This is a genomic window from Burkholderia sp. Bp8984, from assembly GCF_003853755.1.
Lineage (GTDB): Bacteria > Pseudomonadota > Gammaproteobacteria > Burkholderiales > Burkholderiaceae > Burkholderia.
Map to the genome: position 1 here is coordinate 1 of NZ_QTQN01000006.1, position 115,343 is coordinate 115,343.

At 66.6% G+C, this 115,343-nt stretch carries 99 protein-coding genes and 1 tRNA gene (1 of these 100 running past the window's edge); 73 read left to right on the forward strand and 27 right to left on the reverse strand.

The annotated features are described in order from the left end of the window. The 3 genes from DID98_RS08250 to DID98_RS08260 form a co-directional block, all read right to left on the reverse strand. A partial coding sequence (locus DID98_RS08250) for an electron transfer flavoprotein subunit beta/FixA family protein (protein ID WP_148093540.1) occupies window positions 1–599 on the reverse strand: 599 nt, incomplete at its 3' end. A gap of 11 nt (window positions 600–610) precedes the next feature. Further along, entirely contained in the window at window positions 611–2,017 is a 1,407-nt protein-coding gene (locus DID98_RS08255) for an FAD-binding oxidoreductase (RefSeq protein ID WP_124521298.1), read from the reverse strand. After that, window positions 2,014–3,345 carry an MFS transporter gene (locus DID98_RS08260; protein WP_124521300.1) on the reverse strand — a complete coding sequence of 444 codons (1,332 nt, stop codon included), beginning with the start codon at window positions 3,343–3,345 and terminating at the stop codon, window positions 2,014–2,016. The genes DID98_RS08255 and DID98_RS08260 overlap by 4 nt, the downstream gene beginning before the upstream one ends. Before the next feature lie 119 nt (window positions 3,346–3,464). Here DID98_RS08260 and DID98_RS08265 point away from each other — a divergent pair, with 119 nt between their 5' ends. The 9 genes from DID98_RS08265 (at window position 3,465) to DID98_RS08310 (ending at window position 16,776) form a co-directional block, all read left to right on the forward strand. Next, on the forward strand, window positions 3,465–4,403 hold the full coding sequence (locus DID98_RS08265; protein WP_124521302.1) for a LysR family transcriptional regulator: 939 nt from the start codon (window positions 3,465–3,467) through the stop codon (window positions 4,401–4,403). Between the two features lie 492 nt (window positions 4,404–4,895). After that, a complete protein-coding gene (locus DID98_RS08270) occupies window positions 4,896–6,116 on the forward strand; it encodes an NAD(P)/FAD-dependent oxidoreductase (RefSeq protein WP_124521304.1) in 1,221 nt (406 codons plus the stop codon). A 105-nt stretch (window positions 6,117–6,221) separates the two neighbouring features. Further along, window positions 6,222–6,434, forward strand: a complete 213-nt coding sequence (gene rpsU / locus DID98_RS08275) for a 30S ribosomal protein S21 (RefSeq protein ID WP_006479415.1) — start codon at window positions 6,222–6,224, stop codon at window positions 6,432–6,434. Between the two features lie 185 nt (window positions 6,435–6,619). Next, window positions 6,620–7,066 (forward strand): GatB/YqeY domain-containing protein, encoded by a 447-nt coding sequence (locus DID98_RS08280; protein ID WP_059524656.1) that lies wholly within the window; start codon window positions 6,620–6,622, stop codon window positions 7,064–7,066. A 72-nt stretch (window positions 7,067–7,138) separates the two neighbouring features. After that, window positions 7,139–9,010: a DNA primase gene (dnaG, locus tag DID98_RS08285; RefSeq protein ID WP_124521306.1), complete on the forward strand. Its 1,872-nt coding sequence runs from the start codon at window positions 7,139–7,141 to the stop codon at window positions 9,008–9,010. Between the two features lie 88 nt (window positions 9,011–9,098). Continuing rightward, window positions 9,099–11,516 carry an RNA polymerase sigma factor RpoD gene (gene rpoD, locus DID98_RS08290; protein WP_124486422.1) on the forward strand — a complete coding sequence of 806 codons (2,418 nt, stop codon included), beginning with the start codon at window positions 9,099–9,101 and terminating at the stop codon, window positions 11,514–11,516. 138 nt (window positions 11,517–11,654) lie between these two features. Then, a tRNA-Ile gene (locus DID98_RS08295) sits at window positions 11,655–11,733 on the forward strand. A gap of 630 nt (window positions 11,734–12,363) precedes the next feature. Continuing rightward, window positions 12,364–14,814 (forward strand): glucose/quinate/shikimate family membrane-bound PQQ-dependent dehydrogenase, encoded by a 2,451-nt coding sequence (locus DID98_RS08300; RefSeq protein ID WP_124521308.1) that lies wholly within the window; start codon window positions 12,364–12,366, stop codon window positions 14,812–14,814. 411 nt (window positions 14,815–15,225) lie between these two features. Beyond that, a complete protein-coding gene (locus tag DID98_RS08310) occupies window positions 15,226–16,776 on the forward strand; it encodes a phospholipase D family protein (RefSeq protein WP_124521310.1) in 1,551 nt (516 codons plus the stop codon). 136 nt (window positions 16,777–16,912) lie between these two features. Here DID98_RS08310 and DID98_RS08315 read toward each other — a convergent pair whose 3' ends face one another. Both DID98_RS08315 and DID98_RS08320 read right to left on the reverse strand, forming a co-directional pair. After that, on the reverse strand, window positions 16,913–18,748 hold the full coding sequence (locus tag DID98_RS08315; protein ID WP_124486419.1) for a protease pro-enzyme activation domain-containing protein: 1,836 nt from the start codon (window positions 18,746–18,748) through the stop codon (window positions 16,913–16,915). 240 nt (window positions 18,749–18,988) lie between these two features. Then, the gene (locus tag DID98_RS08320) at window positions 18,989–19,174 is read right to left on the reverse strand and encodes a hypothetical protein (RefSeq protein ID WP_124521312.1); all 186 of its coding nucleotides are present in this window, start codon (window positions 19,172–19,174) and stop codon (window positions 18,989–18,991) included. 195 nt (window positions 19,175–19,369) lie between these two features. On the opposite strand from DID98_RS08320, the gene DID98_RS08325 reads away from it, so the two are divergent. Continuing rightward, window positions 19,370–19,945, forward strand: coding sequence for a hypothetical protein (locus tag DID98_RS08325; RefSeq protein WP_124540716.1), 576 nt, complete (start codon window positions 19,370–19,372; stop codon window positions 19,943–19,945). A gap of 73 nt (window positions 19,946–20,018) precedes the next feature. Here DID98_RS08325 and DID98_RS08330 read toward each other — a convergent pair whose 3' ends face one another. Together DID98_RS08330 and DID98_RS08335 are read right to left on the reverse strand one after the other, a co-directional pair. Next, complete coding sequence (locus DID98_RS08330; protein ID WP_124521509.1) at window positions 20,019–22,493, reverse strand: mechanosensitive ion channel domain-containing protein; 2,475 nt, start codon at window positions 22,491–22,493, stop codon at window positions 20,019–20,021. A 352-nt stretch (window positions 22,494–22,845) separates the two neighbouring features. Beyond that, window positions 22,846–23,805 (reverse strand): LLM class oxidoreductase, encoded by a 960-nt coding sequence (locus DID98_RS08335; RefSeq protein ID WP_124521316.1) that lies wholly within the window; start codon window positions 23,803–23,805, stop codon window positions 22,846–22,848. Between the two features lie 1,182 nt (window positions 23,806–24,987). Between DID98_RS08335 and DID98_RS08345 the strand changes: the two genes are divergently transcribed. The 4 genes from DID98_RS08345 (at window position 24,988) to DID98_RS08360 (ending at window position 28,577) form a co-directional block, all read left to right on the forward strand. After that, complete coding sequence (locus tag DID98_RS08345; protein WP_124486414.1) at window positions 24,988–25,884, forward strand: NAD-dependent protein deacetylase; 897 nt, start codon at window positions 24,988–24,990, stop codon at window positions 25,882–25,884. After that, a complete protein-coding gene (locus tag DID98_RS08350; RefSeq protein WP_124570558.1) occupies window positions 25,881–26,522 on the forward strand; it encodes a DUF938 domain-containing protein in 642 nt (213 codons plus the stop codon). The genes DID98_RS08345 and DID98_RS08350 overlap by 4 nt, the downstream gene beginning before the upstream one ends. Window positions 26,523–26,619: 97 nt before the next feature. Beyond that, window positions 26,620–28,032, forward strand: coding sequence for an NADP-dependent phosphogluconate dehydrogenase (gene gndA, locus DID98_RS08355; RefSeq protein WP_124521320.1), 1,413 nt, complete (start codon window positions 26,620–26,622; stop codon window positions 28,030–28,032). Window positions 28,033–28,232: 200 nt separating this feature from the next. Continuing rightward, a complete protein-coding gene (locus DID98_RS08360; RefSeq protein ID WP_044845294.1) occupies window positions 28,233–28,577 on the forward strand; it encodes a DUF4148 domain-containing protein in 345 nt (114 codons plus the stop codon). Window positions 28,578–28,692: 115 nt separating this feature from the next. Here DID98_RS08360 and DID98_RS08365 read toward each other — a convergent pair whose 3' ends face one another. After that, window positions 28,693–29,013, reverse strand: coding sequence for a hypothetical protein (locus tag DID98_RS08365; RefSeq protein WP_044845295.1), 321 nt, complete (start codon window positions 29,011–29,013; stop codon window positions 28,693–28,695). 427 nt (window positions 29,014–29,440) lie between these two features. On the opposite strand from DID98_RS08365, the gene DID98_RS08370 reads away from it, so the two are divergent. After that, window positions 29,441–30,175 (forward strand): peptidoglycan DD-metalloendopeptidase family protein, encoded by a 735-nt coding sequence (locus DID98_RS08370; RefSeq protein WP_124486412.1) that lies wholly within the window; start codon window positions 29,441–29,443, stop codon window positions 30,173–30,175. A gap of 48 nt (window positions 30,176–30,223) precedes the next feature. Here the strand turns inward: DID98_RS08370 and DID98_RS08375 are convergent, their stop codons facing one another. Next, window positions 30,224–30,862 (reverse strand): Pr6Pr family membrane protein, encoded by a 639-nt coding sequence (locus DID98_RS08375; protein ID WP_124486411.1) that lies wholly within the window; start codon window positions 30,860–30,862, stop codon window positions 30,224–30,226. A gap of 231 nt (window positions 30,863–31,093) precedes the next feature. On the opposite strand from DID98_RS08375, the gene DID98_RS08380 reads away from it, so the two are divergent. The 5 genes from DID98_RS08380 (at window position 31,094) to DID98_RS08405 (ending at window position 36,736) form a co-directional block, all read left to right on the forward strand. Continuing rightward, window positions 31,094–31,630, forward strand: coding sequence for a cytochrome b (locus DID98_RS08380; protein WP_124521324.1), 537 nt, complete (start codon window positions 31,094–31,096; stop codon window positions 31,628–31,630). Between the two features lie 156 nt (window positions 31,631–31,786). Further along, a complete protein-coding gene (locus DID98_RS08385; protein WP_124521326.1) occupies window positions 31,787–32,155 on the forward strand; it encodes a DUF2946 domain-containing protein in 369 nt (122 codons plus the stop codon). An 83-nt stretch (window positions 32,156–32,238) separates the two neighbouring features. Next, complete coding sequence (locus DID98_RS08395) at window positions 32,239–34,371, forward strand: TonB-dependent copper receptor (protein WP_124521328.1); 2,133 nt, start codon at window positions 32,239–32,241, stop codon at window positions 34,369–34,371. Between the two features lie 232 nt (window positions 34,372–34,603). Next, complete coding sequence (locus DID98_RS08400; protein ID WP_124486408.1) at window positions 34,604–35,698, forward strand: triacylglycerol lipase; 1,095 nt, start codon at window positions 34,604–34,606, stop codon at window positions 35,696–35,698. Window positions 35,699–35,701: 3 nt separating this feature from the next. Next, complete coding sequence (locus DID98_RS08405; protein WP_124570559.1) at window positions 35,702–36,736, forward strand: lipase secretion chaperone; 1,035 nt, start codon at window positions 35,702–35,704, stop codon at window positions 36,734–36,736. Between the two features lie 21 nt (window positions 36,737–36,757). Here the strand turns inward: DID98_RS08405 and DID98_RS08410 are convergent, their stop codons facing one another. Beyond that, entirely contained in the window at window positions 36,758–38,284 is a 1,527-nt protein-coding gene (locus DID98_RS08410; protein ID WP_124521332.1) for a PLP-dependent aminotransferase family protein, read from the reverse strand. A 108-nt stretch (window positions 38,285–38,392) separates the two neighbouring features. Between DID98_RS08410 and DID98_RS08415 the strand changes: the two genes are divergently transcribed. From DID98_RS08415 to DID98_RS08435, 5 genes are all read left to right on the forward strand, one after another. Continuing rightward, the gene (locus DID98_RS08415) at window positions 38,393–39,487 is read left to right on the forward strand and encodes an ABC transporter ATP-binding protein (protein ID WP_044845303.1); all 1,095 of its coding nucleotides are present in this window, start codon (window positions 38,393–38,395) and stop codon (window positions 39,485–39,487) included. Window positions 39,488–39,565: 78 nt separating this feature from the next. Further along, window positions 39,566–40,612: an ABC transporter substrate-binding protein gene (locus DID98_RS08420; RefSeq protein WP_044845304.1), complete on the forward strand. Its 1,047-nt coding sequence runs from the start codon at window positions 39,566–39,568 to the stop codon at window positions 40,610–40,612. A 93-nt stretch (window positions 40,613–40,705) separates the two neighbouring features. Next, window positions 40,706–41,980: an ABC transporter permease gene (locus tag DID98_RS08425; RefSeq protein ID WP_044845305.1), complete on the forward strand. Its 1,275-nt coding sequence runs from the start codon at window positions 40,706–40,708 to the stop codon at window positions 41,978–41,980. Between the two features lie 37 nt (window positions 41,981–42,017). Continuing rightward, window positions 42,018–42,854, forward strand: coding sequence for an ABC transporter permease (locus DID98_RS08430; RefSeq protein WP_044845306.1), 837 nt, complete (start codon window positions 42,018–42,020; stop codon window positions 42,852–42,854). Window positions 42,855–43,115: 261 nt separating this feature from the next. Then, complete coding sequence (locus DID98_RS08435) at window positions 43,116–44,543, forward strand: MFS transporter (protein WP_124570560.1); 1,428 nt, start codon at window positions 43,116–43,118, stop codon at window positions 44,541–44,543. Window positions 44,544–44,625: 82 nt separating this feature from the next. Here DID98_RS08435 and DID98_RS08440 read toward each other — a convergent pair whose 3' ends face one another. Further along, window positions 44,626–46,365 carry a protease pro-enzyme activation domain-containing protein gene (locus tag DID98_RS08440; RefSeq protein WP_124570561.1) on the reverse strand — a complete coding sequence of 580 codons (1,740 nt, stop codon included), beginning with the start codon at window positions 46,363–46,365 and terminating at the stop codon, window positions 44,626–44,628. Between the two features lie 699 nt (window positions 46,366–47,064). Between DID98_RS08440 and DID98_RS08450 the strand changes: the two genes are divergently transcribed. The 3 genes from DID98_RS08450 to DID98_RS08460 are packed head-to-tail and all read left to right on the forward strand — an operon-like array spanning window position 47,065 to window position 48,253. Next, window positions 47,065–47,391 carry a helix-turn-helix transcriptional regulator gene (locus tag DID98_RS08450; RefSeq protein WP_044845308.1) on the forward strand — a complete coding sequence of 109 codons (327 nt, stop codon included), beginning with the start codon at window positions 47,065–47,067 and terminating at the stop codon, window positions 47,389–47,391. After that, a complete protein-coding gene (locus DID98_RS08455; RefSeq protein WP_124486404.1) occupies window positions 47,388–47,819 on the forward strand; it encodes an SRPBCC domain-containing protein in 432 nt (143 codons plus the stop codon). The genes DID98_RS08450 and DID98_RS08455 overlap by 4 nt, the downstream gene beginning before the upstream one ends. After that, entirely contained in the window at window positions 47,816–48,253 is a 438-nt protein-coding gene (locus tag DID98_RS08460) for a DUF1801 domain-containing protein (RefSeq protein ID WP_124486403.1), read from the forward strand. The genes DID98_RS08455 and DID98_RS08460 overlap by 4 nt, the downstream gene beginning before the upstream one ends. A 117-nt stretch (window positions 48,254–48,370) precedes the next feature. On the opposite strand, the gene acnA is transcribed toward DID98_RS08460, so the two are convergent. From acnA to DID98_RS08485, 5 genes are all read right to left on the reverse strand, one after another. Next, a complete protein-coding gene (gene acnA, locus DID98_RS08465; RefSeq protein ID WP_124570562.1) occupies window positions 48,371–51,088 on the reverse strand; it encodes an aconitate hydratase AcnA in 2,718 nt (905 codons plus the stop codon). A 52-nt stretch (window positions 51,089–51,140) separates the two neighbouring features. Beyond that, on the reverse strand, window positions 51,141–52,592 hold the full coding sequence (locus tag DID98_RS08470) for a bifunctional 2-methylcitrate dehydratase/aconitate hydratase (RefSeq protein WP_124486402.1): 1,452 nt from the start codon (window positions 52,590–52,592) through the stop codon (window positions 51,141–51,143). Between the two features lie 22 nt (window positions 52,593–52,614). Continuing rightward, a complete protein-coding gene (locus tag DID98_RS08475) occupies window positions 52,615–53,124 on the reverse strand; it encodes a hypothetical protein (protein WP_044845313.1) in 510 nt (169 codons plus the stop codon). A 223-nt stretch (window positions 53,125–53,347) separates the two neighbouring features. Then, window positions 53,348–54,352 (reverse strand): CoA ester lyase, encoded by a 1,005-nt coding sequence (locus tag DID98_RS08480; RefSeq protein ID WP_124486401.1) that lies wholly within the window; start codon window positions 54,350–54,352, stop codon window positions 53,348–53,350. 184 nt (window positions 54,353–54,536) lie between these two features. Next, the gene (locus DID98_RS08485) at window positions 54,537–55,523 is read right to left on the reverse strand and encodes a malate dehydrogenase (protein WP_044843799.1); all 987 of its coding nucleotides are present in this window, start codon (window positions 55,521–55,523) and stop codon (window positions 54,537–54,539) included. Between the two features lie 288 nt (window positions 55,524–55,811). Between DID98_RS08485 and DID98_RS08490 the strand changes: the two genes are divergently transcribed. From DID98_RS08490 to gltA, 7 genes are all read left to right on the forward strand, one after another. Next, window positions 55,812–56,642 carry a GntR family transcriptional regulator gene (locus DID98_RS08490; RefSeq protein ID WP_082088449.1) on the forward strand — a complete coding sequence of 277 codons (831 nt, stop codon included), beginning with the start codon at window positions 55,812–55,814 and terminating at the stop codon, window positions 56,640–56,642. A 170-nt stretch (window positions 56,643–56,812) separates the two neighbouring features. Next, the gene (sdhC, locus tag DID98_RS08495) at window positions 56,813–57,229 is read left to right on the forward strand and encodes a succinate dehydrogenase, cytochrome b556 subunit (RefSeq protein WP_012365678.1); all 417 of its coding nucleotides are present in this window, start codon (window positions 56,813–56,815) and stop codon (window positions 57,227–57,229) included. 4 nt (window positions 57,230–57,233) lie between these two features. Further along, complete coding sequence (gene sdhD / locus DID98_RS08500) at window positions 57,234–57,602, forward strand: succinate dehydrogenase, hydrophobic membrane anchor protein (RefSeq protein WP_006399546.1); 369 nt, start codon at window positions 57,234–57,236, stop codon at window positions 57,600–57,602. A 3-nt stretch (window positions 57,603–57,605) separates the two neighbouring features. Further along, entirely contained in the window at window positions 57,606–59,381 is a 1,776-nt protein-coding gene (gene sdhA, locus DID98_RS08505; protein WP_124521336.1) for a succinate dehydrogenase flavoprotein subunit, read from the forward strand. A gap of 21 nt (window positions 59,382–59,402) precedes the next feature. Beyond that, the gene (locus DID98_RS08510) at window positions 59,403–60,104 is read left to right on the forward strand and encodes a succinate dehydrogenase iron-sulfur subunit (protein ID WP_011658352.1); all 702 of its coding nucleotides are present in this window, start codon (window positions 59,403–59,405) and stop codon (window positions 60,102–60,104) included. Between the two features lie 8 nt (window positions 60,105–60,112). Next, window positions 60,113–60,385 carry a succinate dehydrogenase assembly factor 2 gene (locus tag DID98_RS08515; RefSeq protein WP_044843801.1) on the forward strand — a complete coding sequence of 91 codons (273 nt, stop codon included), beginning with the start codon at window positions 60,113–60,115 and terminating at the stop codon, window positions 60,383–60,385. Between the two features lie 65 nt (window positions 60,386–60,450). After that, on the forward strand, window positions 60,451–61,752 hold the full coding sequence (gene gltA / locus DID98_RS08520) for a citrate synthase (RefSeq protein WP_014899964.1): 1,302 nt from the start codon (window positions 60,451–60,453) through the stop codon (window positions 61,750–61,752). A gap of 90 nt (window positions 61,753–61,842) precedes the next feature. Here gltA and DID98_RS08525 read toward each other — a convergent pair whose 3' ends face one another. Beyond that, window positions 61,843–62,832, reverse strand: coding sequence for an AraC family transcriptional regulator (locus DID98_RS08525; protein ID WP_124486400.1), 990 nt, complete (start codon window positions 62,830–62,832; stop codon window positions 61,843–61,845). 72 nt (window positions 62,833–62,904) lie between these two features. Between DID98_RS08525 and DID98_RS08530 the strand changes: the two genes are divergently transcribed. From DID98_RS08530 to DID98_RS08550, 5 genes are all read left to right on the forward strand, one after another. Further along, window positions 62,905–63,294: a VOC family protein gene (locus tag DID98_RS08530; protein ID WP_124486399.1), complete on the forward strand. Its 390-nt coding sequence runs from the start codon at window positions 62,905–62,907 to the stop codon at window positions 63,292–63,294. Between the two features lie 110 nt (window positions 63,295–63,404). After that, complete coding sequence (locus DID98_RS08535; protein WP_124486398.1) at window positions 63,405–64,658, forward strand: DUF1479 domain-containing protein; 1,254 nt, start codon at window positions 63,405–63,407, stop codon at window positions 64,656–64,658. 229 nt (window positions 64,659–64,887) lie between these two features. Continuing rightward, a complete protein-coding gene (locus DID98_RS08540) occupies window positions 64,888–65,646 on the forward strand; it encodes a dimethylarginine dimethylaminohydrolase family protein (RefSeq protein ID WP_124486397.1) in 759 nt (252 codons plus the stop codon). A 101-nt stretch (window positions 65,647–65,747) separates the two neighbouring features. Beyond that, window positions 65,748–66,212, forward strand: a complete 465-nt coding sequence (locus DID98_RS08545) for an Lrp/AsnC family transcriptional regulator (RefSeq protein WP_124486396.1) — start codon at window positions 65,748–65,750, stop codon at window positions 66,210–66,212. A gap of 137 nt (window positions 66,213–66,349) precedes the next feature. Continuing rightward, complete coding sequence (locus DID98_RS08550; protein ID WP_124570563.1) at window positions 66,350–67,882, forward strand: amino acid permease; 1,533 nt, start codon at window positions 66,350–66,352, stop codon at window positions 67,880–67,882. 120 nt (window positions 67,883–68,002) lie between these two features. Here the strand turns inward: DID98_RS08550 and DID98_RS08555 are convergent, their stop codons facing one another. Both DID98_RS08555 and DID98_RS08560 read right to left on the reverse strand, forming a co-directional pair. Next, window positions 68,003–68,728 (reverse strand): glutathione S-transferase, encoded by a 726-nt coding sequence (locus DID98_RS08555; protein ID WP_124486394.1) that lies wholly within the window; start codon window positions 68,726–68,728, stop codon window positions 68,003–68,005. Window positions 68,729–68,857: 129 nt separating this feature from the next. Beyond that, window positions 68,858–69,190 (reverse strand): cupin domain-containing protein, encoded by a 333-nt coding sequence (locus DID98_RS08560; RefSeq protein ID WP_044843808.1) that lies wholly within the window; start codon window positions 69,188–69,190, stop codon window positions 68,858–68,860. A gap of 409 nt (window positions 69,191–69,599) precedes the next feature. Between DID98_RS08560 and DID98_RS08565 the strand changes: the two genes are divergently transcribed. The 20 genes from DID98_RS08565 to DID98_RS08665 all read left to right on the forward strand — a co-directional run bounded on the left by DID98_RS08565 (window position 69,600) and on the right by DID98_RS08665 (window position 90,126). Then, window positions 69,600–70,421: a hypothetical protein gene (locus tag DID98_RS08565; RefSeq protein WP_124570564.1), complete on the forward strand. Its 822-nt coding sequence runs from the start codon at window positions 69,600–69,602 to the stop codon at window positions 70,419–70,421. A 32-nt stretch (window positions 70,422–70,453) separates the two neighbouring features. After that, window positions 70,454–71,212, forward strand: coding sequence for a Tat pathway signal protein (locus DID98_RS08570; protein ID WP_124570614.1), 759 nt, complete (start codon window positions 70,454–70,456; stop codon window positions 71,210–71,212). A gap of 162 nt (window positions 71,213–71,374) precedes the next feature. After that, complete coding sequence (leuC, locus tag DID98_RS08575) at window positions 71,375–72,784, forward strand: 3-isopropylmalate dehydratase large subunit (protein WP_044843810.1); 1,410 nt, start codon at window positions 71,375–71,377, stop codon at window positions 72,782–72,784. Between the two features lie 3 nt (window positions 72,785–72,787). Beyond that, window positions 72,788–72,934, forward strand: a complete 147-nt coding sequence (locus tag DID98_RS08580; protein ID WP_011658379.1) for an entericidin A/B family lipoprotein — start codon at window positions 72,788–72,790, stop codon at window positions 72,932–72,934. Between the two features lie 65 nt (window positions 72,935–72,999). Further along, entirely contained in the window at window positions 73,000–73,650 is a 651-nt protein-coding gene (leuD, locus tag DID98_RS08585; protein WP_044843811.1) for a 3-isopropylmalate dehydratase small subunit, read from the forward strand. Between the two features lie 75 nt (window positions 73,651–73,725). Next, entirely contained in the window at window positions 73,726–74,793 is a 1,068-nt protein-coding gene (gene leuB / locus DID98_RS08590; protein ID WP_124521338.1) for a 3-isopropylmalate dehydrogenase, read from the forward strand. Window positions 74,794–74,911: 118 nt separating this feature from the next. Then, complete coding sequence (locus DID98_RS08595; RefSeq protein ID WP_006756675.1) at window positions 74,912–75,031, forward strand: hypothetical protein; 120 nt, start codon at window positions 74,912–74,914, stop codon at window positions 75,029–75,031. Window positions 75,032–75,115: 84 nt separating this feature from the next. Continuing rightward, on the forward strand, window positions 75,116–76,237 hold the full coding sequence (gene asd, locus DID98_RS08600; RefSeq protein WP_057923940.1) for an aspartate-semialdehyde dehydrogenase: 1,122 nt from the start codon (window positions 75,116–75,118) through the stop codon (window positions 76,235–76,237). A 562-nt stretch (window positions 76,238–76,799) separates the two neighbouring features. Next, complete coding sequence (locus DID98_RS08605) at window positions 76,800–78,881, forward strand: FimV/HubP family polar landmark protein (RefSeq protein WP_124521340.1); 2,082 nt, start codon at window positions 76,800–76,802, stop codon at window positions 78,879–78,881. Then, complete coding sequence (truA, locus tag DID98_RS08610) at window positions 78,881–79,693, forward strand: tRNA pseudouridine(38-40) synthase TruA (protein ID WP_185500371.1); 813 nt, start codon at window positions 78,881–78,883, stop codon at window positions 79,691–79,693. The genes DID98_RS08605 and truA overlap by 1 nt, the downstream gene beginning before the upstream one ends. After that, entirely contained in the window at window positions 79,690–80,391 is a 702-nt protein-coding gene (locus tag DID98_RS08615; RefSeq protein ID WP_124521511.1) for a phosphoribosylanthranilate isomerase, read from the forward strand. The genes truA and DID98_RS08615 overlap by 4 nt, the downstream gene beginning before the upstream one ends. A gap of 55 nt (window positions 80,392–80,446) precedes the next feature. Then, window positions 80,447–81,640: a tryptophan synthase subunit beta gene (gene trpB / locus DID98_RS08620; RefSeq protein WP_044843817.1), complete on the forward strand. Its 1,194-nt coding sequence runs from the start codon at window positions 80,447–80,449 to the stop codon at window positions 81,638–81,640. 9 nt (window positions 81,641–81,649) lie between these two features. Then, complete coding sequence (locus tag DID98_RS08625) at window positions 81,650–82,501, forward strand: site-specific DNA-methyltransferase (RefSeq protein ID WP_124486388.1); 852 nt, start codon at window positions 81,650–81,652, stop codon at window positions 82,499–82,501. A 41-nt stretch (window positions 82,502–82,542) separates the two neighbouring features. Continuing rightward, window positions 82,543–83,361 (forward strand): tryptophan synthase subunit alpha, encoded by an 819-nt coding sequence (gene trpA / locus DID98_RS08630; protein ID WP_044843819.1) that lies wholly within the window; start codon window positions 82,543–82,545, stop codon window positions 83,359–83,361. Between the two features lie 64 nt (window positions 83,362–83,425). Then, on the forward strand, window positions 83,426–84,298 hold the full coding sequence (gene accD, locus DID98_RS08635) for an acetyl-CoA carboxylase, carboxyltransferase subunit beta (RefSeq protein ID WP_044843820.1): 873 nt from the start codon (window positions 83,426–83,428) through the stop codon (window positions 84,296–84,298). Between the two features lie 100 nt (window positions 84,299–84,398). Further along, a complete protein-coding gene (gene folC, locus DID98_RS08640) occupies window positions 84,399–85,709 on the forward strand; it encodes a bifunctional tetrahydrofolate synthase/dihydrofolate synthase (protein ID WP_124486387.1) in 1,311 nt (436 codons plus the stop codon). A 29-nt stretch (window positions 85,710–85,738) separates the two neighbouring features. Further along, entirely contained in the window at window positions 85,739–86,587 is an 849-nt protein-coding gene (locus tag DID98_RS08645; protein WP_124521899.1) for an SPOR domain-containing protein, read from the forward strand. Between the two features lie 6 nt (window positions 86,588–86,593). After that, window positions 86,594–87,088 (forward strand): CvpA family protein, encoded by a 495-nt coding sequence (locus DID98_RS08650; protein ID WP_044843823.1) that lies wholly within the window; start codon window positions 86,594–86,596, stop codon window positions 87,086–87,088. Window positions 87,089–87,139: 51 nt separating this feature from the next. After that, complete coding sequence (gene purF, locus DID98_RS08655) at window positions 87,140–88,672, forward strand: amidophosphoribosyltransferase (RefSeq protein ID WP_044843824.1); 1,533 nt, start codon at window positions 87,140–87,142, stop codon at window positions 88,670–88,672. A 260-nt stretch (window positions 88,673–88,932) separates the two neighbouring features. Beyond that, the gene (locus DID98_RS08665; RefSeq protein ID WP_044843825.1) at window positions 88,933–90,126 is read left to right on the forward strand and encodes an O-succinylhomoserine sulfhydrylase; all 1,194 of its coding nucleotides are present in this window, start codon (window positions 88,933–88,935) and stop codon (window positions 90,124–90,126) included. A gap of 103 nt (window positions 90,127–90,229) precedes the next feature. On the opposite strand, the gene DID98_RS08670 is transcribed toward DID98_RS08665, so the two are convergent. From DID98_RS08670 to DID98_RS08680, 3 genes are read right to left on the reverse strand one after another with little or no spacing between them, the layout of a single operon-like run. Beyond that, window positions 90,230–91,183: an NAD-dependent epimerase/dehydratase family protein gene (locus tag DID98_RS08670; RefSeq protein WP_124486384.1), complete on the reverse strand. Its 954-nt coding sequence runs from the start codon at window positions 91,181–91,183 to the stop codon at window positions 90,230–90,232. Continuing rightward, window positions 91,170–92,216: a GDP-mannose 4,6-dehydratase gene (gene gmd, locus DID98_RS08675; protein WP_044843827.1), complete on the reverse strand. Its 1,047-nt coding sequence runs from the start codon at window positions 92,214–92,216 to the stop codon at window positions 91,170–91,172. Before gmd ends, DID98_RS08670 begins: the two co-directional genes overlap by 14 nt. A 35-nt stretch (window positions 92,217–92,251) precedes the next feature. Then, a complete protein-coding gene (locus tag DID98_RS08680; RefSeq protein ID WP_124521352.1) occupies window positions 92,252–93,316 on the reverse strand; it encodes an acyltransferase in 1,065 nt (354 codons plus the stop codon). A gap of 185 nt (window positions 93,317–93,501) precedes the next feature. On the opposite strand from DID98_RS08680, the gene DID98_RS08685 reads away from it, so the two are divergent. The 4 genes from DID98_RS08685 to DID98_RS08700 all read left to right on the forward strand — a co-directional run bounded on the left by DID98_RS08685 (window position 93,502) and on the right by DID98_RS08700 (window position 99,977). After that, entirely contained in the window at window positions 93,502–93,705 is a 204-nt protein-coding gene (locus DID98_RS08685; RefSeq protein ID WP_124570566.1) for a hypothetical protein, read from the forward strand. 104 nt (window positions 93,706–93,809) lie between these two features. Then, entirely contained in the window at window positions 93,810–96,002 is a 2,193-nt protein-coding gene (locus DID98_RS08690) for a hypothetical protein (protein WP_185640839.1), read from the forward strand. A gap of 46 nt (window positions 96,003–96,048) precedes the next feature. Continuing rightward, entirely contained in the window at window positions 96,049–97,515 is a 1,467-nt protein-coding gene (locus DID98_RS08695) for a flippase (protein ID WP_124570568.1), read from the forward strand. Next, the gene (locus DID98_RS08700; protein ID WP_124570569.1) at window positions 97,512–99,977 is read left to right on the forward strand and encodes a glycosyltransferase family 4 protein; all 2,466 of its coding nucleotides are present in this window, start codon (window positions 97,512–97,514) and stop codon (window positions 99,975–99,977) included. Before DID98_RS08695 ends, DID98_RS08700 begins: the two co-directional genes overlap by 4 nt. A gap of 530 nt (window positions 99,978–100,507) precedes the next feature. On the opposite strand, the gene DID98_RS08705 is transcribed toward DID98_RS08700, so the two are convergent. After that, window positions 100,508–101,683 carry an acyltransferase gene (locus tag DID98_RS08705; protein WP_124521358.1) on the reverse strand — a complete coding sequence of 392 codons (1,176 nt, stop codon included), beginning with the start codon at window positions 101,681–101,683 and terminating at the stop codon, window positions 100,508–100,510. A 213-nt stretch (window positions 101,684–101,896) separates the two neighbouring features. On the opposite strand from DID98_RS08705, the gene DID98_RS35765 reads away from it, so the two are divergent. Then, window positions 101,897–102,040, forward strand: coding sequence for a hypothetical protein (locus tag DID98_RS35765; RefSeq protein WP_006479318.1), 144 nt, complete (start codon window positions 101,897–101,899; stop codon window positions 102,038–102,040). Window positions 102,041–102,268: 228 nt separating this feature from the next. Beyond that, window positions 102,269–103,156 carry a UTP--glucose-1-phosphate uridylyltransferase GalU gene (galU, locus tag DID98_RS08710; protein ID WP_124486375.1) on the forward strand — a complete coding sequence of 296 codons (888 nt, stop codon included), beginning with the start codon at window positions 102,269–102,271 and terminating at the stop codon, window positions 103,154–103,156. A gap of 175 nt (window positions 103,157–103,331) precedes the next feature. On the opposite strand, the gene DID98_RS08715 is transcribed toward galU, so the two are convergent. Further along, window positions 103,332–104,450 (reverse strand): acyltransferase, encoded by a 1,119-nt coding sequence (locus DID98_RS08715; protein ID WP_124521361.1) that lies wholly within the window; start codon window positions 104,448–104,450, stop codon window positions 103,332–103,334. Window positions 104,451–104,718: 268 nt separating this feature from the next. On the opposite strand from DID98_RS08715, the gene DID98_RS08725 reads away from it, so the two are divergent. Next, window positions 104,719–105,168, forward strand: coding sequence for an HU family DNA-binding protein (locus DID98_RS08725; RefSeq protein ID WP_011548077.1), 450 nt, complete (start codon window positions 104,719–104,721; stop codon window positions 105,166–105,168). 259 nt (window positions 105,169–105,427) lie between these two features. Continuing rightward, the gene (locus DID98_RS08730; protein WP_260426287.1) at window positions 105,428–105,652 is read left to right on the forward strand and encodes a hypothetical protein; all 225 of its coding nucleotides are present in this window, start codon (window positions 105,428–105,430) and stop codon (window positions 105,650–105,652) included. A gap of 140 nt (window positions 105,653–105,792) precedes the next feature. Here DID98_RS08730 and DID98_RS08735 read toward each other — a convergent pair whose 3' ends face one another. The 3 genes from DID98_RS08735 to DID98_RS08745 all read right to left on the reverse strand — a co-directional run bounded on the left by DID98_RS08735 (window position 105,793) and on the right by DID98_RS08745 (window position 109,258). Next, on the reverse strand, window positions 105,793–106,266 hold the full coding sequence (locus DID98_RS08735) for a VOC family protein (RefSeq protein ID WP_124521363.1): 474 nt from the start codon (window positions 106,264–106,266) through the stop codon (window positions 105,793–105,795). 478 nt (window positions 106,267–106,744) lie between these two features. Next, window positions 106,745–107,905, reverse strand: a complete 1,161-nt coding sequence (locus DID98_RS08740; RefSeq protein WP_124486373.1) for a porin — start codon at window positions 107,903–107,905, stop codon at window positions 106,745–106,747. A gap of 420 nt (window positions 107,906–108,325) precedes the next feature. Continuing rightward, the gene (locus tag DID98_RS08745) at window positions 108,326–109,258 is read right to left on the reverse strand and encodes a YihY/virulence factor BrkB family protein (protein ID WP_124521365.1); all 933 of its coding nucleotides are present in this window, start codon (window positions 109,256–109,258) and stop codon (window positions 108,326–108,328) included. Window positions 109,259–109,397: 139 nt separating this feature from the next. Here DID98_RS08745 and fdnG point away from each other — a divergent pair, with 139 nt between their 5' ends. From fdnG to selA, 5 genes are all read left to right on the forward strand, one after another. After that, the gene (fdnG, locus tag DID98_RS08755) at window positions 109,398–112,469 is read left to right on the forward strand and encodes a formate dehydrogenase-N subunit alpha (protein WP_148091652.1); all 3,072 of its coding nucleotides are present in this window, start codon (window positions 109,398–109,400) and stop codon (window positions 112,467–112,469) included. Between the two features lie 10 nt (window positions 112,470–112,479). Further along, entirely contained in the window at window positions 112,480–113,394 is a 915-nt protein-coding gene (fdxH, locus tag DID98_RS08760; RefSeq protein WP_124521371.1) for a formate dehydrogenase subunit beta, read from the forward strand. Continuing rightward, the gene (locus DID98_RS08765) at window positions 113,391–114,017 is read left to right on the forward strand and encodes a formate dehydrogenase subunit gamma (RefSeq protein ID WP_124486369.1); all 627 of its coding nucleotides are present in this window, start codon (window positions 113,391–113,393) and stop codon (window positions 114,015–114,017) included. Before fdxH ends, DID98_RS08765 begins: the two co-directional genes overlap by 4 nt. A 107-nt stretch (window positions 114,018–114,124) precedes the next feature. Then, window positions 114,125–115,060, forward strand: coding sequence for a formate dehydrogenase accessory protein FdhE (gene fdhE / locus DID98_RS08770; RefSeq protein ID WP_185500372.1), 936 nt, complete (start codon window positions 114,125–114,127; stop codon window positions 115,058–115,060). A 69-nt stretch (window positions 115,061–115,129) separates the two neighbouring features. Continuing rightward, a protein-coding gene (selA, locus tag DID98_RS08775) for an L-seryl-tRNA(Sec) selenium transferase (protein WP_124521375.1) crosses the window boundary here: on the forward strand, window positions 115,130–115,343 show its beginning. It continues 1,226 nt past the right edge of the window; the window shows 214 of its 1,440 coding nt (coding positions 1–214); its start codon is at window positions 115,130–115,132; the stop codon falls past the right edge of the window.

The window sequence follows — 115,343 nt, forward strand, 5'->3', positions numbered from 1 at the left end:
TCCAGCGGCTTCTTCTTCGCCTTCATGATGTTCGGCAGCGTCACGTAGCGCGGCTCGTTCAGGCGCAGGTCGGTCGTGACCACCGCCGGCAGCGTCAGCGACAGCGTTTCCGCGCCACCGTCGACTTCGCGTGCAACCGTTGCCTTGCCGTCCGCGATCGTGACCTTCGATGCAAACGTCGCTTGCGGCAGACCTGCCAGTGCGGCCAGCATCTGGCCCGTCTGGTTCGAATCGTCGTCGATCGCCTGCTTGCCGAGGATCACCAGTTGCGGCCGTTCCTTGTCGACCAGCGCCTTCAGGATCTTCGCGACGGCCAGCGGCTCGACGCTGTCGTTCGACTCGACGAGGATCGCGCGATCCGCGCCGATCGCCAGCGCCGTACGCAGCGTTTCCTGCGCTTGCGCGACGCCCACCGACACCGCGATCACTTCGGTCGCGACACCGGCTTCCTTCAGGCGCACCGCTTCTTCCACCGCGATTTCGTCGAACGGGTTCATCGACATCTTCACGTTCGCGATGTCGACGCCGGTGTTGTCCGACTTCACGCGGACCTTCACGTTGTAATCGACCACTCTTTTCACCGCGACGATTATCTTCATGTATCTTCCGTTCAGTCTTTTCGTAGAATCCGACCAGCATTCAGTACGCCTGCCGGATCCAGCAGGTCCTTGATCGCCTGCATCAACGCAATCTCGTCAGCAGAACGGCTATGGTGCAGAAAGTCTCGCTTCACGACTCCGATGCCGTGCTCAGCAGAGATCGAGCCGCCCACGTCGGCGACTGCCCGGTAGACGAGATCTTCAACGCGATGCAGGTCGTCCGGGCTGTCGTGGGGACCCGAAAGCACGTGAAGATTTCCGTCGCCGATATGGCCGAAGAACAGGTGACGTTGGCGCGCAAACTGCTGCGTCAGCGCTTTGCGCGTCGAATCAACGAACCGCTCCATTGCTGCCATCGGAACGCCAACATCGAAAGCGGCATGCGGCTTGAGGTGCGCCAGCAGTTCGCCTATGGCTTCGCGATAGGCCCAAAGCCGCTGCGCGTCGTCGATCGATTGGGCTACGACGGCATCGGTCGCGAGACCGTGGTCGAACGCATTGGCCAGAAACTCCTCGAGTTGTCGCCGTTCGTCTGCTTCGTCGGTACCGAGCGTCTCCAGCAATGCGTACACCGGCGCGGGGGCATCGAAGGCTGGCCGCAACTCGTGGACTTCGCGAGCGGCGGCCATGAAGTCGTCCCACATGACCTCGAACGCGGAGAGGCCCGGCAGTGTGGCGCGAGCGTCGCGTATGAGCTGCGTTGCGGCGTCAAACGACGGAAGCGCACAGAGCGCAGTGCATGCGCTCGTAGGCAGCGGAGAAAGCTTGAGGACGAGTCTGGTAATCACGCCCAAAGTACCTTCGCTGCCGATGAACAGGTGCTTCAGATCTACGCCGGTTGTGTTTTTCGTGACGCGATTGAGCATGCTGAGCAGACGCCCGTCGGGCAACACGACTTCGAGGCCAAGCACCATATCGCGCATTGTGCCGAACCGGATCACACGGTTACCACCAGCATTGACAGCGGCGTTGCCGCCGATCTGGCATGAACCGCGAGCGCCGAGATCGAGCGGAAAGTACCAGCCTTGTTCTTCGACGCGTTGCTGCAATTCTTCGAGAACGACGCCAGCCTGCACGGTGGCGGTGCCGCCTACGGCGTCGATTTCCTCGATTGCATCGAGCTTCGATAACGAAAGCGCGATTTCCCCTTCGCGCGGCGTCGCGCCACCGGCGAGACCCGTCAAGCCGCCTTGCACGACAGCACGGCGACGAAAGCGGCTGCAGATCTCAAGTGTCGCCGCCACCTGTTGCGGCGTGCGCGGGAACACGACGATGCCCGGCATGCAATGTGGTGCTTCACTCCAGTCGCCGGCGTGAGCCGACGCGACAGACGAGTCGAGCACGACCGAGCTGTCGCCGAGCGTGCTTTCGAGCGCCGCGACGAATAGGTCGACAGGCTGTTCGATGAACGGAGTCATTGAGTATGTCCGATGTTGAGTTGCCGATCCCGCCCGGCATTGCGCGGCATCGCAGCGACGATGCCGGCCGACAGCAGCAGAAACACTGCGGTGACGTAAAGCGCGACGCTCGCGCTGCCCGTGCGGTCTACGATCCAACCGATCATGTAAGGGCTGACGAACCCGGCAAGGTTGCCGATCGAATTGACCAGTGCGATGCCAGCGGCCGCAGCAACCCCACCCAGCAACGAAGTTGGAATGCGCCAGAACACAGGCGCAAGGCACTGCAATCCCATGCAGGCAACCGTCAGCGCCACAAGCGAAACCACCTGCTGGCCGCTGTACAGCGCACTCGCGACGAGCCCGAGAGCCGCGGCAGCGCACGGTATGAGATAGTGCCAGCGATGCTCACCGCTTCGATCCGCGCTACGCCCGACCACCAGCATCGCGCCGATGCCGAACGCGTATGGAACTGCCGACAGCAGGCCCACATTCAGCGCAGACGCGACGCCCATGTGTTTGATGATCGACGGAAGCCAGAAACCGAAACCATACTGACCCATCGCGGCACCGAAGTACGCGAACGCCAGCAGCCATACTGCGGGCCGACGCAACGCTTCGGAAAGCGATACCGTTTGTTTGTTCTTCGACTCTGCTTCGATGTTTGCAATCAGCCGGACGCGCGCTTCGTCGTCCAGCCACTTCGCGTTGCGGATACTGTCGTCGAGATAGAACAATGCAGCGATACCGACAATCAGCGACGGTACGCTCTCGAGCACAAACAGCCATTGCCACCCGGATAAACCAGCCGCGCCGTGAAACGTCGACAGAATCCATCCTGAGAGAATGCCGCCGCAGACGCCGGCGATCGGAATGGCGGTCATGAATGTTGCGATCACGCGGCTTCGGCGCTTCGCTGGATACCAATATGTCAGGTAGAGGATGATCCCAGGGAAGAAGCCCGCTTCGGCGGCGCCAATCAGGAAGCGGATCACATAGAAGGCCGTCGTCGTGTGCACGAATGCCATGAGGCCCGTCAGCACGGCCCAGGAAATCATGATTCGGGCGATCCAGCGGCGTGCGCCGACCCGATGCATGATCAGATTGCTCGGAACCTCGCATACGAAATACGCGAGAAAAAAGATTCCGGCGCCGAAACCGTAGATCTGCTCGCTCCAGCCCAGCTCCGACACCATCTGCAATTTCGCGAACGCGATGTTGACGCGATCGAGGAACGCGATGACGAAGCACAGGCAGAGGAACGGCACAAGCCGCCAGGTAACGATCGAGTAAGCGCGTTCTTCGAGCTGTTCCTCCTGCTCGAGGTGCGCGGTGAATGATTGCGCCACAGTGTGTCTCCTGAGTTGGAATAGTCGGTCTTTGTGGCGAAAGTTTGCGTCGGGCTATTCAATAAGACAAACGATGATTTCTGACCTATTATCGAGAAAAACTGTTCAATGGAGGGGGCATGTCCGGGGCCAGATTCACGCCGAGGCAGCTTGCTGCTTTCCTTGCCGTGGCGGATGTTCGCAACTTTGCGCGAGCTGGCGAGCGCCTGAACTTGTCGCCGTCCGCCGTAAGTCTGCTGATTGCGGAACTCGAAAGCGGTGTGGGATTTCGCCTGTTCGATCGCACCACGCGTAGCGTGGCACTGTCGCCGGCCGGCCGGGAGTTCGTCGTTCACGCGAAGAGCGTGATGAGGAATATCGAACTGGCTCAGGCCGCGGCGGACGATATACGGAATCGCGCCGCAGGGATCGTTCGGATTGCAGCTCCGCTTGTAATCGCGACGACGATGATGCCCACTGCGATTAAGAGATACGGGCAAACGCATCCCAAGGTGGTGATACGGATTCGGGATGCGGCAGTCGATAACCTTGTAGACATGGTTGCCAACGGAGACGTCGACCTCGGAGTCGGCCCCGATCAGACGGTCGGTGATGACGTGGCGCGTATCGAACTGTTCAAAAGCCCCTGGGTGCTCTGGTGCGCGCCGGACAATCCTCTCTCTAAACGTGGACGGATTACGTGGTCCGACCTGCGAAAGCAGCCGGTTGTCGCGGCGGGTCGAGACTATGAACGTAACGTTTCACTCATGCGCGCAGGCGTCGCTGACGACGAGCGTATCGCGCCTATGGACGTCGTCGACAACATCAGCACCGCTCTTGGGATGGCAGCGGTTGGACTTGCGTTGACGCTGGCGCCGGCGTATGTCGGCCTGCTGGCGCGACCGCTTGGTTTGGTTATGCGCCGGATTGTAGAGCCGGAAGTCATGCGCCAAGTATGTCTTTACCATTCGGCAAGCCGCGCGGTCTCGCCAGCCGCTGAGGGCTTCCGTCAATACCTTGTAGACTCGTTGAGTGGTATGGAGTCGCTTGGAATAGCTCGGCGACGCGTCAAATGTTGATCCAGTGCTGTCGCACGGGTACGTCCGTCCAACGTGCCGATTCGAAATCGGAGCCACGATGTGAATTTGGGAAAATGTCGCGAGCTTCGGTTGTCCGGAATGTATCGATACAAGGTTGATCCGCGCTCGAACAGCCGCTCTTGGATATCACGCAGGCTGAGCTGAAACCTGTTGACCGAACGACAACCCTCCATGCTGTCCCAAAGCAGGATCGGGAAACCGGGATAGGGCCGGCTGCTGATGAGGAGTCGCTGGTCGCGGAGTTCAGCCGCATTCAGGTTCTCCTGGCGATCAGCAAGGACGAAGGCTGTCGATTCGCGGTTGCATGCGCCCTACCTGAGAATCGAAGCTGCGGCCATCCAAGCGTTGCGTTCTCCGCCGTCGCATGTATCATTCGCCCTTCCTCAAGATATTCATCAGTCGCCTACCTCTAAGTGGCTGATAAATATGCATAATTCCTAGCCTATGCAAAGTTCCTGAACAAACCGCGCCATGGAAACTTACGACATCGCCGTGATCGGCGCGGGCGCCGCCGGGATGATGAGCGCCGCGGTCGCCGGGCAACTCGGCCGCCGCGTGGTGCTGATCGACCATGCGCCGCGGCTCGCCGAGAAAATCCGCATCTCGGGCGGCGGCCGCTGCAACTTCACGAACCTCCATGCGGGTCCCGACAACTACCTGTCGTCGAATCCGCATTTCGCGCGCTCGGCGCTTGCGCGCTACACGCCGCGCGACTTCCTCGGGCTGCTCAAGCGTCACCACGTGACCTGGCACGAAAAGCACAAGGGGCAGCTCTTTTGCGATCACGGCAGCGACGCGGTCATCGACGTGCTGAAGCATGAATGCGACGCGGGCGGCATCGCCTGGCGCCGGCCGGTGGTCGTCGACGCGGTGCGCCACGCGCCGTCCGACGGCTTCACGCTCGACACGCAGCAGGCGGGGCCGATCCGCGCACGCGCGCTGATCGTCGCCACCGGCGGCCTGTCGATCCCGAAGATCGGTGCCACCGACTTCGGCTACCGGCTCGCGAAGCAGTTCGGCCACAAGCTCGTCGATACGCGGCCCGCGCTCGTGCCGCTCACCTTTGCGTCGCAGGACTGGGAGCCGTTCGCGGCGCTGTCCGGCGTGTCGCTCGAAGTGCGCGTGTCGACCGGCGACAAGAAGCGCGGCGGCGAATTCGTCGAGGACCTGCTGCTGACCCATCGCGGCCTGTCGGGCCCGGGCATCCTCCAGATCTCCAGCTACTGGCAGTCGGGCGACCCGATCCGTATCGACCTGCTGCCGCAGCGCGACGCGGTGGCCGACCTGCTCGACGCAAAGCGCACGTCGAAGCGGCAGATCGGCTCGCTGCTCGCGGACTGGGTGCCGTCGCGCCTCGCCCACGTCTGGCTCGACACGCACCGCGTCGCGGCCGACGCGCGGCTCGCGGACCTGCCCGACAAGACGCTGCGCCAGATCGGCGACGCGCTGTCCGGCTGGACGCTGACACCGAACGGCACCGAGGGCTACAAGAAGGCCGAGGTGACGAAAGGGGGCGTCGATACGCGCGAACTGTCGTCGGCGACGATGATGAGCGCGCGGGTGCCGGGGCTGTTCTTCATCGGCGAGGCGGTGGACGTGACGGGCTGGCTCGGCGGTTACAACTTCCAGTGGGCATGGGCGTCCGGCACGGCGGCCGGGCAGGCTGCGGCGGAGTTCTCGCGCGGCGCCTGACACGGCTGCGCGCCCTGCCGTTGACGGGACCCGGCCCTTATGTCTTTGCACGACGCTCTGCTATACTCGTAAGTCTTCCCTGCAAACCTTTATTCGTGTCGGATCATGACGATCATTCGCGTTAAAGAAAACGAGCCGTTCGAAGTCGCCATGCGTCGCTTCAAGCGCACGATCGAGAAGAACGGTCTGCTGACCGAGCTTCGTGCGCGGGAGTTCTACGAAAAGCCGACCGCCGAGCGCAAGCGCAAGAAGGCTGCTGCGGTGAAGCGTCATTACAAGCGGATTCGCAGCCAGACGCTGCCGAAGAAGCTGTACTGAACGATTGAGCGCCGCGCGGTTCGCTGAGCGGCGCACCGGCGACCTCCGCACGATCGGCCTCGTTCCGGGGCCGCGAGTCGCCGATGCCGGATTCGAGCAACCCGCTTGAGACTTAGTCCCAAGCGGGTTTTTGTGTTGACGCCCGTTCGCGGGCGTCGAAGTCACGTTTCCATCCCGGGTGCAAGATGAGTTTGAAAGAGCAGATCAGCGAAGACATGAAGGCCGCGATGCGCGCGAAGGAAAGCGAGCGTCTGGCGACGATTCGCCTGCTGATGGCCGCGATCAAGCAGCGCGAGGTCGATGATCGGGTGACCCTCGACGACGCGGGCATCACCGCGGTGATCGACAAGATGATCAAGCAGCGCAAGGACTCGATCAGCCAGTTCGAGGCCGCCGGCCGCGACGATCTCGTCGCGAAGGAGCAGGCCGAACTGACGGTGCTGGGCGCCTACATGCCCGCGCAGCTGTCGGACGCCGAAGTGGCCGCCGAAGTCCAGGCCGCGGTCGCGGCAACCGGCGCAGCCGGCCCGCAGGACATGGGCAAGGTGATGGGCGTGCTGAAGGGCAAGCTCGCCGGCCGCGCCGACATGACGGCCGTTTCCGCGCAGGTCAAGGCCGCGCTGTCGAAGTAAAACCCGCTTCCCGGCGCGTCGCATGCGCGTGCGCCGGGGCGTCGTATTGTCTTTTTTTCGCTCGATCCCACGGTGATTCCGCATTCGTTCCTGCAGGATTTGCTGAACCGCGTCGATATCGTCGACGTGGTGGGCCGGTACGTGCAGCTCAAGAAGGGCGGCGCCAACTTCATGGGGTTGTGCCCGTTCCATAACGAGAAGAGCCCGTCGTTTACCGTCAGCCCGACCAAGCAGTTCTATCACTGCTTCGGCTGCGGCGCGCACGGCACGGCGATCGGCTTCCTGATGGAGCATGCGGGGCTCACGTTCCCGGAAGCCGTGCAGGAGCTCGCGCAGTCGGTCGGGCTGACCGTGCCGCACGAGCCGTCGATGCGCGGCGGCGGCGGTGGAGGCGGCGGCGACTATCCGGCGCCCGTGTCGAAATCGGTCGCGACCGCGCTGTCCGACGTGATGGCCGCCGCGTGCGACTACTACCGCAAGCAACTGCGTGGCGCGACCGTCGCGATCCAGTACCTGAAGAACCGGGGCCTGACCGGCGAGATCGCCGCGCGCTTCGGGCTCGGCTATGCGCCGGACGGCTGGCAGAACCTCGAAACGGCGTTCCCGGACTATCGCGACGACTCGCTCGTCGAATCGGGGCTCGTGATCGTCAGCGAGAAAACCGACGCGCAGGGTGTGGCGCGACGCTACGACCGGTTCCGCGAGCGGATCATGTTCCCGATCCGCAACGTGAAGGGGCAGGTGATCGGGTTCGGCGGACGCGTGCTCGGCAGCGGCGAGCCGAAGTACCTGAATTCGCCGGAAACGCCGCTGTTCAACAAGGGCAGCGAACTGTACGGGCTGTTCGAGGCGCGCCTCGCGATCCGCGAGCGCAAGTACGTGCTGGTCGTCGAAGGCTACATGGACGTCGTCGCGCTCGCCCAGCTCGGCTTCCCGAACGCGGTCGCGACGCTCGGCACGGCATGCACGCCGATCCACGTACAGAAGTTGCTGCGCCAGACCGACACGGTCATTTTCAGCTTCGACGGCGACTCGGCCGGCCGGCGCGCGGCGCGCCGCGCGCTCGAAGCGTGCCTGCCGCATGCGGCGGACAACCGGACGATCCGATTCCTTTTCCTGCCGGCCGAGCACGATCCGGACAGCTATGTACGCGAATTCGGTGCGGACGCGTTCTCCGAGCAGGTCGAGCGCGCGATGCCGCTGTCGCAATTTCTGTTGAACGAAGCAATCGCGGGCAAGGCGCTCGATCAGCCGGAAGGTCGCGCGAAGGCGCTGTTCGACGCGAAGCCGCTGTTGCAGGCGCTGCCGGCGAACGCGTTGCGCGCGCAGATCATGCACATGTTCGCCGACCGTCTCGATATCCCGTTCGAGGAAGTCGCGGGATTGTCGGACGTCGATGCGCGCATCGCGGCGCCGCCGCGCCAGGCGCCCGCGCGCAGCGAGCGGCGGCGCGTGACGGACAGCGAAAAGCGCGCGTTGCGCACGCTCGTGATGCATCCGCGGATCGCGTCGCAGCTCGACGACGAACAGCTTGCGACCCTGCGCGCGCTGCCGCGGATCGGCGAGCTGTTCGCCGAAGTCGTCGAGCATGCGCGTGCGCTGGGTGACGGCGCGGAGTTCCGGCTGCTGTCCGATGTCCTGCGGACCTCCTCGAACGGCGCGACTTACGAGGAAATCTTCCGCGAAATTCTGGACTATGATGAAAACGTCCGCGATTTGCTGTTACAGAATCCGGAAGACGAGACGGTGCCCGAGCGGCAGCGTGAACAGGAACGGATCGCGGGGGAGGAACTGCAGGCCGCGGTGCTCAAGATGCGCTATGACGCCTGCTGCGACCGGCTCGATCGGCTGGCGCGGCAATCGACCTTCACACCCGAGGAACTGGCCGAATTGACGGAATTGAACCAGCAGCGAACCGACATGAAACGTCGGCTCGGGCTGTAGGCGGCCGGGGCGCTGAGAGAGGGCGCCCCAGCGTGCTATAATATAAGGTTTCCAGCGGTTTGTTTTCTAAGCAGAGGCGAGATTCGCGATGGCAAAGACGACAGGCGGAAAGAAAGCAACAGGCAAGGGCTCGACGGAGCCGACCACCAAGGTCACAGCGGCCAAGTCTGCTTCTTCCACCAGGACAACGTCTTCAGCCACGTCAGCCCCTGCAGGAAAGAAAACCGCGGCCGGCACTGCTCAGGCTGCGCCGGCGCCGGCAGCCAGAACACGGGCTGCCGCCAGACCCGACTCCGGGCCGGCCCAGCCGGCGGCGAAGCGGGCAAGTGCGAAAAGCGCAAGGGACACGACTGCCGCCGCGGACGAAACGGCAGTACGTACTACTCATGCACCTACGGTTCAACCGGCTGTCGTCCAGCAGCCGCGAGTCGATATAGCCGGTACGGCGAACTCCATGACCAAAAAGCTGAACGAAGTATCCGTCGATGACGACGCAAATCAGAGCGACGAGCAGCCCGCAGCCGCGGCTGCCCCGGGCAAATCCAAGGTGCGCGATCGTCGCGCCAAGGAAAAGGCGCTGCTGAAGGAAGCGTTCGCGACGAGCACGCCCGGCACGGCCGAGGAGCTCGAAGAGCGCCGCGTGAAACTGCGCGCGCTGATCAAGCTCGGCAAGGAGCGCGGCTTCCTCACGTATGCCGAAATCAACGACCATCTGCCGGACAACTTCACCGAGACCGAAGCCCTCGAAGGCATCATCGGCACGTTCAACGACATGGGCGTGGCGGTTTACGAGCAGGCTCCGGACGCGGAAACGCTGCTCCTGAACGACAACGCGCCGGCCGCGTCGTCGGACGATGAAGTCGAGGAAGAAGCGGAAGTCGCGCTGTCGACCGTCGATTCGGAATTCGGCCGCACGACCGATCCGGTCCGGATGTACATGCGCGAGATGGGCACGGTCGAGCTGCTCACGCGCGAAGGCGAAATCGAGATCGCGAAGCGGATCGAGGACGGCCTGCGCCACATGGTGATGGCGATTTCCGCGTGCCCGACGACGATCGCCGACATCCTCGCGATGGCCGAGCGCGTCGCGAACGAAGAGATCCGCGTCGACGAGCTCGTCGACGGCCTGCTGGATCCGAATGCTTCGGACTCCGCCGATACGGACGGTTTCTCCGCGAAGGAAGCGGAAGCGATCGAGAACGAGGACGAGGAAGCCGAAGAGGAAGAGGAAGAAGAGGAAGAGGAGGAAGACGACGGTGCCGCTCAGGCGTCGGCCAATGCCGCCCAGCTCGAAGCCCTCAAGCGTGCCTCGCTCGACAAGTTCTCGCAGATCAGCGAGTGGTTCGACAAGATGCGCCGCGCGTTCGAGAAGGAAGGCTACAAGTCGAAGTCCTACCTGAAGGCGCAGGAAACGATCCAGACCGAACTGATGACGATCCGCTTCACCGCGCGTACCGTCGAGCGTCTGTGCGACACGCTGCGTGCGCAAGTGGACGAAGTGCGTCAGGTCGAGCGTCAGATCCTGCACATCGTCGTCGACAAGTGCGGCATGCCGCGTTCGGAATTCATCGCGCGCTTCCCCGGCAGCGAGACGGATCTCGACTGGGCCGAGAAGATCGCGGCCGAAGGCCATGCGTACAGCGCGGTCCTGTCGCGTAACGTTCCGGCGATCCGCGAGCAGCAGCAGCGTCTGATCGACCTGCAGGCGCGCGTCGTGCTGCCGCTGAAGGACCTGAAGGAAACCAACCGCCAGATGGCGGCCGGCGAACTGAAGGCGCGTCAGGCGAAGCGTGAAATGACCGAGGCGAACCTGCGTCTCGTGATCTCGATCGCGAAGAAGTACACGAACCGCGGCCTGCAGTTCCTCGACCTGATCCAGGAAGGCAACATCGGCCTGATGAAGGCGGTGGACAAGTTCGAATACCGTCGCGGCTACAAGTTCTCGACCTATGCGACGTGGTGGATCCGCCAGGCCATTACGCGTTCGATCGCGGACCAGGCGCGCACGATCCGTATTCCGGTTCACATGATCGAAACGATCAACAAGATGAACCGCATCTCGCGGCAGATCCTGCAGGAAACCGGTCTCGAGCCGGATCCGGCAACGCTCGCCGAGAAGATGGAGATGCCGGAAGACAAGATCCGCAAGATCATGAAGATCGCGAAGGAGCCGATCTCGATGGAAACGCCGATCGGTGACGACGACGATTCCCATCTCGGCGACTTCATCGAGGACAACAACACGGTCGCGCCGGCGGATGCCGCGCTGCATGCCAGCATGCGCGACGTCGTGAAGGACGTGCTCGATTCGCTGACGCCGCGTGAGGCGAAGGTTCTGCGGATGCGCTTCGGTATCGAGATGAGCACCGATCACACGCTCGAGGAAGTCGGCAAGCAGTTCGACGTTACCCGCGAGCGGATCCGTCAGATCGAGGCCAAGGCGCTGCGCAAGCTGCGTCACCCGAGCCGTTCCGACAAGCTGAAGTCGTTCCTCGAAGGGAACTGATTTCCAGCGTCTCACTTGCGAACGCCGCCGGTATCCGCGTGATGCCGGTGGCGTTTGTCCTCTTTAGCGGCTTTGTTGTTACAATGCCGGCCCGGCTTCGTTGCCGGGGTGGCGTGTAGCACAGGTTGCTTCCCGTCTGGGCCCCTAGCTCATGCTTGGTTAGAGCAGCGAACTCATAATTCGTTGGTGCCGGGTTCGACTCCCGGGGGGCCCACCAGATTCGCTTTGTTCGAGAGTTTCCACGCGGTGCAACCGACCGCGATTGGACGCGAAAAGCCGGCCCGGTGGGCCGGCTTTTTCGTTTCCGGGCTTCAACGCGTCGGACCCGGGCAATCCATGGCTCCGGACTACCCGAACGGGTAGGGACCGTTCGTGTTCCCCATCCCTAAACTGCCTTCCCGAAGATTTCGCGGCGAGCGATCGCTTGTCTGCGTATTCGACGACAGACCGGTGCGCATCGAAGCCGACCATCGGCATACGCAGGCGAGCTCGACGCACTCGCTACCACCTATAATCCGAGCAAGCGCGCCTCCTTGTACGGCACGGTCGCACACGTGGACAACAGCAAGAACGGTAAATTCCCGGTGTTTGCGACGGCTCGCGATTCCAGCTTCCAGCTCGCCGACCCGTCCGAACATGGACGAAGGGCAAACCGGCGCGTACGTCGGGATGATGCACGTCTTCTAAAGCAACAGGCCGTTTCGCGGAGCGTTTTCCGCACAGCCGGCCACTGCGGGCACAGCGCAGTGGCTGGACGACTCGCCGGTGTTCGCGCGGGCGAGCCTCGCCACAGGCATCGCGTGACAAGCGATGCTGGCGCCGTCCTCAAAAGAAGGTTGAGATCATCATGACCAGATCAAGCGAATCATCATCGCCGGGGTTCATCGGCGTCGTAACGCTCCTGTTTATCGCGCTTACATCGCTCTTTCTGCTGATAGGCGGCGCGTACTTGCTCTCGCTCGGTGGCTCGGCGTATTACGTCGTGACCGGCGTCGTGCTGCTGGCAGTGACGTGGCTGCTGTATCGCCGCAGTCCCACTGCGCTCGTGCTCTACGCGCTCGTGCTCGGGGGCACTGCCATCTGGTCGCTGTGGGAGTCGGGTCCCGACTTCTGGGCGCTCGCGCCGCGCTCGGGGGTGCTCGTCGTGTTCGGCGTGTGGTTGCTGCTGCTCGTGAGCTGGCGTCTCGACGCGCCACGCAAGTTCGGCGTGCAGTCGCTCGTCGGCGCGCTGGTGATCTGGGCGGGCGTGCTCGTGTACGCCTGCTTCAACGATCCGCAGACGGTCAATGGCACGATGGCTTCGTCTGTCGGTTCGCCCGCCGCGAACGCCAACGGCATCGACGCCTCGGACTGGCCCGCGTACGGCCGCACTCAGGAAGGCACGCGCTACGCGCCGCTGCAGCAGATCACGCGGGACAACGTGAAGAACCTGCAGGTGGCCTGGACGTTCCGCACGAACGACATGAAAGGCCCGAACGATCCGGGTGAAATCACCGACGAAGTCACGCCAATCAAGATCGGCAATCTGCTCTACCTGTGCTCGCCGCACCAGAAGCTCTTCGCGCTCGACGCACAGAGCGGCGCGCTCAAGTGGACCTTCGATCCGAAGCTCAAGACCGATCCGTCGTTCCAGCACGTGACTTGCCGCGGCGTGTCGTATGTCGATCTGACGGCGAGCGCCGATGTATCGGCAACGGCTGTTCCGGCTAGCGACGCTGCTGCTTCGGCGCCGCAGGCCGCCGCACCGGCAAGCGACGCAGCCGTATCGGCTACGGGGGCGTGCTCGCGCCGTATCTACCTGCCGGTCAACGACGGCCACCTGTACGCGCTCGACGCACTGACGGGCGAGCGCTGCGCGGGCTTCGGCAGCAATGGCGACCTCGATCTCCAGCATGCCATGCCGGTCACCACGCCGGGTATGTACGAGCCCACTTCGCCGCCGGTCGTCACCAGCAAGGTGATCGTCGTAGCGGGCGCGGTGGAAGACAACTTCTCGAATCGGGAACCGTCGGGCGTGATCCGTGGTTACGACGTGCGCACGGGCCAGCTCATGTGGGCGTTCGATCCGGGCGCGAGTGATCCGAACCATATCCCGGGCCCGGACGAGCACTACACCTGGAACTCGCCGAACTCATGGGCGCCCGCCGCCTACGACGCGAAGCTCGACATCGTCTATCTGCCGATGGGCGTGCGTACGCCGGACATTTGGGGCGGCGACCGTACGCCGGAGATGGAGCGATACGCAAGCGGCCTGCTCGCGCTGCACGCGTCGACGGGCAAGCTGGCCTGGTTCTACCAGACCGCTCACCATGATCTGTGGGACATGGACATGCCGTCGCAGCCGACGCTCGCCGACATCACGACCAAGGACGGCAAGACCGTGCCGGTCGTGTACGGGCCGGCCAAGACCGGCAACCTGTTCGTGCTCGACCGCCGCACCGGCGAAACCGTCGTGCCGGCTCCGGAACTGCCGGTGCCGCAAGGCGCCGCGCCTGGCGACCGTACTTCGCCGACGCAGCCGTTCTCCGAACTCACGTTCCGTCCGAAGAACCTGCTCACGGACAAGGACATGTGGGGCGCGACGATGTACGACCAATTGGTCTGCCGCGTGATGTTCCACAAGCTGCGGTATGAAGGCACCTTCACGCCGCCGTCGCTGCAAGGCACGCTGGTGTTCCCGGGCAACCTGGGCATGTTCGAGTGGGGCGGCATTGCGCTCGACACCGATCGTCAGATCGCCATCGCCAACCCGATTGCGCTGCCGTTCGTGTCGCGTCTGATCCCACGCGGTCCGGGCAACCCGATCGAACCGGCATCGGGTGCCAAGGGGAGCGGTACGGAATCGGGTATCCAGCCGCAGTACGGCGTGCCGTTTGGCGTGACGCTGAACCCGTTCCTCTCGCCGCTTGGCCTGCCCTGCAAGCAACCGGCATGGGGCTACATCGCCGGTATCGATCTGAAGACCAACGAGATCGTCTGGAAGAAGCGTATCGGCACGGTGCGTGACAGCTCGCCGATCCCGCTGCCGTTCAAGATGGGGATGCCGATGCTGGGCGGCCCGATGATCACGGCCGGTGGTGTGGCGTTCATCGGCGCAACGGCGGACAACTACATCCGCGCGTTCGACGTGAACGACGGCAAGCAACTCTGGGAAGCCCGCCTGCCGGCAGGCGGCCAGGCCACGCCGATGAGCTACTCGATCAACGGCAAGCAGTACGTCGTGATCGCCGCAGGCGGCCACGGCTCCTTCGGCACGAAGCTCGGCGATTACGTGATCGCTTACGCGCTGCCGAACTAACACGCGTTGCTGTTCGCACGGAGCGCCGGACAGAGGTATCGCTGCGCACGGTCCGATCCCCGAAACGGCATGCGTGGCATGCCGCTTTTTTTCCCGCTTTCTGGCGACTCTTTGGCCTTCGGCAAAATCTCGAAACCCGCGACGCCGCAAGGCCTCGCGGGTTTTTCTTTTGCGCGCCGCCTGAACGTGGCGAACGTGTCGAACGTGTTCACGTCCGTGTCGCATGTCGTATCGCCGCCACCGGGAAACACGGAGCGCGTGCCGTCCCGATGTCAATCGAAGTATGCTGTGGCGCGACCGGCGCGCGCGCTCGGGATTCGTCCAGCGCGCGGACCGGGGATCCGCGCCGCGCCCCGTCCGGCAGCCAGAACAAACACAAACAGACTTCGCCCGACCGTGGGGGTGGCCATCATGATCATGTTGCGTTCGTGGAGTGCGATTCTTGCGTTGCTGATGCTTGCCGCGTGCGCCAGCCTGCCGCCGCAGGCTGATCGTGCGCCGACGCATGCGTTCTCCGATACCGAGAACACGCGCCTCGGCGCGGCGTTCCGCCAGCAGGCCGCCACCCATCCCGGGCAGGATGCGTTTCATCTGCTGCGCGACCCGGTCGATGCGCTCGACGCGCGCGTGCTGCTCGCCGATCGCGCGGACCGCTCGCTGGACCTTCAGTACTACATCTGGCACGACGACCTGACCGGACACGAGCTCGCGGATGCGATCATCCGCGCGGCCGATCGCGGGGTCCGCGTGCGCGCGCTGCTCGACGATCTCGGGACGAACGCGGACGACCGCAAGCTGCTCGAGATCAGCTCGCATCCGAACATCGAGATCCGGCTCTTCAATCCGGTCGCCACGCGCCACTTCAAGAAGATCGGCACGGTGCTCGAGTTCTCGCGGGTCAACCGGCGCATGCACAACAAGGCGATGATCGCGGACAACCAGGCGGCGATCGTCGGCGGCCGCAATATCGGCGACGAGTACTTCGGCGCGTCGTCGATGCTGGAGTTCGGCGATCTCGACGTGGTCGTGCACGGCCCGGTCGTGAACGACATCTCGACCGAATTCGATACGTTCTGGAATTCGCCGTATGCATATCCGGTCGATGCGCTGGTCGGGCACGACGCGGCGCCCGGCGGCCTCGACCGGGAGCGCGAACGGCTGCGCGATTACCTGCGCGCGATGGAGGACAATCCGTACGTGCTCGAAGCGCGGCAACGGCTCGACCAGATCGTGCACGGGCAGGGGACCGAGCTGTCGTGGGGGCAGGCGACGGTCCTGTACGACGATCCGGCGAAGATCGCACGCTCGCCGAAGGACAGCGACGGGCACCTGATGCCGCAACTGCGCGCACTCGCGCTGCGGCCCGAGCAGGAGCTGCTGATCGTGTCGCCGTACTTCGTGCCGGGCAAGGACATGGTCGAACGGCTGCGTGCGCTCACGGCGCGCGGCGTCCGAGTGACGATCCTGACCAACTCGCTCGCATCGACCGACGTCGCGGCCGTGCATGCCGGCTACCGGCGCTATCGGCGCGATCTCGTCGAAGCCGGCGTGCGGCTTTACGAGCGACGCCCGTCCGGCGACAAGAGCATCTCGAAGCAGGTCATCATCGGCTCGTCGCGCGCATCGCTGCATGCGAAGACGTATGTGTTCGATCGCAAGAGCATCTTCATCGGGTCGATGAATCTCGACCCGCGCTCGCTGAACCTCAATACCGAGATCGGCGTTTACTGCGAGAGCCCGGCGATTGCATCCGAAGTCGCGATGGATCTGGAGCCGCGGCTCGATCGAATCGCGTGGCGCGTCGAGTTGCGGACCGATCCGGCCGGGAAAGGGCGCCTCAAGTGGATTCAGACCGACGCGGACGGGAAGGTGACCGAACTCGATCACGAACCGGAAGTGTCGGCGGCGCGGCGCATGGAAGTGTGGTTTCTCGGCTTGTTTCCGATCGAATCGCAGCTGTGATTTCGCCTGCGCGCGACAGCCGCGGGCGACGTGTGCCGACGGTCGTCGTCGATCGGGACGCGCCGCATGCACAGCCGCCGACACGGTTCCGGGCGCGCGCAACGACATGCACCCGGAACCGCACCTCATCGCACGATCAGCGCGCGAAATCCGCCGTGCTCTGGATGAACGCGTTCAGCTTCGAGATGTTCACGCTGCCGAAGCCCGTCGTCGCATCCCAGCCGGCCTTCGCCTTGTAGCCGTACGTGCCGCTGCCGTTGTTGCCGGACGTCACGTCGTGCAGCAGCGCCGCATTGCTCGGAAAGTACTTGTAGATGCTCGACGCCGGGAACCCGAGCGCGTTGTTGTTCGCCGATTGCAGCCGCGCCCAGATGCCGGTGAAGATCGGCGCGGCGAGGCTCGTGCCACCTTCGTTGTTCAGGTAGCCCGAGCCCCACAGCGTGTCGGACGTCTGGCCGTTCACCACGAGGATCGCGCCGGTGCGCAGGTCGGCGTCGAAGCCGACGTCCGGTAGCGCGCGCTTGGTCGACCCGGTGAGGCTCGACGATTGCCACGTCGGCGCAGCTTCGTACTTGCTGTAGCCGCCGCCCGTCGACCACACGGTGCCCGGCTGCCAGCTCGGATCGTTCCAGACGATTTCGCTGTTGTACGCATTGGTCGACGTGGTGGTGAACAGCGTCGTGCCGCCCACCGCGATCACGTACGGCGACGTCGCGGGCTCGCTCACGGTGTAGGTCGAGCGCGACGGCGTGCCGCTCGCGCATTCGTACGCGCCGTGGTCACCGGCCGACACGGAGAAGGTTTGCCCCTGCGCGACGGCCTGCTTGAAGATCGTGTCGTCGGTCGCCTGCGAGCCGGTGCTGTACGAGGACGATTCGCACACGCCGAGCGACACGTTGATGACTTTCGCGACATTGTCGCTCACCGCCTTGTTGTACGCGGCGGTGATCGCCGTGAGCGTCATCGAGGGTGCCACGTAGAACACGACCTGCTTCACGCTGCCGCCGGCGGCGCCGACGATCGACTGGCTGTCGAGGTTCCATTCGACGGTGCCGGATGTATCGGTGTACGAACTGCCTGACGGACCCGTCGGCACGACGCTGCTGCTGATCGTGCCGAGACCGTTGTTCGCGGCGAACGTGTTGAGGTCGCTGACGGTCTGCGACAGGTCGCCTTCGGCGATGATGCCGACCGTGGTCTGCGAGGCCGTCGGCGTGCCGTCGCCGCCGTAGAGCGACGAGAATTCCGTCGGGTTGTGCGGCACCGCGGATGCGCCCGCGGGGATCGTCAGGTTGCTGGTGTTGCCTTGCGGCTTGCTGCCCGCGCCGGTGTGCATGAGTTCGACGTTCTGCAGGCCCAGCACCGCGCCGACGATGCCGCCGATCGCGTTCGGCACCTGCGCGGCATCGGTGTTCGCGTAGACGCTGCGGCCGTTGCGCGTGAAGCGCTTGAGCGTCGTGCGGAACGCCGACTTGATCGTTGCCGCGGTGCCGGAGGCGGACACGAGCAGGCGGTTCGGCGCAACCACGATGTTGACGAAGCCGGCCTGGCGCAGGTGCGCGACGACGGAGGCGACCTGCCGGTCGGTCGGCGCGTACTGCGCGGCGAACTGCGCCGGCGTGAGGAACTGCTTGTAGTGCGGCGAGCCGGGCGTATGCAGGTCGTGCAGGTACTGGTCGAGTTGCGCTTCGTTGCGCAGGTTCAGCCCGAGCACGATGTCGACCGATTCGCCGGGCGCCATCTCGGTGGCAGCCGCGGCAGCGGCGGCGGTGCTGGCCGCCGGCGCGCCGGCGGTACTGCTGCTTTCACCTTGCTGGACGAGCGGCAGGAAGCCCTTGGTGCGCGTTTCCGTCCAGCCGGCGGCCGGTGCGGCATGGACGCTCGCCATGCCGAACGAAGCGGCTGCCGCGGCGGCGAAGGCGAGCTTGACGAAGCGGATGTGCTTTTGTTTCTTGTCTGCAACCTGATTCATGTTGAATTACCCCTCCGGTTGAACATCGAACGGCACGAACAACGACGGTCGACAGCGGCGCGGATCGTGCGCCGCCGATATCCGCCGCGCTCGCGCGGATGGCGCGGACGCGACGGGGCCTTTCGCCCGATCCGCAAGGGTGGTGATTCTCCGGGGGCGAAATGCTGGAATGCTCGGCAATGGAGGCGCTGCGCCGCGAAGCAGGCGGCCGCGCCAGCGGGTTTGATGCAGGCGGGATGACTAGAGCAACAGTTTCGGTGTCCTGCTCATTCGGTTCGGTCCTTCGGCCTGCTGCCGGACGGCAGCTGCCCAATCAATTGCATCGGGATGTTGCATGCGCCAACGGAAGAAGAGGCGGTCGGCGGCGAGAACGTCGGTGCGGCGCAAGCGCAATGCGTCGAGCGGAATCGATTGCGTGGTGGACAATCCGTCAGATTGCTTGAATCGGACGGTATCAAGAACGAAAGTTCGGTGTCAAACTTTTTCTGATTATATGAAACAAAATTAAATTGAATAAGCTGAAATAATTTTGAAAAGTTGTGGGGTATTTTGTAATTTTCAAGGGCGCTGTCGGATGTAATGCCGGATCGGCGCGCCGGATAATTGACGATTCCATTCGTAATGAGCGAATGGTTGTGGAGGAAACATTCGAGCCGTAGACACCGGCTGAGCCGGTCACGCGTCGCGCAGCGCGCTCGCCGGCGAATGCGTAACGCAATCCGGTCTGCCATTCGCACGGAAACTTCAACGGCGCTCCCGTCGCCGAAGCTCGAGCTTCGGCGTGTCGTGCCGCTCGACGGCCTGCAGGTCGTCGACGAGCCGGAACAGGCCGTCGATACAGTGCAGCAGGCGTTCGTCCGGCGCGTCGCCGCTTGCCGACGCAAGTGTCTTGATCTCGTCGAGCCGCGCTTCGAGTTCCGCAAGCGGCGCGCGCACGATGCAGTCCGCATCGGCGGGCGAGGTCGTTTCGAAGGTAATTGCGTGCTTGAGGCGAACGGTCACGGCATTGAAGTCCTCGATGAATTGCGACATGGCGCTCGGGCAACCGTCGCGGTAAACCGCGCGCACCGAAAGATCGTCGGCGGCGATCCGGCCGGCAGCGTGCGCGGCGGTGAGCGGGATGCCGGCGCGACGCCGGCCGCGCCGGCGAACGCAGCGAAGCGCGTTCGGCGCGCGAAGAAAACCGCCGCGCGTTGAGCGCGGCTATCCGTCGTTCGTTGGCGCGCGCACGGCGCGACCGGCGGTGGTCGCGCCAGCGGCATCCGTACGATCAGTCCGGCTTGCGCTCCGGCGCAACGGGCGGTGGCGGTTCGGCGTCCGGCGTGCCGGCGGCGTGGTCGCTGTTCTCATCGTTCTCGGGCGCGACGGGCCGCGAACCTTCGTCATACGCGACCAGGCTGCGCTGCGGATTCGCGATCCGGATTCCGCGTTCGCGGAACAGCACCGCGATGCGCCGATTGAATTCGCGCTGCACGCCCCAGCGCGCCGAGTCCTTGCACTGGATCTGTCCTGCCAGCGCGATCGCCGCGCCGTCGACCTGGTCGATGCCCCAGTAGCTGAAGTCCGACAGGATGCCGTCCTTGTAATCCGGATCGTCGCGCAACGCGGCGCCGATCTCCTTCAGTGTCGCGATCGCGCGATCGATGTCCTGGCCGTAGGCGATGCTGACCTTGACGGCCGCGTTGCCGAGCCCACGATTCGTATTGTTGACGGTCGTCACCGAGCTGAACGGGATCGTGTACAGCGATCCGTCGCCCGCGCGCAGCCGCACGGTGCGGATCGACAGATATTCGACCGTGCCGGATACGCCGGCGAGCGTGACCCAGTCGCCCACCTGCATCGCGTTCTCCATCAGCAGGAAGATCCCGGTGATGAAGTCCTGCACGAGCTTCTGCGAGCCGAAGCCGAGCGCGACGCCGAAGATGCTGGCGCCGGCGAGCAGCGGACCGATGTTCACGCCGATTTCGCTGAGGCCGGTCAGCACGACGACGAGCGCGATCATGATGAACAGCAGCGAACGCAGCATCGGCAGCAGCGTGCGCAAGCGCGCCGCGCGCACGAGGTTGCCTTCGCGTGTCCACTGCTGCAGGCGGCGCTCGATTGCGATGTTCGCGGCTTCCCAGACGATCAGCGCGACGACGGCTGCAATCGCGATCGTGATCAGCGCCGACGCGAGCCGATGGCCGATCGTGCCGGTCGCGAACGCGTGGAAGATCGGCACGCCCCAGGTCTGCAGCAGCAGCACGACGGTCACGACGGCGATCGCCGCCGACACGACCTGGCGCACCAGCGGGTAGTAGCGGTACGCGTGCAGGTGGACGAGCGTGCGGTCGTCGTCGCGGCGCTGGAACACCCGCGCGAGCGCGCCGAACACGACGATCGACACGATCCGCATGCCGATCATCACGGCGATCGAGCGGCCGCCGAGCGTGATCAGCACGCGGTAGCCGTTGTGGACGTCGAGCGCCCACACGAACCACAACGCCATCACGACGAACACGGACACGGGCGCCCACGCGTCGGCGAGCGCATTGCCGACCATCGCGAAGGCCGGCCGATCCTCGCCGGCCGCGCGGATGCGCGCGGCGACCGGCTGGCGGGACCGGAGGATCAGCGCCGAGATCATCAAGTGGCCGACGAGCGCGACCGCCTTCAGCAGCGCGACGTGACCGGCGTCGCTGAGGCCGAAGCTCGCGGCGATCTCGACCGCGGCCGTGCTGGCGCCGACGACCATCACGATCCGCGCGATCGCGCGCTGCGCGAACGCGGCCCATGCGTCGCTGATGTGCAGCAGCCGCAGCTGCCGCGCGTCGGGCTGGAAGAACAGCCGGCTGACGATCGTCACGAGGCGGCAGATCACGTAGATGTCGATCAGCGATTCGAGTGCCGTTTGGGTCGGCGTGCCGGCGCCGTCGAGGACCGACATCGTCAGGCTCGCGATGCCGACGAATACCAGCAGCGGTATCACCCGCAGTGCGAGGCTGACCAGTGCGCGCGGCATCCGGCGCAGCAGCGTGGTGTGGCGCCGCGCATGGCCGCGACCTTGCGACGACGTATCGGGCGTGCCGGTGCCGTCGGCACGGGCAGCGGTGGCGGCCGGTTCCGGCGTCGAAGCGCGGTCGCCGGGACCGGGCGGTTCGGGTTCAGCTGAATCGGCGTCGGCATCGGCCCGGCGCGACGATTCGGTGCGGCGCGCGCTCAGCGCGGCCAGCGCGCGCCGCAGCAGCCGCTTCGCGAACCATTCGACGGCGAGTGCGGGCACGAGCACGGCGAGGATGATCAAGATCGCGCGCGTGAGATCGGCACGTTGGTCGGCGCGTACGAGCCGCTCGTGCCACCAGTTGCCGACCGAGCCGACATCGAGCAGCGAGCGCAGCGATTCGTTCAGCGCGCCGCCGATTTCACCGGCCCAGCGCGATCCCTGCCGCACGAGCATCGACGCGAGCCCGTTCGTCGTGAGTGCGGCCGGAGCGGTGCCAGCCGATGCCGCGCTGGCCGGCGCCGCGGCGCTCGCCGCAAGCGCGGGCGTGCTCAGCACGCCGACGGCCGCGATCGCGCGCAATGTCGTTTCGACCTGCTCGCGCTCGCGCGGGTTTTGCAGGACGGAGAGGGCCTGCTGCGCCTGCTGCGGCGTCAGCGCGGGCACGGCGCCGGAGGCGGCCGAGGCGGCGGCCGGGGCAGGGGCGGCCGCGTGGGCGGCCGATACGACGGCGGCGAGCAGCCAGCCGAGCAGGAAATATCGCATGGGTAGGCGTGCGGGCGCGCATCGGAACGTGACCCGCCGGTCTGGACGATGGACGGAAGTTAACATGATTGCCAGCGGAACCGGATAGTTCCGTCGACGAATATTCGAATCGGGCATGCGGCAGGCGGTGCGTGCGTTTGCGCGCTGCCGTGCGGTTCCTTTCGCGTGGCGGTGTCTCGCGCCGGCCGTTCACGATCCGTGATGAGGGCGGGTCGTCGGGTGTTGGCATGCGGTCCCGCCGCAAGCGAAAGCGCAGGATCGGGAACGAGACGTGCTCGCCGGTGATTCGATGGGTGGCCAACCGTGGCTTCGACTATGGGCTATGGGTGGAGAATTCCGGATTCCTGATGAATCACCCCTGATCGTCGTGAAAGACCGGCAATACATGCTCGGCGATTTCCTCGATGACCTCGCGCACGGGCCGGTCCGAGCCGGGATTCAGCGTGACGTGGTGCGTGCCGGCTGCCCGCATGTCCCGCAGGATGTCGATGAGCGCATTCCGACCGGTCGCATAGCCGAGCGGCAGCGCGGTGGGCGGTGCATCGCGATTCGCATCGAGATCGAGCCGCATCGATACGCCGAACGCGCGAAAGCCCGGCGGTGCAAGCCGGTCGACGGCCGCGCGCCACATTGAATAACGAGCGCGCTGCGTATCCGGGTCGCGATGATAGGTCATCCAGCCGATCGCGTTCCGTGCGATCCAGTCGACGCTCTGTCCGCCGGAGCCGACGGCAAGCATCGGCACCGCGTCGTCGCCGCGCGGCATCAGCGTGAACTCGGGCGCGTCGGGTGGCGTCTCGTCGGGCAGCACACGGGACGGCACGCCGAGCGCGGCCGCGACGATGTCCCAATGCCGGCGATACCGGTCGCGCCGCGTTTGCGCGTCGACGCCGAACGCCGCATATTCGGGTGGCCGGTCGCCCGAGCCGAGGCCGAGGAGGAAGCGCCCGCCGGACAGCGTCGCGACCGACAGCGCGCCTTTCGCGATATGCAGCGGATGACGCAGCGGCAGCACGATCGCGCCGCTGGCAAGCACGATCCGGCGCGTGCGTGACGCGAGCGCGCCGAGCAGCACCCACGGATCGAGATGCCCGACCGGGTCGGGATAATCGGCGCTGTTGAGCGGCACGTCGCGAACCCACAGTGCGCGAAAGCCGAGCGAATCGGCCAGCGCCGCGAGTTCGAGCTGCTCGTTGAAATCCGCGACGGTATGGCCGCTGCGCAGCAGCGGCAGCGTCAGGCCGATCGACAGCCGCTCGGCCGAGAAAACGCGCCGCGCGACGTCGGCGCGGCCGGAGGCGGGCAGGGTCATGTTCGTTCCTTGGAGACGAGGCGAAGCCGGTGCGCGCGCCGCACCGTGTCCGAATGCTAACGTGTTTGCGCGCCGCTTGCGGCGCGCGGCGGTATCGGCGGTATTGGCATGATCGGCACCTTCGGTCATCCGGCAATCAATCGGCATGAACGTACGTCAGCGCGTGGTGGCCGGTCTTGCGGCGAGCAGCGTGCTGTCCGTGGTTGCAGGCGGCGCTCACAGGTTCGACGAGCGCGTTCGACCATGCATGCGCGACCAGGGTCGCGCGACTGTAAGCGGATCGTCGGCATCGAACCGACACAAACGCGCCGCCCGCGCACGCGTCACATGCGTGCAACACCGGCGTCGCATCCGGTGCGATCGATCGCGCGGGCCGTTTCCCCTCGTTTCACTTTCGAAACGTTCGCGCCTGTCTGTCGTCGTGCGATTTGCATCGGGGTCGTTTCACGGCCCGCGCAGCCTTGCACGGCGAAGCATGGTGCGCTCCTTGCATGTCTGTAGGCGCCGTGAGCGCGATCGCCGGGCGCAGCAGGGGCCCGGCCGTCGCTTCAGTAGGTCGGACGCATCGAAGACGGGGACAAGAGAATGAGAACAGACCGAATCGCAACGTGCCATGTTGCAAACATGAATCGCCGACCTGCCCGTGATTTCGCGTCGCCGTTGATTACGGCGACATGAGCGCGCGGCTTTTTGCTTCATCCGGACCCATCCGGTTCGTTCCGAACGACGACGTGCAGGCGTGACGCACGAGGCCGACCCGTGCCGGTCGGCCGTCGGGGATGAACCGCCGGTGCGCGGATGGGCGACCATGACTTCCGGATCGTCATGCCGACGCGCGAAACGCACGCGCGCCGCACGCGAAGCATGCGTGCGTGTGCCGTGCGCCGTGCCGCGCGGCGATCCTCGCAAACATCAGGGCAATTTCAGGAATTCGAAGGTGTAGTCCCGGGGAAGGTCTGCCGGCAGCGCTGCGGCGGATCCGACGACATTGTGCTGTCAGTTGATCCACTACCCCGATGGATCAATTGTTGATGCGCCCATCGCCATGTGGTCGATGGGCGTCTTTTTTTTGCGGCGCCGGTGTCGCGCGCGGACCGCCGGCCGGATCGCGCGGCGTTCTGTATCATGTGCTGGCGCGCCGGCCGCACGGCCGGCCACTGCGCCCGATCACGCGCCGCCAACATGAACGACATCGCCTTGCCCGACCCCTCATCCGCCGGCATCGAACCGGCCGCGCTCGATGCGCTGCACGCGTTCGTCGAGCGCCATCCGCGGCTGCTCGTGCTGACCGGTGCGGGCATCAGCACGGATTCCGGCATTCCCGGCTATCGTGACCGCAACGGTCAATGGATGCGCTCGCCGCCGATCCAGCTCCACGAATTCCTCGGTTCCGACGCTGCGCGCCGCCGCTACTGGGCGCGCAGCATGATCGGCTGGCCCGTGGTGGGCCGTGCGCAGCCGAACCGCTCGCATGTCGCGCTCGCGCGGCTCGGCGGCACCGGCCGGATCGAGCGCCTCGTCACGCAGAACGTCGACGGGCTGCACCAGCGCGCGGGCAGCGGCGACGTGATCGAACTGCATGGCGGCATCAACGGCGTCACGTGCCTCGACTGCGGCGCGCATCACGCGCGCGCGACGATCCAGGCCGTGCTCGAAACGGACAACCCCGAGCTGCTCGGCGCGCACGCGGAACCCGCCGCCGACGGCGACGCGCATCTCGAATGGGCCGCGCTCGACACGTTCCGCATCCCGGCCTGCCCGGCCTGCGGCGGGCTGCTGAAGCCGGCGGTGGTGTTCTTCGGCGAGAACGTGCCGCGCGAGCGCGTCGCGCTGGCGTCGCAGGCGCTCGATGCGGCCGATGCGCTGCTCGTCGTCGGCTCGTCGCTGATGGTGTATTCCGGCTACCGGTTCTGCGTGTGGGCCCAGGCGCAGAACAAGCCCGTCGCCGCGCTGAACCTCGGCCATACGCGTGCCGATCCGATGCTGACGCTGAAGGTCGAGGCGCGTTGCGCGCCCGCGCTCGACGCGCTGAACGCGCGGCTGGGCGTCGCCGGCAGCGCGCCGGAGCACGCATCGTGACCGGGCCGACGTCGTCGTCGGATCCGTCCGCGCGGCTGTCGGCGCCGGCGGCCGAGCGCAATCGCGGGCCGATCCTCGACGTGTTGCGCCGCGTGCTGCCGGCTACCGGCGACGTGCTCGAGATCGCGAGCGGCACCGGGCAGCATGCGGTCCATTTCGCGCAGGCGCTGCCGGGGCTGCGCTGGCAGCCGAGCGATCCCGACGCGCACGCGCGCCGCTCGATCGCCGCGTGGGTCGCGCATGCCGGCCTCGCGAACCTGGCCGAGCCGTTGGCATTCGACGTGCGCGACGCGTCGTGGCCGGCCGCGGCGTTCGACGCGATCGTCTGCATCAACATGATCCACATCTCGCCGTGGGCCTGCACCGATGCGCTGTTCGCCGGCGCGTCGCGCGTGCTGCGTCCGGGCGGCGTGTTGTTCCTGTACGGCCCGTATCGCCGCGCAGGCCGGCACACGGCGCCATCCAACGAGGCGTTCGACCAGCAGTTGCGCAGCCGCGATCCGTCGTGGGGCGTGCGCGATCTCGAGGCGGTCGTCGCGCTCGGCCTCGACCGCGGGCTCGACTGCATCGAGGTCGTCGACATGCCGGCGAACAACCTGAGCGTCGTGTTCCGGCGCCTGCCGCACGCGGAGCAATGACACGCAAGCGCGCATCGCGGCCGGGTTTCCACTATCCTTTCGCCTGTGCGCGCGGCCCGGCTCGGGTCGCGCCCCGTTTTTTCCGGAGAATTGACTAATGGGCAAACAAGCAATCGGTGTGATCGGGCTGGCGGTGATGGGCCGCAATCTCGCACTCAATATCGAGAGCCGCGGTTACGCGGTGTCGGTGTACAACCGCAGCCGCGAGAAAACCGACGAACTGATCGCCGAATTCCCCGGCCGCAATCTGGTGCCGACCTATACGCTCGAGGAGTTCGTCGCGTCGCTCGAGACGCCGCGCCGGATCCTGATGATGGTGAAGGCCGGCGAAGCGACCGATGCGACGATCGCATCGCTCAAGCCGCTGCTCGAGAAGGGCGACGTGCTGATCGACGGCGGCAATACGCACTTCACGGACACGATCCGCCGCAACCAGGAGCTCGCGCAATCGGGCCTGCATTTCATCGGCACCGGCGTGTCGGGCGGCGAAGAGGGCGCGCTGCGCGGCCCGTCGATCATGCCCGGCGGCCAGCGCGACGCGTACGACCTGGTCGAGCCGATCCTCAAGCAGATCGCCGCGAAGGCGCCGTCGGACGGCGAGCCGTGCGTGGCGTACATGGGGCCGGACGGTGCGGGCCACTACGTGAAGATGGTCCACAACGGCATCGAGTACGGCGACATGCAGCTGATCGCTGAGAGCTATGCGGTGCTGAAGGACGTCGCGGGCCTGACCAACGACGAACTCGGCGCGGTCTACACCGAGTGGAACCAGGGCGAACTCGACAGCTACCTGATCGAGATCACGTCGAAGATCTTCGGCAAGAAGGACGAAGAGACCGGCAAGCACCTCGTCGACGTGATCCTCGATCGCGCCGCGCAGAAGGGCACCGGCAAGTGGACCAGCCAGAACGCGCTGGACCTGGGCGTGCCGCTGCCGCTGATCACCGAGTCGGTGTTCGCGCGCGTGCTGTCGTCGCTGAAGACCGAGCGCGTCGCGGCCGGCAAGATCCTGTCGGGCCCGGCCGCCGCGCCGTTCGACGGCGATCGTGCCGCGTTCGTCGAAGCCGTGCGCCGCGCGCTGTACCTGAGCAAGGTGATCTCGTACGCGCAGGGCTTCGCGCAACTGCGCACGGCATCCGAAGAGTACGGCTGGAACCTCGATCTCGGGACGATCGCGAAGATCTTCCGCGCGGGCTGCATCATCCGCGCGCGTTTCCTGCAGAAGATCACGGACGCGTACGCGAAGGATCCGGCGCTCGCGAACCTGCTGCTCGACCCGTACTTCAAGGACATCGCCGCGAATTACCAGGCGTCGTTGCGCGACGTGGTGGTGGCCGCGGTGAAGGCAGGCGTGCCGGTGCCGGCGTTCGCGTCGGCGGTCGCGTACTTCGACAGCTACCGTTCCGAGCGGCTGCCGGCGAACCTTGTGCAGGCGCAGCGCGACTTCTTCGGCGCCCACACGTTCGAGCGTACCGACAAGCCGGGCAGCTTCCACGCGAACTGGTCGTAACCGGCAGGCGAGGACGGTATTGTTGCGAAATTCTATTCCTTGAGTAGGGTTTTTCGTTCCCGGATCCCGCAATTGTTGGTTCCGAGGAAACAGTGTTTTCGCTCTTTCATGGTTTTCCCTAGGTGATCTCGGGGCTAAACTTTGTTCCATCGCTGCAGACATGGTGTGTGCGGCGGAGCAAAAAAATCCCGGAGGTAATCATGAAATCGCTGATCGCAACGTTCGCTGCAGCTGCCGTCCTCGCCGTTCCCGCCGTCTCGTTCGCCCAACAGAACGCCCCCGTCACCCGTGCGCAGGTGAAGGCCGAACTGGCCCAGCTGCAACAGGCCGGCTACAAGCTGGGCAGCGACCGTACCGACTACCCGGCAAGCATCCAGGCAGCTGAAGCCCGCGTAAACCCGCAACAGAACGTCGCCGCTGCCGATACGAGCGGCTACGGTGCGCAACCGGCCGCCCAGCAAGAATCGGGCGCCCCGGCCGCTGCCAAGACCGGCTGGCAGGTCAAGCGCGTGTCGGACGGTGCACCGGTCTACAAGGGTCGTTGATCGTCATCGATCGCCGGCCGCATGGGCGGCCTGATCTGACCCCTGCGCAGTACACACAGCCCGTCGTTCCGAATCACGGAACGACGGGCTGTTTTCATTGGCGGCGCCCGCCGCGTCAGTGCAGCGGCCGCGGGCCGCGGCCGATGTCCCGGAACAGCGCGTCGCCCGGTTCCAGCGCCTGCAGCCATGCTTCGTCGTAGCCGCTCAGCGTGTCGAGCGCGTCGCGCAGCCGCTCGATCGCGAGTACCGGCAGCTCGACGCTGTGCCGGGTAGCGCCGCTCAGGTGCGCGACGCTCGCCAGCTGGACGAGGGCGTCCGCGGCTTCGGCGACGTCCGTCGCGAACAGCAGGTGCCGGTTGAGCAGTTCGACGAGGCCGCTGGAACCGGCGAAATCCTCGGCGTTGAGCTGCACGGACAGAAACGTCGCATTGTTCATGGTTTTCTCCTCGTTATCGCTGGAACGTGCGGTGCTCCTCCGAGTATAGGAGGCGGCCGGCAGCGGGGCGGCGCTCATGGGCGCGATACGGCTGCCCGCCGCGGGACGGCCGGCCCGAAGTCCGCGGGACACCCTGCGCGGCGCGGCCCGCAGCCCGCCGGCACCCGTTCGTGGCGCCGCAAGATTGTTGCCGGCTGGGGCGCCTGCCGCGGTCCTGACCGCGACAAATGGTATCTTTGCCGGTCGGGACGACGCAGAAATGGCGCGAAAAAGGGGCCGGTGAGCCCTTTCGCGTCGACGTCCCGCGGTGGAAACTGACGGCCGCGAGAGCGGTCGGATACTGGTTGGTCCGGCCGTTCGGCCGGACATCGTGCGTCGCACGCCGGAGGGCGGTGGGCGGCGCAACGACGCAAATCCGGGAGGACCCTTGAGAAAAACGATTCCGATCCACGATGCGCTCACGCGCTGGTTGCCGCAGGCGGCGTTCGTCGCCGCGGCCGCCGCGCTGACGGGCTGTACGATGACGCCGTGGACCGACAGCTGGCAGCCGGTGCGGCCGTCGACGCCGGCGTCGGTCGCCACGCCGGGCGTGATCGCCGGCTATTACCGCGTGAATCCGGGCGACACGCTCGCCGGCATCGCCGCCGCCTACGGGCAGCGCGTGCAGGACCTGGCCGGCTGGAACCACATGTCGCCGAATGACGCCGTGTATCCCGGCCAGGTGCTGCGCGTCGCGCCGCCGCCTGCGGCGACGTCGCTCGGGCAGCCGTCCGCGGCGGCCGCGCAGCCGGGCTCGCTGGCATGGCCGGCCACGGGTATCGTCGCGACGCCGTTCTCGGCCGGCAAGACGCGCGGCATCGTGATCGCCGCGTCGGGGCCCGACCGTTCGGTGCGGGCCGCGGCCAACGGGCGGGTGGTGTACGCCGGCTCCGGCGTCAAGGCGTATGGCCCGCTCGTGATCCTGAAGCACGACAACGGGCTCATCACGGCCTACGGGCACAACGGCAGGCTGCTCGTCAACGAAGGCGACGCGGTGCGCGCGGGCCAGCCGGTCGCCGAGATGGGCACCGACGCGAGCGGCCGCGCGACGTTCGAGTTCGAAGTCCGGCAGAACGGCAAGGTCGTCGACCCGATGAACTTCCTGCCGCGCAACGGCGGCTGACGCGCCGCTTCACGACGTGTGCGCCGTGCGGCGCACACGCTCCCGCCTTCACCCTTCCTCGAGCGCCGCGGCGTCGGACTGCCTCGCATGATTGCCGAGCCAGCGGATGCCTAGCGCGAGCCCTGCCGCGCCGAGCGCGATCAGCGAGCACTGGATCGCGACCGGCAGGTAGCCGTGCGGCCGCGGATCGACGAACGGATAGGGATACCAGTTCTCCAGCGCGCCGCGCACGAGCGTATAGCCGAGATAGATGACCGGAAAGCCGAGCCACGCGACCGCGCTGCGCCACGGGATCGGCGAGCGCGGCTCCACGTACAGCCAGTCGCACAGCACCACGAGCGGCACGATCCGGTGCAGGACCCAGTTGTTGAGGGCCGGCGTGACGTGGCGCAGCGCATCGAGCCGTGCGAGCAGCAGTTCGTAGACGATCGCGGTGATCAGCACGTAGAGCACGGCGGCGCCGCGCATCGATTCGTAGCGGGCCGAGCCGGGACGCGTGATGCGCGACAGCCCCGCGACCAGCATGGCCGCTGCATACAGGCTGCTCAGTTGGGTGAAGTAGCTGAGGTAGTTGCCGAGATGGAAGGCCGGCATGCCCCAGTTGCCGGCGACGCTGTGCAGCGTGGTGGACACCGCGAGCAACGCGGCGATCAGCCGGTAGGCCGCAACGAAGATCGCTTTGCTCATGATGCCCGCGCAACGTCGCACCAAAGCTTCATCGTGCCACAGCCGCGCACGCGCGCGATGCGGATTTTCCATATGGCGGCACCGTGGAACGGGCCGCGCGGATTCGTCGGATATTTGATCCGGTCGCACAACGCCGGCCACGCGCGAGGCTACAATCGGGGCAGCCGCCGGGCACCGGCCAGCCCGGCACGGGCCTCCCCCGCATACCACACGAGAAACACGAGACAACGCATGAAAAACATCCTCGCGAAACAGACGCGCTACAGCGCGCCCGCAATTTTCTTCCACTGGGTCATCTTCCTGTTGGTGGCACTCGCCTACCTGGCCATCGAGATTCGCGGACCGAAAGGCAGCGACAGCCGCGTGTTCTGGATGAACGTGCACTTGCTGGCAGGCACGTTCGTGCTCGTGCTGTCGGTGCTGCGCGTGCTGTGGCGGATGATCAGCCGCGTGCCGGACCCGATTCCGCAGGCGACGCTGCTCAAGTGGCTGTCGATGCTCGCCCATGTCGCGCTGTATGTCTTCATCATCGCGCAGCCGCTGCTCGGCATCATGCTCATCAACATGGGCGGCAAGCCCGTGTCGCTCGACTGGATCGGCGTGTCGTTCACGCTGTTCGGCCCCGACAAGGCGCTGCGGCCGACGATCAAGGAAGCGCACGAACTGATCGGCAACGCGTTCTACTTCGTGATCGGCCTGCATGCGCTGGCCGCGCTTTATCACCACTTCATCCGGCGCGACGACGTGCTGCGACGCATGGCGCCGTGATCGCCGCGCGCTGAAGCCGCGCAGCATCCGGGGGCGCATGGTTGTTGACGCAACCATGCGCCCCCGATCCGTTTACCCCGACGCGCGGCTGGCCATCGCGGCGAACATTCTGTAACATCTCGGCTGTTTTTACGTTCCGCTTACGCATCGCCGCGCATGCTGCACCGACATCGTCACCTGACCGCCTGGCTCGGCGTGTTCGCGATCTGGCTCGCGATCGCGGCGCCGCTGGTGTCGCAGTGGCGCATCGCGCAGGCGACGACTCCCGACTCAATCGTCTGTAGTGCAGAGCATGGTGCGCACCGTGCGCCCGATGCAGGCCACGCGCACGATTACGCGCGGCATCTCGATGCGTGCGGCTACTGCGGCTTCTTCGCGCACAGTCCAGCGATCGGCGGCGCGGCCGCCGTATCGTTCGCCTTCGTCCCCGCTCATGCCGTTTCCGCCGCCGCGCCGCATGCCGTCGCGGCGCGCGCCGACCGCTACCCGCGCGCATATCCACGCGCACCGCCCGAGCGCGCCTGACGCGCTGCCTTCCGTTTCTTTCATCGCCGATATCCGTGCGGTCCGTCGAGGCCGCGTGGAGGGCGTCACTCGGGCTTTCGATCATGACCATTCTTTCCTTGCGCGCGCCGAGGGCGTCGCGCCATTCCCGTGTGCGGCGCGTGTCGCGCATGCTGAAACTCACCGTTCCCGCGCTCGCCGTCGGCGCGATGACCGCGGCGGCGGCCGCGACCGAATCCGCACGTGCGTCCGGGGCGCCGACGAACGACGCGGCCACGCTGCTGCCGCCCGTCGAAGTCGTTGCGTCGCCGCTGACGACGCCGCTCGTCGTCGTCACGGATCCGAAGACGCCGCGCCAGCCGCTGCCGGCGAGCGACGGCGCGGACTACCTGAAGACGATTCCCGGCTTCACGTCGATCCGCAGCGGCGGGACGAACGGCGACCCCGTGCTGCGCGGGATGTTCGGTTCGCGGCTGAACATCCTCGCGAACGGGATGCCGACGCTCGGCGCCTGCCCGAACCGGATGGACGCGCCGACCTCGTATATCGCGCCGGAAAGCTATGACAAGGTCACGGTCGTGAAGGGCCCGCAGACCGTGCTGTACGGCCCCGGCGCCTCGGCCGGCACCGTGCTGTTCGAACGCGTGACGCCGCGTTTCGAGCGTCCCGGCATGAGGTTCGACGGTAGCGTGGTCGGCGGCTCGTTCGGCCGCAACGACCAGAACGTCGACGTGACGGCCGGCACGCCGGACGTCTACGGCCGCGTGACCGCGAACCACGCGCATGCGCAGGACTACGACGACGGCAACGGCAATGCCGTGCCGTCGCAATGGGACAAGTGGAACGCCGACGCGGCGCTCGGCTGGACCCCCGACGATCACACGCGCGTCGAGCTGACGGCGGGCACCGGCGACGGCTATGCGCGCTACGCCGGGCGCGGGATGGACGGCGCGCATTTCCGCCGCGAGACGTTCGGCCTGTCGTTCGACAAGCGGCATCTCGGCGACGTGCTCGACCGGATCGAGGCGCGCGTGTACTACAACGAAGCCGACCACGTGATGGACAACTATACGTTGCGGCAGCCCGACCCGACCAGCAGCATGCCGATGCGAATGGCATCCGAGGTGCGGCGCCGCACGCTCGGCGCGCGGGCGGCGGCGACCTTCCGTTTCGGTGACGACTTCAAGCTCGTGACCGGCGTCGACGCACAGTCGAACCGGCTCGACGCGCGCTCGGCGATGGGGCGGCAGAACTACGGCGACCAGCCGTGGAATGCGCAGGCGACGATGTGGAACGCCGGTGCGTTCGGCGAGCTGACGTGGTATGCGAGCGATGCGTCGCGCGTGATCGGCGGCGCGCGGGTCGACTACGCGAGCGCGCGCGACAAGCGGGCGACGACGAGCGGGATGATGGCGAGCAAGCCGAATCCGACTTTCGACGACGATCGCGCGCGCGTGCTGCCGAGCGGATTCGTGCGCTACGAGCGCGATCTCGCGTCGCTGCCGGTCACATGGTATGCGGGGATCGGCCATGCGCAACGCTATCCCGACTACTGGGAGCTGTTCTCCGCGAAGCGCGGGCCCGCCGGCTCGATCAACGCGTTCTCGGCAGTGCAGCCGGAGAAGACCACGCAGCTCGACATCGGCGCGCAGTACAAGAGCGATCGGTTCGATGCATGGGTGTCGGCCTACGCGGGATATGTACAGGACTACATCCTGTTCAACTACGCGGCCGGGATGATGGGAACGACCACACAGGCAACCAACGTCAACGCGCAGATCATGGGCGGCGAAGCCGGCGTATCGTGGCGGCCGGTCGCGCCGCTGCGCGTCGAGACGTCGCTCGCGTATGCGTGGGGGCGCAACGCGACGAGTGGCGATCCGCTGCCGCAGATGCCGCCGCTCGAGGCGCGCTTCGGGCTCGAGTACACGCGCGGCGCATGGTCGGCCGGCGGGCTGTGGCGGGTCGTTGCGCCGCAGCATCGCTATGCGGTGAACGAAGGCAACGTGGTCGGCAAGGACTTCGGCCCGAGCGCCGGCTTCGGCGTGCTGTCGCTGCATGCGCAGTACAACGTCAGCAAGAAGGTGCAGATCTCGATCGGCGTCGACAACGTGCTGGACAAGGCCTACACCGAGCACCTCAACCTCGCCGGCAACGCGGGCTTCGGCTATCCGGCGAACGCGCCGGTAATGGAGCCGGGGCGCACGGCATGGGTGCGCGTGAGCGCGAAACTGTGACGTGCGGCGCGCGTGTGCGATGCAGCATGCGGGCGCGTGAATGCAGCCCCCGCCCGAACGGGCGGGGCGCGTCAACCGATTAGAGAACCGTATCTAGTCAGGGCGCAAACGTTCGCGACTCGTGATTCACTCCCGCATTCGATGCACACGGTACCCGCGACCGTTCGCGACGTGCCGTGCGCGTCGATCCGATCTCATTCGCACCGGCAGCACAATAATCAGGAGAACATGCATGGCCAGATCGATGCGTTCCAGGATGGTGGCAGGGGCAGTGGCATGCGCGATGAGCGTCGCGCCGTTCGCGGGGACGGCCGCGGTGATGACGCTCGCGACGACGCACGCGGCGATGGCGGCAACCGCGCCGGCGGACAATTACGCGGCGACGCGTTACCCGATCATCCTCGTGCACGGGCTCACCGGCACCGACAAGTACGCGGGCGTGCTCGAGTACTGGTACGGCATCCAGGAGGACCTGCAGCAGCACGGCGCGACCGTCTACGTCGCGAACCTGTCGGGGTTCCAGAGCGACGACGGGCCGAACGGGCGCGGCGAACAGCTGCTCGCTTACGTGAAGACGGTGCTTGCCGCGACCGGCGCGACCAAGGTGAACCTGGTCGGTCACAGCCAGGGCGGCCTCACGTCGCGTTATGTCGCTGCCGTCGCGCCCGATCTCGTCGCGTCGGTCACGACGATCGGCACGCCGCATCGCGGCTCGGAGTTCGCCGATTTCGTGCAGGGCGTGCTCGCCTACGATCCGACCGGATTGTCGTCGTCGGTGATCGCCGCGTTCGTCAATGTGTTCGGCATCCTGACGAGCAGCAGCAACAACACGAACCAGGATGCGCTCGCCGCACTGAAGACGCTGACGACCGCCCAGGCCGCCGCGTACAACCGGAATTACCCGAGTGCCGGGCTCGGCGCGCCGGGCAGTTGCCAGACGGGCGCGCCGACGGAGACCGTCGGCGGCAATACGCACCTGCTGTATTCGTGGGCCGGCACGGCGGTCCAGCCGACCGTTTCCGCATTCGGCGTCACCGGCGCGACGGATACCAGCACGATCCCGGTGATCGATCCGGCGAATGCGCTCGACCTGTCGACACTCGCATTGTTCGGCACGGGCACGGTGATGATCAATCGCGGCTCAGGCCAGAACGACGGGCTCGTGTCGAAGTGCAGCGCGCTGTACGGGAAGGTGCTGGGCACGAGCTACAAGTGGAACCATCTCGACGAGATCAACCAGTTGCTCGGCGTGCGCGGTGCGTATGCGGAAGATCCGGTCGCGGTGATCCGCACGCATGCGAACCGGCTGCAGCTCGCGGGCGTGTGATCGATGACGACACGTGAAGGACGCGCGCCGCTCGCGCGGCGCGTCGTGGTCTACGGCGCGGTGGGGCTGGCGGCGATCGCCGGCGTCGCGATCTGGACCGGTACGGCATCGCATCGCGGTGCCGACGCGACGCATGCGTCGGCGGATGCCGCAGCCCTCGGCGGCGCGAACCCCGCGCCGTCGCAGCCCGCATTGCCGGCGAGCGCTGGCCTGCCGCCGCCGCTCGCCGGTTCCAGTGCGCCGCGGCTGCCGCTCGACACCGGCGGCCACCTCGCGAAGTCGCGCGCGGTGCGCGATTTCTTCGACTACTGCCTGACCGCGCGGAGCGACTTGAGCGCGCCCGCGCTCGATGCGCTCGTCGTGCGCGAGATCGCCGCCCAGCTCGACGGCACGGTCGCGCAATCCGAGGCGCTCGATGTCTGGCATCGATACCGCGCGTATCTCGACGCGCTCGCGAAGCTGCCGGAGGCGGGTGCGGTCGACAAGTCCGATCTCGGCGCGCTGCAACTCGCGCTCGACCAGCGCGCGTCGATCGCGTATCGGACGCTCGGCGACTGGAGCCAGCCGTTCTTCGGCACCGAGCAGTGGCGGCAGCGCTACGATCTCGCGCGGCTGAAGATTACGCAGGACCCTGCGCTGACGGAGGCGCAAAAGGCGGAGCGGCTCGCGGCGCTCGCGCAGCAGATGCCGGCCGACAAACGCGCGGCACGGCAGAAGGCTGACCGGCAGCAAGCCACGATCGACCAGATCGCGCAATTACGGAAGAGCGGGGCGACGCCCGATGCGATGCGCGCGCAACTGACGCAGACACTCGGCCCGGAAGCCGCCGCGCGCGTCGCGCAGATGCAGCAGGAGGACGCGTCGTGGCAGAGCCGCTACGCCGACTATGCGGCGCAGCGTGCGCAGATCGGCGCGGCCGGATTGTCGCCGCAGGATCGCGACGCGCAGATCGCCGCGCTGCGGCAGCGCATGTTCACGAAGCCCGGCGAAGCGCTGCGCGCGGCGTCGCTCGACCGCGGCGCGGCTGCCGCGCAGTAATGCGCGCAATCGCGCACGCGCTCATGCCGCGCGCGTGAAGCGCCGCGGCAGATGCTGTTCGATGGTGGCCGCGAGCGTGTCGAACGCGGGGCCGATGCGTTCGTGCGCGACGCACGCGTAGCCGAGCAGCAGCCCGCGCCGCGCAGTGTCCAGGCTGCTGTAGTAGCTCGTCAGCGGGCGCACGATCACGCCCGCGTCGAATGCGCTTTGCGTGACCGCGCGATCGTCGCACGTGTCGGGCAGGCCGAGCACCAGATGGAGTCCCGCCTCGTCGCCCATCACGGGCAGCGCGTCGCCGAAGCGCGCATGGATCGCATCGATCAGCAACTGCCGGCGCTCGCCGTACAGCGTGCGCATCCGCCTGACGTGCGAAGTCAGGTGCCCGTCCATGATGAACTCCGCGAGCACGGCCTGCTGCATCAGCTGGCCCTCGCGATACAGCTCCGACAGCCCGGTGCGGAACGTGTCGACCAGATGCTCCGGCACGACCATGTAGCCCATCCGCAGGCCCGGGAACAGCATCTTGCCGAGGCTGCCGACGTAGATCACGCGGCCGCCGTCGTCGAGCCCCTGCAGCGACGCGAGCGGCCGGCTGCCGTAGCGGAATTCGCTGTCGTAGTCGTCCTCGATGATCCAGCAGCGGTGCTGGCGTGCGTACTCGAGCAGCATCCGGCGGCGCGCGAGGCTCATCACCATCCCGAGCGGATACTGATGCGACGGCGTGACGAGCACGAGCCGCGGCGGATGCTGCATGTCGCCCGCGCTCGGATCGAGGCCTTCCTGGTCGACCGGCACCGGCGTGAGCGCGAGGCCGGTCGCCTGCAGCACGCTGCGCACGCCCCAGTAGCACGGCTCCTCGACCCACGCGCGATCGCCGATATCGGACAGCAGCCGCACCGCGAGATCGATCGACTGGTGGATGCCGGTCGTGATGATCACCTGGTCCGGCGTGCATTTGACCGAGCGCGCGACGCGCAGGTAGTCGGCGAGCGCGCGGCGCAGCGGCCGGTAGCCGCCGCCCGGCGCATAGGTCAGCAATTCGGGATTCGCTTCCTTCCACAGGCGCGCCTGCAGGCGGCTCCAGGTGCGGCTCGGGAATTCCGACACGTCCGGCACGCCCGGCATGAACGCGCCCCACTGGCGCCGCGACACGCCCGCGTGCTCGATCAGCTGCCGGCCGCGCATCGACAGGCCGCCTTGTGCGTCCTGCTGCAGCGCCGCATCGGCATCGGACGGCGGCGGTGCGGCGGCGCCCGGCACGCGGATCGCGGCCGCGTCCGGCCGCGTGTCGGCCACGTAGGTTCCGCTGCCGGTCGTCGTCAGCACATAGCCTTCGGCCGTCAGCTGGTCGTACACGTGCAGCACGGTATTGCGCGCGATCGACAGGTCTGCCGCGAGCGTGCGCGAACTCGGCAGCTTTGTGCCTGGCCCTAATTCCCCGGTGAGAATGGCCTGCTGCATCAGTTGCAGCAGTTGGCGGTACATCGGCTCGGACGAGCCGCGGTCGAGACGGGCCGAGAGCCAGTCGCCCAGGATCACGGTATCCAAAGTGGTCCTACTAGGAATATTGAAATGGTTCCCTAGTATAGAACCGTGCGCGCCTTATAGTGGCTCGCATCTCAAAAACGTTTGTCGCGCAGCAAGGGGACAGCCACGATGAAGTCCGATGATGTGATCGTCAGCTTTCGCGGCGTGCGGAAGACCTACGACGGCGAGACGCTGGTCGTCAAATCGCTCGACCTCGATATCCACCGAGGGGAATTCCTGACGCTGCTCGGGCCGTCCGGCTCGGGCAAGACCACCTGCCTGATGATGCTGGCGGGCTTCGAGTTCCCGACGGGCGGCGAGATCCGCCTCGACGGGGAACTGCTGAATACCGTGCCGCCGCACAAGCGCAACATCGGCATGGTGTTCCAGAACTACGCGCTGTTTCCGCACCTGACGGTCGAGCAGAACGTCGCGTATCCGCTGACGGTGCGCAAGCTCGCGGCCGCCGAGCGCGCGGAGCGCGTCGCGCATGCGCTGAAGATGGTGCAGATGGAGCGTTTCGCGAAGCGCTATCCGGCGCAGTTGTCGGGCGGCCAGCAGCAGCGCATCGCGCTCGCGCGTGCCCTCGTGTTCGAGCCGAAGCTGGTGCTGATGGACGAGCCGCTCGGCGCGCTCGACAAGCAGTTGCGCGAACACATGCAGTACGAACTGAAGGCGCTGCACGAGAAGCTCGGCGTGACCTTCGTGTACGTGACGCACGACCAGGGCGAGGCGCTGACGATGTCCGATCGCGTCGCCGTGTTCGACAAGGGCATCGTGCAGCAGCTCGATACCGTCGACCGCCTGTACGAATCGCCGTGCAACGAATTCGTCGCGAACTTCATCGGCGACAGCAACCGGCTGCGCGGCACCATCGCGCGCGTCGACGGCGAATTCTGCGAATTCCGGCTGGACGACGGTACGCAGCTCGTCGGGCGCCGCATCGGCGACGCGGCCGAAGGCGCGCCGGCCGTCGCGTGCATCCGCCCCGAACGCATGAGTCTCGCGAACGGGCACATGAACGGCAGCACCGCCAACCGCGTCACCGGCGAGGCGCGCAGCCTCATCTATTTCGGCGATCACGTGCGCATGCGCTGCGCGCTGCCGGGCCAGGACGAATGCTTCGTGAAGGTGCCGCTCGGCACGGGCGCGCTCGACGCGTTCTCGCCCGGCGCGCCGGTATCGCTCGCATTCGCGCCCGAGCACCTGCGCGTGTTCGCCTGACACAGGGTTTTCCCGCTTTATCGCTGCACGTCGTCAACAACAACTGCCCACTTCCACCACGAGAGGAGAGGAACCATCATGAACGGAGCAAGCACTACCGCGCGTCGCACCGCGCTCGCACTGGCGCTCGCCGTCGTCGGCGCATCGGCCACGGCGGCCGAACTCACGGTCGTCAACTTCGGCGGCGCGAACGGCGACGCACAGAAGGCCGCATTCAACCAGCCGTTCGAGAAGGCGACCGGCAACAAGGTCACGGCCGTCGAGTACAACGGCGAGCAGGCGAAAGTGAAGGCGATGGTCGAGGCGAAGCACGTCAACTGGGACGTGGTCGAAGTCGAGTCGGGCGACCTGAACCGCGGCTGCGACGAAGGGCTGTACGAGAAGCTCGACTGGTCGAAGATCGCGAAGAAGTCCGACCTGATTCCGGAATCGCCGCAGGTGTGCGGCGTCGGTTTCTTCGTGTGGTCGACCGCGCTGTCGTACAACGCCGACAAGCTGAAGACCGCGCCGACCGGCTGGGCCGATTTCTGGAACGTGAAGAAATTCCCCGGCAAACGCGGGATGCGCAAGGGCGCGCGCTACAACCTCGAGTTCGCGCTGATGGCCGACGGCGTCTCGACGAAGGACGTATACAAGGTGCTCGGCACGAAGGCCGGCCAGGATCGCGCGTTCAAGAAGCTCGACGAACTGAAGCCGTACATCCAGTGGTGGGAAGCGGGCGCGCAGCCGCCGCAGTTCCTCGTGGCCGGCGACGTCGTGATGTCGACCGCGTACAACGGCCGCATCGACGCCGCGCAGAAGGAAGGCAAGAACCTGAAGGTCGTGTGGAACGGCAGCATCTACGACCTCGACTACTGGGCGATTCCGAAGGGCTCCCCGAACAAGGCGCTGGCCGAACAGTACATCGCGTACACGCTGACGCCGAAGCCGCAGCAAGAGTATGCGCATCACATCGCGTACGGCCCCGCGAACGTCGCGGCGATCAAGTCGCTCGACGCGAAGACGCTCGCGAACCTGCCGAACTCGCCGGCCAACGGCAAGAACGCGGTGCTGGAGGACATCGGCTTCTGGACCGACCACAGCGACGAGCTCGAGCAGCGCTTCGCCGCGTGGGCGACGAAGTAACCGCTACTCAGGTGTCCTGATGCAACCTGCCGCGCGGCGCGTCGAACGCGTCGCGCGGCATTCCGCCGGATCGAGCCCGGCCGGAGAGAACCGTTGAACACGATGACGATCGCTCCTTCCTCGCCGTCGACAGCCGCGCTCAAGCGCGAGCTGAAGGCCGCCGAGGCCCGCAAGCGCACGATGGCGTTGCTGCTGATCGCGCCGCTCGCGATCTTCCTGCTGCTCATCTTCGTCGTGCCGATCGGCACGCTGCTCACGCGCGCGGTGCAGAACCCGGAGATCGCGACCGCGCTGCCGAACACGGTGGCCGCGCTGTCGGGCTGGGACCGCAAGACACCGCCGGCCGATGCCGCGTATGCCGCACTGGCGGCCGACATGACGAAGGTCGCCGACAGCGAGGCGATGGGCGCGCTCGCGCGGCGCCTGAACACCGAGATTCCCGGCTACCGCTCGCTCGTCGCGAAGACGGCGCGCGCGATGCCGCTGAAGGGCGAGGAGGGCGCGGGCACCGCGGCGCTGACACCCGCGCAGACCCGCGCGAAGCTGATCGACCTCGATTCGCGCTGGGGCGAGCCCGCGTACTGGCAGGCGATCGCGAAGAACGGCAGCCAGGTGTCGCCGTTCTACCTGCTCGCCGCGCTCGACCACAAGCAGGACGGCTTCGGCCAGATCGTGCGGGCCGATCCGGACCAGTCGATCTATCTGGCGATCTTCGGCCGCACGTTCGTGATCGGCGTCGCGGTCACGCTGTTCGCGCTGCTGCTCGGTTATCCGCTCGCGTACTGGATCTCGACGCTGTCCGAGCGCCGCGCGAACCTCGTGATGATCCTCGTGCTGATTCCATTCTGGACCTCGGTGCTGGTGCGCGTCGCCGCATGGATCGTGCTGCTGCAGAGCGAGGGGCTGATCAACACCGCGCTGATCGGCGCCGGGCTGATCTCGCATCCGCTGACGCTGCTGTTCAATCGCGTCGGCGTGTACATCTCGATGACGCACATCCTGCTGCCGTTCATGATCCTGCCGCTGTACAGCGTGATGAAGTCGATCCCGCCGACCTACCAGCGCGCGGCCGTGTCGCTCGGCAGCCATCCGTTCGCCGCGTTCTGGCGCGTGTACGTGCCGCAGACCTATCCGGGCGTCGGCGCGGGCGCGCTGCTCGTGTTCATCCTCGCGATCGGCTACTACATCACGCCCGCGCTGCTCGGCGGGCCGAACGACCAGATGGTCAGCTACTACGTCGCGTACTTCACCAACGTGACGATCAACTGGGGCATGGCGTGCGCGCTCGGCGGGCTGCTGCTCGCGGCGACGCTGGTGCTGTATGCGGTGTACGGGCGCTTCACGCGCACCAACGTGAGCCTCGGCTGAGCGCCGGGGACAGGAAAACGGGAAGGGGAAGCCGACCATGAAACTCGCCAGGCCGCTGTTCGCGCCGCACATGTCGTTCGCCGAGCGCGCGTGGTACGTCGCATTGCGCGTGCTCGTCGTGCTGACGCTGCTGTACCTGATCCTGCCGGTGCTCGCGATCGTGCCGCTGTCGTTTTCGTCGAGCACGTTCCTCGTCTATCCGATTCCGGGCTTCTCGACGCGCTGGTATGAGAACCTGATCGCATCCGACGAGTGGCGGATGGCCGCGAAGAACAGCTTCATCGTCGCGCCGTCGGCGACCGTCGTCGCGACCGTGCTCGGCACGCTCGCCGCGATCGGCCTCACGAAGGCGGACTTCCGCGGCAAGGGGCTGCTGATGGCCGTGCTGCTGTCGCCGATGATCGTGCCGGTCGTCGTGGTCGGCGTCGGCATGTACCTGTTCTTCGCGCCGCTCGGGCTCGCGAACACCTACACCGGCCTGATCGCCGCGCACGCGGCGCTCGGCGTGCCGTTCGTCGTGACGACCGTGGCCGCGACGCTGCAGGGCTTCAACCAGAACCTGGTGCGCGCGAGCCTGTCGCTCGGCGCGAACCCCGTCACGACGTTCTTCCGCGTGACGCTGCCGGTGATCGCGCCGGGCGTGATGTCGGGCGCGCTGTTCGCGTTCGCGACGTCGTTCGACGAAGTCGTCGTCACGCTGTTCCTCGCGGGCGCGGACCAGACGACGCTGCCGCGCCAGATGTTCACCGGCATTCGCGAGAACATCAGCCCGACGATCGCCGCGCTCGCGACGATCCTGATCATCTTCTCGACGAGCCTGCTGCTCGCGCTCGAATGGCTGCGCGGCCGCAACGCGCGGCGCGCGGTGTCGTAACGGCGGCCGGATGCGTGACGTTGAGCCGGCTGCCGGGCCGGCGATCGTTGCGTTCTCGACGAAGCCGCGCGCCTGACCCGGCGCGGCGAAGCTTTCGTTTCGCTGACTGACGAAGCGGTTGCCTGCACGTTCGATGCGGCTCTGCAACAATACGGCTCGTGGTGCCGCGCGTTCCGTTGCCGTCGCACGCACGGAGCGCCCGTTGCCGCGCCGCTCAATCCGCGACGCCGCGCGTCGCTCGTCAGTCAGCCGAGCCTCATCTTGTCCGAATTCGCATCCCCCGCCGGCACCCGGGAGCCGGCCGTCAACTGGCGCGCGATGTCCGCCGTGCTGCTGGCCGTCGCGCTCGCGACGCTCGACACCGCGATCGCGAACACCGCGCTGCCTGCGATCGCCGCCGACCTGCACGCGTCGCCGGCCGCGTCGGTGTGGATCATCAACGCGTACCAGCTCGCGATGGTCGCGACGCTGCTGCCGTTCGCGTCGCTCGGCGACATCGTCGGCCACAAGCGCGTGTATGTCGGCGGCCTCGCGGTGTTCACGCTCGCGTCGCTCGGCTGCTCCCTCGCGGCGACGCTGCCGCAGCTGACGGCGGCGCGGATCGTGCAGGGCTTCGGCGCGAGCGCGATCATGAGCGTGAACGTCGCGCTGATCCGCAACCTGTTTCCCGCGCACCGGCTCGGGCGCGGCGTCGGCTTCAACGCGCTCGTCGTCGGCGTGTCGTTCGCGGTGGGGCCGACGATCGCGTCGCTGATCCTGTCGGTGGCCGCGTGGCCGTGGCTGTTCGCGGTGAACGTGCCGCTCGGCGTGCTCGCGCTTGCCGTGGCGATTCCGTCGCTGCCGCAGACGGCGCGGGGCAAGCACGCGTTCGATCCGCTCGCCGCGCTGTTCAACGTGATCACGTTCGCGTCGCTGATCTTCGCGCTCGGTGAATTCGCGCAGCGCGGGCCGCTGTCCGTCGTGTTCGCGGCCGCCGCGGTCGCGCTCGCGTTCGGCTGGCTGCTGATCCGCCGCCAGGCCGGGCATCCGGCACCGATGCTCCCGGTCGACCTGTTCCGCCGGCCCGTGTTCACGCTGTCCGCGCTGACGGCCGTGTGCGCGTTTGCCGCGCAGGGGCTCGCGTTCGTGTCGCTGCCGTTCTACTTCGAAACCGTCCTGCATCGCGACGCGGTCGAGACCGGATTCCTGATGACGCCGTGGTCGGCGATCGTCGCGCTCGCCGCGCCGATCGCGGGCCGCTTGTCCGACCGTTATCCGCCCGGATTGCTCGGTGCGATCGGGCTCGCGCTGCTGAGCGCGGGGATGGTGTCGCTCGCCGCGTTGCCGGCAGCGCCGAGCGTCGTCGACATCGGCTGGCGGATGATGCTGTGCGGCGCGGGCTTCGGCTTCTTCCAGTCGCCGAACCTGAAGGCGCTGATGTCGAGCGCGCCGCCCGAGCGCAGCGGCGGTGCGAGCGGGATCATCGCGACCGCGCGGCTGATCGGGCAGGCGACCGGCGCGGCGCTCGTCGCGCTGTCGTTCGGGATCGCGGGGCGTCACGGGCCGACGCTCGCGCTGATGCTCGGGGCGGGTTTTGCCGGGGCGGCGAGCGTGGCGAGCGGGCTGCGGCTCTTCGCGCCATCGCACCGGGCCGGCGCGCCGGTCGCCTCGGTTGCGACGACAGCGACGAACGAGCGGGCGACGGAGTAGGGCTCCGCGCCCGCCCGCTGCCCGTATCTTTCCCGGCCGGTGCGCGGCGAACGACCGCCGCGCGCCGGCCGTCGCGTCGGGCTCAGAAGCCGCCCGTCTGGATCAGCTTGTTGAGGTTCGCGATGTTCAGGCTGCCGAAGCCGGTCGTCAGGTCCCAGCCGGTGCCTGCTCTGTAGCCATACCCCTGATAGCCGTTGTTCCCTGACACGACGTCATAGCGCACGAGCGACGGATTCGACGGGATGTCCGCATAGAACTTCGCAGCCGGGAAACCGATACCCGTGCCGTTCGCCGCGAGCAGACGCGCCCAGAAGCCGGTAAAGATCGGCGCGGCGAGGCTCGTGCCGCCGATCTGCTGCAACTGGCCGTAGTTGTAGATGTACGCGCCCGTGCTTTGCGCGGCATCGAACGATACGTCGGGCAACTGACGATTGCTGCCCGATTGCCACGCCGGCGCCGGCAGCACCGTGCTGACGCCGCCGCCCGTCGCCCACAGCTTGCCGTTGCCGTCGAGGCCTTCGTTCCACACCGTTTCGTTCGAGAACGCACCCGCCGACGTGGTGTACAGCGTCGTGCCGCCGATCGCGAGCACGTGCGGCGACGCGGCCGGCCACGACACCGTGTAGTTCGCGCCGTCCGGATAGCCGCGGTTGTTGCACTCGTACACGCCTTCGTCGCCCGACGACACCGAGAACGTCTGACCCTGCGCGGCAGCCGTCGTGAAGATCTGCTCTTCGGCGTCGATCGTGCCGTCCGCGTTCGCGTCGGTCTCGCACCAGCCGAGCGACACGTTGATCACCTTCGCGGTGTTGTCCGACACCGCGCGGTTGAACGCCTGCGTGAGCCCCGTGTTGCCGGCGGCGTTCAGGTCAGCCATGTAGAACACGAGCTTGCCGACCTGGCCGCCGGCCGAACCGACGATCGACTGGCTGTCGAGATCCCATTCGCCCTGGCCGTCCTGGTCGTCGCTGTAGCTGCCGGTCGTGCCGGTGCCGTTGGTCTTCACGGTCTGGGTCGCGACCGTGCCGTAGCCGTTGCTCGACGTGAACTGCTTCAGGTCCTGCAGCGTCTGCGATACGCCGCCGATCGTGATGATGCCGACGCTCACGCCGGCCGCGGTCGGCACGCCGGTCGCGTTGTAGAGGCCCGGGAATTCCTTCGGATAGTGGCCGGTGGCCGTGCCGGCCGCGAGCGCCTGCGGCTTCGCGACGTTGCCGATGCGCAGCATCGGCCGTGCGCGCGCGACGTTCTGCAACCCGAGCACCGAGCCGACGACGTCTCCGAGCGCGCGCGGCACCTGCGCGGTCGACGCGTTCGCGAAGCCCGAGCGGCCCGCGTACTCGAAGTGCACGAGCGACGTGTTGAACGCGGTCTTCACCGTGCCGGCCGTGCCGCGCGCGGACACCAGCAGCCGGTTCGGCGCGACCTCGATGTTCACGAAGCCGCTCTTGCGCAGATAGTCGACGACCGATTTCACTTGCGCGTCGGTCGGCGCGTAGCTGGCGAGGAACTGTTCGTGCGTCAGGTACTGGCGGTAATGCGCGTTGCCGGGCCGGTTCACGTCGTGCGCGAGCTGCTTGAGCTGCGCGGCGTTGCGCAGCTTCAGGCTGACGACGATGTCGGCCGTTTCGCCGGCCGCGAGTTCGAGCGACGGTGCGGCGCTGCGCGCCATCAATTGCGGGCCGGTCAGAAAGGCCTTCGTGTGGGTGTCGACCCAGTCCGTCGTCGCATGTGCCGCGCCGGCGGCGAGCACGAGCGGCCACGCGCATGCGAGGCGGCGCGGCGACGGAAGGGGAAGGGCAAACCAGGCGTTCCTTTTCATCGGGAGTCCTTTTTAGGAGAGACGACGTTGCTGGAAGCCCCGGCCCTTGTGGGGCCGCGAGCGGTGACGAGCGTAGGGCGTCGGTGCCGTTCAGGTAGCTGCCAGTTTCCATAGCTGTCAGTTCTGACATCGGCGTGCTCGCGTGCCGGGGATGCGTCGTTCATGCATGCGGCAGCGGCCCGCGGCAAAGGGAACCGGTTCGCCACGTGCCGCGCACCGGTCGCTGGCGTTTGCGCGCACGACTCGTTCGTCGTGGCAGCGGAATGTGCGCGATTGCAGAGCGAAGGGCCGTGTGCGAACGGCGCTTTCGATCGCGCGTGAACGCATTGCGCGTTGCAATATGTGGTCAGGCGTTGCCGCGCGGCGGGCGCGACGACGTACGAATGCGCGAATGCATAAGAACGGAACCCGTCGATCGCGCGCGTTTCCCGAACTGTGGAACGACGTGGTGGCGAGTCTTGCAGCGTGCTTTCGGTTGGAGCGTCCGGCGAGCGGATTAGAGGAAATGCTCGAATCGGACGGTGGCGCTGCCTCGACGCGCGCGTGATGTTCTTCGCAAGCCGAATCGCCGCCATTCCGTCCGTTCCGGCGAACGGCCCTGCTGCAGGATCGCCTGATGCTTCCTGCGAAATCGCTCCTTGACGTGCATCGATCCGGGGATATTCTTGAATCCATAACTATCGGGTTATGAATCAAGCCATGCAAAACGTTCCCGACATGCTGTTCAGGACGCTCGCCGATCCGACCCGCCGCGCGCTCTTCGAGCGGCTGTGCGAGGAGGGCGAGCTGACGGTTGCCGCGCTGACGGCGCACGCAGGCGTGACGCAGCCGGCGGTATCGAAGCATCTGGGGGTACTGAAGCAGGCCGGGCTCGTGAGCGACCGTCACGAAGGCCGGCAGACGCACTACAGCGCGCAGCCGCAAGCGCTGACTCCGTTGATCGACTGGACCAGCCAGATGGCAGGCTTCTGGCAGAACCGGTTCGACGCGCTCGAAGATCTGCTCAAGAGGATGGATCAGTCATGAACCAGGCCACCACTGAAACACGCACCGTCGTCGTCGAACGGGAACTGTCGCATCCGCCGGAGAAGGTCTGGCGTGCGCTCACGCAACCGCATCTGATCGAGGCATGGCTGATGCAGAGCGATTTCGAGCCCGTCGCGGGCCGCGCGTTCAGCTTCCGCGCGGACTGGGGTTCGGTCGACTGCACGTTGCTGACGATCGAGCCGCAGCGCGTGCTGTCCTACACGTGGGCCGCCTACGGACTGGAAAGCGTCGTCACCTGGACGCTCACGCCGACGCCGGTCGGCACGCTGTTGCGGATGGAGCAGGCCGGTTTCCGCGCGGATCAGGAGCAGGCGTACCGCGGTGCGCAGCACGGGTGGGCGCGGTTCTTCGAGTCGCTCGAACAGGTGCTGGCCCGTCCTGACGAAGGCACGGAGGCCCGCTCATGAGCGCGGCATCGGACCCGAGCCCGTCGGAACGCATCGACGCGCTGATCGCCGGTATTGCCGACTGGCGCGGCAAGACGTTCGCCGATCTCCGCCAGACAATCCTCGACGCCGAAGCGGACATCGTCGAGGAATGGAAATGGATGGGCAGCCCCGTATGGTCGTGCGACGGGATGATCGCGGTCGCGAACGCGCACAAGGGCAAGGTGAAGCTCACGTTCATGCATGGCGCGCACCTGTCCGATCCCGACGGGCTGTTCAATGCGGGCCTTGAAGGCAATGCGCGGCGTGCGATCGATTTCCTCGAAGGCGACAAGCTTGACAAGCGGGCGCTGAAGCGTCTCGTTCGCGCGGCGATCGACTACAACCGCGCGCACCTGAAGAAGAATGCGCGGCCGGCCGCAGGCGGCAGGACACGCGCCGACAAGGCCGCATGACGCGGCGGCGCGCCGGCACACCGCCCCGCAGGTAAAAAAAAGCCCGACACGAGGTCGGGCTTCCAAATCGGCCGCAACCGCCGCGAGGCGGCTGCGGCACCTGCAAAAGCCGCGCGCTTACGCTGCGAGCAGCGAGCGCAGCACGAACGGCAGGATACCGCCGTGCTTGTAGTAATCGACTTCGATCGGCGTATCGATGCGCAGCAGCACCGGCACGCGGGTCGTTTCGCCGTTCTTGCGGTGAATCACGAGCGTGACGTCCTGCTGCGGCTTGAAGTCGTCGCCGAGGCCTTCGATGTCGTAGGTCTCTTCGCCGGTGATGCCGAGCGATTGGATGCTGTCCGCGCCCTTGAACTGCAGCGGCAGCACGCCCATGCCGACCAGGTTCGAGCGGTGGATCCGCTCGAAGCTGCGTGCGATCACGGCCTTCACGCCGAGCAGCTGCGTGCCCTTCGCGGCCCAGTCGCGCGACGAGCCCGTGCCGTACTCTTCGCCCGCGAACACGACGGTCGGCGTGTCGGCGTCGACGTACTTCATCGCCGCATCGTAGATCGACAGCTGTTCGCCGCTCGGCTGGTGAATCGTCAGGCCGCCTTCGACGCGCGTGCCGTCCGCCTTCGCCGGGATCATCAGGTTCTTGATCCGGACGTTCGCGAACGTGCCGCGCATCATCACGTCGTGGTTGCCGCGGCGCGAACCGTAGCTGTTGAAGTCGGCCTTCTGCACGCCGTTCTCCTTCAGCCACTTGCCTGCCGGCGAGTCTTCCTTGATCGAGCCTGCCGGGCTGATGTGGTCGGTCGTGACCGAGTCACCGAAGATGCCCAGCGCGCGCGCGCCCTTGACCGTCGGGATCGAATCGGCCGGCTCCATCGAGAAGTCGTTGCCGAAGAACGGCGGCTCCGCGATGTAGGTCGACTTCGGCCAGTCGTAGACCTGGCCCGTCTCGCCCTCGATCTTGCTCCAGAGGTCGCCCTTCTTGGTCAGCTTCGAGTAGTTGTCCTCGAACTTCTTCGGGTCGAGCGCGAACTTGAGCAGCGCGTGGATTTCCTCGCTCGTCGGCCAGATGTCGCCGAGGTAGATGTCGTAGCCGTCCTTGCCCTTGCCGACCGGCTCGGTCATCAGGTCGCGCGTGATGTTGCCGGCGATCGCGTAGGCGACGACCAGCGGCGGCGACGCGAGGAAGTTCGCGCGGATGTTCGGGTGGATGCGCGCCTCGAAGTTACGGTTGCCCGACAGCACGGCTGCCGCGACGATGTCGTTCTTCGTGATCGCTTCGTTCAGTTCCGGCGTCAGGTCGCCCGCGTTGCCGATACAGGTCGTGCAGCCGTAGGCGGCGACTTCGAAGCCGAGCTTCGCGAGGTAGGGCAGCAGGCCCGTCTTCGTCAGGTATTCGGTGACGATGCGCGATCCCGGCGCGAGCGACGTCTTGATGTGCGGGGCGACGGTCAGGCCGGCTTCGACGGCCTTCTTCGCGAGCAGGCCGGCAGCCAGCAGCACACTCGGGTTCGACGTGTTCGTGCACGACGTGATCGCGGCGATCAGCACGTCGCCGTTCTTCACGTCGACGCCGTTGCTCGTCGTGTACTGCGCGTTCAGGTCGTCCGCCTTCTTCGCGAAGCCGTTTTCCGCGACCGGCTTCGAGAACAGCTCGGTGAACGTCGACTTGACGTTGCCGATCTCGATGCGGTCCTGCGGGCGCTTCGGGCCGGCCAGCGACGGGGCGACCGTGGCGAGATCCAGCGTGACCGTGTTCGTGTAGTCGATGTCGCCCGCCTTCGGAATGCCGAACAGCTTCTGGGCCTTGAAGTAGTTCTCGAACGCGGCGATTTCCGCCTTCGTGCGGCCCGTGCCTTCGAAGTATTCGATGGTCTTTTCGTCGACCGGGAAGAAGCCCATCGTCGCGCCGTATTCCGGCGCCATGTTGCCGATCGTTGCGCGGTCCGGCAGCGACAGCGACTTCGTGCCTTCGCCGAAGAATTCGACGAACTTGCCGACGACCTTTTCCTTGCGCAGCATTTCGGTGATCGTCAGCACCAGGTCGGTGGCCGTCACGCCTTCGCGCAGCTTGCCCTTCAGCTCGACGCCGACGACGTCCGGCGTCAGGAAGTACACCGGCTGGCCGAGCATGCCGGCTTCGGCCTCGATGCCGCCCACGCCCCAGCCGACCACGCCGATGCCGTTGATCATCGTCGTGTGGCTGTCCGTGCCGACGAGGGTATCCGGGTAGTACACGGTGTCGCCGCCGTCCGTCTTCTTGTGGACGCCGCGCGCGAGATATTCGAGGTTCACCTGGTGGACGATGCCGACGCCCGGCGGCACGACCTTGAACGTGTCGAACGCCTGCATGCCCCACTTCATGAACTGGTAGCGCTCGTTGTTGCGCTGGAATTCCAGCTTCATGTTCAGGTCGAGCGCGTCCTTCTGGCGGAAGTAGTCGATCTGCACCGAGTGGTCGACGACGAGATCGACCGGGACCAGCGGCTCGATCTTCTTCGGATTCTTGCCCGAACGCTCCGCGACGCCGCGCATGGCCGCGATGTCGGCGAGCAGCGGCACGCCCGTGAAGTCCTGCAGCACGACGCGCGACACCACGAACGGAATCTCGTCGACGCGCTTCGCGGTCGGCTGCCAGTTCGCGAGCTGCTCGATGTGTTCTTCGGTGATCTTCTTGCCGTCGTAGTTGCGCAGCACGGACTCGAGCACGATACGGATCGACACCGGGAGGCGCTCGATCTTCGTCTTCAGTTCCTTGCCGAGCTGCGGCAGCGAGTAGAACTTGCCTTTGCCGGAACCGCTGTCGAATTCCTTGAGGGTCTTGTGGAGATTGTGGGCCATGGTGATTTTCCTGGGTTTAAGGCTAGGAAACAAAGAGTCCTGTAGATGACGGCTATATCACATACAAGTCGACGTACTCATCGACCGGCATCGCTTCGAGCTTTGCCTGGTCCAGCGACACGTCGAGAATCGCTTGTTGCTGCTTTGCCGGGAAACGGCGGGCGAGGTTGGTCCGGAACTTCTCGACCAGGAGCGGGATGCCGTCCGCACGGCGTCGCTGATGGCCGATCGGGTATTCGACCGCTACTTCGGCAAGCGTCGACCCGTCCGCGAATTCGATCGTCAGCGCATTCGCGATCGACCGCTTGGCGGGGTCATGGTAATCCTTCGTGAACTGCGGATCCTCGACGCACACGGTTTTCGCGCGCAGCGCGTCGATGCGCGGATCGGCGGCGACCGCGTCTTCGTAATCGGCCGCGGTCAGCCGGCCGAACAGCAGCGGCACGGCGACCATGTACTGGATGCAGTGGTCGCGATCGGCCGGATTGGCGAGCGGGCCCTGCTTGTCGATGATGCGGATCGCGGCCGCGTGCGTGCGGATCGTGATCCGGCTGATTTCGTCGGTCGTGCGGCCCGCCGCGGCGAGCTGCGCGTGCAGCTGCAGCGCGGCCTCGGCGGCCGTCTGCGCATGGAATTCGGCGGGGAACGCGATCTTGAACAGCACGTTTTCCATCACGTACGTTCCGTACGGGCGCTGGAAGCGGAACGGCTTGCCGTCGAACAGCACGTCGTAGAAGCCCCAGGTTTTCGCGGTGAGCGCCGATGGGTAGCCCATTTCACCCGTTTTCGCGATCAGCGCGAGGCGCACCGCGCGGGACGTCGCGTCGCCGGCCGCCCACGACTTGCGCGAACCGGTGTTCGGCGCGTGGCGGTAGGTGCGCAGCGCGTGGCCGTCGACGAATGCGTTGGATACCGCGTTGATCAGCTCGTCGCGCGTGAGCCCGAGCAGGCGGCCGACGACGGCCGTCGACGCCACTTTCACGAGCAGCACGTGGTCGAGCCCGACTGCGTTGAATGAATTCTCGAGTGCGAGGCAGCCCTGGATCTCGTGGGCCTGGATCATCGCGACGAGCACGTCGCGCATCGCAAGCGGCTTCCTGCCGGCCGCGACGGCCGTGCGGGACAGCCAGTCGGCCGTCGCCAGGATCCCGCCGAGGTTGTCGGACGGATGACCCCATTCGGCGGCGAGCCAGGTGTCGTTGAAGTCCAGCCAGCGGATCATCGCGCCGAGGTCGAAAGCAGCGTGGACGGGATCGAGCTGGAAGGACGTGCCGGGCACCTTCGCGCCGTTCGGCACGATCGTGCCCGGCACGACGGGGCCGAGCAGCTTGGTGCAGGCCGGGTAGGACAGCGCCTCGAGTCCGCATCCGAGCGTGTCGATCAGGCAATGACGCGCCGTCTCCAGCGCGAGCGCGCTGTCGATGCCGGTGTTCAGCACGTAGTCGACGATATCGACGAGTACCGTATCCGGAGCGGGGCGGACGTTGGAGACCGAGGCGGACATCGAGGAGCTCGGGAGAGCGCGCTTAGTTCGTTGCCGGCTTCAGCTCGTTCGATTGCGTCGGCGCCGGCGTGCCTTGCGCCATTTCCGGCGTCACGCATTCGTCGGCGAGACGCTCGCCGCCGTTCGCGTCGCTGAACAGCATCGCCTTGCTCGGGATCACGACCAGCTTGAAGCCTGCTGCCGGATCATAGAACGTGTCGGCGCCCGTCGTCGTGGCCTGACGCGGCAGCTTGTAGTTCTTCTTCGCCCAGTGAACCGTGACGACCTGGTCACGCTTCATGTCGCCGGCGAGGTCGAACGACAGGCCGTCCTTGCACGACCACTTGGCCGCGCCGTCCGGTACCGGATCGACCTTGGCCGCGGCACGCGCCTGTGCCTTCTTGCTGCGCGGAACGATGCGCTTGGCCGGCGCCGGGCGCTTGGCCGTCTTCTTCGCAGTCGTCGCCGTATCCTGGGCGAACGCGCTCGGAGCCGACACCAGCATCGTGGCGGACAAGGCGCCGATGGCGGTAGCGATCAGGAGTTTCTTCATGGAGTCAGAACCTTTCGATAATCAGTTGACAAGGGCCGGCAGCTGACACCGCCGGCCGGTTTGAAACTGCACGCGCCCCGGAAGCGCGCAGCGGCCGCTATTTTCACCTATTTGGCCGCGCTCATATCAGGTTTTCGGGCTCCGTTACGTTTTTTGTCGTTTCGCCAACCCGTCTCGGGTTCGCGCCCCGGTGATTCGATGAAATTCGTGTGTCGGCGCGCGCTCACCGCGCGTCTCCGGCGGCCGGGCCGAACAGCGGCGCGGCCTCGGCCGGCACCGGCTGGCCGGTCGCCCGTGCGCGGCGCAGCACCGACCAGTAATAGCGGTAGCTCGCGCGATCGTGCAGTGTATCGCCATGGCGCGTCGGGCCCCAGTCGGCGGCCTGCGCTGCCAGCAGGATGTCGGCGGCTAGCGCGACTTCATCGGTGCGCGGCGCGAACGCGTCGACGATCGGGCGGATCTGCGCGGGATGGATGCTCCACATCCGCGTGAACGCGAACTCGTCGCGCGCGCGGCGTGCGTCGCCGGCGACGACGGCCATGTCGCGCACTTCCGTCGTCACGTTGTGCGACGGCGTCTTGCCGTGCGCATGGCAGGCGGCGGCGATTTCCAGCTTCGCGCGGCGCACGAGCGGGTGGTCGAACTGGCCGGGCGAGCGCATCGCCGCATCGGGAATCGCGCCGTGATGCGCGGACACGAAGTCCATCAGCCCGAAGCTCAGCGTGCCGACCAGCGGCAGCGCGGCGAGGGCGGCCGCCTGGGCGAGCGCGCCGTGCGTCTCGACCAGCACATCCACCGGAATCGGCTGCGCGAGGCCGAGCTCGCGGCGCGTGCCTTCGATGAACGCGACCATCTCGGCCGCGTCGGCGGCGCTCGCGATCTTCGGCAGCGTGACGTAGGCCGGCGCGCGCGCGGCGCGCAGCACGATGCGCACGTCGTCGCGCCAGTGCGGATGGGAAAAGTCGTGGATGCGGACGCCGACCCGCCCGAAGCGGTTCTCGGCGCCGCCGAGGAGTTCGGCGACGAGCTGCGCGTGCGCGGCTTCCTGGCCGACGGCCGCGCCGTCCTCGCAGTCGAGCGTGATGTCGAACACGGGGCCGAGTTCGGCCTGGAGCGCGAGCGACTTGCGCATCAGCTTCTCGCTGCCCGCGTAGTGATCGCAGCAGGGCAGGATCGCGGGCGGGGACGCCCCGTCGTACAGCACTTGTGCAGGAGTGAGCGCGGACATCTCTTCTACGTCAAGGAAGCGGGCAACGTGGAGAAAATCGGATTCGGGCACGTTCTGGGCCGGCGCGCGGGGCGCCTGGAGCGGCAAAACGTGCCCGGATCGGATCGGGCGGCGGGGCCGGTTGCAGCCCCGCCGCCCGTGCCGTGGCCGGGCCGCCCGCAGGCGGCCCGGCCATGCAGCCTGCTTAGTTCTTCAGCAGGTGGGCGACGCCGTCGCGCTCTTCGAGCAGCTCGGCCAGCGTGCCGTCCATCTTCTCGCGCGAGAACGCGTCGATTTCGAGGCCTTCGACACGCTTGTACTCACCGTTTTCGCACGTGACCGGCACACCGTAGATGATGTCTTCGGGGATGCCGTACGAGCCGTCCGACGGGATGCCCATCGTGACCCACTTGCCGTTCGTGCCGAGGACCCAGTCACGCACGTGGTCGATCGCCGCGTTGGCTGCCGACGCCGCCGACGACAGGCCGCGCGCTTCGATGATCGCCGCGCCGCGCTTGCCGACGGTCGGGATGAACGTGTCGCGGTTCCACACGTCGTCGTTGATCAGCTTCAGCAGCGACTCGCCTTCGACGGTCGCGAAGCGGAAGTCGGGGTACATCGTCGGCGAGTGGTTGCCCCACACGGCGAGCTTCTCGATCGACGCGACCGGCTTGCCCGACTTGGCGGCGAGCTGCGACAGCGCGCGGTTGTGGTCGAGGCGCAGCATCGCCGTGAAGTTCTTCTTCGGCAGATCCGGTGCCGACTTCATCGCGATGTACGCGTTGGTGTTCGCCGGGTTGCCGACGACCAGCACCTTCACGTCGCGGCTCGCGACTTCGTTCAGCGCAGCGCCCTGGACCGTGAAGATCTCGGCGTTCGCCGACAGCAGGTCCTTGCGCTCCATGCCCTTCGAGCGCGGACGTGCACCGACCAGCAGCGCGACGTCTGCATCCTTGAATGCAACCTTCGGATCGTCGGTGATCACGACGCCCGCGAGCAGCGGGAACGCGCAATCGTCGAGTTCCATCACGACGCCTTTGACGGCGGCTTGGGCTTGCGGGAGGTCGAGCAGTTGCAGGATGACCGGCTGGTCCTTGCCGAGCAGGTCGCCGTTCGCGATGCGGAACAGCAGGGAGTAAGCGATTTGACCTGCGGCGCCGGTGACGGCAACGCGCTTTGCGGGCTTAGCCATTGAAAATCTCCAGGACGGGTGAAGCGGTGGACGCTAGGCAAAACGCCATTCTATGCGCGTTACGCGTAGCGTTGCATTGAAGCAGGGCGGAGGATTCGCGAAAGGCAGACGCGGTGAACCTGGAGACGGCCGTGGCACGTAGCCGGGGACGCATTTTGCACCCGCGAACCCTTGCTCGCCCCGGAGTGTAGGAGCCGATGGACCCAAAGTCAAACGGTATCATATGTCTTATATAAGACAGATGTTTTGCGGAATTTGAGTGGACGGAAAAGCGCGGTTTGTGATGAAATGCGCGCCATGACATCGAACCAGGCGAACAACGCGAATCCGACCGGCGCAGGCGGCCCAGGGCAGCCGGGCGCGGGCGATTCCGTGCCGGCGCCTGCGCCTGCCGCTTCGCCGTCGCCGACCTTCAGTCCGTTATACCAGCAGATCAAGTCATTGATCACGCAAAGTCTCGAATCCGGTGAATGGAAGCCGGGCGAGATCATCCCGAGCGAAGTGGAGCTGGCTGCCCGTTACAAGGTCAGCCAGGGCACGGTTCGCAAGGCGATCGACGAGCTGGCCGCGGAAAACCTCGTGGTCCGGCGGCAAGGCAAGGGTACTTTTGTTGCGACGCACAATGAGGATCGCGCGCAGTTCCGCTTCCTGCGGCTGCTGGCCGACGACGGTGCCGAGCATCCGCACGTGAGCCGCCTGCTCGAATGCCGGCGCCTGCGCGCGCCGGCCGAGATCGCGCGGCAGCTCGACCTGAAGCCGGCCGATCCGGTCGTGCAGGTGCGTCGCCTGCTGGAATTCGAGAACGAAGTGACGGTGCTCGACGAGATCTGGCTGCCGGGCGCGATGTTCCGCGGGCTGACGTTCGAGCGGCTGAGCGAGTACAAGGGCCCGCTCTACGCGATGTTCGAGACGGAATTCGGCACGCGGATGATCCGCGCGACGGAGAAGATCCGCGCGGTGGCGGCGGAGCCGGCGGTGGCCGACCTGCTGCACGTGCCGGCGGGTTTTCCGTTGCTGTCGGTCGAGCGCGTGTCCTATACATACGGAGACCGGCCGGTGGAAGTGCGGCGCGGCTGGTATGTCACAACCGGGTATTACTATCAGAATGACTTGAGCTGACGACGGATCGGCACAAGCAGCGTGCACGCGGGTTTCCCGTTTTCGCGTAGCACGTTTCGGGCCGCCTTTATTCCCGTTCGCGTAATGATCCAGAGCAGACTTTCGCTGCAGCGCGATATAAAAAGGCGCTAAAATCGCGGATTAGTGTGACAACATAGTAGGGGTCTAGCATGACTGACGCAGTAAGAAAGCCGAGGCCGGAATACCGGAACATCGGAATCGGCGACATCACCTTGAAATATCGCATGCCGCTGGCGGCGATATTGTCGATTCTCCACCGAGTCAGCGGCGCGCTGCTGTTCCTGTTCCTGCCGTTCCTGCTGTTCCTCTTCGACCAGAGCCTCACCTCCGAGCTCAGCTTCGAAGTCTTCAAGGCTTTCCTCTCCAACATCGTCGTCAAGCTGATCGTCCTCGCGCTGTCCTGGGCGTTCCTCCACCATTTCTGCGCCGGCATTCGCCACCTGCTGATGGACGTCAACCACGACGCCGTCTCGAAGGAAGGCGGCAAGCGGACGGCCGTCGTCGTCTTTGTCGTCTCGATCGCGCTGACGATCGCCATGGCACTCAAACTGTTCGGAGCATTCTAAGAAAATGGCAGCCAATAACCGAATCGGCTCGAAGCGCCTCGTCGTCGGCGCTCACTACGGCCTGCGCGACTGGCTCGCGCAGCGCGTCACCGCCACGATCATGGCGGTCTACACGGTCATTCTGCTCGTCCTGTTCTTCGGCGCGCATGACTTCTCGTACGAAGGCTGGGCATCGATCTTCTCCGCGCAATGGATGAAGCTCGCGACCTTCGTGACGCTGCTTTCCCTCTTCTACCACGCATGGGTCGGCGTGCGCGACATCTGGATGGACTACGTGAAGCCCGTCGGTGTGCGCCTGCTGCTGCAATCGCTGACCATCGTCTGGCTGCTCGCATGTGCGGGCTACGCCGCGCAGATTCTCTGGAGAGTGTAAAGAATGGCTGCAATCAAAACTTCCCTGCCGAGCCGCAAGTTCGACGTGGTGATCGTCGGCGCGGGCGGCTCGGGCTTGCGCGCAGCGCTGCAACTGTCGCGCGCGGGCCTGTCGGTCGGCGTGCTGTCGAAGGTGTTCCCGACCCGTTCGCACACGGTGGCCGCACAGGGCGGCATCGGCGCGTCGCTCGGCAACATGAGCGAAGACAACTGGCACTTCCACTTCTACGACACGATCAAGGGTTCCGACTGGCTCGGCGACCAGGACGCGATCGAGTTCATGTGCCGCGAAGCACCGAACGTCGTGTACGAACTGGAACACTTCGGCATGCCGTTCGACCGTAACGCGGACGGCACGATCTACCAGCGTCCGTTCGGCGGCCACACCGCGAACTACGGCGAGAAGCCGGTCCAGCGCGCATGCGCGGCCGCCGACCGTACCGGTCACGCGCTGCTGCACACGCTGTACCAGCAGAACGTCGAGGCGAAGACGCAGTTCTTCGTCGAATGGATGGCGCTCGACCTGATCCGCGACGCGGACGGCGACGTGCTCGGCGTGACGGCCCTCGAGATGGAGACGGGCGACGTCTACATCATGGAAGGCAAGACGACGCTGTTCGCGACGGGCGGCGCAGGCCGGATCTTCGCGGCATCGACCAACGCGTTCATCAACACCGGCGACGGCCTCGGCATGGCTGCCCGCTCGGGCATCGCGCTGCAGGACATGGAGTTCTGGCAGTTCCACCCGACCGGCGTGGCCGGCGCGGGCGTGCTGATCACCGAAGGCGTGCGCGGCGAAGGCGGTATCCTGCGCAACGCGAACGGCGAGCGCTTCATGGAACGCTACGCACCGACGCTGAAGGACCTGGCGCCGCGTGACTTCGTGTCGCGTTCGATGGACCAGGAAATCAAGGAAGGTCGCGGCGTCGGTCCGAACAAGGATCACGTGCTGCTCGACCTGTCGCACATCGGCGCCGAGACGATCATGAAGCGTCTGCCGTCGATCCGCGAAATCGCGCTGAAGTTCGCGAACGTCGACGCGATCAAGGAACCGATCCCGGTCGTCCCGACGATCCACTACCAGATGGGCGGCATCCCGACCAACATCCACGGTCAGGTCGTCGGCACGTCGCGCGGCCACAAGGATCCGGTCAACGGCTTCTACGCAGTGGGCGAGTGCTCGTGCGTGTCCGTGCACGGCGCGAACCGCCTCGGCACGAACTCGCTGCTGGACCTCGTGGTGTTCGGCCGTGCGGCCGGCAACCACATCGTCGAGCACGTGAAGAACCAGAAGGAACACAAGCCGCTGCCGGCCGATGCAGGCGAGTTCTCGCTGGCGCGTCTGAACAAGCTCGACAAGTCGAGCTCGGGCGAGTACACGCAGGACGTCGCGAACGACATCCGTGCGACGATGCAGAAGCACGCAGGCGTGTTCCGCACGTCGGCGCTGCTGAAGGAAGGCGTCGACCAGATGGCCGGCCTGAAGGCCCGCGTGGAAAACATCCACCTGAAGGACAAGTCGAAGGTGTTCAACACCGCGCGCGTCGAAGCGCTCGAGCTGGAGAACCTGATCGAAGTCGCCCGCGCGACGATGGTGTCGGCGGAAGCGCGCAAGGAAAGCCGCGGCGCGCACGCGCACAGCGATTACGAACACCGCGACGACGACAACTGGCTGCGCCACACGCTGTGGTACAGCGAAGGCGATCGCCTCGACTACAAGCCGGTTCAAATGAAGCCGCTGACGGTCGACTCCGTGCCGCCGAAGCCGCGCACGTTCTAAGCCGAGTCAAAGGAATCCGAAATGGCAAAACGCATTTTTGAAGTCTACCGCTACGATCCGGACAAGGACGCGGCACCGCGCATGCAGACGTACGAGCTCGAGATCCAGCATGAGCGCATGCTGCTCGACGCACTGGTCAAGCTGAAGGCCGTCGACGAGACGCTGTCGTTCCGCCGTTCGTGCCGTGAAGGCGTGTGCGGTTCGGACGCGATGAACATCAACGGCAAGAACGGTCTCGCGTGCCTGACGAACCTGAACGACCTGCCGCAGAAGATCGTGCTGCGCCCGCTGCCGGGCCTGCCTGTCGTGCGCGACCTGATCGTCGACATGACGCACTTCTTCAACCAGTATCACTCGATCAAGCCGTACCTGATCAACGACGCGCCGCCGCCGGAGAAGGAACGCCTCCAGTCGCCGGAAGAACGCGACGAGCTCGACGGCGTGTACGAGTGCATTCTGTGCGCGAGCTGCTCGACGTCGTGCCCGAGCTTCTGGTGGAACCCGGACAAGTTCGTCGGCCCGGCCGGCCTGCTGCAGGCTTACCGCTTCATCGCGGATAGCCGCGACACCGCCACCGGCGAGCGTCTCGACAACCTGGAAGACCCGTACCGTCTGTTCCGTTGCCACACGATCATGAACTGCGTCGACGTTTGCCCGAAGGGCCTGAACCCGACGAAGGCGATCGGCAAGATCAAGGAACTGATGGTTCGCCGCGCGGTTTAAAGTTTGTGATGAGCGACGATTCGCATCAATCCGACCCGCACCGTCGCGCGCGCCTCCGCTGGCGCGCGCGGCGGGGTCTGCTGGAAAACGACATCGTATTCGAGCGTTTCTTCAGCAGATACGAGCATGACCTCACCGATGCAGACGTAGGCGCGTTGTCGCGCCTGCTCGATCTGAGCGACAACGACCTGATGGACTTGCTCCTCGCGCGCAAGGAACCAGAGGGCGACCTAGACAGCCAGGATATTCACCGGCTGTTGGAGATGCTGCGCAACGTGTAACGCCAAGGTGTAACGCGCTGTGCCCGTTATCGAATCCCGTTTCTATTTTCGATTGAGGATGTGCCATGACTCCGTCTGATGTTAAAGCCACGCTATCGTTCAGCGACAACTCGCCGAGCGTCGAACTGCCGATCTACAAGGGCACGATGGGCCCGGACGTGATCGACATCCGCAAGCTGTACGGCCAGACCGGCAAGTTCACGTACGACCCGGGCTTCATGTCGACGGCAGCTTGTAATTCGGCGATCACGTACATCGACGGCGACAAGGGCGAACTGCTGTACCGCGGCTACCCGATCGACAACCTCGCGCAGAACGCCGACTTCCTCGAGTCCTGCTACCTGCTGCTGAAGGGCGAGCTGCCGAACGCGGCGCAAAAGAAGGAATTCGTCGACACCGTCACGAAGCACACGATGGTGCACGAGCAGATGCACTTCTTCTTCCGTGGCTTCCGCCGCGACGCGCACCCGATGGCGATCCTGGTCGCCGCGGTCGGCGCGCTGTCCGCGTTCTACCACGACTCGCTCGACATCAACGACCCGCGTCACCGCGAAGTGTCGGCGATCCGCATGATCGCGAAGCTGCCGACGCTCGTCGCGATGGCGTACAAGTACAGCATCGGCCAGCCGTTCGTGTATCCGAAGAACTCGCTGTCGTACAGCGCGAACTTCATGCACATGATGTTCTCGAACCCGTGCGAAGAGTACAAGGTCAACGACGTGCTCGTCCGCGCACTCGACCGCATCCTGATCCTGCACGCCGATCACGAGCAGAACGCATCGACGTCGACGGTCCGCCTGGCCGGCTCGTCGGGCGCGAACCCGTTCGCGTGTATCGCGGCCGGTATCGCTTGTCTGTGGGGCCCGGCGCACGGTGGTGCGAACGAAGCCGCGCTGAACATGCTCGAGCAGATCGGTTCGCCGGACAACATCCCCGAATTCATCAAGCAGGTGAAGGACAAGAATTCGGGCGTGAAGCTGATGGGCTTCGGTCACCGCGTGTACAAGAACTACGACCCGCGTGCGAAGCTGATGCGCGAAACGTGCTACGAAGTGCTGAACGAACTCGGCCTGCACGACGACCCGCTGTTCAAGCTCGCGATGCAGCTCGAGAAGATCGCGCTGGAAGACGAATACTTCGTGTCGCGCAAGCTGTACCCGAACGTCGACTTCTACTCGGGTATCGTCCAGCGCGCGCTGGGCATCCCGACGTCGATGTTCACGTGTATCTTCGCGATGGCACGTACGGTCGGCTGGATCGCACAGTGGAACGAAATGATCGCGGATCCGGAACAGAAGATCGGCCGTCCGCGTCAGCTGTTCATCGGCGACACGCCGCGCGAAGCGAAGCCGATCAACGCACGTTAAGTCGTGCGCGGCGCGAACGGCCGCAAGGCCGCTCGCGTCCGGCAACTGCAACGCCCCGACACCCCGGTGGGACATCCCGCCGGGGTGTTTTCATTTGCGCGGCCGACGCTGGCCCGAGCCGGCGCGGCGTTCCAGCGACGGCGGGCGTGTGTCGAGCGGCGGCGAGTCGGTGCCGGGGTCGCTGTCGGGCGCGTGGCCGTGTTGAGCGAAGAACTGCCGGTATGCGCCGGGCGTCATCCCGCGCGCGGCGAGGAACTGGCGGTTGAAGTTCGCGGCGTTCGGAATGCCGCAGCGCGCGGCGACCGTCGCGATCGGCCAGTCGGTGCCGACCAGATGGCGGCACGCATGCGCGAGCCGCAGCCGCTGCACGTAGCGGCCGACGCTTTCGCCGAGGTGCCGTACGAACAACCGCTGCAGCGTGCGTTCGGACATGTGCGCGACGGCCGCGAGCGCATCGACGCGCAGCGGCTCGTGGAACTGCCGGTCGATCGCGTCGAGCACGCGATCGAGCCGCTCTGCTTCGGGCGCGGCGGCGTTCGCGGACGGCGACGCTGCATCGGGTTGATCGTAGGCCTGCGCGGTGGCGAGCGGTTCTCCGCCGGCGTCCGCGAGATCGGCGAGCGTGTCGAGTGCGGCCGCGAGGCGAATGCGCGGCGAAGGGTCGAGCAACTGCGGCAGCCGCGCGCGCATCGCACGGGCCGTATCGGCGTCGAATGCAAGGCCGGGCGCCGCGCGCCGCAGCAGCGAGCGCAGCGGCGCGTACTCGGGGCAGCAGTCGGCCACGCGTCGTGCCCAGTCACCGTCGAACCAGACGACGAGCGCGACTTCCGGCGCCGCGCGATCGATGCGCGCATTCGACGACCACGTATGCGGCAGGTTGGGCGGCACGAGCACCAGATCGTCGTCCGCATAGCGCGCGACGTGATCGCCGATGAAGCGCTGGCCGCGGCTGTTCAGCGTCAGCGTCAGTTCGTACTCGGGATGACGGTGCCATTCGAACGGAATGCGCGCGAGCTGGCGGTGGTACACGCGGATCGAACAGCCGGGGGCGAACGTCACGTGCTCGTACTGCGGTTTCATCGCGGCCTCCGGGCGAGGGCGGGCAGCGCGCCGTGGCATGATCGTGATCGATCGTCACGACGGAGCGATGCCATGTTTTCACATGTTTGCGTGGGCGTCAGCGATACCGCGCGCGCGTACGACTTCTACGCGCCGCTGTTCGCGGAACTCGGGCTGCGGCTGAAGTTCAGCGAGCCGGACGGCTGGTCGGGCTGGATGCCGGCCGACACCGACCGGCCGCTGTTCTTCTTCGGCCGGCCGCTCGACGGCCGCGCGCCCGAACCCGGCAACGGCCATACGATCGCATTCGACGCGCCGACCCGCGCGCAGGTCGACCGCTGCCACGCGCTCGCGCTGCAGCAGGGCGGCACCTGCGAAGGGCCGCCGGGCCTGCGGCCGCACTATCACCCCGACTACTACGGCGCGTATTTCCGCGACCCGGACGGCAACAAGCTGTGCGTGGTCTGCCATCGTCCGGAGTAGCAGGTGGTTGTCAGGATTGTATCGATAGTTGGCCGGATAGTGCCGATGGCGGCGATGCGTCCGCCGTACGCTGAATGCTCATCACCACACGATTCAGCGAGGAGACGACGATGCACCTGACGATTGACGATCTGCCGGTTGCGATCCGCACGGCGAAAAGGGCGCTGCGCGCCGATCTGCCCGGTTACGCGGCCACGTTCCGCGAACTGGAGGGCGATATCGCGCGGCAGGTCGACGCGATCCGTCGCGCGCACGCGCACGGCCGCGACGTGATCCCGGTATTGCGATTCGCGGATATCGCGAACGGCACCGTCGATCCGCAGGCGATCGCCGCGATCCGCACGCACGGCGCCGCGGTGATCCGCGGCGTATTCGACGCGCAGCAGGCGCGCGACTGGAACGACGAGATCGGCGCCTATCTGGATGCGAACCGCTTCGCCGAGCGGCTGCATGCACGCGCCGAGGACCGCTACTTCGGCAATCTCGCATCGGGCAAGCCGCAGATCTACGGCGTCTACTGGTCGAAGCCGCAGGTGGCCGCGCGGCAGTCGCCGGCCCTCACGCAGGCGCGCGTGTTCCTGAACAGCCTGTGGCGTCATGCCGACGGCGCGCGCAGGCATTTCGACCCGGACCAGGTGCCGGCCTACGCCGACCGGATCCGCCGCCGGCCGCCGGGTTCGACGTCGCTCGGGCTGTCGCCGCATGTCGACGGCGGCTCTGTCGAGCGCTGGCTCGGCGCGAATTTCCGGCAGGTCTATCGTCACGTGCTGGCCGGCCGCTGGCGCGCTTACGATCCGTTCGACGCGGCGTTCCGCCCCGACGTCGAGGAGATTCCATCGCCGGCCGTGTGCTCGATGTTCCGCACGTTCCAGGGCTGGACCGCGCTGACGCCGCAGGGGCCTGGCGACGGCACCCTGCAGCTGATTCCGGTCGCGAACGCGATGGCGTATGTCGTGCTGCGCGCACTGCAGGACGACGTCGCCGACGACGACCTGTGCGGCGCGCGTCCGGGCCGCGCGCTGTCGATCCTGCCCGAATGGCACGCGCTGCTGCTCGACGCGCTGGTGCCGATCCCGCACATGGAGGCGGGCGACGCGGTGTTCTGGCACGGCGACGTCGTGCATGCGGTCGAGGATGCGCATCGCGGCAGCGGCGACAGCAACGTGATGTACATCGCGGCCGCGCCCGGGTGCGCGAAGAACGACGCGTACCTGCAGCGCCAGCGGCTCGCATTCCTGCGCGGCGACAGCCCGCCGGATTTCCCGGCCGATCATTTCGAGGTCGACTTCGACGGACGCGGCGGCGAGGGCGATCTCACGCCGCTGGGCCGTGCGCAAATGGGGTTCGCGCCCGTCAGCGCATGACGGACGCGCCGCATGCATCGGCCGCATCCGCACCGCGCGGAACGGCCGTTTGCGCCGCGCCCGGCGGCCGTCTGCCGAATCCGCTGCATCCCGCCTGCAATTCGACGCGATCGGCTGCGGGCGCGCCCGAATTCGACGCGAATTGCGCAATTTGACTTCCGATAATGGTCCGGACACAACGCAGCTGCCCCGTGCGCCGCACGGGGGCAGCGTGACCATGGAGGAGTCGATGCAATTCACGCAAGCGATCGTTCGCCGTCCCGCGCCGTCCTGCGGCGCGGGTCTCACCACCGCCGCGCTCGGCGCGCCCGACTACGACAAGACGCTCACGCAGTTCCACGCGTACTGCGACGCGCTGCGCGGGCTCGGCGTCGAGCTGACCGAGCTGCCGCCGCTGGACGCGTTTCCCGATTCGCACTTCGTCGAGGACGTCGCCGTCGTCACGCCCGAATTCGCGGTGATCACGCGTCCCGGCGCACCCGCGCGGCGCGGCGAGACGGTGCACATCGAAGCGGCGCTCGGCGCGCATCGCGACCTGCTGCCGATGCAGGAAGGCCGTCTCGACGGCGGCGACGTGATGCAGGTCGGCAAGCGCTTCTACATCGGCCTGACGGGCCGCACCGATGCCGAGGGCATCGCCGCATTCGAGTCGCTGGTGGCCCGCTACGGCTATTCGGTCGTCGCGGTGCCGGTCGGCGCGGGGCTGCATCTGAAATCGGTCGTCAACGCGCTCGGCGACGACACGCTGCTCGTGACCGAGGCGCTGGCCGCGCATCCGGCGTTCGCCGACTATCGCCGCATCGCGATCTCGGCCGCCGACGAATACGCCGGCAACACGCTGCGCGTGAACGGCACGCTGATCACGCCGGCCGGCTATCCGCGCGTGCACGACGCGATTCAGTCGCTCGGGATGCCGCTGCACGTGATCGACACGAGCGAGTTCCGCAAGATGGACGGCGGCCTGACCTGCCTGTCGCTGCGGTTCTAGCCGATTGGCGCGCGGCCGCTTCGGCCGGATAATGTGGCCCCCGCGCGGAACCGGAGGAGACGCTCCGCGCACCAGCCACGACCCGACCGGAGCGAACGCGGATGACCGACAAGAAGATGCAGCTCGACAAGATCGATCTCCGGATCCTCGACATCCTGCGTACCGACGGGCGGATTTCCTACCGGAAGCTGTCCGAGCTCGTGAACCTCACGCCGCGGCCCTGCCAGGCACGCGTGGAGCGGCTCGAGGCGCTCGGCGTGATCGAAGGCTACCGCGCGGTGATCAACGCGCCGCGCGCGACCAAGCCGATCGTCGTGATCGCGCAGATCGTGCTGGCCGACCACGGGCGTTCGCAGGCGCCGTTCGAGGACGAGATGCGGGCCAATCCGGCCGTGCTCGATTGCTGGCTCGTCAGCGGCACGTTCGATTTTCTCGTGCGGCTCGCGTGCGAGGATCTCGACGAATACCGGCGGATCGCGAACGCGTGGCTGGAAAGCCCGCGGTTCCGGATCGAGAAGATCGTGACGACGGCCGAGCTGCAGGCGATCAAGCGCAGCGTCGTCTGACGCGGCCGTGCGCGTCCGGGCCGCCGGCATCGGACGCGCGACCCGGCGGCAGGACCATTTTTTGACGCGGATAACCGGGCCGATCGATTGGTATTCCGAATCAATTCGAGCGGCCCGAATCCAACAGGGTGAACACTATGGATGCTTTGCAAGCGGCAGCGCAGACGGCCGCGCCGTCCGGAACGGCGCTCAAGCGCCGGCTGCAGAGCCGCCACATCGCGATGATCGCGATCGGCGGCTCGATCGGCACGGGGTTGTTCGTCGCGTCGGGCGCGTCGGTCGCGCAGGCGGGGCCGGGCGGGGCGATCGCCGCGTATATCGCGATCGGGCTGATGGTCTACTTCGTCGTCACCGGGCTCGGCGAGATGGCCGCGCTGATGCCGGTGTCGGGCTCGTTCGCGATCTACGGCGAGAAGTACGTCGACGAAGGCTTCGGCGTCGCGCTCGGCTGGACCTACTGGTACAGCTGGGCCGTGACGATCGCGATCGAGCTGGTCGCCGCGCAGATCGTGATGCGCTACTGGTTTCCGGCGGTGCCGGGCGTGTGGTGGGGCGCCGGGTTCCTGGTGCTGATCTTCCTGCTGAACACGCTGTCCGTGCGCGGTTTCGGGGAATCCGAATACTGGTTCTCGCTGATCAAGGTCGTCACCGTGATCGCGTTCATCGCGGCGGGCTTGCTGATCGCGGCCGGCCTGCTCGGCAACGGGCAGCCGGTCGGCTGGCGCAACTTCAGGACCGGCGACGCGCCGTTCGTCGGCGGCGTGCACGCGATGATGAGCGTCGCGCTGATCGCGGGCTTCTCGTTCCTCGGCACCGAGCTGGTCGGGATCACGGCGGGCGAGTCGGAAAACCCGCGCAAGACGATCCCGCGCGCGGTGAAGCAGATCTTCTGGCGCATCATGCTGTTCTACGTGCTCGCGATCTTCGTGATCGGCCTGCTGGTGCCGTACACCGATCCGAACCTGCTCAAGAGCGACGTGACTGATATAGGCGTCAGCCCGTTCACGCTCGTGTTCAGCCATGCGGGCTTTCCGCTCGCCGCGGGCGCGATGAACCTCGTGATCCTGACGGCCGTGCTGTCGGCCGGCAACTCGGGCACGTATGCGGCCACGCGGATGCTGTACAACCTCGCGGCGGAAGGCCGTGCGCCCGCGATGTTCGCGACGCTGTCGCCGGGCGGCGTGCCGCGCAACGCGCTGTACGCGACGATGGCGGTGGGCGGGCTGTGCTTCCTCACGTCGCTGACCAACAACCAGAGCATCTATCTGTGGCTGCTCAATACGGTCGGCATCACCGGCTTCATCGCGTGGCTCGGCATCGCCGTTTGCCACTACCGGTTCCGCAAGGGCTTTCTGAAACAAGGCTACCGGCTCGAGCAGCTGCCGTATCGCGCGAAGTGGTTCCCGTTCGGGCCGCTGTTCGCGATCGCGATCTGCATCGTGATCTCGCTCGGGCAGGATTACCAGGCGTTCTTCGCCGCCCGCGTCGACTGGATGGAAGTGCTGTCGATCTATGTGTGGATCCCGCTGTTCGTCGCGATCTGGTGGGCGTATCGCCGCGTGCGCAAGAGCCGGCTCGTGCGCTACGAGGAGATGGAGATCGGGCCGTGGCTCACGCGCTCGGTCGAGGCCGTCGATGCGGCGGTCGCGCAGCACGGGCAGCCGCACTGAGCGTGACGCGGCGCATGCGCGGCGACGGGGCCGGCTCGCGCAACGCGGCCGGCTCCGGTGAAGCAGGCGTGCTGCCGCTGCGCCTTCATGAAATCCACCCGCGCGGGAGGCGTGGCGCCGCTACTTGTCCAGCTCCGGGTAGTGCCGGAAGATCCCCATGTCGTTGAACGGGATGCGGCGCTCCGACTCGAGATAGCGCGCGACGGGCGGATGCGCCGCGACGCGGTCGTGCAGCCCGACGAGCCCCGCGACCTTGCGTTCCTCGCGCTTCATCGCCTTCGGGAACGCGTAGCGCAGGCCTTCGATCAGCTGGAAGATCGACAGATCCGCGTAACTGAGCGCGCTGCCGGCGATGTGCCCGCCTTTGTGCGGATTCTGCGCGAGCACGCGATCGAAGTAGCCGAGGAATTTCGGCAGCCGATGTTCGAGGAAATCGGCCGCGCGCTCGGCGGCTTCGGCCTTCTGGTCCTCGTAGTAAAGGCCGCTGCCGATCGGGTGATGCGTGTCGTGGATCTCGGTGACGAAATCGGCGACGGTCAACTGAAGCTGATGCACCCACAGCCGGCCGGCTTCGTCGTCGGGCGCGAGCCCCAGCCGCGCGCCGAGAAACAGCAGAATGTTCGCGGCCTGCCCGACGACCATGTCGCCGGCCTTCAGGAACGGCGGCGCGAACGGCACGCATTCGGCCTTCGTGCTGTCCATCAGCCGCATCATCGCCGACACGCCCATGCCGCGCCCCGATTCGCGCGCGACATCGACGTAGTCGGCCTCGGCCGCTTCGAGCGCGAGCCGTACGTATTCGCCGCGGCCCTGGATTTCGGGCCAGTAATAGAGTTCGTATCGCATGCAGTGCTCCTGTCCGGTCGATGCGTCGGGCGATGCCAGCATCGTGATGGCGGGAAGGGCGGCCGCGCGCCGCCCGTTGCGAATAGACAGTCTAGGAGATCGTGCGGGAAGTGCGGTGCTTGCCGCGCATCACGCACCGCGCTCGTCGCGCTCGCCGCCTTCCGGGCCGTAGAAGAACACCCAGGTCGAGAAGTCGTCGGAGAAGCCGACGAAGCGGTGCGACGCGAATGCGGGGACGAACAGCACGTCGCCCGTCGCGACGCCGCATTCGCGCCCGTCCACGATGAACCGCGACGTGCCGGCGGCGATCACGTAGACCTCGTCGCGCGTGTGCGGCGTCTGCAGATCCTCGCCGCGCGGCCGGTACAGCTCGATGTCGAGCGTGCCGTGTCGAAACAGCGTGGTGAACAGCGTGCCTTCATCGTCGAGGCGGGCGAGCGATTCGTTGATGCCGAGCTTCATCGTCGTGGGCTCCGGGTTACGGATCGTGGGAACGAGGGCATGCGGGTTGCACCATCGTAGCGCGAAATCCGCAGCTCGGCCGGCGGTGCGCGACCCTGCCTGCGAATCGCGTCGCGCGCCATCGATGAAACGGCGGCACCACGATCTCACCACCGATGAAACGAATCGGTCCGCCGGCGAAACGGCGCGGCGATCGTCGGCATGCGTGCGACAGCTTCACCGCAATTTAATAAACGCGCACTACGATCGCGCATCGTCAATCGACGGAGCGTCGTGCTGCGTTTCACGCTTCGATGCTGCCGCCCGTCGCGGATCTCCGCGATTCGCCAGATTGCCATTTCCCCTGACCCCGCGAATTGCACCGCCGCGCGATGCCGCCGCATGCGATTCGCATTGTTTCGCATTTCTTATGAATTCGAATGCATCGACTGCTTCACGCAGAAAATTCCTTGCCGCCGCACCCGGTATCGCAGCGGCGCCGCTGTTGAGCGCATGCGGTGGCGACGACGTCGCATCGGCGCCGCTCACCGATGCGGCGCTGGCCGCGCAGATGTCCGCGAAGCTGAACGCCCAGCTCGGCGATGCGGCGACGGTCGACGCGATCCTGCCCGCGCTGACCGATGTCGGCTTCACCTGGGACCTGCCGACGGTGCCGGCCGCGCAGATCGGCGCGATCGTCGCGTACAGCTTCGGCAATCGCCCGAACGCCGCGAGCGGCAACACGTCGAGCACGGGCGGCAACCAGTCCGCGTTGCCCGATCCGGGGCCCGTCAATGAAGCGCTCGCGGACGCCGTGTACCGCATCCGCCAGCTGAAGCCGGTCAAGGTCTACGCGCAGTGGGAAATCGCGCGCTTTCTCGTGTCGAAATACGGGATGGGCGCCGACGTGCTGTCGTCGGTCGAGCCGGTGATCGCGAGCGACGGCACGATCGTGTACCTGAGCACGGCCGGCGTCGCGGCCGAGGCGGTTACGCGTGCGGGCGGCGCGGCTGCGATGGGCACCGTCGCGGTGGTCGGCCATCGCGACCATGCGAAGCGCTGCATCCAGACCTCGCAGCAGGCCGGCATGAAGGCGGCCGCCGTCGCCGAGGTGCCGCTCCCGACCGTGTACGACCCGCAATCGGGCCAGCCGTGGACGCGCAACCGCAGCCTCTACCTCGTGCACGACATGTATGCGCAGATGCTGACCCGCGCGATCGCCGCGACGATGCAGGCGTTTCCGAAGGGCTGACGTCTGCCGTTCTCCACTCGAATCTCATGACCATGACGACCCGCCGCCATTTCCTCGCTTCCTCTTCGCTGCTCGCTGCATCGTGCGCCGCCGTCGCGCCCGCGCGCGCGAGCGGTGCTCCCGTGTCCGATGCGGAACTCCAGCGCCAGATGCTCGGCAAGCTGACCGACGAACTGAACGATCGCGCGACCGCGGCCGACGAGACCGGCTACCTGCTCGACACGTCGTTCTCATGGACGCCGCCGGGCGTCGATGCGGCCGCCATCAACACGATCGCCGCGTTCGGCTTCGGCAGCCGCGCGGGCGCGTCCGGTGCCGCGCCCGTCCCGGGCCCGGTGAACGAGGCGATCGCCGATGCGGTGTTCCAGCTTCGGCAAAAGGCCGCGGCGCCGATTTACGCGCAGCAGGAAGTCGCGAGCGTGCTCGCGTCGAAGTACGGACTGACGGCCGGCGTGACGTCGATCGCGACGCGGGCACCGGCCGCCGGCAGCCCGATCCCGACCCCCGACGGCGTCGTCGCCGCGATCGTCCGACAGGCCGGCTCGGCCGCGGCGCTCGGCAAGGTCGGCATCGTCACGCATCGGGATCAGGCGTCGCTCGCCGTGCGCGTGTCGAGCGCTGCGGGAATGCAGGCCGCGGTACCGGCCGGGCTGACGCTGCCGGTGTTCTACGACAGCGCCGCGCAATTGCCTGCATTGCGGCGTCGCGATCTCTACCTGCTGAGCAACGCGGGCGTGCAGCTCGGCGTGCTGCGGCTCGCGCTGATCAACCGCGAATACCCGAACGGCTGACGTTCCCCGTTTGGCTGGTAATGCCGATACAGGTATTGACACTACCAGCCAAACCACTGTTTTTAATGGGTTTTTTCGCGCCGCGCCCGCGCCGCGGCGCGTTCTGCGTGGCATAATCGACCGCATCCGCAAGGCTTGTAGTCACAACGACCCCGCATACCCATGGCACAGACTCTCTACGACAAACTGTGGAATACCCACGTCGTCCACACCGAGGACGACGGCACGGCATTGCTCTACATCGACCGTCAGCTGCTGCACGAAGTCACGAGCCCGCAGGCGTTCGAAGGGCTGAACGTCGCGCACCGCCCGGTGTGGCGCATCAGCGCGAACCTGGCCGTGTCGGACCACAACGTCCCGACCACGGATCGAAGCCACGGCATCGCCGATCCGGTCTCGAAGCTGCAGGTCGACACGCTCGACGCGAACTGCGATGCGTTCGGCATCACGCAGTTCAAGATGAACGACGTGCGTCAGGGCATCGTGCACATCATCGGGCCGGAGCAGGGCGCGACGCTGCCGGGCATGACGATCGTCTGCGGCGACTCGCACACGTCGACGCACGGCGCGTTCGGCGCGCTCGCGCACGGCATCGGCACGTCGGAAGTCGAGCACGTGCTCGCGACGCAAACCTTGCTGCAGAAAAAGAGCAAGAACATGCTCGTGAAGGTCGAGGGCACGCTGCCGCGCGGCTGTACCGCGAAGGACATCGTGCTCGCGATCATCGGCAAGATCGGCACGGCCGGCGGCACGGGCTACGCGATCGAATTCGGCGGCTCGACGATCCGCGCGCTGACGATGGAAGGCCGGATGACCGTCTGCAACATGGCGATCGAAGCCGGCGCGCGCGCGGGCATGGTCGCCGTCGACGACACGACGATCGACTACCTGAAGGGTCGTCCGTTCGTGCCGACTGGCGCGGAATGGAACCAGGCCGTCGAGTACTGGCGCGAATTCAAGTCCGACGAAGGCGCGCAGTTCGACCGCGTCGTCGAGCTGAACGCGGCCGAGATCGTCCCGCAGGTCACGTGGGGCACGTCGCCGGAAATGGTCACGTCGATCGACGGTCGCGTGCCGGACCCCGAGCGCGAGAAGGATCCGGTCAAGCGCGACGCGATGGAGCGCGCGCTGGCCTACATGGCGCTCGAGCCGAACACGCCGATCGAGTCGATCAAGGTCGACAAGATCTTCATCGGTTCGTGCACGAACGCGCGCATCGAAGATATCCGCGCAGCCGCCTACGTCGTGAAGAAGCTGAACCGCCGCATTGCGTCGAACGTGCGGCTCGCGATGGTCGTGCCGGGCTCGGGCCTCGTGAAGGCGCAGGCCGAGCGCGAAGGGCTCGACAAGGTGTTCACCGACGCGGGCTTCGAATGGCGCGAGCCGGGCTGCTCGATGTGCCTCGCGATGAACGCCGACCGGCTCGAGCCGGGCGAGCGCTGCGCGTCGACGTCGAACCGCAACTTCGAAGGCCGGCAAGGCGCGGGCGGTCGCACGCACCTCGTGAGCCCCGCGATGGCGGCGGCGGCGGCGATCGAAGGCCATTTCGTCGACATTCGCCAGCTGGGGTAACGCGTGACGGCATCGAAGCTCATCGCGCGGCTGGTGGCCGCGCTGGCGCTCGCGGGGCTGGGCTTCGGCCTCGCGGGCTGCAATACCGTCCGAGGCTTCGGCCAGGACGTCAACGCCGCCGGCAATGCGCTGCAGCGCGCCGCGGACTGACGCCCACCGAGAATTTGTCGATGTGCGCCGGCTGAATGCCGGCCCTCCAACCGGATAGACGGATCATGGAAAAATTCACTGTACATACCGGCGTCGTGGCGCCGCTCGATCGCGAGAACGTCGACACCGACGCGATCATCCCGAAGCAGTTCCTGAAGTCGATCAAGCGCACGGGCTTCGGTCCGAACGCGTTCGACGAATGGCGTTACCTCGACCACGGCGAGCCGGGCCAGGACAACTCGAAGCGCCCGCTGAACCCGGACTTCGTGCTGAATCAGCCGCGCTACCAGGGCGCATCGGTGCTGCTGGCACGCAAGAACTTCGGCTGCGGCAGCTCGCGCGAGCACGCGCCGTGGGCGCTGCAGCAGTACGGCTTCCGCGCGATCATCGCGCCGAGCTTCGCCGACATCTTCTTCAACAACTGCTACAAGAACGGGCTGTTGCCGATCGTGCTGACCGAGCAGCAGGTCGATCACCTGTTCAACGACACGTATGCGTTCAACGGCTATCAGCTGACGATCGACCTCGATGCGCAGGTCGTGCGCACGGGCGACGGCCGCGAGTATGCGTTCGACATCACCGCGTTCCGCAAGTACTGCCTGCTGAACGGTTTCGACGACATCGGCCTGACGCTGCGTCACGCGGACAAGATCCGCCAGTTCGAAGCCGAGCGGCTCGCGAAGCAGCCGTGGCTCAACAACAAGCTGGTCGGCTGAGATTGCCTCCGGGCGGGCGCGCATGACGCGCGCTCGCCGACCTGCCACCCATACCTATCCAGTCAGGAATAACGCATGAAGATTGCAGTGCTGCCCGGCGACGGCATCGGTCCGGAAATCGTCAACGAAGCGGTCAAGGTGCTGAACGCCCTCGACGAAAAGTTCGAGCTCGAGCGGGCGCCGGTTGGCGGCGCGGGCTACGAGGCGAGCGGTCATCCGTTGCCGGACGCGACGCTGAAACTCGCGAAGGAAGCCGACGCGATCCTGTTCGGCTCGGTCGGCGACTGGAAGTACGACTCGCTCGAGCGCGCGCTGCGCCCCGAGCAGGCGATCCTCGGGCTGCGCAAGCATCTCGAGCTGTTCGCGAACTTCCGTCCGGCGATCTGCTATCCGCAGCTCGTCGATGCGTCGCCGCTGAAGCCGGAACTGGTCGCGGGCCTCGACATCCTGATCGTGCGCGAACTGAACGGCGACATCTACTTCGGCCAGCCGCGCGGCGTGCGCGCGGCACCGGACGGCCCGTTCGCCGGCGCGCGCGAAGGCTTCGACACGATGCGCTACTCGGAACCGGAAGTGCGCCGCATCGCACACGTCGCGTTCCAGGCCGCGCAAAAGCGCGCGAAGAAGCTGCTGTCGGTCGACAAGTCGAACGTGCTGGAGACGTCGCAGTTCTGGCGCGACGTCATGATCGACGTGTCGAAGGAATACGCGGACGTCGAGCTGTCGCACATGTACGTCGACAACGCGGCGATGCAGCTCGCGAAGGCGCCGAAGCAGTTCGACGTGATCGTGACCGGCAACATGTTCGGCGACATCCTGTCGGATGAAGCGTCGATGCTGACGGGCTCGATCGGCATGCTGCCGTCGGCGTCGCTCGACAAGAACAACAAGGGTCTGTACGAGCCGTCGCACGGTTCGGCGCCGGACATCGCGGGCAAGGGCATCGCGAATCCGCTGGCGACGATCCTGTCGGCCGCGATGCTGCTGCGCTATTCGCTGAATCGCGCGGAGCAGGCCGATCGCATCGAGCGCGCCGTGAAAACGGTGCTCGAACAAGGCTACCGCACCGGCGACATCGCGACGCCGGGCTGCCAGCAGGTCGGCACGGCGGCGATGGGCGACGCGGTGGTCGCCGCGCTGTAAGCGCGCGGCAAGGCAACAGGCAGTCAAGATAGAAAAGGGCGCGAACGGGCCGCGAAATCGGCCGGTTCGCGCGCGGTTGGCCGTTGTGCGGGCAACCGGCTTTGTGTAGACTCGAACGATGGCGCTGATTTCCCTGATCTCCCCGGTCCTGAAACTCCACGGCAACACTGCCCGTGCGGGTGCGCGCGCCATCGTCATCACGAAAACCATTACCACGAAAACGATCATTAAACGCTGATCGCCGTCGTGCCCGCCTGTTTCCCCGCGCGGTCACGCGGGGACGGAAATGGCGGGGAAGCTCCATTCAAGCAAAGGGTTAGTCATGAACGTAGGTCTCGTAGGTTGGCGCGGCATGGTCGGCAGCGTGCTGATGCAGCGCATGCAGGAAGAAGGTGATTTCGACCTGATCGAACCGGTGTTTTTCAGCACCAGCAACACGGGCGGCAAGGCGCCGTCGTTCGCGAAAAACGAGACTACGCTCAAGGACGCGACCAACGTCGACGAGCTGAAGAAGTGCGACGTGATCATCACGTGCCAGGGCGGCGACTACACGAACGACGTGTTCCCGAAGCTGCGCGCGGCCGGCTGGAACGGCTACTGGATCGATGCGGCCTCGTCGCTGCGGATGAACGACGACGCGGTCATCATCCTTGATCCGGTCAACCTCGACGTGATCAAGGACGCGCTCGTCAAGGGCACGAAGAACTTCGTCGGCGGCAACTGTACGGTCAGCCTGATGCTGATGGCGCTCGGCGGCCTGTTCCGCGAGAACCTCGTCGACTGGATGACGGCGATGACCTACCAGGCCGCATCGGGCGCGGGCGCGCAGAACATGCGTGAACTGCTGTCGCAGATGGGCACGCTGCACGGTTCGGTGCAGGAGCAACTCGCCGATCCGGCTTCCGCGATTCTCGACATCGACCGCCGCGTGCTCGCGACGATGAACAGCGACGCGATGCCGACGAGCCACTTCGGCGTGCCGCTCGCCGGCTCGCTGATCCCGTGGATCGACAAGGATCTCGGCAACGGGATGTCGAAGGAAGAGTGGAAGGGCGGCGCGGAAACCAACAAGATCCTCGGCAAGCCGGCCATGGGCGAGCCGGGCTCGATCCCGGTCGACGGCCTGTGCGTGCGGATCGGCGCGATGCGCTGCCACTCGCAGGCGCTGACGATCAAGCTGAAGAAGGACGTCCCGCTCGACGAAATCAACGGCATCCTCGCGTCGGCGAACGACTGGGTGAAGGTCGTGCCGAACGAGCGCGAAGCGTCGATGCGCGACCTGTCGCCGGCGAAGATCACCGGCACGCTGACGGTGCCGGTCGGTCGCCTGCGCAAGCTCGCGATGGGTGGCGAATACCTGTCGGCGTTCACGGTCGGCGACCAGCTGCTGTGGGGCGCGGCCGAGCCGCTGCGCCGCATGCTGCGCATCCTGCTCGACAAGTAAGTCGGGCCGCGCCGCGCGCGGTGCGCGCGTGACGCGAAACGCCTGCCAGCCCTTCGCGGGGCGGCAGGCGTTTTTTTGTCCGGCGTCAGGTCTTGTGCGGACCGCCCATTGCGCGGAAGTCCCGAACCGCTCGCGCGGCCGGGGCTTTTCCTGCATCGCCATCCTTTGGCACGAGGAATCGATGCGACGCGAAGTACAAGGAGGGGCCGAATTCGTTCCGGAACCCGATGCCGTCGTCCGGTTTTTCATCGATTGATGATCCTCTTTTGACAAAACCGGCGCGTGCGATTCTGTGCCCGGATCGGCGATGCCTTCGCGCGATTCGCGCACCGACGGCCCGACGCGGTCGGCCGTAAGGTCGCGGCGCAGGCGCGGACGGCCGCATCCGCAGGCGACGAATTCGGCCGGAACGCGATCGTGTGAAGTAAACTATGCGGTTACGACGCGCAGAGCCGCCCAAAGCGTCGCGTTCTGCGCGACGCTTTTGCATTTCTGCGGCGACTTTATTGACGCTTCCCTACGCGAATCCGAGCCGCGCCCGCGCGCGGCGATAGAGCCTACGATGTCCCGAATTTCCTTGTTTCCGCGTCAGTCCCGTCTGGCGCGCGCCGTGCGTGGCGCGCTGGCGATCCTGGCGCTCGGCGCGGCCGCTTCGGCCTGGGCGGCCGGTTCCGGCGAGCTGCCGGCGTCTGCCGCCGGCGGTGCCGCGCCGCTCAACGTGACGGTCCAGCCGGGCCAATCGTTGAACGACCTCGCGAAAGCCGCGACGCAATCGCACGATCCGGGCGTGCTCGCGCGCGCCGGCCGCGCGCTGTTCGACGCCAATCCGCAGGCGTTCATGAAGCACGACCCGAGCCGCCTGAAAGTCGGCGCGACGCTGACGGTGCCGGCGCTCGATGCGACCGGCGCGGCGCTCGTGCCGGCTGCTGCGTCGGGCACGGCGGCGGTCGCGCAGCATGGCGCGTCGGCGCCGCATCCTGGGTCGGCCGTGCAAACCGCGCCGGCCGTATCGGCCGCGCATACGGCGCCGGTCAGCGGGGCGAGCGTCACGGTTGCAGCCGGGGCAGCGGCAGGCGCGTCGGCTTCGAGCGGCGCGTCCGCCGCGCACGGCGCGTCGACGGTCGAATCCGTCCAGTCGCCAGCGGCTGCGGCCGGCGCAAGCGGGCCGCACGTGTGGAACGGCGCGATCCAGTCCGCACCGTCGTCCGCCAGCGAGGCCGTGACGCAGGCCGGACCGGGCGGTGCGGCTCAAGGGATGCACGAACCGTCTGCAGCAGCGCCCGTCGCGGGTGCGTCGCAGCCGCGGCCGTCGAGCCTGCAGCAATTGCTCGCGCTGAAGAACCGCGTGCTGATGGAACTGCAGAAGCACGGGATCGGGAAGCCGGCCGCCACGAACAACGTTGCACCGGCGCCGGCGCCCGCTGCGCCGCGTCCCGCTGCGAACGGCACGAACGGCACGAACGGCACGAACGGCACGAACGGCACGAACGGCACGAACGGCGCGAACGGCGCGAATGATGCGGCGGCGTCAGCTGCCGCGTCGTCGTCGGCTGCGAGCGAAGCGTCGTCCGGCGTGGCCGCGAGTGCGGTGCAGCCGGCCGTGCCGGCGGCGACCGCCGCGCCTGCACGCGGTTCGGAACAGATCGACTGGCGTCCGGCCGCAGCGGCCGGCGCCGCCGTGGTCGTGCTGGCGGCCGGTTTTGCGTGGCGCAAGCGCCGGAAAGCGCGGCCGACCGACGAAACCGCACCGGCATCCGGCGGGACGGCTGTTGCCGACGGCGGTGCATCGTCGTCGCCGGTCGCATCCACCGAGCCAGTGCAGCCGATTCTCCCCGAGACGCCGTTGGCCCGCGACGCGGCCGCCGATCTGAGTCTAGTCACGGCCGCGGCCGCAGCGGCGGAGACGTTCGAGACGCACGAACCCGAAATCCCGTCGCCGTCGGAAACGGCGAAGCCGCACGACGTTCAGGCGGAAGCATCGTCCGCGCGCATCGCACCCGACAGCGAAGCAACGCCGGCCCCGCACGACGAGAAGCCTGTCGCGGAACCGGCCGCGGACGAGCCGCTCGTCACGCCCGCCGCAGCACCCGCGACGAACGACGCGCAGCACGCAGCGCTGATGCAGAACGCGATCAGCGCGCTCAACAGCCTCGACATGCCGCTGCCGCCGCGTACGGCCGATGAGCCGTCCGCACGGGAAGGGCAAGCCGAAGGCGGGCAAATCGCAACTAACGGTCAATCCGCCGCGCACCCGCCAGTTGGCGCGACCGATCCGTCCCCGCAACATCCGGCCGACCACGACGACGAGTTCGACTGGGATCCGGACGCGGCAACGCCTGCCTCTCACCCGGGCGGTGCCGCCGCGCCGTCGTCGCTGCCGCCGCTCGGCGTCGCGCAGTTCGGCGCGCTGAAGCTGGATTTCGATCTCGACCTGCCGTCCGCGCCGGGTGCCGTGCTGCCCGCGCTGACGCCGGAGGAACTCGCCCGCATCGCCCGCAACAAGCTGGATCTCGCGTCGGAGTACGTGCAACTGGGCGATCTGTCTGGCGCGCGCACGCTGCTGCAGGAAGTGGTCGACGCGAACGACGCCGCCACGCGCGACGATGCGCGTGCGCTGCTCGCGAAACTCGCGGAAGAGGCGTGATGCGGATCGCGCTCGGGATTCAGTACGACGGCGCCGCTTTCTGCGGCTGGCAGGCGCAGCCGCACGGCAAGACCGTGCAGGATGCGCTCGAGCGCGCACTCGGCGCGTTCGCATGCGTGCCGCTGCACACGACGGTCGCGGGGCGGACCGACACGGGCGTGCACGGGCTCGGACAGGTCGTGCATTTCGATACGGAGCTCGATCGCGCGGATTTCTCGTGGGTGCGCGGCACCAACGCATTTCTGCCGCCGACCGTGTCCGTGCAGTGGGCGAAGCCGATGCCGGACGCGTTCCACGCGCGTTTCTCGGCGTTCGAACGCACGTACTACTACGCGCTGTACGTGCATCCCGTGCGCTCGCCGATGCTGGCCGGCCGCGCGGGCTGGATCCACACGCCGCTCGACGACGACGCGATGCGCGCGGCCGCCGCGCATCTGATCGGCGAGCACGACTTCTCGTCGTTCCGGTCGTCGGAATGCCAGTCGAAGACGCCGGTCAAACACCTGTACCAGATCGACGTGCGGCGCGCGGGCCACTTCATTCATTTCCGCTTCCGCGCGAACGCGTTCCTGCACCACATGGTGCGCAACCTGATGGGCTGCCTCGTCGCGGTGGGGCGCGGCCGCTATCCGGCCGACTGGCTCGCCGACGTGCTGGCCGGGCGCGATCGCAATCTCGCGGCGCCCACGTTCATGGCCGACGGGCTGTACCTCGCCCATGTCGGCTACCCGGCGGAATTCGCCGTCCCGCCCGCGCAGCTCGGCAGCGTGCCGTGGAGCAGCGTCTGGGCCGATCTGGACCCACAACCATGACGGATCACGCCGTGTCTTCTTCGATCTCTGCCGCGGCCGGCCTCGCGCCGCGCACGCGCATCAAGCTGTGCGGCCTGTCGCGCCCCGAGGACGTGCTGCATGCCGCCGCGCTCGGCGCCGACGCGATCGGCCTCGTGTTCTATCCGAAGAGCCCGCGCGCGGTGTCGATCGCGCTGGCGGCTGAACTCGCGAGCCTCGCGCCGCCGTTCGTGTCGGTGGTCGGGCTGTTCGTGAACGCGACCGAAGCGGAGATCGAGGCGGTCGTGCGCGACGTGCCGCTCACGATGCTGCAATTGCACGGCGACGAGACGCCCGAGCAGTGCGACGCCCTCGGCCGCGCGGCGCGCCTGCCGTGGTTGCGCGCGGTGCGCGTCGGCCCCTCGACGCAGCCGGCCGATTTGGTAGAATCGGCTCTTCATTATTCGAAAGCGCGCGGCTTCCTGTTCGACACCTTGGTGCCGGACTACGGTGGTAGCGGCAAGGTCTTCGATTGGTCTCTTATTCCCGCAGAGCTCGCGCATCGGGCCGTTTTGAGTGGTGGCTTGAGCGCGCAAAACGTCGGTGATGCGATTCGCCAGTTGCGTCCGTTTGCTGTCGATGTCTCGAGTGGCATCGAAGTGGAGGGCGCGAAGGGCGTGAAGGATCACGCCCGGATGGCGGCGTTCGTACGCGCGGTGCGCGAAGCGGACGCCGGGTGATGCAAGAAGGTGCGGCCCCGACAGCGGGGCGCACCGACCGATCGAGAGTGACACCATGTACAACCTTCCTGATGATCGCGGCCACTTCGGCCCGTATGGCGGCGTGTTCGTCGCCGAAACGCTGATTCACGCGCTGGACGAACTGCGCACGGCGTATGAAAAATTCCGGAACGACCCCGATTTCGTCGCCGAGTACGAGCGCGAACTGAAGTACTTCGTCGGCCGTCCGTCGCCGATCTATCACGCGCAGCGCTGGAGCGAGACGCTCGGCGGCGCGCAGATCTACCTGAAGCGCGAGGACCTGAACCACACCGGCGCGCACAAGATCAACAACGTGATCGGCCAGGCGCTGCTCGCGAAGCGGATGGGCAAGAAGCGCGTGATCGCCGAGACCGGCGCCGGCCAGCACGGCGTCGCGACGGCGACGATCTGCGCGCGCTTCGGCATGGAGTGCATCGTCTACATGGGCGCCGAGGACGTGCGCCGCCAGGCCGCGAACGTCTACCGGATGAAGCTGCTCGGCGCGACGGTCGTGCCGGTCGAATCGGGTTCGCGCACGCTGAAGGACGCGCTGAACGAAGCGATGCGCGATTGGGTCACGAACATCGAAAGCACGTTCTACATCATCGGCACGGTCGCGGGCCCGCACCCGTATCCGGCGATGGTGCGCGACTTCCAGCGCGTGATCGGCGACGAGTGCAAGGTGCAGATGCCGGAACTCGCCGGCCGGCAGCCGGACGCGGTGATTGCGTGCGTCGGCGGCGGCTCGAACGCGATGGGCATCTTCTATCCGTACATCGACGATGCTTCCGTGCAGCTGATCGGCGTCGAAGCGGCCGGCGACGGCCTCGACACCGGCCGTCACGCGGCGTCGCTGATCGCCGGCAGCCCCGGCGTGCTGCACGGCAACCGCACGTACCTGCTGCAGGACGACAACGGCCAGATCATCGAGACGCATTCGGTGTCGGCCGGCCTCGACTATCCGGGCGTCGGCCCCGAGCACGCATGGCTGAAGGACAGCGGCCGCGCGCAGTACGTGCCGATCACCGACGACGAGGCGCTGAAGGCGTTCCACGACTGCTGCCGGATCGAGGGGATCATCCCCGCGCTCGAGTCGAGCCACGCGATCGCGTACGGCGTGAAGCTCGCGCCGACGTTGCCGAAGGACAAGATCCTGCTCGTCAACCTGTCGGGCCGCGGCGACAAGGACATGCACACGGTCGCCGAGCGATCGGGCATCGCGCTCTGACCCCGACCGATGCGTGACCTGATCGAACAACCGGGCGGCGGCGCCGCGAGCGAAGCGGAGGCGGTGCAGCCTGCCGTCGCCGTGCCGCGCGCACGACCGTCCGGGATCGAGCTGCACAACCGCGATTTCATGACCGAAGCCGCGCGCCTGCCGGATGCGTCGATCGACCTGATCGTCGCCGATCCGCCGTACGGGCTCGGCAAGGACTACGGCAACGACTCGGACAAGCGTTCGGGCGACGATTTCCTCGCGTGGACGCGCGAGTGGCTCGAGCTCGCGATTCCGAAGCTCAAGCCGAGCGGGTCGATGTACATCTTCTGCACGTGGCAGTACGCGCCGGAAATCTTCAGCTTCCTGAAGACGAAGCTCACGATGGTCAACGAGATCATCTGGGACCGGCGCGTGCCGAGCATGGGCGGCACGACGCGCCGTTTCACGTCGGTGCACGACAACATCGGCTTTTTCGCGGTTTCCAAAGCGTATTACTTCGATCTCGATCCGGTCCGCATCCCGTACGACGCCGACACGAAGAAGGCCCGCTCGCGCAAGCTGTTCGAAGGCAGCAAGTGGCTGGAGATGGGCTACAACCCGAAGGACGTCTGGTCGGTCTCGCGCCTGCATCGGCAGCACGCGGAGCGCGTCGATCATCCGACCCAGAAGCCGCTGGAAATCATCGAGCGGATGGTGCTCGCAAGCTGCCCGCCGGGCGGCCGCGTGCTCGATCCGTTCATGGGCAGCGGCACGACCGCGGTGGCCTGCGCACGGCAGGGGCGCGACTTCGTCGGCTACGAGATCAACGAAAGTTATTGCGCGATCGCGCATGAGCGCGTGAGCGCGCTCGTCGCGCCGGCGTGCGCGTGAGTCGCGCCGCCGAGTCGCCGATCGCATCAAGGAAAATTGCCATGTCCTCCCGTATCCAGCAGACCTTCGCCGCACTCGCCGAACAAGGCCGCAAGGGCCTGATCCCGTTCATCACGGCCGGCGACCCCGATCCCGCGAAGACCGTCGAATTCATGCACGCGCTCGCCGAAGGCGGCGCCGACGTGATCGAGCTCGGCGTGCCGTTCTCGGACCCGATGGCCGACGGCCCCGTGATCCAGCGCTCGTCGGAACGCGCGCTCGCGCGCGGCGTCACGCTGAAGAGCGTGCTCGCCGACGTGAAGCGCTTCCGCGAGACCGACCAGAAAACCCCCGTCGTGCTGATGGGCTATGCGAACCCGATCGAGCGGATGGGCGTCGACGCGTTCGCGGCCGAAGCGCAGGCGGCGGGCGTCGACGGCGTGCTCGTCGTCGACTATCCGCCCGAGGAAGCGGGCGTGTTCGCCGAGAAAATGCGTGCCGCGCAGATCGATCCGATCTTCCTGCTCGCGCCGACGTCGACCGACGAACGCATCGCAGACGTGGGCAAGATCGCGAGCGGCTACGTGTACTACGTGTCGCTCAAGGGCGTGACCGGCGCCGGAAATCTGGATGTTTCGAGCATTGCGGGTAAAATCCCGGCCATCAAGTCGCGCGTGCCGGTTCCGGTGGGCGTCGGCTTCGGCATCCGCGACGCCGAAACGGCGCGCGCGGTGGCCGAAGTGTCGGACGCCGTCGTGATCGGCAGCCGCCTGGTGCAGCTGCTCGAGAGCGCCGCGCCGGAGGGCGCCGCCGCCGCGCTGAAGACTTTCATCGCCGAGCTGCGCGCCGCCCTGGACGGCGCCGGCAACACGGCGCGATAAACACAACACAGGAAGCGGGAACGGGCCGGTCGGCCCGCCCCGCCACGGAACAGGAAACCATACGATGAGCTGGCTCGACAAACTGTTGCCGCCGAAGATCAAGCAGACCGACCCGAAAAGCCGCAAGGGCATTCCGGAAGGCCTGTGGGTCAAGTGCCCGTCCTGCGAGGCCGTGCTGTACCGCAACGACGTGGACGCGAACCTGCACGTGTGCCCGAAGTGCGATCACCACATGCGCATCGGCGCGCGCGAGCGCCTCGACGGGCTGCTGGATCCGGAAGGCCGCTATGAAATCGGCCAGGAAATCGTGCCGGTCGACTCGCTGAAGTTCAAGGACAGCCGCAAGTACCCCGATCGTCTGAAGGAAGCGATGGACGAGACGGGCGAGACCGACGCGATGGTCGTGATGGGCGGTGCGATCCACACGCTGCCCGTCGTCGCGGCCTGCTTCGAGTTCTCGTTCATGGGCGGCTCGATGGGCTCGGTCGTCGGCGAGCGCTTCGCGCGCGGCGCGCAGAACGCGCTGGAGCAGCAGGTGCCGTTCATCTGCTTTACCGCTTCGGGCGGCGCCCGGATGCAGGAAAGCCTGCTGTCGCTGATGCAGATGGCCAAGACCACCGCGATGCTGACCAAGCTGGCCGAGGCCAAGCTGCCGTTCATTTCGGTGCTGACCGACCCGACGATGGGCGGCGTGTCGGCGAGCTTCGCGTTCCTCGGCGACGTCGTGATCGCCGAGCCGAAGGCGCTGATCGGCTTCGCCGGCCCGCGCGTGATCGAGCAGACGGTTCGCGAAAAGCTGCCGGAAGGCTTCCAGCGCGCGGAATTCCTGCTGAAGACGGGCGCGATCGACATGATCGTCGACCGCCGCAAGATGCGCGACGAGATCGCGCAACTGCTCGCGCTGCTGCAGCGACAGCCGGCCGACGCGCTGGCCTGATTGGCGCGGCGTTGTGAACTGCGCGCGTCGCCCGGCTGAACCGCCGGGCGGCGCGTTTCGTTTTTTGGCGTAGTGGCGGTACCGATTCAGATTTGATCCGATGAGCACTTTTCCCACTCTCGACGCGTGGCTTTCGCATCTCGAACGCGCGCACCCGGTCGGCATCGACATGGGCCTCACCCGCATCGGGCAGGTCAAGGCGGCGCTGCAGCTCGAATTCACGTGCCCCGTGATCACGGTCGGCGGCACGAACGGCAAGGGTTCGACCTGCGCGTTCCTCGAGGCGATCCTCGTTCACGCGGGCTACAAGGTCGGCTGCCACACGTCGCCGCACCTGCTCGAATTCGGCGAGCGAGCGCGCGTGAACGGCCAGCAGGTCAGCGACGCCGAGCTGCTGCCGCACTTCGAAGCCGTCGAAGCGGCGCGCACGTCGCTGCCGGAGCCGGTGTCGCTCACGTACTTCGAATTCACGACGCTCGCGATCCTGCACCTGTTCGCGTCGCGCGGGCTCGATGCGGTGATCCTCGAAGTCGGCCTCGGCGGCCGGCTCGATGCGGTCAACATCATCGATACCGATTGCGCGATCGTCACGAGTATCGACATCGACCATACCGAATACCTCGGCGACACGCGCGAGAAGATCGCGTTCGAGAAGGCGGGGATCTTCCGCGCGGGCAAGCCGGCGATCTGCGGCGATCCCGCGGTGCCGAACACGCTGGTCGAGCATGCCGAAGCGATCGGCGCCGACCTGTGGCTGGTCGGCCGCGATTTTCGCTACGAAGCGCAGCCGGGCGCGGAGCGCCAGCAATGGAGCTACCTCGGCCGCGAGAAGCGCTATCCGGCGCTCGCTTACCCGGCGCTGCGCGGTGCGAACCAGCTGATCAATGCATCGGCCGCGCTGGCCGCGCTCGAGGCGCTGCGCCCGGTGCTGCCGGTGTCCGCGCAGGACATCCGGCTCGGGCTCGCGAACGTCGAGCTGCCGGGGCGCTTCCAGGTGCTGCCCGGCAAGCCGGCGATCGTGCTGGACGTCGCGCACAACCCGCATGCGGCGGCCGTGCTCGAGCAGAATCTGGGCAACATGGGCTTCTTCCCATACACGTACGCGGTGTTCGGTGCGATGCACGACAAGGACATCGACGGCGTGCTGCGGCACCTGAAGGGCGAGATCGACCACTGGTGCGTGACCGACCTGCCGCTGCCGCGCGCGGCGAGCGCGGAGCAGCTCGAAGCCGCGCTGCGCAAGGCCGGCGTGGAGGACGGGGCCGATTCGAGCGTGACGCGGTACGCGTCGCCCGCCGAAGCGTTTCGCGATGCACTAAAAAGAGCATCCGAGAATGATAGAATCGTGGTTTTCGGCAGTTTCCATACGGTGGCGGGTGTGATGGCCTACCGGAAATCGCAGCAACACTGACTGAAGGGCAGTTTCGGACTCAGCCATTCATGGGAATTTTCTCGTTCGGCAAGAAAGACGACGACGCGCCCCCGCGGCGCGGCGGTCGTACCGGGGCCTCCCGGAACGTGCGCACGGAGCGCACTGAACGCGTCGAGCGGCGCACGCGCCGCACCGAGCGTCCGGAATCGGACGCGCTGCTCCTCGATCCGACCCTTCCTGAAAAGCAACGCGCCCGCCGGCGCCTCGTCGGCGCGATCGCGCTCGTCGTCGCCGCGGTGATCGTGCTGCCGATGGTGCTCGATTCGCACCCGAAGCCGGTGACGGACGACATCGCGATCGACATTCCGAACCGGCCCGCGCATCAGGCGGTCGCGCCGCGTGACGACGACGCGTCCGACGTGCAGGCGGGCGTCGCGCACGACGAGCCGCCGGCCTCCGACGCCGCGGTGGCGGCCGTTCCGGCCCCCGCGGAGAAGGACACGGCCAAGCCGGCCGCGAAGCCCGAACCCTCGACGACCACGGCGAGCGTGACGCCGCCGAAGCCCGCTGCGAAGCCGGCCGCGGCGGCGCCCGCACCCGCGGCGAAGCCGGCCGCGCCGAAGCCGGCGCCCGCGGCGGTCGCGAACGCAGACGCCGCGGCCGACAGCGGCGATGCGTCGTCGCCGGCGTCGCCGGCCGGTGCGCGTTTCGCGGTGCAGCTCGGCTCGTTCAAGGACGACGCAACGGCTCGTTCGTGGGCCACCAAGTTGAAATCGGCGGGCGTGCCCGCATATGTCGAGCATCGCAAGCAGGCAGACGGCAGCACGGCTAGCCAGCTGCGTGCCGGCCCGTTTGCGGATCGCGCGGCGGCGTCCGCCGCGATCGCGAAGGTGCGCGAAGCCGGACTCACGCAGTAACGTGCGATGCTGACGGCTTTCGACTACGCTGTATTGGCGGTGATCGCGTTGTCTGCGCTGCGTGGCGCGTGGCGCGGTTTCGTCTCCGAGATTTTCGGGCTGATCGGCTGGATCGCGGCGATCGCGATCGCCGCCCGCTATGTCGGACTGGTGGTGCCGTATATCCCGGCGAACTGGCCGGGCGGCGCGCTGACGCAGTGGGTGATCGCATTCGCGCTGATCGTGATCGGCGTCGTGTTCGTCGCGGGTGTCGCGAACGCGCTGTTGTCGCGGATCGCGCAGGCGACGGGCCTCGGCGGGGTCGATCGCTCGCTGGGCATGATGTTCGGGCTCGTCCGCGGCTGCGTGCTGGTGGTGCTGCTGGTCGCGGCGGCCGGGCTGACCGAATTGCCCAAACAGGATTTCTGGCGCAATGCGCTATTGCGTCCTTTCGCCGAACAGGGCGTGCACGAGCTGAAGCAGCTCCTGCCCGACGGCATGGCCCAGTATGTACGCGTGTGACGACGCGGCCGGGCAGGACGGAACCGATTTTGTCATCTTGAAGGACATGCCATGTGCGGCATCGTAGGTGTTATCTCCCAAGCCCCCGTCAATCAGCTGATCTATGACAGCCTGCTGCTCCTGCAGCATCGCGGTCAGGACGCAGCGGGCATCGCGACGGCGGACGGCAGCAATTTCCACATGTACAAGGCTAACGGCATGGTGCGCGACGTGTTCCGCACGCGCAACATGCGCAGCCTGCCCGGCACCTTCGGCATCGGCCAGGTCCGCTATCCGACGGCCGGTTCGGCGTCGAGCGAAGCCGAGGCGCAGCCGTTCTACGTGAACGCGCCGTTCGGGATCATCCTCGCGCACAACGGCAACCTGACGAACTGGGAACAGCTGAAGGACGAGATGTTCCGGATCGACCGCCGGCACATCAACACCAATTCCGACAGCGAAGTGCTGCTCAACGTGTTCGCGCACGAGCTGCAGCTGTCGACGACCGGCCTCGAGCTCGATCCGGCCGCGCTGTTCAAGGCTGTCGAGGGCGTGCATCGCCGCCTGCAGGGCTCGTACGCGATCGTGTCGCTGATCGCCGGCTACGGCCTGGTCGCGTTCCGCGATCCGTTCGGCATCCGTCCGCTCTGCATCGGCAAGCTCGAGACCGAACACGGCACCGAATGGATGGTCGCGTCGGAGTCGGTGGCGGTCGAAGGCATCGGCTTCGAATTCGTGCGCGACGTGCAGCCGGGCGAAGCGATCTTCATCGACAAGGCCGGCAACTTCCACAGCCAGCAGTGCGCGGAGAACCCGACGCTGAATCCGTGCATGTTCGAATACGTGTATCTCGCACGTCCGGATTCGTGCCTCGACGGCGTGCCCGTCTACAACGTGCGCCTGCGCATGGGCGACTACCTCGCCGAGAAGATCAAGCGCGAGCTGCCGAACGTGCCGATCGACGTCGTGATGCCGATTCCCGATTCGTCGCGTCCGGCTGCGATGCAGGTTGCCGCGAAGCTCGGCGTCGAGTATCGCGAAGGCTTCTTCAAGAACCGCTACGTCGGCCGTACCTTCATCATGCCGGGCCAGGCCGTGCGCAAGAAGTCGGTGCGCCAGAAGCTCAATGCGATGAGCATCGAGTTCAAGGACAAGCACGTGCTGATCGTCGACGACTCGATCGTGCGCGGCACGACCTCGCACGAAATCGTGCAGATGGCGCGCGATGCGGGCGCGAAGTCGGTGATCTTCGCGTCGGCGGCGCCGCCCGTGAAGTTCCCGAACGTGTACGGCATCGACATGCCGACGCGCGGCGAGCTGGTTGCACACGGCCGCACCGACGAGGAAGTCGCGAAGATCATCGGCGCCGACCACCTGATCTATCAGGACGTCGACGACCTGCGCCGCGCGGTGCGCGACATCAACCCGAAGCTCGAGGGCTTCGAGGCGTCGTGCTTCGACGGCAACTACATCACCGGCGCCGTGACGCCCGAGTACCTCGACGCGATCGAGCGCGCCCGTCTCGCACCGGCGTCGCAGGCCGATCGCGACACGGCAGGCGACACCGCGCGTTCGCAGATGAACCTGCAGCTGTCGGTCGAGTGATACCGGCGCACGCTTCGGATGAAGCGTGATAGGATGTGGCCTTGCGTCGATTTGATTCAGCTTGCGGACGCGGGGCGACTTCCCAAAACAGCTAAAGCGAAGGCCGGCGGCAGCCGGCCCGAGTCGATCGCTGTCGTACCGCACCGAAGCCCGCTGATGCCGACGCATAGCGGGCTTTTTGTTTTGGCCTGATTTTTGTGGCTGGGCGCGCGCCGGACGCACGACCCTCGGCGCGACCCCTCGAATACGGATAACGGAACATGGACGACTCCCTCAACTTCGACACGCTCGCCGTGCGCGCGGGCACGCTGCGCAGCAGCGACTTCAACGAGCACTCGGAAGCGCTGTTCCTCACGTCGAGCTTCTGCTTCACGAGCGCGGCCGAGGCAGCCGAGCGCTTCGCGAATTCGGAAGACTATTTCACCTATTCGCGCTTCACGAACCCGACCGTCACCATGTTCCAGGATCGTCTCGCCGCGCTCGAAGGCGGCGAGGCCTGCATCGCGACGGCGTCGGGCATGGCCGCGATCATGTCGGTCGTGATGTCCGCGCTGCAGGCGGGCGATCACCTCGTCAGCTCGCGCAGCCTGTTCGGCTCGACGCTCGGGATGTTCTCGCAGATCTTCAGCAAGTTCGGCATCACGACGACCTTCGTCGATCCGACCGACCTGAACGCCTGGCAGGAAGCGGTGCGGCCCGAGACGAAGATGTTCTTCCTCGAAACGCCGTCGAACCCGCTGACCGAACTCGCCGACATCGAGGCGATCGGCAAGATCGCGAAGGCCGCGAACGCGCTGTTCGTCGTCGACAACTGTTTCTGCAGCCCGGTGCTGCAGCAGCCGCTGAAGCTCGGCGCGGACGTCGTGATGCACTCGGCGACGAAGTTCCTCGACGGCCAAGGCCGCGTGCTCGGCGGCGCGCTGGTCGGCTCGAAGGAATTCATCATGGGTAAGGTGTTCCCGTTCGTGCGCAGCGCGGGCCCGACGCTGTCGGCGTTCAACGCGTGGGTGCTGCTGAAGGGGATGGAGACGCTGTCGTTGCGCGTCGAGAAGCAGTCGGCGAACGCGCTGGAAATCGCGCGCTGGCTCGATTCGCATCCTGCGGTCAAGCGCGTGTTCTATCCGGGGCTCGAATCCCATCCGCAGCATGAGCTGGCGAAGCGCCAGCAGAAGGCGGGCGGCGCGATCGTATCGTTCGAGCTGAAGGGCGACACGCCGGAGCAGCAGCGCGCGAACGCGTGGCGCGTGATCGACAGCACGAAGTTGGTCTCGATCACCGGCAACCTCGGCGACACGCGCACGACGATCACGCATCCGGCGACGACGACGCACGCGCGCATCACGCCGGAAGCGCGTGCGGCCGCGGGGATCACCGAAGGGCTGATCCGCCTCGCGGTCGGCCTGGAAAACGCGGGCGACCTGCGCAACGATCTCGCGCGCGGCCTCGAGGGCTGAGCGCGGCGGCGCCGGTTTCAGGGCCGGCATGACGACGGGCCGCTCAGACAGGGCGGCCCGTTTTCTTTTCAGTCGGCGACGAACGCGTGTTGCGTTGCCGGAATCAGCCGGCCCGCGCGTCGCGCATCGCGTCCATCATCCAGCGCAAGGTTTCGTCGAGCGGCGTCACGGGCAGCTCGCCCACCGCGCGCCGCAGCTTGTCGCGCGACCCGCTCAGGCTCTTTACTTCGTTATGCCGAACGAAGCGCGGATCGATCGTCACGTCGATCACGTAACCGGCGATTCGCGACAGCATCGCCAGCACTTCCTTCAGCGAATACGCGCGCTCCGAGCAGATGTTGAACGTCTCGCCGGCCGGCGCGGCTTCGAGCAGCTTCAGATAGGCGGCCGTCACGTCGCGCACGTCGGAGAAATCGCGGCTCACGTCGAGATTGCCGAGCGAGATGCGCGGCGCGTTGCGCGCATAGTGCGATACCAGCTTCGGCAGCAGATACGCGTCGTCCTGGCCGACGCCTGTGTAATTGAACGGCCGCGCGATCACGATCGGCAGGCGGTCGGCCCACAGCTTCGCCGCGTATTCCATCGCGAGCTTGCTGACCGCGTAGTCGTTCGCGGGCGCGGGCGCGACGCTTTCGTCGAGCACGCCGGCCGTCGAATTGCCGTAGATGTTCGCGCTGCTGGCGAGCAGCACCGCCGACGGGCGGCGGTCGAGGCCCGCGAGCGCGGCCAGCAGGTTGCGCGTGCCGACGATGTTGACCGCGTAGGTCTGCGATGGCTCGTCCTGCGCGACGTGCGCGCGCGCGGCGAGATGCACGACCGCATCGGGCCGCGCATCGGCGAGCGCCGCACGGGTCGCGTCCGCATCGAGCAGGTCGACCGGCAGCAGCGTGCAGTGGGCGAGCGCCGGATCGTCGAGCCGCGCTGCGCCGGGCGCCACGGTGCCCCACACGTCGTAGCCGGCCGCAGCGAGCCGCTGCGCCATGTAGCGGCCGGTGAAGCCCGCCAGGCCCGTGACGAACGCCCGGCGCGACGGGCGCCTGGCTTCAGTACGTGTCATGGTGCCGGTTCCGCGTCAGGTCCGCTTCGACCATCATCTGGCAGAGCTGTTCGAGCGTCGTCTCCGGCGCCCAGCCCAGCTTGGCTTTCGCTTTGTCGGCGGAGCCGATCAGCAGGTCGACTTCGGCAGGGCGGTAGAACTTCGGATTCACTTCGACGAGCACGTCGCCGTTCGACGCGTCGAGGCCGCGTTCCTGCTCGCCCTTGCCGGTCCATTCGATCTGATAGCCGGCGGCCGCGAACGCCATCTGCACGAAGTCGCGCACGGTCTCGGTGCGGTTGGTCGCGAGCACGTAGGTGTCGGGCTCGTCGGCCTGCAGCATCCGCCACATCCCTTCGACGTATTCGAGCGCGAAGCCCCAGTCGCGCTTCGCGTCGAGGTTGCCGAGCTCGAGCCGGGTCGCCTTGCCGAGCTTGATCTTCGCGACGGTGTCGGTGATCTTGCGCGTGACGAACTCGCGGCCGCGCAGCGGCGATTCGTGGTTGAACAGGATGCCGCTGCAGCCGAACAGGCCATAGGACTCGCGGTAGTTCACGGTCATCCAGTGCGCGTACAGCTTCGCGACGCCGTACGGGCTGCGCGGGTAGAACGCGGTGGTTTCCGTCTGCGGGATCGCCTGCACCTTGCCGAACATCTCGGACGTCGACGCCTGGTAGAAGCGCGTCTTCGGGCTCACCACGCGGATCGCCTCGAGCAGGTTCAGCGGGCCGACGCCCGTGACCTCGGCGGTCGTCGCCGGCTGGTCGAACGACACGCCGACGAAGCTCTGCGCGGCCAGGTTGTACAGCTCGTCGGGCTGCGTGCGTTCGAGCAGCCGCAGGCTGGAGCCGGCATCCGTCAGGTCGTGCTCGACGAGCGACAGGTTCGGGTGCGTGTCGACGCCGAGCTCGGCGATGCGCCAGAAGTTGACCGAGCTGGTGCGGCGGTAGGTGCCCGTGACTTCGTAGCCCTTGTCGAGCAGCAGCTTGGTCAGGTAGGCGCCGTCCTGCCCGGTGATCCCCGTGATGATGGCCTTCTTGCGAGTTTGGCTCATGGCAATGTCCTGGTCGAAACGATGGATTGAGAAAGTCAGGCGGTCGTGCGCGCGGCGGCGGGTACCGTGCTGCGCGCGGGGCCGCGGGTCAGGCGCCGCTCGAAGCCGTACCAGCTCACGGTGGCGTATACGAGCGTGATGGCCAGCGCGAGCGCGGCCGTGACGAAGCGGTTCAGGTGCAGCGGCCACAGCGCGTACAGCACGCTCAGGTGAATCAGGTAGACGGTGTAGCTGACGGTGCCGACGTACACGAGCAGCGGGTTCGTCAGCACGCGCTGCACGACGCCGCGTCCGCGCAGTGCGATCACGACGATCGACGTGCACAGCAGCAGCGAGATGCTGTAGAGCGCGGCGTTCGACAGCGGCGTGTTCGCGGCGCGGAAACGCGGGAACGACAGGTGCAGCCAGCCGAGGATCGCGAGCGACACGAGCGCGCCGACGATCGCGAGCGGATAGAACGGCTCCAGCGCGCGCCGGTCGCGGCGCAGCACGATCGCGAGCAGCGCGCCAGCGGCGAGCAGGTCCATCCGGAACGGCGTCAGGTAGTAGATCGGCCAGAACGAATCGAACCACGGCGTCGCGATCGCGCGCAGCACGGGCGCCGCGACGATCAGCGCGGCGGCGATCCACAGCAGCGCGCGCTCCGAACACCACAGCACGACGAACGGCCAGAAGATGTAGAACTGCTCCTCGACGGCGAGCGACCACAGCACGTTCAGGCTGTCGTGGCCGATGCTGCCGAGCGACAGCCCGATGTTGGTCGAGAAGAACGCGAACCACGGCCAGTGCGGCAGCCAGCTCGCGCCGAACAGCAGCGTCGACACGACCAGCAGCAACACGTACGGCGGCAGGATCCGGCGCACTCGGCGCGCGTAGAAGTGGCTGAAGTACGACTGTCCGCGCGCCTTGCGCTCGAGCAGGATGCCGGTGATCAGCAGGCCGCTCAGCACGAAGAACAGGTCGACGCCCATCCACAGCGGCGCCTTCAGCGCGTGTTGCAGGAACACGGCGCCGACGGCGATCGCGCGCAGCCCGTCGAGCTGCACGATGCGGCCGTGTTGCGGCGGGGCGAGGTCGGCGGTGCGCGAGATGCCCGTCATCGCGCCGCTCCTTCGCGACGCGCGGCCGATGCCGACGCGCGCCGCGCATTCGATGCGTGAACGTAATGCATGCGTTTAAAGGGAATATTGATTCGAAATCGATTCTAGGGAAAAGAAATCGGCAAAAAAACGCATGTCATTTATTCGGCTGAAAACATTCAAATGCCGGTCGTTTCAATCACGAGATGAAAGATTTGCAGGCCAGGGTGGCCGTCGGGCGGGCCGGAGCGGAATTTTCTACGGATCGTCGCGTGAAAGGCGGTCGTTATTTCCGCTTCGCCGGGGCTATTCCGGACGATTCCGGTTCAATATTTCAGGCGGAAACATCCCCAAATATTTCCAAATTTCTTGTGATTATTTTTGCTTGTAACCTGCATCGCGACGTTTGAAACCCATTTAGCGACAGGTCATCCAGGCACGCAGCACGCCGCGGGCGCCGGTCGCTTTTGCATCGAGTCTGGAGAGCGCATTGCGACGTCTGATTCTGGTTGGCATGACGGTATGCGCGGCGCTGTCCGCGAGCGCCGCACCGGCTGAAACCGTGTTGCCCGCGACCACGTCGTGGGTCGGCAACACGTTCGGCTACGGCGACGGCAGCTGGACGCAGATCGACATTCGCGCGATCGCGGTGACGCCCGACGGCAAGGTGTATACGAACGCGCCGTGGGACGAGAGCGGCGCCGAGGCGAGCGTCTACCAGGACGGGAAGATGCTCGGCTTCGCCGGCGGCACGCATGGCTGGGGCAACCTCGGCGGCAACGCGGTCGCGGTGAACGGCAAGTATGCGTACGTCGCGATCGGCGTCGGCAACGAGCGCGGCCATCTGCAGTCGCCCGGCATCTGGCCGGACAAGGGCAAGCAGTGGTACGGCATTTCGCGGCGCACGATCGGCGACATGAAGCAGCCCGCGCCGTTCCGCGCGGCGCCGCAGGTCGCGCCCGGCGGGCGCGCCGATGCCGGCCGTGCGCGAATGGCCGCGAGCTTCATGGTGATGAACGAGGTGGCGGCACCCGCGCGGTCGGAGGTCGGTGAGCTGAAGGCGGAAGTGGGCGGCCTCGCGGCCGACGACAAGACGTTGTTCGCGACGAATCCTTCGCATGACGAAGTCGACGTGTACGACACTGAAACGATGCAGAAGAAGGGCACGTGGAGTGCGCACGAGCCGGGCCGCATCGCGCTTGCCGGCGACGGCACGCTGTGGCTGCTCACCGATACGCTCAACGGGCCCGCGCACCTCGTGCACGTGCGCGCGGACGGCCGCAAGCTCGACGACGCGCCCGCGCTGCCCGAGGGGACCGATGCGGTGGACGTGGCGGTCGACGCGAAAGGGCGCGTGCTGGTCGCGGACAACGGCCCGCGCCAGCAGGTGCTGATTTTCTCGAAAGGCGGCAACGGCTATGCGCCGTCCGGCACGCTCGGCGAGCGCGGCGGGATCTTCGCGGGCCCGGTGCCGGGCCGCCCCGGGCCGCAACGTTTCAACGGGCTGACGGGCGTGGGCGTCGATCGCGCGGGCAACGTGTACGTGTCGATGAACGGCATCGGGCCGCGCCACGACACGATCGGTGCGGGGCTCGGCGCGGTGCTCGAGAGCTACACGCCGGACGGCAAGCTGCGCTGGCAGGTGCAGGGGCTGCTGTTCGTCGACGGCGCGTGGCTCGATCCCGCACGGCCGAACAGCGTGTACACGGGCAACAAGCGCTTCGAGCTCGACCTGTCGAAGCCGCCCGGCCAGGACTGGAAATACGCCGGCTTCCTGTCGAACCGCTTCAAGTATCCGGACGATCCCGTGTTCCACACGGACCAGTACCCCGGCATGCCGTTCGCGCGGCGCGTCGACGGCCGCACGTTCCTGTACCTGACCGACATGTACGCCGATCACCTGAAGATCTACCGCTTCGACGCGAAGCGCGACGGCGAGGTCGCGATTCCGTCAGGCCTGATCGCGGGCCGTGCGCGGCCGGTCGACAAGGTGCCGAACAAGCCGCCGGGCGGCGACTGGATCTGGCGCGACGCGAACGGCAACGGCCGGCTCGACGAGGACGAGTTCACGACCAACACGACCGGCAAGGCGAAGGCGGGCGGCTGGGGCTGGTGGGTCGACACGAAGGGCGACATCTGGCGCACGAGCGACGTGCGCGGGATTCATCGCTTCGGCTACGGCGGCGTCGACAAGGCCGGCAACCCGATCTATTCGTACGACAAGGTCACGACCTATCCGATGCCGCAGCCGTTCACGCAGCTGCGCCGCGCGATCTACGAGCCGCAGACGGACACGCTGTACGTGACGGGCTACACGGCCGACGCGCCGCCGCAGCCCGGCATCAACAAGGAAGTCGGCCGCGTGCTGGTGCGCTTCGACAAGTGGTCGAGCGGCTCGCCGGTGGTGCGCTATACGGTCGCGCTGCCGTGGCAGCTCGACGCGAAGCCGATCCTCGACCTGATCGGGATCACGGTCGAGGGCCGCTACATCTTCACGGTGGAGCCGGTCGGGAAGATCCACGTGTACGACAAGGAAACCGGCAAGGAGGTCGGCGTGATGAGCCCGGGCGCCGAGGTCGGCAAGGCGTCGGGCTGGGTCGACGTGCCGTTCGGCATCAGCGCGTTCCGGCGCGAGAACGGCGAATACCTGGTGTTCGTCGAGGAAGACGCGCGCGGCAAGGTGCTGATGTATCGCTGGAAACCGTGACGGGCGGCGCACCGTCGTTGCAGTCGCCGTCACACAAGGCAGAAGCATGGACAAAGGCATACTCAAGAACGTTTCGATCAACTTCATCGGGCTGATCCTGCCGACCTTCGTGTCGCTGGTGACGGTGCCCGCCTATATCCACGCGCTGGGCGTCGAGCGCTACGGCGTCGTCAGCCTCGTGTGGACGCTGATCGGTTATTTCGGGATCCTCGATCTCGGGATGAGCATGGCCGCGCAGAACCACATCTCCAAGGCGCTCGCGAGCGGCGACGCCGACGAAAGCGCGCGCGTGTTCTGGAGCGCGTTCTGGCTGAATCTCGGCACCGGCGTCGTCGGCGGGCTGCTGATCTATTTCGGCGCGTTCATCTACACCGAGTACTTCACGAAGGTGTCGGCGGCGATGCAGCACGAGGTGTATCTCGCGCTGCCGTGGCTCGCGCTCGCGATTCCGCTCGCGAACGTGTCGTGGGTGTTCGCCGGCGCGATCAACGGCGCCGAACGGTTCGGCGTGTTCAACACGAACCAGACGATCGGCACCTTCCTGTTCCAGCTGCTGCCGCTCGGCGCCGCGTGGTGGATCGCGCCGAACCTGCAGACGGTGCTCGCCGCCGCGGTCGTCGCGCGGCTGATCGCGGCGGTGATGCTCGGTCACGCGAGCATCAAGGTGCTCGCGATCCGGCGCATCGACCCGCCGCAGTGGGGCACCGCGAAAGGGCTGTTCAACTTCGGCGGCTGGATGCTGATCGCGAGCATGGCGAGCATGATCGCCGACACGCTCGATCGCGTGATGCTCGGCGCCGGCATGGGCGCGAAGTTCGTCACCTACTACACGGTCCCGCAGAACCTCGTCACGCGGCTGAACATGCTGCCGAACGCGCTGGTGCGCACGCTGTTCCCGCGCCTGTCGGCGGTCGGCCGCGATCACGCCGACACGCTCGCGCGTCAGTCGCTCGAATTCCTGAACGGCGTGTTTACGCCGGTCGGCATCGTCGCGATCTTCGCGCTCGCGCCGTTCCTCACGCTGTGGGTCGGCGCCGATCTCGCCGCGCATTCGGCGCCGGTCGGGCGCGTGCTGGTGATCAGCGTGTGGCTCGTCGGCCAGGCGAGCGTCACGCGGATCCTGATCCAGTCGCAGGTCAACCCGGCGCGCGCCGCGTTCGCCGGGCTCATCGAGATGCCGTTCTTCGTCGGCGGCCTGTGGTTCGGCATTCATCACTTCGGGCTGATCGGCGCGGCGGTGGTCGTCGCGACCCGCGCGCTGGTCGACTACGGCGTGCTGCTTTACCTGTCGGCGATCCGGATGCGCGCGATCGTGCTCGACATGCTCGCGCATCTCGCCTTCCTGCTCGCGAGCCTGTTTCTCGCGCAAGCGTGGTCGGGGCTCGGCGAGTCGATCGGCCTCTGCGCGGTCGTGCTGGCGCTGAACCTGGCGTGGTCGTTCACGATGACGCCGGCCTTGCGCGCGCTGGTGCGTGACTTGTTCGTCCGTCTCAATGCGAGGAAAACCGTATGAATCGCGATCTGGCGGAACACGCCATCCTGAACCTCGCCACGGCCGATGCCGCCGCGGCCGAAGCCGGCGACGCCGCTACGCTGCGCCGGGGCAAACCGGCCGGGCAGGCGAGCGCACGCGATGCGTCGCGCCCGCTGCGCGTGGCGATCGTCCACGACTGGCTCGTCACGTACGCCGGCGCCGAGCGCGTGCTCGAACAGATCGTCGCGTGCTTTCCCGACGCGGACCTGTTCAGCCTCGTCGATTTTCTCGACGACCGCGCGTTCGTGCGCGGCAAGCCGGTGACGACCTCGTTCATCCAGAAGCTGCCGTTCGCACGCACCAAGTACCGCAGCTACCTGCCGCTGATGCCGCTCGCGATCGAGCAGCTCGACGTGTCGGACTACGACCTCGTGATCTCCAGCAGCCACGCGGTCGCGAAGGGCGTGCTGACCGGGCCGGACCAGATGCACATCAGCTACGTGCATTCGCCGATCCGCTACGCGTGGGACCTGCAGCACCAGTATCTGGAACAGTCGAACCTGACGCACGGGCCGAAGTCGCTGCTCGCGCGGATGATCCTGCATTACATCCGCAACTGGGACACGCGCACCGCGAACGCGGTGGACGGCTTCGTCGCGAATTCCGCGTTCATCGCGCGCCGCATCCGCAAGGTGTATCACCGCGACGCGGCGGTGATCTTCCCGCCGGTCGACGTGGACGGCTTCTCGCTGAACGAGGTGAAGGACGATTTCTACCTGACCGCGTCGCGGATGGTGCCGTACAAGAAGATCGACCTGATCGTCGAAGCGTTCTCGCGCACGCCGGAGCGCAAGCTCGTCGTGATCGGCGGCGGCCCGGAGATGCAGAAGATCCGCGCGAAGGCCGGCCCCAACGTCGAGATCATGGGCTACCAGCCGTTCGCGGTGCTGCACGACCGGATGCGGCGCGCGAAGGCGTTCGTGTTCGCGGCCGAGGAAGATTTCGGGATTTCGGTGGTCGAGGCGCAGGCGTGCGGCACGCCCGTGATCGCGTACGGCAAGGGCGGCGCGCTCGAGACCGTGCTCGAGCCGCGCTCGCACGCGCAGCCGACCGGGCTGTTCTTCGACGAACAGACGCCGCATGCGATCGTCGCGGCGGTCGACGATTTCGAGCGCGCACCGCAGCGCTTCACGGCGCACGCGTGCCGCGCGAATGCGGAGCGCTTTTCGGCCGACACCTTTCGGCGGCGCTTTCTCGATTACGTGGAGACGGCGCTGCCCGGCTCGACCGCGCAGCGCGGCACGGCCGTCGCGCCGATGCCGGCCGCGCGCGGCCCGGCGACGCTCGTGCTGGATCAGAGCGGCGTGCTCGGCGGTGCGGAGCTGTCGCTGCTGGAGATCATGAAGCACATGCGCGCGAACGCCGATGTGCTGCTGTTCGACGACGGCCCGTTCCGCGCGGCGCTCGACGAGATCGGCGCGCGCGTCGACGTGCTCGACCAGGGCGCGCTCGCCGGGGTGCGCAAGCAGGGCGGCGTGTCGGCCGGCGCGTTGAAGCAGCTGGTCGCGCTCGTGCGCGACGTCGCACGGCGCGCGCGCCGCGCCGAGGTGATCTACGCGAACACGCAGCGCGCGATGGTGGTCGCCGCGCTGGCCGGGCGGCTCGCGCGCAAGCCGGTGGTCTGGCACCTGCGCGACATCGTCAGCGGCGACCATTTCGGCAGCAAGCAGCTGATGGCGATCAAGTACTGCGCGCGGTTCGGCGTCACGCGCGTGATCGCGAACTCCGACGCGTCCGCGCAGGCATTTCGTGCGCTGACGGGCTTCACGCCGCAGCACGTCGACGTCGTGTTCAACGGCATTTCGGCCGAACCGTTCGACGCGCTGGACGATGCGAGCCAGGCCGCGCTGCGCGCGCGCTTCGGGCTGCCCGAGCACGCATGGCTGGTCGGCTCGTTCAGCCGCCTCGCGCACTGGAAGGGGCAGCACCTGCTGCTGGAGGCCGCGGCTCGCCATCCCGGCATGCACGTGGTACTGGTCGGCGCGCCGCTGTTCGGCGAGGACGAATACGCGGCGCAGCTGCACGAGATCGTCGCGCGTCACGGGATGGACGACCGTGTCCATTTCCTCGGCTTCCAGCGCGACGTGGCCGCGTGCATGAAGGCGGTCGACGTGGTCGCGCATACGTCGATCACGCCGGAGCCGTTCGGGCGCGTGATCGTCGAGGGCATGCTCGCGCGGCGGCCGGTGGTCGCGGCCCGCGCGGGCGGGGTCGTCGAGATCATCGAGGACGGCGAAAACGGGCTGCTCTGCGAGCCGGGCAACGCGGCCGCGCTGGCCGACGCGCTGGGCAGGCTGCAGCGCGACGCCGCGCTGCGCGAGCGGCTCGTCGTGAGCGGGCGGGCGACCGCGGTGCGCCGGTTCGGCACCGAAACCTATGTGGCGCGGGTCGAGAAGATCCTCGCGGATACCGCGAAGGCCGCGAAGGCGAAGAAGCGGTAGGTGGCGGCTTGCGGCGGCATGTGAAGCGTGTTGTCGTGAACCGGGCCCCCATGCGGTGATGCGCTGCATGGGGGCTTTGCGCTTTGGGCGGGGCCGAGCGCTGTCGCGCACCGGGCACGCCGCACGTGACGAATCCGTAATCTGCGCAAAGCCGAGCGATTGCGTGAGCGTGAGCGGCGGAATGCGGGGCCGGCCCGGGTCGCGGGATGCGGGCTGCAACGACGATGCACTCGGGCGGCGGAGCGATGCGTCGCAGCGGGCGTGAATCCGGCCGCCGCCCGGTTCGGAATCGCTGCGCGGGACGCCAGGAGCGGCGCCGTGCGGTCCTGCCGCGGATCGCGTGAGGGGTCGGGCGACGCGACCGCCGTGCAGCCGCCCAGGCGGCGCATGACGCCGCGGCTTGCGTACTTCGGTACGTCGTGCCCGCCGCGTCGCGACGCGCAAATGCATCCCCGCGCCATCCTGCCCGTAAAAAAGCCCTCGCCCAGCCTGACGCCGGGCGGGGGCCGCGAGCGCGCGAACGGCGCCGTTCAGGCGGCCCGTTCGGGGGCCGGTGCGACGACGCGGGCGGTGCGGGTCGGCTTCAGGCTGGCCGCCCACACCATCGCCGGGCGTTCGAACAGCCGGTAGAACACGTAGGCGACCGGAATCGCGGCGGCCATGAACGCGATCGACGGCCAGATCGACAGTTGCAGTTCGGAGTGGAACAGCACCGAGCCGAGGCAGACGAACAGCGGCAGATGGATCAGGTACAGCGAGTAGCTGAAGTCGCCGAACCAGCCGAGCACGCGCAGCAGCGGCGTCGGGCGCGGCGGGCAGGCGAGCGCGCGGTACAGGAAGCACGCGAAGCCGGCCGCCCACAGCTGGAACGCGCCGTACTGGCCGAAATGGAACGCGCCGCAGCCCGCGGCCAGCAGCACGGCCGCCGCGAGGTACCACGCGCGCGACGGCACGGCGGCCGTGCCGCGCACCGGCTGCGCGCGCACGTCGGCGATCCACGCGCCGACGGTCCAGGACAGCCAGTACGACGTGAAGAACTGCAGGTCGTGCCGTTCGAGCAGCCACGCCGACGCGACGTTGACGAGCGCGACGGCCGCCACGATGGCCGGCATGCCGATGCGCCGGCGCAGTGCGAACAGCAGCGGGTAGATGGCGTAGAACTGCACTTCGAGCGACAGCGTCCACAGCGCGCCGTTCGACCCGTACGTGTAGCCGGCGATGCCTTGCAGCGAGAACAGGTTCACGAGGAACGCGGTGATGCCGACGTCGCGGATCTTGTGGCTGACCGGCGCGATCTGCAGGCTGACCGCGTCCATCGCGAGCGTGAACAGCAGCGCGGCGAGCAGCACCGGGTAGATGCGCGCGAAGCGGCGCGCCCAGAAGTTCGGCGCGTCGAGCCGGTACGCGGGGTTGGCCGCGAGCTTGAGCGCTGCATTGCGGTGGATGCAGTAGCCGCTGATCACGAAGAAGATCGGCACGCCGGCGGAGCCCCATGCGAACGGGAAGGTCAGGTAGCCGGCGATCGCGCTCGGGTTCAGCGCATGACCGTAAGCGTGATGGAAGCTCTGCATGCCGACCCAGACGACCTGGCGGCAGTGGAAATAGGCGACGAGCAGCGCCGCGAACCCGCGCATCGCGTCGATCACGTGTTCCTTGTGGTCGGCGACGGGCGGCGCAGCCAAAGACGATCCGCTGAAAGCTTGCATGCGATTCGATTCCTTGCGACGGATGAAGGGGATGGTCCAATCGTAATGCGCAAGAATTCGCTCGAATGAATAAAAAAATCGCGCCGGGAAATAGTGGTATTTCAGATGGTGGTGTTATTCCGGTCTGAAAGCGGTTTCGCCGACGCCACAATTATTTGCCGATTTTTTTCTGATAGTTTGAAGCTCCAGTTGATTGATGCAAGGAGCGGCAAGATGGACATGCATTGGATCGCGAGCGCGGCAGTACTGCTGGTCATGGCCGTGCTGTCGGCGTACCGCGAGGCGCTGAAGAACGAGCCGATTCGCCCGGGTCTCGAGCGGGGCGGCGTCCCGTATATCGAGGAATTCGAATCGTAAGAATTTGTATCCGGAAAATCGGTAATTTGTTTCTGTATCGGCGCCGGGTTCGGCAATATCGACCGGATGCGCAGATTATCTCTTTTCCGGAAACATGGGCAATCGGTCCATATCGAAAATGAGCGGAGTGGAATTGGCCGTGCCGCCGGTTCTCGATATGCCGTTCGGAAAACAATCGCGCCGGGTCGTCCAGCGACGCGGCGCAGTCAACGCAATCAGGATGCGAACATGTTGAAAGTCACCAAGGCCGTGTTCCCCGTCGCCGGTCTCGGCACGCGGTTCCTCCCGGCAACGAAGGCGAGCCCGAAGGAAATGCTGCCCGTCGTCGACAAGCCGCTGATCCAGTACGCGGTCGAGGAAGCGATCAACGCCGGTATCACCGAGATGATCTTCGTGACCGGGCGCAGCAAGCGCGCGATCGAGGATCACTTCGACAAGTCGTACGAGATCGAGGCCGAACTCGAGGCGCGCGGCAAGGAAAAGCTGCTCGAACTCGTGCGCGGCATCAAGCCGAGCCACGTGAACTGCTTCTACGTGCGCCAGCCGGAAGCACTCGGCCTCGGCCATGCGGTGCTGTGCGCGGAGAAGCTCGTGCACGGCGAGCCGTTCGCGGTGATTCTCGCCGACGACCTGCTGCATGGCGAACAGCCGGTGCTCAAGCAGCTCGTCGACGTGTTCGACCACTATCACAGCTCGGTGATCGGGGTCGAGACGATTCCGCGCGAGGACAGCCGCTCGTACGGCGTCATCGAAGGCCGCGAGTGGGAAGAGGACATCATCAAGCTGTCGGGCATCATCGAGAAGCCGGCGCCGGAAGACGCGCCGTCGAACCTCGGCGTGGTCGGCCGCTACGTGTTCATGCCGACGATCTTCGATCACCTGCGCAAGCTCAAGCCGGGCGCGGGCGGCGAACTGCAGCTCACCGACGCCGTCCAGTCGCTGCTCGCGAACGAACAGGTGCTCGCGTATCGCTACTACGGCACGCGTTTCGATTGCGGCAGCAAGATCGGCTACCTCAAGGCGACCGTCGAACTCGCGCTCCAGCATCCGGAAGTGAGCCGCGAATTCGAGGCGTACCTGCGTACCTGCCTGCCCGCGCTGGCTGCTGTCGCATAAGCAGCCGCGCTGCTCCGCTGTTTCAGGTGGTGGTTGTTCCGTTGGCCCCGGCGGCCTTGTGCGCCGGGGCTTTTTTGCGTGCATTCGCCGCGCAGGCGTGGGGCGGCGGCTGATCGGCGGTGCTGAATCCGGGCTGCGTCGAACGGGTGCGTGCGCGACGATTCCGGTGCGCCGCTCAGCGCGGCGACGTGCCCGGCCGTGCGACGAAGTACCGGGCCAGCATCGCGGCGATCGGCTTCTTGAAGTCGAGCAGGCGTTTTTCCAGATAGCGCCACGACAGATGCGCGAGCAGCACGGCGAGTGCGAACTGCAGCAGTTCCGGCAGCACGTCCCGGGCGATTGCGGGCATCGGCACGCGCGCGAACAGCGTGGGCATCTCGCCGAGACGTGCCGGAATCAGGTTGTGGAACAGGTAGAAGCCGTAGCTGATCGTGCCGAGATAGACGAGCGGCGCCCAGTCGAGCAGTGCCACGGCCGGGTGGTCGGGTTCGGTGACGATCCACAGCATCAGCGCGCCGAGCGACGCGGACAGGCCGAGATCCGTAAGCCCCGTGACGACGTCCGGCAGCGTCGTGAGCGCGGGCAGCGCGAGGAAAAGCGCGACGCCGGCGGCGCCGAGCCAGCCGGGCGGAATGAGGCGGACGACGTCCTCGCCGCGATCGGCGAGAGCCATTGCGCCGACGCCGCCCAGCGCGATCAGCGCGAAATTCCACGGGGAAAACGCGTAGATCAGCACCGGCGATGCGTCGACCGCGTAGAGCGCGAGATGCGCGAGCGCGCACAGCGCGACGGCCGCGACGCCGAGCGTGACGTGGCGCGCGGCCGGCACCGCGAGCAGCGTGAGCGGCGCGATCAGATAGAACTGCTGCTCGACCGCGAGGCTCCAGAAGTGCGACGTGGAGCCTGGCCAGCCGTCCTTGACGACGCCGATCCAGTAGTTCGACAGGAACGTGGCGTGCCACGCGAGCCCGAGATTGACGCCGCGCTGGTAGAACAGCGCGTGCGCGATCGCGAGCGCGGCGAGCAGCAGGTAGTAGACGGGAAAGATCCGCAGCGCGCGCTTCGCGAGGAATAGCGCCAGCGCATGGCGGCGCGTCATCGTGCCGCTCTCGATTGCCTGACGGTTGCGATGCAGTTCGCCGACGATCAGGAATCCGCTGATGAAGAAGAACGTCCACACACCGAGCTTGCCCACGTCGACAGCGAGGACGTGGCCCTTGTGGGACAGGAAAACGAGGATGACGGCGAGGGCTCGCAGGCCGTCGAGTCCTTTGACGTATCTGACTTCGCGCATGAAGGCATCCGGGGCACTGAGCGAGGTCAGTATAGGCGCGCAAATATCGAACGTAATTCGCGTTCGGACGCGTTTCGACGTATACGTGAAGGCGTTTTTCGTTGCTCGAGCGTCGGCGAAGTCGGTCGCGCGCAACAAAACCTGCGGGAAACCCCGCGAAAACGCATAAAAGTACTGCACGAAGCGTCACGGCGCTTGTAGAATCCGGCGTTGAAGCGCGCGCGTTGCACGCTTCGTGTATCCAACGACCACACCTGGTAGGAGAAACATGGCGACTTCCGCAAAAAAGGTGGCCAAGAAGGCTGCCGCACCGGCCACCAAGAAAGTGGCTGCCAAAAAGGCTGCGCCCGCGAAGAAAGTAGTGGCCAAGAAAGCTGTCGCGAAGGCAGCACCGGCCGCTCCGACGCCGCTGAAGGACAAGTTCACGAAGGCATCGCTCGCAACGCACATCGCTGAGCGTGCAGCTGTCGAAGTGAAGGCGGTCAAGGCAGTGCTCGTCGCGCTCGAGAACGTCGTGCTGGGCTCGGTCCACAAGAAGGGCGCAGGCGAGTTCACGCTGCCGGGTCTGCTGAAGATCACGGCGCAAGTCGTGCCGGCGAAGAAGAAGCGCTTCGGCAAGGATCCGTTCACGGGCGAAGAGCGCTGGTTCCCGGCAAAGCCGGCCAGCGTGCGCGTGAAGGCACGTGCGCTGAAGAAGCTGAAGGACGCGGCTGCGTAATGCCGCGTAACGGTCGCCGATTGCAGGTCGGCGGCCGTTGCGATGTCCGACGATCCCCGTACGCGAAAGCGTACGGGGATTTTTATTGCGCCGCGCAAATCGAGCGGCCGCGTCGGCATCGCACAGCGCGGATACGGCATGACGTGATGCGCATCCGGTGTCGCGGGCCGCTTGCGCGGATGGCCGGATCGTCGTGTTCGTGCCGGCGCGCGGTCTTGTATCGCTGCGCATTGCGCGTGTGTCGCGCGAGTCTCGCGTGATGAACGCAGCGATCGTTCCCGTCGGGATCGCCGACCAGGCGACTGCCGCGTGTGCGGCGATCGAGCGCCATCCCGGCGCGATGCCGCAGGCGATGCATCCGTTCGGATTCGGCTCGGCGTGCGACGGCGGGCCGACACCGCGCAGCGACATCGACCTGCTGGTCACGGTCGGCGCGTTCGCGCGCTACGCGCGACGGATCGTCGAAGCGATGCTGTCGACGTAGCGGCTCGCGAGCATGCCGCCGCCCGCGATTGCGTCGCGGCGCGATGCAATCCGGTGGACGACCGCGGTCGTGCGCGAACCGCGCGCGCTGCACATGCGTGCTGCTGCCCGCGCGAAGGGCACGCAGCGTCCGTGACTTCGTCAGCCCGCCGTGCCGGCGTATGCGGCCTTCAGCGCGGCGACGTCGAACTTCGTCATCTGCATCATGGCAGCGGCCACGCGCGCCGCCTTGACCTCGTCGCGGTCGGCCATCATCGGAATCAATGCGTCGGGCACGATCTGCCACGAGACGCCGAAGCGGTCACGCAGCCAGCCGCAGCCGTCGGCCGTGCCGCCGTTGTCGAGCAGCGCGCTCCAGTAGCGGTCGAGTTCCGCCTGGTCGGCGCAACTGATCATCAGCGAGATCGCATGGTTGAACGTCTCGGTGCGCGGGTGGCTCATCGCGATGAACGGCTGCCCGAACAGCTCGAACTCGACCATCCGGGTGCCGCTGGTGCCGGCGACCGCCGTGACGCGCACGACGCGCGAGTCCGGGAAAATGCCCGCATAGAAGGCCGCGGCTTCTTCGGCTTCCGTCGCGTACCAGAGGAACGGCGTGATCTTCTGAATCGTCATGGAGCGTCTCCTGTCGGGGGTGTCGGTGAGGAACGGGGCAATCTGCGTGCCGCCATCGATACGACGGACGAAGGCCGTCGAAATCGACACGTCGAAGCATAGTGCTTCGCGTCGCGGTATCGAAATCGGCAGGGTGGACACACATGCGTCCGTTGCGACGCCGGATCCTCCAGGCGCGCGTCAGCAGGAATATGGGAGCGCGGTGGCAGCCAGGGCGGCATGCGCCTGACCGGCCGTATGCCACGGTCCGACCGTGCAGGGTATCCGGATGCCTCCGGACACGCTTCCGGCGCGCGACAGATGGCCCAGACGCCGCTCCCGGCCGGTCGCCGTACCCACGGTGCCGCCCCCGGTCGCGGCTCGCCACGGCGGCGCCGGCAACGGACGAAAAAAAACCAGCCACGGCCGAAACCGGTGACTGGTTTTGCAGTTCGGCGGCACGGCGTCGGAGACGCCATGCACACCGGAAACGTACTTCTTAGAACTTGTGGCGAATGCCGAGTGCGACCAGTTCGGCCGAGCTCTTGCCAGCGAAGCCGTACGAAGCGATCGACGCTTGCGCGCTTTGCGTCGTCGTCGCGTCCACGCGCTGGGTGCCGCTCGCGTGCTGGTATGCGCCGACCAGGTAGATGTCCGTGCGCTTCGACAGCGAGTAGTCCGCGCCGATACCGACCTGGTGGTACTTCGCGTCCGTATCGCCGCTCGCCTTCGTGTACGAGTAGCCGAGGCCCAGCAGCAGCGGCGGCGTGACCTGGTACGTCACGAACGCGCGGCCCGTGTTGTACTTTTCGGTCGAGCCGAAGCCCGAGAATGCGTCCGGCTTGTACTGTGCGTTGCTGTAGCCGAGGCCGAACGTCACCGGGCCGAGTGCGTACTGGCCTGCGACTTGTGCGATCGCGATCGACTTCGCCGTTGCGTAACCCGAGTTGATCGGGCCGTCGATGATGTTGTCCGAGGTCGTCGAACCCCAGCCGCCGCGTGCAATCGCCGTCGTCGGCGACGGGTTGGCTGCGTAGAAGTAGCCTGCTGCAACGCCGACCGGGCCGTTGTTGTAGGCAGCTGCGACCGACCACGTCTGGCCTGCGCCCGTCTTGCCTGCAACGCCGCCGAGGGCGTACATGCCTTCGACCTGGAAGCCTGCCCAGACCGGCGACGTGTACTTGATTGCGTTGCTGACGCGCAGCGAGTTGTCGTTGTTGTCGACGTCGCCCGGCGTTGCCATCACGCTGCCGAAGTAGTTGTCAGCCGTGACTGCCTGGACCAGGTCGACCAGCGGGTCGTACTGGCGGCCGAGCGTCAGCGTACCGTACTGGGCGCTCTCGAGGCCGACGTATGCCTGACGACCGAACATGCGACCGCCCTGGTTCAGGTGGCCCGTGCCCGGATCAAAACCGTTTTCCAACTGGAAGATCGCCTTCAGGCCACCGCCGAGGTCTTCAGCACCTTTCAGGCCCCAACGGCTGCCTTGCAGGTTGCCCGACAGCATTTGCCACGAGTTGTTGGCTTGGCCGTCGTTGCCGTGGACCCATGCGATCGACGTATCGATCACGCCGTACAGCGTCACGCTCGACTGAGCGTGAGCAGCGCCAGCGGCGCCCAGCAGGGCGAGCGAGAGGGTCGAGAGTGCGAGTTTCTTCATCGTTGAGTATCTCCACGCAAATGATTCGTCATTCATTATTTGTTGCGGATTGGAGAATAGCTCAGTGCCATACCTGCAAGAAAGCTTAAAAAATAAAGTGTCTCGAAAAGGTAACAGCGAGAAAAAGTCTATATATATCAAGCACATCAAGGACTGTTCCTCTTTTTGAAATAGTTGACAATTGCTGCGCCGCGATTGTTGCAGCGGTTGGTGCGTTCGGCGGCGGAGGGGCGGGTTTGGCCGGTTGGCGCACGGAAATTGACGCGTGCAAACGTTTGCTGTTGCTGGCTGCATCGCGCGCTGATGCAAAGAGCGCATCAACGCGCGGCGGCCGGGTGGGTTGCGCAAGCGAAGGCAGTCGCGTAGGGCGACGATGCGGCGCGCGCGACGCGCGGCCGCGCGGAAAAAATACGTGGGGATTCAGTTGCCGCCTGAGCGATCGGCGGTGCGATCCGTCGGCGCGGCCGCAGCCGGGACGTTGCCGTTGCGGCGATGCGCATCGCCGCGCGCGGCCGCGAATTCCGCGCCGAGCAGCAGCACGGCCGCCGAGAAGTACAGCCACATCAGCAGGACCGCGAACGATCCGGCCGCGCCGAACGCACTGGCCGTGCCCGCGTGCGCGAGATACAGCGCGAACAGCTTCTTGCCGCCGGAGAACAGGATCGCGGACACGATCCCGCCGATCGTCGCGTCGTGCCATGCGACGCGCGCATCGGGCAGGAACTTCATCAGCGCGGCGAACGCGCCCGCGAGCACCGCGATGCCGACGAAGAACTGCAACAGGTTGGTGATCGCGACATACGGTGAATCGCCGAGCAGCCAGGTGCCGATGAACGTGATCGCGGTATCGAGCACGAGCGACACGATCAGCAGGAACGCGACGCCGAGCACGAGCCCGAACGAAATGAGCCGCACGCGCACGAGCCCGAGCATGCTCGACCAGCGGCTTTCCGTACTCGGCCAGATCACGGAAAGCGCGGTGTTCAGCGACGCGAACGTCGCCGACGCGCCGATCGCGAGCGCGGCGAACGAGATCAGCGTCGCGATGCCGCCGCGCTGGCCCGCGCGATGCGCGTTCTGCACGATCGTCTGGATGCTGGCCGCCGCATCGTCGCCGATCAACTGGTGGGCCTGCTCGAACACCTGGCCGCGTGCGGCATCGTCGCCGTAGAACCAGCCGGCCACGGCGATCACCATCACGAGCGTCGGCGCGAGCGAGAACGCCGAGAAGAACGCGATGCTCGCGGCCATCGCCGAGCAGCGGTCGGAGGAGAAGCGCCTGAACGCGTTGAGTGCCCAGTTGGCCTGTTGTTGCGCGAGGCGGGTCGCCTCGGACGTGATCTGTCGTTTCATGACGGTTCGGTTGTGCGTTGAACGCAGGACATCGGTGGATCGGCAAATCGGTATTGATCCGACGAATCGATCATAGTTGCCTGAACTGTCTATAATTCCTTTCAGTTTCACCCCACCCCACAAAAACGCCGAGACCATCATGCTACAAATGTCCCGGCGCCAGTTCCTGAAGGTGACGGCCACGTCGCTTGCCGGATCGAGTCTTGCCCTGCTGGGCTTTTCTCCGACGGAAGCGCTCGCCGAGGTCCGACAGTACAAGCTGGCGCGCACAGTCGAAACGCGCAACACCTGTCCTTATTGTTCAGTGGGTTGCGGCATCCTGATGTACAGCCTCGGTGACGGCGCGAAGAATGCGCAGCCGAGCATCATCCATATCGAAGGCGATCCCGACCATCCCGTCAATCGCGGCACGCTGTGCCCGAAGGGTGCGAGCCTGATCGATTTCATCCACAGCCCGAACCGCCTGACGCACCCCGAGTATCGTGCGCCCGGCTCGGACAAGTGGGAACCCATCTCTTGGAACGACGCGCTCGACCGGATCGCGAAGCTGATGAAGGCCGACCGCGACGCGAACTTCGTCGAGACGGCGGAAGACGGCGCGAAGGTCAACCGCTGGCTGACCACCGGCATGCTGGCCGCATCGGCGGGCAGCAACGAAGTCGGTTATCTCACGCACAAGACCATCCGCAGTCTCGGGATGCTCGCATTCGACAATCAGGCGCGTGTCTGACATGGCCCGACGGTGGCAGGTCTTGCCCCGACGTTTGGCCGTGGAGCGATGACGAACCATTGGGTCGACATCAAGAACGCGGACGTGATTCTCGTGATGGGCGGCAATGCAGCCGAGGCCCATCCGTGCGGTTTCAAGTGGGTGACGGAGGCGAAGGCGCACCGCAAGGCGCGGCTGATCGTCGTCGACCCGCGCTTCACGCGTACGGCCTCGGTGGCCGACTACTACGCGCCGATCCGCACCGGCACCGACATCGTCTTCCTGGGCGGTGTGATCAACTATCTGCTGACGAACGACAAGATCCAGCATGAGTACGTGAAGAACTACACGGACTTCTCGTTCATCGTGCGCGAGGATTTCGCGTTCAACGACGGCATCTATTCCGGCTACGACGCCGAGAAGCACGCGTATCCGGACAAATCGAGCTGGGACTACGAGCGGGGCGACGACGGCTTCGCGAAGGTCGACCCGACGCTGCAGCATCCGCGCTGCGTCTACAACCTGCTGAAGCAGCACTACGCGCGCTATACGCCGGACATGGTCCAGCAGACCTGCGGCACGCCGAAGGAGAAATTCCTGAAGGTGTGCGAGATGCTCGCGACGACGGCCGTGCCAGGCCGCGCCGGCACGATCCTGTACGCGCTCGGCTGGACGCACCATTCGGTCGGCGCGCAGATGATCCGCACCGGCGCGATGGTGCAGCTGCTGCTCGGCAACATCGGCATCGCCGGCGGCGGGATGAACGCGCTGCGTGGCCACTCGAACATCCAGGGCTTGACCGACCTCGGGCTGATGTCGAACCTGCTGCCGGGCTACATGACGCTGCCGATGCAGGCCGAGCAGGATTTCGACGGCTACATCAAGAAGCGCGTGCAGCTGCCGCTGCGGCCGAACCAGCTGAGCTACTGGAAGAACTACAAGGCGTTCCACGTCAGCTTCATGAAGTCGTGGTGGGGCGATGCCGCGACCGCCGAGAACAACTGGGCCTACGACTACCTGCCGAAGCTCGACAAGCAGTACGACCTGCTGCAGGCGATCGAGCTGATGAATGCCGGCAAGATGAACGGCTACATCTGCCAGGGCTTCAACCCGCTCGCGGCGGCGCCGTCGAAGGTGAAGACGGCGGCCGGCCTCGCGAAGCTGAAGTGGCTCGTGATCATGGATCCGCTCGCGACCGAGACGTCCGAGTTCTGGAAGCATCACGGCGACTACAACGACGTCGATGCGTCGAAGATCCAGACCGAGGTGTTCCGGCTGCCGACCACGTGCTTCGCGGAGGAAAACGGCTCGCTCGTCAGTTCGAGCCGCGTGCTGCAATGGCACTGGAAGGGCGCGGAGCCGCCGGGCGAGGCGAAGAGCGACCTCGAGATCATGGCGGGGCTGTTCCTGCGCATGCGCAAGATGTACCAGACGGACGGCGGCAAGTATCCGGACCCGATCGTGAACCTGACCTGGCCGTACGCGAACCCGGAAAGCCCGACGCCCGAAGAGCTCGCGATGGAGTTCAACGGCCGTGCGCTCGCCGACCTGCCCGACCCGAAGGATCCGGCCAAGACGCTCGTGAAGAAGGGCGAGCAGCTCGCCGCGTTCGCGCAGCTGAAGGACGACGGCACGACCGCGAGCGGCTGCTGGATCTTCTGCGGCGCCTGGACGCAGGCCGGCAACCAGATGGGGCGGCGCGACAACTCGGACCCGACCGGCATCGGCCAGACGCTGAACTGGGCGTGGGCCTGGCCGGCCAACCGGCGGATCCTGTACAACCGCGCATCGTGCGACGTCGCCGGCAAGCCGTTCGACCCGACCCGCAAGCTGATCGGCTGGAACGGCAGCGCGTGGAAGGGCCCCGACATTCCGGACTTCAAGGCGGACGAACCGCCCGAGAACGGGATGGGGCCGTTCATCATGAACCCGGAAGGCGTCGCGCGCTTCTTCGCCCGCGCGGGGATGAACGAAGGTCCGTTTCCCGAGCACTACGAGCCGTTCGAGACGCCGCTCGCGGCGAACCCGCTGCACCCTGACAACCCGCAGGCGCTGAACAACCCGGCTGCCCGCGTGTTCCCGGACGACCGCGCGTCGTTCGGCAAGGCATCGGAGTTCCCGCACGTCGCGACGACGTACCGGCTGACCGAGCATTTCCACTACTGGACCAAGCATGCGCGGCTGAACTCGATCATCCAGCCCGAGCAATTCGTCGAGATCGGCGAAGACCTCGCGAAGGAAGTCGGCGTCGCGCACGGCGATCGCGTGAAGGTGTCGTCCAAGCGCGGCTACATCGTCGCGGTCGCGCTCGTCACGAAGCGGATCAAGCCGCTGACGATCGAGGGCAAGAAGGTCCAGACGGTCGGCGTCCCGTTGCACTGGGGCTTCAAGGGTCTGACGAAGCCCGGCTATCTCGCCAATACCCTGACTCCGTCCGTAGGCGACGGCAACTCGTACACACCGGAATTCAAGTCGTTCCTGGTGAAGGTCGAAAAGGCGTAAGGGGGAAGAGATGGCATTGCAATCGCTGGATATCAAGCGCGTCTCGGCCACCACGACGCCGCCGCCCACGGCGCGCGAACCGGTGACCGGGAGCGTCGCGAAGCTGATCGACGTATCGAAGTGCATCGGCTGCAAGGCATGCCAGACGGCATGCATGGAGTGGAACGACCTGCGCGACGAAGTCGGCACCAACGTCGGCGTGTACGACAACCCGGCCGACCTGTCGGAGCACTCGTGGACGGTGATGCGGTTCGCCGAATACGAGAACCCGGCGGGCGACCTCGAGTGGCTGATCCGCAAGGACGGCTGCATGCACTGCGAGGATCCGGGCTGCCTGAAGGCGTGTCCGTCGCCGGGCGCGATCGTGCAGTACAACAACGGGATCGTCGATTTCCACGAGGAGAACTGCATCGGTTGCGGCTATTGCGTGACCGGCTGCCCGTTCAACGTGCCGCGGATCTCGAAGAAGGATCATCGCGCGTACAAGTGCACGCTCTGTTCCGACCGCGTCGCGGTCGGCCAGGAACCGGCCTGCGTGAAGACCTGCCCGACCGGCGCGATCGTGTTCGGCACCAAGGAGGACATGAAGCAGCACGCGGCCGAGCGGATCGAGGACCTGAAGGAGCGCGGCTTCGAGCATGCGGGGCTGTACGACCCGCAGGGCGTCGGCGGCACGCACGTGATGTACGTGCTGCACCACGCCGACAAACCGTCGCTGTACCACGGGCTGCCCGACAATCCGTCGATCAGCCCGATGGTGAAGCTGTGGAAGGGCATCGCGAAGCCGCTCGCGGTCGCCGGCCTCGCGCTGACCGCGCTGGCCGGGTTCTTCCACTACACCCGGGTCGGTCCGAACGAGGTCAGCGAGGAAGAGGAAGCCGCCGCCCGCGACGAGGCGCGACGCATCAAGGAGGACGCAAAATGAAGCACGACGACCCCAACCTGATCGTCCGCTACACGCCGAACGAGCGCACGAACCACTGGATCACCGCGATCACGTTCGTGCTGCTCGCGCTGTCCGGGCTCGCGCTGTTCCATCCGTCGATGTTCTGGCTCACCGCGCTGTTCGGCGGCGGCCAGTGGACGCGGATCCTGCATCCGTTCGTCGGTCTCGTGATGTTCGTGTCGTTCGCGATTCTCGTGGTGCGCTTCTGGCATCACAACACGCTCGACGCGGACGACCGCCAATGGCTGAAGCAGATCGGCGACGTGCTGACCAACCAGGAAGACAGGCTGCCGCCCGTCGGGCGCTATAACGCCGGACAGAAGCTGCTATTCTTCACGTTGGTGGCGTGCCTGCTGCTGCTCCTGCTGTCGGGGATCGTGATCTGGCGGCGCTACTTCTCGTTCTACTTCCCGATCGGGGTGATCCGCGCGGCCGCCGTCGTGCATGCCGTGGCGGCCTTCGTGCTGATCGCGAGCATCATCGTGCACATTTACGCGGCGTTGTGGGTGAAGGGCTCGATCGGGGCGATGGTGCGCGGCACCGTCACGCTGGGCTGGGCCCGCAAGCATCACCCGAAGTGGTTCCGTGAAAGCGTGAAATAACGCACTGGAGCGGGGCGGCTCGCCGATCGCGGCGGGCCGTTCCGTCAGCCGTCGGAATCGCCTGAAGCGCCGACCTGTCGGCGCTTGTTTATTTGGAAGACATTTTCGTGACACAACGCATTCTCGAACCGACCGAGATCTCGGCGCTCGATCATTCGGCCATTCCGCGCTTTCGCCTGCCGGAGCGCGGCACCGCGTTCGCCGCGCGTGCCGCCCGGCTGCGCAAGCTCGCCGACCTGAACCCGATCAGCGGCTACCTGCGGCTGATGGCGACCGTTGCCGACGCGCAGCACGCGACGCTGCAGGCGCTGGAACTGCCGCTGCCGTCGCCCGAAGCGATCGCACGCGCGCAACAGCATTCGATGCCCCTCGTGCCGGCGCTCGACGGCGGGCGCAACCCGCAGTGGCGGGCCGTGCTGTATGAACTGCTCGACCGCGTCGAAAGCGCCGGGCTCGTCAATCCGTCGCTCGCGAAGCTGCTCGACCGGCTGCGCCTGATGGCGCCCGCCGAACTCGACGCGCAGGCCGACGCGATCCTCGCGTTGCGCTTCGCCGAAGTCGACCCGGCCACCGCGCCGTTCCTGATGGCCGCGCTGCAGGTCGTCTGGACCGATCTCGCGAGCCGCGTGGCACCGGCCGACGTCCCGTATCTCGACCAGCCGGGGCTGTGCCCCGTGTGCGGCACGCATCCGGTCGCGAGCGTCGTGCGCGTCGGCGGCCAGTACCAGGGCTACCGTTTCCTGCAGTGCGGGCTGTGCACGACCGAGTGGCACATGGTGCGCACGAAATGTTCGCACTGCGACTCGACCAAGGGCATCGCTTACCACGGGATCGAAGGCGGCAGCGAAGCCGTCAAGGCCGAGTCCTGTGACGAATGCAAGACCTATCGCAAGATCGGCTACCAGGAGAAGGACTACGAGTTCGAGCCGCTGGCGGACGATCTCGCGAGCCTCACGCTCGACCTGCTGATGAACGAAGCCGGCTACCAGCGCAGTTCGCCGAACCCGCTGCTGTGGCCGGACATGTCGCGCGAAGCGGAATGACGGTACGGAGCCGGGGCGCGAGCGCCTGCGCCGGCTGCCTGCCGCGCATGGAATTGGAGCCACCATTACGTGACCGAACCGGGTTTGAATGAACTGAATGCCGTCCTCGCACGCGTGCCGTCGGTGGAGCGCGTGCTGACGTCGGCGCCGCTGCAGCCGCTGCTCGCCGACTATGGCCGTACGCGCGTGCTGAACGCGGTGCGCGCCGAACTCGAACGCTGGCGCACCGCCGCGCAGCAGGATCCGCCGGCGGCCGGGCCGCTCGACGAGCCGCGCATCGCGG

Bases quoted from the DNA above. Each gene is read 5' to 3' on its own strand.
- DID98_RS08325 (WP_124540716.1), top strand. From the start codon at position 19,370: ATGAGCGAATGGTTGTGGAGGAAACATTCGAGCCGTAGACACCGGCTG.
- truA (WP_185500371.1), top strand. From the start codon at position 78,881: ATGCGGATCGCGCTCGGGATTCAGTACGACGGCGCCGCTTTCTGCGGC.
- DID98_RS08680 (WP_124521352.1), bottom strand. From the start codon at position 93,316: ATGACGGGCATCTCGCGCACCGCCGACCTCGCCCCGCCGCAACACGGC.
- DID98_RS08420 (WP_044845304.1), top strand. From the start codon at position 39,566: ATGAACGGAGCAAGCACTACCGCGCGTCGCACCGCGCTCGCACTGGCG.
- DID98_RS08650 (WP_044843823.1), top strand. From the start codon at position 86,594: ATGCTGACGGCTTTCGACTACGCTGTATTGGCGGTGATCGCGTTGTCT.
- DID98_RS08415 (WP_044845303.1), top strand. From the start codon at position 38,393: ATGAAGTCCGATGATGTGATCGTCAGCTTTCGCGGCGTGCGGAAGACC.
- DID98_RS08430 (WP_044845306.1), top strand. From the start codon at position 42,018: ATGAAACTCGCCAGGCCGCTGTTCGCGCCGCACATGTCGTTCGCCGAG.
- gmd (WP_044843827.1), bottom strand. From the start codon at position 92,216: ATGAGCCAAACTCGCAAGAAGGCCATCATCACGGGGATCACCGGGCAG.
- DID98_RS08360 (WP_044845294.1), top strand. From the start codon at position 28,233: ATGAAATCGCTGATCGCAACGTTCGCTGCAGCTGCCGTCCTCGCCGTT.
- DID98_RS08450 (WP_044845308.1), top strand. From the start codon at position 47,065: ATGCAAAACGTTCCCGACATGCTGTTCAGGACGCTCGCCGATCCGACC.
- DID98_RS08455 (WP_124486404.1), top strand. From the start codon at position 47,388: ATGAACCAGGCCACCACTGAAACACGCACCGTCGTCGTCGAACGGGAA.
- DID98_RS08625 (WP_124486388.1), top strand. From the start codon at position 81,650: ATGCGTGACCTGATCGAACAACCGGGCGGCGGCGCCGCGAGCGAAGCG.
- trpA (WP_044843819.1), top strand. From the start codon at position 82,543: ATGTCCTCCCGTATCCAGCAGACCTTCGCCGCACTCGCCGAACAAGGC.
- DID98_RS08485 (WP_044843799.1), bottom strand. From the start codon at position 55,523: ATGGCTAAGCCCGCAAAGCGCGTTGCCGTCACCGGCGCCGCAGGTCAA.
- DID98_RS08670 (WP_124486384.1), bottom strand. From the start codon at position 91,183: ATGACACGTACTGAAGCCAGGCGCCCGTCGCGCCGGGCGTTCGTCACG.
- DID98_RS08595 (WP_006756675.1), top strand. From the start codon at position 74,912: ATGGCGCTGATTTCCCTGATCTCCCCGGTCCTGAAACTCCACGGCAAC.
- DID98_RS08725 (WP_011548077.1), top strand. From the start codon at position 104,719: ATGGCGACTTCCGCAAAAAAGGTGGCCAAGAAGGCTGCCGCACCGGCC.
- gndA (WP_124521320.1), top strand. From the start codon at position 26,620: ATGGGCAAACAAGCAATCGGTGTGATCGGGCTGGCGGTGATGGGCCGC.
- asd (WP_057923940.1), top strand. From the start codon at position 75,116: ATGAACGTAGGTCTCGTAGGTTGGCGCGGCATGGTCGGCAGCGTGCTG.
- DID98_RS08265 (WP_124521302.1), top strand. From the start codon at position 3,465: ATGTCCGGGGCCAGATTCACGCCGAGGCAGCTTGCTGCTTTCCTTGCC.
- leuC (WP_044843810.1), top strand. From the start codon at position 71,375: ATGGCACAGACTCTCTACGACAAACTGTGGAATACCCACGTCGTCCAC.
- DID98_RS08515 (WP_044843801.1), top strand. From the start codon at position 60,113: ATGAGCGACGATTCGCATCAATCCGACCCGCACCGTCGCGCGCGCCTC.
- leuD (WP_044843811.1), top strand. From the start codon at position 73,000: ATGGAAAAATTCACTGTACATACCGGCGTCGTGGCGCCGCTCGATCGC.
- DID98_RS08560 (WP_044843808.1), bottom strand. From the start codon at position 69,190: ATGAAGCTCGGCATCAACGAATCGCTCGCCCGCCTCGACGATGAAGGC.
- folC (WP_124486387.1), top strand. From the start codon at position 84,399: ATGAGCACTTTTCCCACTCTCGACGCGTGGCTTTCGCATCTCGAACGC.
- DID98_RS08615 (WP_124521511.1), top strand. From the start codon at position 79,690: ATGACGGATCACGCCGTGTCTTCTTCGATCTCTGCCGCGGCCGGCCTC.
- DID98_RS08765 (WP_124486369.1), top strand. From the start codon at position 113,391: ATGAAGCACGACGACCCCAACCTGATCGTCCGCTACACGCCGAACGAG.
- DID98_RS08345 (WP_124486414.1), top strand. From the start codon at position 24,988: ATGAACGACATCGCCTTGCCCGACCCCTCATCCGCCGGCATCGAACCG.
- DID98_RS08380 (WP_124521324.1), top strand. From the start codon at position 31,094: ATGAAAAACATCCTCGCGAAACAGACGCGCTACAGCGCGCCCGCAATT.
- DID98_RS08735 (WP_124521363.1), bottom strand. From the start codon at position 106,266: ATGACGATTCAGAAGATCACGCCGTTCCTCTGGTACGCGACGGAAGCC.
- leuB (WP_124521338.1), top strand. From the start codon at position 73,726: ATGAAGATTGCAGTGCTGCCCGGCGACGGCATCGGTCCGGAAATCGTC.
- DID98_RS08530 (WP_124486399.1), top strand. From the start codon at position 62,905: ATGTTTTCACATGTTTGCGTGGGCGTCAGCGATACCGCGCGCGCGTAC.
- DID98_RS08475 (WP_044845313.1), bottom strand. From the start codon at position 53,124: ATGAAGAAACTCCTGATCGCTACCGCCATCGGCGCCTTGTCCGCCACG.
- DID98_RS08555 (WP_124486394.1), bottom strand. From the start codon at position 68,728: ATGCGATACGAACTCTATTACTGGCCCGAAATCCAGGGCCGCGGCGAA.
- DID98_RS08315 (WP_124486419.1), bottom strand. From the start codon at position 18,748: ATGAATCAGGTTGCAGACAAGAAACAAAAGCACATCCGCTTCGTCAAG.
- DID98_RS08470 (WP_124486402.1), bottom strand. From the start codon at position 52,592: ATGTCCGCCTCGGTCTCCAACGTCCGCCCCGCTCCGGATACGGTACTC.
- DID98_RS08330 (WP_124521509.1), bottom strand. From the start codon at position 22,493: ATGCGATATTTCCTGCTCGGCTGGCTGCTCGCCGCCGTCGTATCGGCC.
- DID98_RS08375 (WP_124486411.1), bottom strand. From the start codon at position 30,862: ATGAGCAAAGCGATCTTCGTTGCGGCCTACCGGCTGATCGCCGCGTTG.
- DID98_RS08270 (WP_124521304.1), top strand. From the start codon at position 4,896: ATGGAAACTTACGACATCGCCGTGATCGGCGCGGGCGCCGCCGGGATG.
- DID98_RS08395 (WP_124521328.1), top strand. From the start codon at position 32,239: ATGACCATTCTTTCCTTGCGCGCGCCGAGGGCGTCGCGCCATTCCCGT.
- DID98_RS08510 (WP_011658352.1), top strand. From the start codon at position 59,403: ATGGCAAAACGCATTTTTGAAGTCTACCGCTACGATCCGGACAAGGAC.
- rpoD (WP_124486422.1), top strand. From the start codon at position 9,099: ATGGCAAAGACGACAGGCGGAAAGAAAGCAACAGGCAAGGGCTCGACG.
- DID98_RS08335 (WP_124521316.1), bottom strand. From the start codon at position 23,805: ATGACCCTGCCCGCCTCCGGCCGCGCCGACGTCGCGCGGCGCGTTTTC.
- DID98_RS08570 (WP_124570614.1), top strand. From the start codon at position 70,454: ATGACGACCCGCCGCCATTTCCTCGCTTCCTCTTCGCTGCTCGCTGCA.
- DID98_RS08385 (WP_124521326.1), top strand. From the start codon at position 31,787: ATGCTGCACCGACATCGTCACCTGACCGCCTGGCTCGGCGTGTTCGCG.
- DID98_RS08460 (WP_124486403.1), top strand. From the start codon at position 47,816: ATGAGCGCGGCATCGGACCCGAGCCCGTCGGAACGCATCGACGCGCTG.
- DID98_RS08690 (WP_185640839.1), top strand. From the start codon at position 93,810: ATGACGGTATGCGCGGCGCTGTCCGCGAGCGCCGCACCGGCTGAAACC.
- DID98_RS08400 (WP_124486408.1), top strand. From the start codon at position 34,604: ATGGCCAGATCGATGCGTTCCAGGATGGTGGCAGGGGCAGTGGCATGC.
- DID98_RS08300 (WP_124521308.1), top strand. From the start codon at position 12,364: ATGACCAGATCAAGCGAATCATCATCGCCGGGGTTCATCGGCGTCGTA.
- DID98_RS08545 (WP_124486396.1), top strand. From the start codon at position 65,748: ATGACCGACAAGAAGATGCAGCTCGACAAGATCGATCTCCGGATCCTC.
- DID98_RS08480 (WP_124486401.1), bottom strand. From the start codon at position 54,352: ATGTCCGCGCTCACTCCTGCACAAGTGCTGTACGACGGGGCGTCCCCG.
- sdhD (WP_006399546.1), top strand. From the start codon at position 57,234: ATGGCAGCCAATAACCGAATCGGCTCGAAGCGCCTCGTCGTCGGCGCT.
- DID98_RS08440 (WP_124570561.1), bottom strand. From the start codon at position 46,365: ATGAAAAGGAACGCCTGGTTTGCCCTTCCCCTTCCGTCGCCGCGCCGC.
- DID98_RS08715 (WP_124521361.1), bottom strand. From the start codon at position 104,450: ATGCGCGAAGTCAGATACGTCAAAGGACTCGACGGCCTGCGAGCCCTC.
- DID98_RS08540 (WP_124486397.1), top strand. From the start codon at position 64,888: ATGCAATTCACGCAAGCGATCGTTCGCCGTCCCGCGCCGTCCTGCGGC.
- sdhC (WP_012365678.1), top strand. From the start codon at position 56,813: ATGACTGACGCAGTAAGAAAGCCGAGGCCGGAATACCGGAACATCGGA.
- DID98_RS08700 (WP_124570569.1), top strand. From the start codon at position 97,512: ATGAATCGCGATCTGGCGGAACACGCCATCCTGAACCTCGCCACGGCC.
- DID98_RS08645 (WP_124521899.1), top strand. From the start codon at position 85,739: ATGGGAATTTTCTCGTTCGGCAAGAAAGACGACGACGCGCCCCCGCGG.
- DID98_RS08490 (WP_082088449.1), top strand. From the start codon at position 55,812: ATGCGCGCCATGACATCGAACCAGGCGAACAACGCGAATCCGACCGGC.
- gltA (WP_014899964.1), top strand. From the start codon at position 60,451: ATGACTCCGTCTGATGTTAAAGCCACGCTATCGTTCAGCGACAACTCG.
- galU (WP_124486375.1), top strand. From the start codon at position 102,269: ATGTTGAAAGTCACCAAGGCCGTGTTCCCCGTCGCCGGTCTCGGCACG.
- DID98_RS08310 (WP_124521310.1), top strand. From the start codon at position 15,226: ATGATCATGTTGCGTTCGTGGAGTGCGATTCTTGCGTTGCTGATGCTT.
- DID98_RS08730 (WP_260426287.1), top strand. From the start codon at position 105,428: ATGAACGCAGCGATCGTTCCCGTCGGGATCGCCGACCAGGCGACTGCC.
- DID98_RS08740 (WP_124486373.1), bottom strand. From the start codon at position 107,905: ATGAAGAAACTCGCACTCTCGACCCTCTCGCTCGCCCTGCTGGGCGCC.
- DID98_RS08550 (WP_124570563.1), top strand. From the start codon at position 66,350: ATGGATGCTTTGCAAGCGGCAGCGCAGACGGCCGCGCCGTCCGGAACG.
- DID98_RS35765 (WP_006479318.1), top strand. From the start codon at position 101,897: ATGGACATGCATTGGATCGCGAGCGCGGCAGTACTGCTGGTCATGGCC.
- DID98_RS08535 (WP_124486398.1), top strand. From the start codon at position 63,405: ATGCACCTGACGATTGACGATCTGCCGGTTGCGATCCGCACGGCGAAA.
- accD (WP_044843820.1), top strand. From the start codon at position 83,426: ATGAGCTGGCTCGACAAACTGTTGCCGCCGAAGATCAAGCAGACCGAC.
- DID98_RS08665 (WP_044843825.1), top strand. From the start codon at position 88,933: ATGGACGACTCCCTCAACTTCGACACGCTCGCCGTGCGCGCGGGCACG.
- DID98_RS08525 (WP_124486400.1), bottom strand. From the start codon at position 62,832: ATGAAACCGCAGTACGAGCACGTGACGTTCGCCCCCGGCTGTTCGATC.
- fdxH (WP_124521371.1), top strand. From the start codon at position 112,480: ATGGCATTGCAATCGCTGGATATCAAGCGCGTCTCGGCCACCACGACG.
- acnA (WP_124570562.1), bottom strand. From the start codon at position 51,088: ATGGCCCACAATCTCCACAAGACCCTCAAGGAATTCGACAGCGGTTCC.
- DID98_RS08685 (WP_124570566.1), top strand. From the start codon at position 93,502: ATGAAAGATTTGCAGGCCAGGGTGGCCGTCGGGCGGGCCGGAGCGGAA.
- DID98_RS08705 (WP_124521358.1), bottom strand. From the start codon at position 101,683: ATGCAAGCTTTCAGCGGATCGTCTTTGGCTGCGCCGCCCGTCGCCGAC.
- DID98_RS08365 (WP_044845295.1), bottom strand. From the start codon at position 29,013: ATGAACAATGCGACGTTTCTGTCCGTGCAGCTCAACGCCGAGGATTTC.
- DID98_RS08605 (WP_124521340.1), top strand. From the start codon at position 76,800: ATGTCCCGAATTTCCTTGTTTCCGCGTCAGTCCCGTCTGGCGCGCGCC.
- trpB (WP_044843817.1), top strand. From the start codon at position 80,447: ATGTACAACCTTCCTGATGATCGCGGCCACTTCGGCCCGTATGGCGGC.
- DID98_RS08745 (WP_124521365.1), bottom strand. From the start codon at position 109,258: ATGAAACGACAGATCACGTCCGAGGCGACCCGCCTCGCGCAACAACAG.
- sdhA (WP_124521336.1), top strand. From the start codon at position 57,606: ATGGCTGCAATCAAAACTTCCCTGCCGAGCCGCAAGTTCGACGTGGTG.
- DID98_RS08695 (WP_124570568.1), top strand. From the start codon at position 96,049: ATGGACAAAGGCATACTCAAGAACGTTTCGATCAACTTCATCGGGCTG.
- purF (WP_044843824.1), top strand. From the start codon at position 87,140: ATGTGCGGCATCGTAGGTGTTATCTCCCAAGCCCCCGTCAATCAGCTG.
- DID98_RS08405 (WP_124570559.1), top strand. From the start codon at position 35,702: ATGACGACACGTGAAGGACGCGCGCCGCTCGCGCGGCGCGTCGTGGTC.
- rpsU (WP_006479415.1), top strand. From the start codon at position 6,222: ATGACGATCATTCGCGTTAAAGAAAACGAGCCGTTCGAAGTCGCCATG.
- DID98_RS08255 (WP_124521298.1), bottom strand. From the start codon at position 2,017: ATGACTCCGTTCATCGAACAGCCTGTCGACCTATTCGTCGCGGCGCTC.
- DID98_RS08280 (WP_059524656.1), top strand. From the start codon at position 6,620: ATGAGTTTGAAAGAGCAGATCAGCGAAGACATGAAGGCCGCGATGCGC.
- DID98_RS08565 (WP_124570564.1), top strand. From the start codon at position 69,600: ATGAATTCGAATGCATCGACTGCTTCACGCAGAAAATTCCTTGCCGCC.